The sequence below is a fragment of the Streptomyces sp. BK79 genome (assembly GCF_044142145.1).
In the GTDB taxonomy this organism is placed as follows: Bacteria; Actinomycetota; Actinomycetes; order Streptomycetales; family Streptomycetaceae; genus Streptomyces.
In genome coordinates, this window is record NZ_JBHVOC010000026.1 from 1 (window position 1) to 112005 (window position 112005).

Annotated in this window: 106 protein-coding genes and 1 tRNA gene (1 of these 107 only partly in view); 52 read left to right on the forward strand and 55 right to left on the reverse strand. The window is 72.9% G+C overall.

All coding sequences use genetic code 11. The features are described 5' to 3' along the window. The 3 genes from ACFIF2_RS28860 to metH all read right to left on the reverse strand — a co-directional run. Positions 1-1595 (reverse strand): ABC transporter substrate-binding protein (locus ACFIF2_RS28860; protein ID WP_395576169.1); only part of this gene is annotated, 1595 nt, incomplete at its 3' end. A 444-nt stretch (positions 1596-2039) separates the two neighbouring features. After that, entirely contained in the window at positions 2040-2741 is a 702-nt protein-coding gene (locus tag ACFIF2_RS28865; protein WP_395576170.1) for an HAD family hydrolase, read from the reverse strand. A 150-nt stretch (positions 2742-2891) separates the two neighbouring features. Continuing rightward, positions 2892-6404 carry a methionine synthase gene (gene metH, locus ACFIF2_RS28870; protein ID WP_395576171.1) on the reverse strand — a complete coding sequence of 1171 codons (3513 nt, stop codon included), beginning with the start codon at positions 6402-6404 and terminating at the stop codon, positions 2892-2894. A gap of 408 nt (positions 6405-6812) precedes the next feature. On the opposite strand from metH, the gene ACFIF2_RS28875 reads away from it, so the two are divergent. The 6 genes from ACFIF2_RS28875 to parJ all read left to right on the forward strand — a co-directional run bounded on the left by ACFIF2_RS28875 (position 6813) and on the right by parJ (position 13966). Then, positions 6813-7577 carry an IclR family transcriptional regulator gene (locus tag ACFIF2_RS28875; RefSeq protein WP_395576172.1) on the forward strand — a complete coding sequence of 255 codons (765 nt, stop codon included), beginning with the start codon at positions 6813-6815 and terminating at the stop codon, positions 7575-7577. A 364-nt stretch (positions 7578-7941) separates the two neighbouring features. Further along, on the forward strand, positions 7942-8736 hold the full coding sequence (locus ACFIF2_RS28880) for an MIP/aquaporin family protein (RefSeq protein WP_395576173.1): 795 nt from the start codon (positions 7942-7944) through the stop codon (positions 8734-8736). A gap of 84 nt (positions 8737-8820) precedes the next feature. Next, positions 8821-10359 (forward strand): glycerol kinase GlpK, encoded by a 1539-nt coding sequence (gene glpK, locus ACFIF2_RS28885; protein ID WP_395576174.1) that lies wholly within the window; start codon positions 8821-8823, stop codon positions 10357-10359. Positions 10360-10367: 8 nt separating this feature from the next. Further along, positions 10368-11984 carry an FAD-dependent oxidoreductase gene (locus ACFIF2_RS28890; RefSeq protein ID WP_395576175.1) on the forward strand — a complete coding sequence of 539 codons (1617 nt, stop codon included), beginning with the start codon at positions 10368-10370 and terminating at the stop codon, positions 11982-11984. A 157-nt stretch (positions 11985-12141) separates the two neighbouring features. Continuing rightward, positions 12142-12813, forward strand: coding sequence for a FadR/GntR family transcriptional regulator (locus ACFIF2_RS28895; protein WP_395576176.1), 672 nt, complete (start codon positions 12142-12144; stop codon positions 12811-12813). Between the two features lie 151 nt (positions 12814-12964). Continuing rightward, positions 12965-13966: a filament polymerization regulator ParJ gene (gene parJ, locus ACFIF2_RS28900; protein WP_395576177.1), complete on the forward strand. Its 1002-nt coding sequence runs from the start codon at positions 12965-12967 to the stop codon at positions 13964-13966. A 66-nt stretch (positions 13967-14032) separates the two neighbouring features. Here the strand turns inward: parJ and mshC are convergent, their stop codons facing one another. The 4 genes from mshC to ACFIF2_RS28920 form a co-directional block, all read right to left on the reverse strand. Then, positions 14033-15262, reverse strand: coding sequence for a cysteine--1-D-myo-inosityl 2-amino-2-deoxy-alpha-D-glucopyranoside ligase (gene mshC, locus ACFIF2_RS28905; protein WP_395576178.1), 1230 nt, complete (start codon positions 15260-15262; stop codon positions 14033-14035). Between the two features lie 121 nt (positions 15263-15383). Then, positions 15384-16214: an SCO1664 family protein gene (locus ACFIF2_RS28910; RefSeq protein WP_395576179.1), complete on the reverse strand. Its 831-nt coding sequence runs from the start codon at positions 16212-16214 to the stop codon at positions 15384-15386. Then, the gene (locus ACFIF2_RS28915) at positions 16178-16768 is read right to left on the reverse strand and encodes a DUF3090 domain-containing protein (RefSeq protein WP_395576180.1); all 591 of its coding nucleotides are present in this window, start codon (positions 16766-16768) and stop codon (positions 16178-16180) included. The genes ACFIF2_RS28910 and ACFIF2_RS28915 overlap by 37 nt, the downstream gene beginning before the upstream one ends. A 111-nt stretch (positions 16769-16879) precedes the next feature. Next, the gene (locus ACFIF2_RS28920) at positions 16880-17566 is read right to left on the reverse strand and encodes a histidine phosphatase family protein (protein WP_395576181.1); all 687 of its coding nucleotides are present in this window, start codon (positions 17564-17566) and stop codon (positions 16880-16882) included. A gap of 80 nt (positions 17567-17646) precedes the next feature. Here ACFIF2_RS28920 and corA point away from each other — a divergent pair, with 80 nt between their 5' ends. Beyond that, positions 17647-18642 carry a magnesium/cobalt transporter CorA gene (gene corA, locus ACFIF2_RS28925; protein WP_395576182.1) on the forward strand — a complete coding sequence of 332 codons (996 nt, stop codon included), beginning with the start codon at positions 17647-17649 and terminating at the stop codon, positions 18640-18642. Positions 18643-18667: 25 nt separating this feature from the next. Here corA and ACFIF2_RS28930 read toward each other — a convergent pair whose 3' ends face one another. Together ACFIF2_RS28930 and ACFIF2_RS28935 are read right to left on the reverse strand one after the other, a co-directional pair. Then, positions 18668-19456: a ferritin-like domain-containing protein gene (locus ACFIF2_RS28930; RefSeq protein WP_395576183.1), complete on the reverse strand. Its 789-nt coding sequence runs from the start codon at positions 19454-19456 to the stop codon at positions 18668-18670. Positions 19457-19701: 245 nt separating this feature from the next. Next, positions 19702-20757, reverse strand: a complete 1056-nt coding sequence (locus ACFIF2_RS28935) for an LLM class F420-dependent oxidoreductase (protein ID WP_395576184.1) — start codon at positions 20755-20757, stop codon at positions 19702-19704. A 112-nt stretch (positions 20758-20869) separates the two neighbouring features. On the opposite strand from ACFIF2_RS28935, the gene ACFIF2_RS28940 reads away from it, so the two are divergent. Together ACFIF2_RS28940 and ACFIF2_RS28945 are read left to right on the forward strand one after the other, a co-directional pair. Then, entirely contained in the window at positions 20870-21856 is a 987-nt protein-coding gene (locus ACFIF2_RS28940; RefSeq protein ID WP_395576185.1) for an aldo/keto reductase, read from the forward strand. Continuing rightward, a complete protein-coding gene (locus ACFIF2_RS28945; RefSeq protein ID WP_395576186.1) occupies positions 21853-24111 on the forward strand; it encodes a helix-hairpin-helix domain-containing protein in 2259 nt (752 codons plus the stop codon). The genes ACFIF2_RS28940 and ACFIF2_RS28945 overlap by 4 nt, the downstream gene beginning before the upstream one ends. Positions 24112-24232: 121 nt before the next feature. On the opposite strand, the gene ACFIF2_RS28950 is transcribed toward ACFIF2_RS28945, so the two are convergent. Further along, complete coding sequence (locus ACFIF2_RS28950) at positions 24233-25063, reverse strand: hypothetical protein (RefSeq protein ID WP_395576187.1); 831 nt, start codon at positions 25061-25063, stop codon at positions 24233-24235. 47 nt (positions 25064-25110) lie between these two features. On the opposite strand from ACFIF2_RS28950, the gene ACFIF2_RS28955 reads away from it, so the two are divergent. Further along, positions 25111-25299, forward strand: coding sequence for a DUF5703 family protein (locus ACFIF2_RS28955; RefSeq protein ID WP_395576188.1), 189 nt, complete (start codon positions 25111-25113; stop codon positions 25297-25299). Between the two features lie 60 nt (positions 25300-25359). Here the strand turns inward: ACFIF2_RS28955 and ACFIF2_RS28960 are convergent, their stop codons facing one another. The 3 genes from ACFIF2_RS28960 to ACFIF2_RS28970 form a co-directional block, all read right to left on the reverse strand. Further along, positions 25360-26148 (reverse strand): chaplin family protein, encoded by a 789-nt coding sequence (locus tag ACFIF2_RS28960; protein ID WP_395576189.1) that lies wholly within the window; start codon positions 26146-26148, stop codon positions 25360-25362. Between the two features lie 169 nt (positions 26149-26317). After that, complete coding sequence (gene chpH / locus ACFIF2_RS28965) at positions 26318-26551, reverse strand: chaplin ChpH (RefSeq protein WP_395576190.1); 234 nt, start codon at positions 26549-26551, stop codon at positions 26318-26320. 167 nt (positions 26552-26718) lie between these two features. After that, a complete protein-coding gene (locus ACFIF2_RS28970) occupies positions 26719-28044 on the reverse strand; it encodes a M20/M25/M40 family metallo-hydrolase (protein ID WP_395576288.1) in 1326 nt (441 codons plus the stop codon). Between the two features lie 199 nt (positions 28045-28243). Here ACFIF2_RS28970 and ACFIF2_RS28975 point away from each other — a divergent pair. Next, positions 28244-28331, forward strand: a tRNA-Leu gene (locus ACFIF2_RS28975). A 61-nt stretch (positions 28332-28392) separates the two neighbouring features. Next, on the forward strand, positions 28393-28779 hold the full coding sequence (locus ACFIF2_RS28980) for a YchJ family protein (protein ID WP_395576191.1): 387 nt from the start codon (positions 28393-28395) through the stop codon (positions 28777-28779). A 41-nt stretch (positions 28780-28820) separates the two neighbouring features. Here ACFIF2_RS28980 and ACFIF2_RS28985 read toward each other — a convergent pair whose 3' ends face one another. Then, entirely contained in the window at positions 28821-29522 is a 702-nt protein-coding gene (locus ACFIF2_RS28985) for a FadR/GntR family transcriptional regulator (RefSeq protein WP_395576192.1), read from the reverse strand. Between the two features lie 137 nt (positions 29523-29659). Here ACFIF2_RS28985 and ACFIF2_RS28990 point away from each other — a divergent pair, with 137 nt between their 5' ends. Both ACFIF2_RS28990 and ACFIF2_RS28995 read left to right on the forward strand, forming a co-directional pair. Further along, complete coding sequence (locus ACFIF2_RS28990; RefSeq protein WP_395576193.1) at positions 29660-30187, forward strand: gluconokinase; 528 nt, start codon at positions 29660-29662, stop codon at positions 30185-30187. A 90-nt stretch (positions 30188-30277) separates the two neighbouring features. Then, positions 30278-31675, forward strand: coding sequence for a GntP family permease (locus ACFIF2_RS28995; protein WP_395576194.1), 1398 nt, complete (start codon positions 30278-30280; stop codon positions 31673-31675). Between the two features lie 100 nt (positions 31676-31775). Here ACFIF2_RS28995 and ACFIF2_RS29000 read toward each other — a convergent pair whose 3' ends face one another. Continuing rightward, the gene (locus tag ACFIF2_RS29000; protein ID WP_395576195.1) at positions 31776-33314 is read right to left on the reverse strand and encodes an APC family permease; all 1539 of its coding nucleotides are present in this window, start codon (positions 33312-33314) and stop codon (positions 31776-31778) included. A 43-nt stretch (positions 33315-33357) separates the two neighbouring features. Next, on the reverse strand, positions 33358-34308 hold the full coding sequence (locus ACFIF2_RS29005) for a hypothetical protein (RefSeq protein WP_395576196.1): 951 nt from the start codon (positions 34306-34308) through the stop codon (positions 33358-33360). 193 nt (positions 34309-34501) lie between these two features. On the opposite strand from ACFIF2_RS29005, the gene ACFIF2_RS29010 reads away from it, so the two are divergent. The 6 genes from ACFIF2_RS29010 to ACFIF2_RS29035 all read left to right on the forward strand — a co-directional run bounded on the left by ACFIF2_RS29010 (position 34502) and on the right by ACFIF2_RS29035 (position 38684). Next, positions 34502-35011 carry an NUDIX hydrolase gene (locus ACFIF2_RS29010; RefSeq protein ID WP_395576197.1) on the forward strand — a complete coding sequence of 170 codons (510 nt, stop codon included), beginning with the start codon at positions 34502-34504 and terminating at the stop codon, positions 35009-35011. A 237-nt stretch (positions 35012-35248) separates the two neighbouring features. Beyond that, the gene (locus ACFIF2_RS29015) at positions 35249-35641 is read left to right on the forward strand and encodes a YidH family protein (RefSeq protein WP_395576198.1); all 393 of its coding nucleotides are present in this window, start codon (positions 35249-35251) and stop codon (positions 35639-35641) included. Beyond that, positions 35638-35961 carry a DUF202 domain-containing protein gene (locus ACFIF2_RS29020; RefSeq protein ID WP_395576289.1) on the forward strand — a complete coding sequence of 108 codons (324 nt, stop codon included), beginning with the start codon at positions 35638-35640 and terminating at the stop codon, positions 35959-35961. Before ACFIF2_RS29015 ends, ACFIF2_RS29020 begins: the two co-directional genes overlap by 4 nt. Before the next feature lie 39 nt (positions 35962-36000). Continuing rightward, positions 36001-36318: a hypothetical protein gene (locus ACFIF2_RS29025; protein ID WP_395576199.1), complete on the forward strand. Its 318-nt coding sequence runs from the start codon at positions 36001-36003 to the stop codon at positions 36316-36318. Positions 36319-36437: 119 nt separating this feature from the next. Beyond that, a complete protein-coding gene (locus tag ACFIF2_RS29030; RefSeq protein WP_395576200.1) occupies positions 36438-37463 on the forward strand; it encodes a phosphotransferase family protein in 1026 nt (341 codons plus the stop codon). A gap of 6 nt (positions 37464-37469) precedes the next feature. After that, positions 37470-38684 (forward strand): acyl-CoA dehydrogenase, encoded by a 1215-nt coding sequence (locus tag ACFIF2_RS29035; protein WP_395576201.1) that lies wholly within the window; start codon positions 37470-37472, stop codon positions 38682-38684. A gap of 82 nt (positions 38685-38766) precedes the next feature. Here ACFIF2_RS29035 and ACFIF2_RS29040 read toward each other — a convergent pair whose 3' ends face one another. The 3 genes from ACFIF2_RS29040 to ACFIF2_RS29050 are packed head-to-tail and all read right to left on the reverse strand — an operon-like array spanning position 38767 to position 41831. Next, complete coding sequence (locus ACFIF2_RS29040; RefSeq protein ID WP_395576202.1) at positions 38767-39360, reverse strand: TetR/AcrR family transcriptional regulator; 594 nt, start codon at positions 39358-39360, stop codon at positions 38767-38769. A gap of 33 nt (positions 39361-39393) precedes the next feature. Then, on the reverse strand, positions 39394-41064 hold the full coding sequence (locus tag ACFIF2_RS29045; RefSeq protein WP_395576203.1) for a class I adenylate-forming enzyme family protein: 1671 nt from the start codon (positions 41062-41064) through the stop codon (positions 39394-39396). Further along, positions 41061-41831, reverse strand: coding sequence for an SDR family oxidoreductase (locus tag ACFIF2_RS29050; protein ID WP_395576204.1), 771 nt, complete (start codon positions 41829-41831; stop codon positions 41061-41063). The genes ACFIF2_RS29045 and ACFIF2_RS29050 overlap by 4 nt, the downstream gene beginning before the upstream one ends. Positions 41832-42005: 174 nt before the next feature. Here ACFIF2_RS29050 and ACFIF2_RS29055 point away from each other — a divergent pair, with 174 nt between their 5' ends. After that, the gene (locus ACFIF2_RS29055) at positions 42006-43271 is read left to right on the forward strand and encodes an exo-beta-N-acetylmuramidase NamZ domain-containing protein (RefSeq protein WP_395576205.1); all 1266 of its coding nucleotides are present in this window, start codon (positions 42006-42008) and stop codon (positions 43269-43271) included. Positions 43272-43287: 16 nt separating this feature from the next. Here ACFIF2_RS29055 and ACFIF2_RS29060 read toward each other — a convergent pair whose 3' ends face one another. Next, the gene (locus ACFIF2_RS29060; RefSeq protein WP_395576206.1) at positions 43288-46119 is read right to left on the reverse strand and encodes a penicillin acylase family protein; all 2832 of its coding nucleotides are present in this window, start codon (positions 46117-46119) and stop codon (positions 43288-43290) included. On the opposite strand from ACFIF2_RS29060, the gene ACFIF2_RS29065 reads away from it, so the two are divergent. The 3 genes from ACFIF2_RS29065 to ACFIF2_RS29075 all read left to right on the forward strand — a co-directional run bounded on the left by ACFIF2_RS29065 (position 46113) and on the right by ACFIF2_RS29075 (position 47794). Continuing rightward, the gene (locus ACFIF2_RS29065; RefSeq protein WP_395576207.1) at positions 46113-46328 is read left to right on the forward strand and encodes a hypothetical protein; all 216 of its coding nucleotides are present in this window, start codon (positions 46113-46115) and stop codon (positions 46326-46328) included. The two genes, ACFIF2_RS29060 and ACFIF2_RS29065, sit on opposite strands and share 7 nt — an antisense overlap. A 15-nt stretch (positions 46329-46343) precedes the next feature. Further along, positions 46344-46946: a hypothetical protein gene (locus tag ACFIF2_RS29070; RefSeq protein WP_395576208.1), complete on the forward strand. Its 603-nt coding sequence runs from the start codon at positions 46344-46346 to the stop codon at positions 46944-46946. A gap of 98 nt (positions 46947-47044) precedes the next feature. Further along, positions 47045-47794 carry a 3-keto-5-aminohexanoate cleavage protein gene (locus tag ACFIF2_RS29075; RefSeq protein ID WP_395576209.1) on the forward strand — a complete coding sequence of 250 codons (750 nt, stop codon included), beginning with the start codon at positions 47045-47047 and terminating at the stop codon, positions 47792-47794. 350 nt (positions 47795-48144) lie between these two features. On the opposite strand, the gene soxR is transcribed toward ACFIF2_RS29075, so the two are convergent. Next, positions 48145-48672 (reverse strand): redox-sensitive transcriptional activator SoxR, encoded by a 528-nt coding sequence (gene soxR, locus ACFIF2_RS29080; protein WP_395576210.1) that lies wholly within the window; start codon positions 48670-48672, stop codon positions 48145-48147. A gap of 107 nt (positions 48673-48779) precedes the next feature. On the opposite strand from soxR, the gene ACFIF2_RS29085 reads away from it, so the two are divergent. Continuing rightward, positions 48780-49241, forward strand: a complete 462-nt coding sequence (locus ACFIF2_RS29085) for a MaoC family dehydratase (RefSeq protein WP_395576211.1) — start codon at positions 48780-48782, stop codon at positions 49239-49241. Here the strand turns inward: ACFIF2_RS29085 and ACFIF2_RS29090 are convergent. From ACFIF2_RS29090 to ACFIF2_RS29100, 3 genes are all read right to left on the reverse strand, one after another. Continuing rightward, positions 49232-49876 carry a TetR family transcriptional regulator gene (locus ACFIF2_RS29090; protein WP_395576212.1) on the reverse strand — a complete coding sequence of 215 codons (645 nt, stop codon included), beginning with the start codon at positions 49874-49876 and terminating at the stop codon, positions 49232-49234. The two genes, ACFIF2_RS29085 and ACFIF2_RS29090, sit on opposite strands and share 10 nt — an antisense overlap. Before the next feature lie 85 nt (positions 49877-49961). Then, positions 49962-50252, reverse strand: a complete 291-nt coding sequence (locus ACFIF2_RS29095) for a YiaA/YiaB family inner membrane protein (RefSeq protein ID WP_395576213.1) — start codon at positions 50250-50252, stop codon at positions 49962-49964. A 60-nt stretch (positions 50253-50312) separates the two neighbouring features. Beyond that, entirely contained in the window at positions 50313-51464 is a 1152-nt protein-coding gene (locus tag ACFIF2_RS29100) for an acyl-CoA dehydrogenase family protein (RefSeq protein ID WP_395576214.1), read from the reverse strand. A gap of 113 nt (positions 51465-51577) precedes the next feature. Here ACFIF2_RS29100 and ACFIF2_RS29105 point away from each other — a divergent pair, with 113 nt between their 5' ends. Further along, a complete protein-coding gene (locus ACFIF2_RS29105) occupies positions 51578-52219 on the forward strand; it encodes a TetR/AcrR family transcriptional regulator (protein ID WP_395576215.1) in 642 nt (213 codons plus the stop codon). Here ACFIF2_RS29105 and ACFIF2_RS29110 read toward each other — a convergent pair. Both ACFIF2_RS29110 and ACFIF2_RS29115 read right to left on the reverse strand, forming a co-directional pair. After that, positions 52203-53552 carry a PP2C family protein-serine/threonine phosphatase gene (locus ACFIF2_RS29110; RefSeq protein ID WP_395576216.1) on the reverse strand — a complete coding sequence of 450 codons (1350 nt, stop codon included), beginning with the start codon at positions 53550-53552 and terminating at the stop codon, positions 52203-52205. The genes ACFIF2_RS29105 and ACFIF2_RS29110 overlap by 17 nt on opposite strands. After that, positions 53530-54360, reverse strand: coding sequence for an alpha/beta fold hydrolase (locus tag ACFIF2_RS29115; protein WP_395576217.1), 831 nt, complete (start codon positions 54358-54360; stop codon positions 53530-53532). Before ACFIF2_RS29115 ends, ACFIF2_RS29110 begins: the two co-directional genes overlap by 23 nt. A gap of 190 nt (positions 54361-54550) precedes the next feature. Here ACFIF2_RS29115 and ACFIF2_RS29120 point away from each other — a divergent pair, with 190 nt between their 5' ends. Then, positions 54551-55264, forward strand: coding sequence for an ArsR/SmtB family transcription factor (locus tag ACFIF2_RS29120; protein ID WP_395576218.1), 714 nt, complete (start codon positions 54551-54553; stop codon positions 55262-55264). A 106-nt stretch (positions 55265-55370) separates the two neighbouring features. Further along, positions 55371-56318, forward strand: coding sequence for a DMT family transporter (locus ACFIF2_RS29125; protein ID WP_395576290.1), 948 nt, complete (start codon positions 55371-55373; stop codon positions 56316-56318). Between the two features lie 99 nt (positions 56319-56417). Here ACFIF2_RS29125 and ACFIF2_RS29130 read toward each other — a convergent pair whose 3' ends face one another. From ACFIF2_RS29130 to ACFIF2_RS29165, 8 genes are all read right to left on the reverse strand, one after another. After that, entirely contained in the window at positions 56418-57515 is a 1098-nt protein-coding gene (locus tag ACFIF2_RS29130; protein WP_395576219.1) for a zinc-binding dehydrogenase, read from the reverse strand. 22 nt (positions 57516-57537) lie between these two features. After that, positions 57538-58926 carry an aldehyde dehydrogenase family protein gene (locus tag ACFIF2_RS29135; protein WP_395576220.1) on the reverse strand — a complete coding sequence of 463 codons (1389 nt, stop codon included), beginning with the start codon at positions 58924-58926 and terminating at the stop codon, positions 57538-57540. Between the two features lie 121 nt (positions 58927-59047). Continuing rightward, on the reverse strand, positions 59048-60385 hold the full coding sequence (locus ACFIF2_RS29140; protein WP_395576221.1) for an ABC transporter ATP-binding protein: 1338 nt from the start codon (positions 60383-60385) through the stop codon (positions 59048-59050). Positions 60386-60629: 244 nt separating this feature from the next. Next, on the reverse strand, positions 60630-61877 hold the full coding sequence (locus ACFIF2_RS29145) for an MFS transporter (RefSeq protein WP_395576222.1): 1248 nt from the start codon (positions 61875-61877) through the stop codon (positions 60630-60632). A gap of 42 nt (positions 61878-61919) precedes the next feature. Further along, positions 61920-63368, reverse strand: coding sequence for a CitMHS family transporter (locus ACFIF2_RS29150; RefSeq protein ID WP_395576223.1), 1449 nt, complete (start codon positions 63366-63368; stop codon positions 61920-61922). 123 nt (positions 63369-63491) lie between these two features. After that, a complete protein-coding gene (locus ACFIF2_RS29155; protein WP_395576224.1) occupies positions 63492-65735 on the reverse strand; it encodes a molybdopterin oxidoreductase family protein in 2244 nt (747 codons plus the stop codon). Positions 65736-65943: 208 nt separating this feature from the next. After that, positions 65944-66561, reverse strand: coding sequence for a TetR family transcriptional regulator (locus ACFIF2_RS29160; RefSeq protein WP_395576225.1), 618 nt, complete (start codon positions 66559-66561; stop codon positions 65944-65946). A gap of 64 nt (positions 66562-66625) precedes the next feature. Continuing rightward, positions 66626-67297, reverse strand: coding sequence for a hypothetical protein (locus ACFIF2_RS29165; RefSeq protein WP_395576226.1), 672 nt, complete (start codon positions 67295-67297; stop codon positions 66626-66628). Between the two features lie 222 nt (positions 67298-67519). On the opposite strand from ACFIF2_RS29165, the gene hmgA reads away from it, so the two are divergent. From hmgA to ACFIF2_RS29180, 3 genes are read left to right on the forward strand one after another with little or no spacing between them, the layout of a single operon-like run. Further along, on the forward strand, positions 67520-68836 hold the full coding sequence (gene hmgA / locus ACFIF2_RS29170; protein ID WP_395576227.1) for a homogentisate 1,2-dioxygenase: 1317 nt from the start codon (positions 67520-67522) through the stop codon (positions 68834-68836). Between the two features lie 26 nt (positions 68837-68862). Further along, a complete protein-coding gene (locus ACFIF2_RS29175; protein WP_395576228.1) occupies positions 68863-69612 on the forward strand; it encodes a GntR family transcriptional regulator in 750 nt (249 codons plus the stop codon). Between the two features lie 22 nt (positions 69613-69634). Further along, positions 69635-70795, forward strand: coding sequence for a type ISP restriction/modification enzyme (locus tag ACFIF2_RS29180; RefSeq protein ID WP_395576229.1), 1161 nt, complete (start codon positions 69635-69637; stop codon positions 70793-70795). A 75-nt stretch (positions 70796-70870) separates the two neighbouring features. Here the strand turns inward: ACFIF2_RS29180 and ACFIF2_RS29185 are convergent, their stop codons facing one another. Continuing rightward, complete coding sequence (locus ACFIF2_RS29185) at positions 70871-71575, reverse strand: TetR/AcrR family transcriptional regulator C-terminal domain-containing protein (protein ID WP_395576230.1); 705 nt, start codon at positions 71573-71575, stop codon at positions 70871-70873. Between the two features lie 63 nt (positions 71576-71638). Here ACFIF2_RS29185 and ACFIF2_RS29190 point away from each other — a divergent pair, with 63 nt between their 5' ends. Continuing rightward, positions 71639-72586 carry an ATP-binding cassette domain-containing protein gene (locus ACFIF2_RS29190; protein ID WP_395576231.1) on the forward strand — a complete coding sequence of 316 codons (948 nt, stop codon included), beginning with the start codon at positions 71639-71641 and terminating at the stop codon, positions 72584-72586. Continuing rightward, the gene (locus ACFIF2_RS29195) at positions 72583-73377 is read left to right on the forward strand and encodes an ABC transporter permease (RefSeq protein ID WP_395576232.1); all 795 of its coding nucleotides are present in this window, start codon (positions 72583-72585) and stop codon (positions 73375-73377) included. Before ACFIF2_RS29190 ends, ACFIF2_RS29195 begins: the two co-directional genes overlap by 4 nt. A 259-nt stretch (positions 73378-73636) precedes the next feature. Here ACFIF2_RS29195 and ACFIF2_RS29200 read toward each other — a convergent pair whose 3' ends face one another. From ACFIF2_RS29200 to ACFIF2_RS29210, 3 genes are all read right to left on the reverse strand, one after another. Beyond that, positions 73637-73906, reverse strand: a complete 270-nt coding sequence (locus tag ACFIF2_RS29200) for a hypothetical protein (RefSeq protein ID WP_395576233.1) — start codon at positions 73904-73906, stop codon at positions 73637-73639. Between the two features lie 115 nt (positions 73907-74021). Continuing rightward, a complete protein-coding gene (locus ACFIF2_RS29205; RefSeq protein WP_395576234.1) occupies positions 74022-74864 on the reverse strand; it encodes an anti-sigma factor domain-containing protein in 843 nt (280 codons plus the stop codon). Continuing rightward, complete coding sequence (locus tag ACFIF2_RS29210) at positions 74861-75403, reverse strand: sigma-70 family RNA polymerase sigma factor (RefSeq protein ID WP_395576235.1); 543 nt, start codon at positions 75401-75403, stop codon at positions 74861-74863. Before ACFIF2_RS29210 ends, ACFIF2_RS29205 begins: the two co-directional genes overlap by 4 nt. Positions 75404-75687: 284 nt before the next feature. Here ACFIF2_RS29210 and ACFIF2_RS29215 point away from each other — a divergent pair, with 284 nt between their 5' ends. After that, positions 75688-77358, forward strand: a complete 1671-nt coding sequence (locus ACFIF2_RS29215) for a serine/threonine-protein kinase (RefSeq protein ID WP_395576236.1) — start codon at positions 75688-75690, stop codon at positions 77356-77358. Here ACFIF2_RS29215 and ACFIF2_RS29220 read toward each other — a convergent pair. After that, positions 77328-78134: an SGNH/GDSL hydrolase family protein gene (locus tag ACFIF2_RS29220; RefSeq protein ID WP_395576237.1), complete on the reverse strand. Its 807-nt coding sequence runs from the start codon at positions 78132-78134 to the stop codon at positions 77328-77330. The two genes, ACFIF2_RS29215 and ACFIF2_RS29220, sit on opposite strands and share 31 nt — an antisense overlap. 627 nt (positions 78135-78761) lie before the next feature. Here ACFIF2_RS29220 and ACFIF2_RS29225 point away from each other — a divergent pair. The 5 genes from ACFIF2_RS29225 to ACFIF2_RS29245 all read left to right on the forward strand — a co-directional run bounded on the left by ACFIF2_RS29225 (position 78762) and on the right by ACFIF2_RS29245 (position 83483). Beyond that, positions 78762-79646, forward strand: a complete 885-nt coding sequence (locus tag ACFIF2_RS29225; protein WP_395576238.1) for a glycosyltransferase family 2 protein — start codon at positions 78762-78764, stop codon at positions 79644-79646. Beyond that, positions 79643-80644, forward strand: a complete 1002-nt coding sequence (locus ACFIF2_RS29230) for a glycosyltransferase family 2 protein (RefSeq protein WP_395576239.1) — start codon at positions 79643-79645, stop codon at positions 80642-80644. The genes ACFIF2_RS29225 and ACFIF2_RS29230 overlap by 4 nt, the downstream gene beginning before the upstream one ends. Next, the gene (locus tag ACFIF2_RS29235; RefSeq protein WP_395576240.1) at positions 80637-81461 is read left to right on the forward strand and encodes a polysaccharide deacetylase family protein; all 825 of its coding nucleotides are present in this window, start codon (positions 80637-80639) and stop codon (positions 81459-81461) included. The genes ACFIF2_RS29230 and ACFIF2_RS29235 overlap by 8 nt, the downstream gene beginning before the upstream one ends. Positions 81462-81615: 154 nt before the next feature. After that, positions 81616-82710, forward strand: coding sequence for a DUF5925 domain-containing protein (locus ACFIF2_RS29240; protein ID WP_395576241.1), 1095 nt, complete (start codon positions 81616-81618; stop codon positions 82708-82710). 20 nt (positions 82711-82730) lie between these two features. Further along, positions 82731-83483 carry a DUF72 domain-containing protein gene (locus ACFIF2_RS29245; protein WP_395576242.1) on the forward strand — a complete coding sequence of 251 codons (753 nt, stop codon included), beginning with the start codon at positions 82731-82733 and terminating at the stop codon, positions 83481-83483. An 86-nt stretch (positions 83484-83569) separates the two neighbouring features. Here the strand turns inward: ACFIF2_RS29245 and ACFIF2_RS29250 are convergent, their stop codons facing one another. Further along, positions 83570-83935: a GntR family transcriptional regulator gene (locus tag ACFIF2_RS29250; RefSeq protein ID WP_395576243.1), complete on the reverse strand. Its 366-nt coding sequence runs from the start codon at positions 83933-83935 to the stop codon at positions 83570-83572. Positions 83936-84006: 71 nt separating this feature from the next. Here ACFIF2_RS29250 and ACFIF2_RS29255 point away from each other — a divergent pair, with 71 nt between their 5' ends. From ACFIF2_RS29255 to ACFIF2_RS29265, 3 genes are all read left to right on the forward strand, one after another. Next, positions 84007-84936, forward strand: coding sequence for a GNAT family N-acetyltransferase (locus ACFIF2_RS29255; protein ID WP_395576244.1), 930 nt, complete (start codon positions 84007-84009; stop codon positions 84934-84936). After that, positions 84917-85417 carry a DUF402 domain-containing protein gene (locus ACFIF2_RS29260; RefSeq protein ID WP_395576245.1) on the forward strand — a complete coding sequence of 167 codons (501 nt, stop codon included), beginning with the start codon at positions 84917-84919 and terminating at the stop codon, positions 85415-85417. Before ACFIF2_RS29255 ends, ACFIF2_RS29260 begins: the two co-directional genes overlap by 20 nt. A 206-nt stretch (positions 85418-85623) precedes the next feature. Then, positions 85624-85758 carry a hypothetical protein gene (locus ACFIF2_RS29265; protein WP_261698719.1) on the forward strand — a complete coding sequence of 45 codons (135 nt, stop codon included), beginning with the start codon at positions 85624-85626 and terminating at the stop codon, positions 85756-85758. Between the two features lie 25 nt (positions 85759-85783). Here ACFIF2_RS29265 and ACFIF2_RS29270 read toward each other — a convergent pair whose 3' ends face one another. After that, a complete protein-coding gene (locus ACFIF2_RS29270; RefSeq protein WP_395576246.1) occupies positions 85784-86332 on the reverse strand; it encodes a GNAT family N-acetyltransferase in 549 nt (182 codons plus the stop codon). A 177-nt stretch (positions 86333-86509) separates the two neighbouring features. On the opposite strand from ACFIF2_RS29270, the gene ACFIF2_RS29275 reads away from it, so the two are divergent. Next, positions 86510-87586, forward strand: coding sequence for a lytic polysaccharide monooxygenase (locus tag ACFIF2_RS29275; RefSeq protein WP_395576247.1), 1077 nt, complete (start codon positions 86510-86512; stop codon positions 87584-87586). 71 nt (positions 87587-87657) lie between these two features. On the opposite strand, the gene ACFIF2_RS29280 is transcribed toward ACFIF2_RS29275, so the two are convergent. Beyond that, positions 87658-88104, reverse strand: a complete 447-nt coding sequence (locus ACFIF2_RS29280; protein ID WP_395576248.1) for a MarR family winged helix-turn-helix transcriptional regulator — start codon at positions 88102-88104, stop codon at positions 87658-87660. A 99-nt stretch (positions 88105-88203) separates the two neighbouring features. Between ACFIF2_RS29280 and ACFIF2_RS29285 the strand changes: the two genes are divergently transcribed. Further along, positions 88204-88578: a cupin domain-containing protein gene (locus tag ACFIF2_RS29285; RefSeq protein ID WP_395576249.1), complete on the forward strand. Its 375-nt coding sequence runs from the start codon at positions 88204-88206 to the stop codon at positions 88576-88578. A gap of 12 nt (positions 88579-88590) precedes the next feature. Here the strand turns inward: ACFIF2_RS29285 and ACFIF2_RS29290 are convergent, their stop codons facing one another. Further along, a complete protein-coding gene (locus tag ACFIF2_RS29290; protein ID WP_395576250.1) occupies positions 88591-89559 on the reverse strand; it encodes a DNA polymerase thumb domain-containing protein in 969 nt (322 codons plus the stop codon). Then, entirely contained in the window at positions 89556-93104 is a 3549-nt protein-coding gene (locus ACFIF2_RS29295; RefSeq protein WP_395576251.1) for a DNA polymerase III subunit alpha, read from the reverse strand. The genes ACFIF2_RS29290 and ACFIF2_RS29295 overlap by 4 nt, the downstream gene beginning before the upstream one ends. A gap of 153 nt (positions 93105-93257) precedes the next feature. On the opposite strand from ACFIF2_RS29295, the gene ACFIF2_RS29300 reads away from it, so the two are divergent. Then, positions 93258-94316 carry a DUF3533 domain-containing protein gene (locus tag ACFIF2_RS29300; RefSeq protein ID WP_395576252.1) on the forward strand — a complete coding sequence of 353 codons (1059 nt, stop codon included), beginning with the start codon at positions 93258-93260 and terminating at the stop codon, positions 94314-94316. A gap of 115 nt (positions 94317-94431) precedes the next feature. Here ACFIF2_RS29300 and ACFIF2_RS29305 read toward each other — a convergent pair whose 3' ends face one another. From ACFIF2_RS29305 to ACFIF2_RS29315, 3 genes are all read right to left on the reverse strand, one after another. After that, a complete protein-coding gene (locus ACFIF2_RS29305) occupies positions 94432-95514 on the reverse strand; it encodes a S1 family peptidase (protein ID WP_395576253.1) in 1083 nt (360 codons plus the stop codon). A gap of 439 nt (positions 95515-95953) precedes the next feature. Then, entirely contained in the window at positions 95954-96859 is a 906-nt protein-coding gene (locus ACFIF2_RS29310) for a S1 family peptidase (RefSeq protein WP_395576254.1), read from the reverse strand. A 264-nt stretch (positions 96860-97123) separates the two neighbouring features. Further along, positions 97124-98317 carry a DUF5685 family protein gene (locus ACFIF2_RS29315; protein WP_395576255.1) on the reverse strand — a complete coding sequence of 398 codons (1194 nt, stop codon included), beginning with the start codon at positions 98315-98317 and terminating at the stop codon, positions 97124-97126. A 289-nt stretch (positions 98318-98606) separates the two neighbouring features. Between ACFIF2_RS29315 and ACFIF2_RS29320 the strand changes: the two genes are divergently transcribed. Continuing rightward, positions 98607-99044 (forward strand): cell division protein SepF, encoded by a 438-nt coding sequence (locus ACFIF2_RS29320; protein ID WP_395576256.1) that lies wholly within the window; start codon positions 98607-98609, stop codon positions 99042-99044. A gap of 44 nt (positions 99045-99088) precedes the next feature. Here ACFIF2_RS29320 and ACFIF2_RS29325 read toward each other — a convergent pair whose 3' ends face one another. Further along, complete coding sequence (locus tag ACFIF2_RS29325; protein ID WP_395576257.1) at positions 99089-100279, reverse strand: acyl-CoA dehydrogenase family protein; 1191 nt, start codon at positions 100277-100279, stop codon at positions 99089-99091. Between the two features lie 88 nt (positions 100280-100367). Then, positions 100368-101966, reverse strand: coding sequence for an MFS transporter (locus tag ACFIF2_RS29330; protein WP_395576258.1), 1599 nt, complete (start codon positions 101964-101966; stop codon positions 100368-100370). A 255-nt stretch (positions 101967-102221) separates the two neighbouring features. On the opposite strand from ACFIF2_RS29330, the gene ACFIF2_RS29335 reads away from it, so the two are divergent. Beyond that, positions 102222-103409, forward strand: a complete 1188-nt coding sequence (locus ACFIF2_RS29335) for a glycosyltransferase family 39 protein (RefSeq protein ID WP_395576259.1) — start codon at positions 102222-102224, stop codon at positions 103407-103409. Positions 103410-103646: 237 nt separating this feature from the next. Then, positions 103647-104669 (forward strand): phosphatase PAP2 family protein, encoded by a 1023-nt coding sequence (locus ACFIF2_RS29340; protein WP_395576260.1) that lies wholly within the window; start codon positions 103647-103649, stop codon positions 104667-104669. A 9-nt stretch (positions 104670-104678) separates the two neighbouring features. On the opposite strand, the gene ACFIF2_RS29345 is transcribed toward ACFIF2_RS29340, so the two are convergent. After that, positions 104679-104894: an I78 family peptidase inhibitor gene (locus ACFIF2_RS29345; protein ID WP_395576261.1), complete on the reverse strand. Its 216-nt coding sequence runs from the start codon at positions 104892-104894 to the stop codon at positions 104679-104681. Positions 104895-105604: 710 nt separating this feature from the next. Between ACFIF2_RS29345 and ACFIF2_RS29350 the strand changes: the two genes are divergently transcribed. Together ACFIF2_RS29350 and ACFIF2_RS29355 are read left to right on the forward strand one after the other, a co-directional pair. Then, positions 105605-106417: a hypothetical protein gene (locus ACFIF2_RS29350; RefSeq protein ID WP_395576262.1), complete on the forward strand. Its 813-nt coding sequence runs from the start codon at positions 105605-105607 to the stop codon at positions 106415-106417. 74 nt (positions 106418-106491) lie between these two features. Further along, positions 106492-106782 carry a hypothetical protein gene (locus tag ACFIF2_RS29355; protein WP_395576263.1) on the forward strand — a complete coding sequence of 97 codons (291 nt, stop codon included), beginning with the start codon at positions 106492-106494 and terminating at the stop codon, positions 106780-106782. Between the two features lie 101 nt (positions 106783-106883). On the opposite strand, the gene der is transcribed toward ACFIF2_RS29355, so the two are convergent. From der to aroH, 5 genes are all read right to left on the reverse strand, one after another. Next, positions 106884-108362: a ribosome biogenesis GTPase Der gene (der, locus tag ACFIF2_RS29360; RefSeq protein WP_395576264.1), complete on the reverse strand. Its 1479-nt coding sequence runs from the start codon at positions 108360-108362 to the stop codon at positions 106884-106886. A 74-nt stretch (positions 108363-108436) separates the two neighbouring features. Next, positions 108437-109024 (reverse strand): lysophospholipid acyltransferase family protein, encoded by a 588-nt coding sequence (locus tag ACFIF2_RS29365; protein ID WP_395576291.1) that lies wholly within the window; start codon positions 109022-109024, stop codon positions 108437-108439. A gap of 62 nt (positions 109025-109086) precedes the next feature. After that, the gene (gene cmk / locus ACFIF2_RS29370) at positions 109087-109782 is read right to left on the reverse strand and encodes a (d)CMP kinase (RefSeq protein WP_395576265.1); all 696 of its coding nucleotides are present in this window, start codon (positions 109780-109782) and stop codon (positions 109087-109089) included. A 140-nt stretch (positions 109783-109922) separates the two neighbouring features. Then, positions 109923-111008 carry a prephenate dehydrogenase gene (locus tag ACFIF2_RS29375; protein WP_395576266.1) on the reverse strand — a complete coding sequence of 362 codons (1086 nt, stop codon included), beginning with the start codon at positions 111006-111008 and terminating at the stop codon, positions 109923-109925. Further along, positions 111005-111367, reverse strand: coding sequence for a chorismate mutase (aroH, locus tag ACFIF2_RS29380; RefSeq protein WP_395576267.1), 363 nt, complete (start codon positions 111365-111367; stop codon positions 111005-111007). The genes ACFIF2_RS29375 and aroH overlap by 4 nt, the downstream gene beginning before the upstream one ends. A gap of 133 nt (positions 111368-111500) precedes the next feature. On the opposite strand from aroH, the gene ACFIF2_RS29385 reads away from it, so the two are divergent. Both ACFIF2_RS29385 and ACFIF2_RS29390 read left to right on the forward strand, forming a co-directional pair. Then, on the forward strand, positions 111501-111899 hold the full coding sequence (locus ACFIF2_RS29385; RefSeq protein ID WP_395576268.1) for a Rieske (2Fe-2S) protein: 399 nt from the start codon (positions 111501-111503) through the stop codon (positions 111897-111899). Positions 111900-111921: 22 nt separating this feature from the next. Next, positions 111922-112005: the 5' portion of a DNA polymerase beta superfamily protein gene (locus ACFIF2_RS29390; protein ID WP_395576269.1), read on the forward strand. 651 nt of this gene lie beyond the right edge of the window; the window shows 84 of its 735 coding nt (coding positions 1-84); the start codon lies at positions 111922-111924; the stop codon falls past the right edge of the window.

The following is a 112005-nucleotide window of genomic DNA, read 5'->3' on the forward strand; positions in this document are numbered from 1 at the left end:
ACGCCCCGGCCCAGCTCCCACACCTGGAGCGTGGAGGAGGAGTTGAGGACGTAGGCCGTGCCCGTGATGTCGTCCCGGGCGGCGACGTACTGCTTGCCCTGCCACAGCGGGATCACGGGGACGTCACGGGCGGTGATGTCCTGGATCTCGGTGAGGCTGTCCGCGGCGGAGAGCCGGTCGGCCTCGCGCCGGGACTCGGGGATCAGGTCGTTGATGATCTGCTTGTTCAGGTACGGCGAGTTGAGCGTGTTGCCCTCGTCCAGGAACGGCGCGATGAAGCTGTCGGCGTCCGGGAAGTCCGGGAACCAGCCCATGCCGAAGACGTCGTACTCGCCCTTCAGCTCCGCCGGGCGGAACTTGTCCCAGGGCGCGCCCTCGATCTCGACGTCGAAGAGACCGCTGCCGTTGAGCTGCTTCTGGAGCTGCTCGAACTCCTGCTTGGTCGCGGCACCGTAGTGGTCCGTCGTGTAGTGCAGGGTCAGCTTCACGGGCGTGCTGACGCCGGCGTCCTCCAGCAGCGCCTTCGCCTTGGCGGCACTCGGGTCGCCGTACTTGTTGAAGAACGAGTTGGAGTGACCGGTGATGCTGGCCGGAACCATCGAGTAGAGGGGCTCGGCCTGGGAGCCGTAGACCTCGGAGATGAGTTCACTGCGGTTGATGAGCTGGGCCATCGCCTGGCGGACGGCCTTGTCCTTCACCGTCGGCGCGTCCGTGTTGAAGCCCAGGTAGCGGATCTCGAGGCCGGCCACCTCGATGAGGTCGACCTCGCCGTCCGTGGCGTTGGAGAGCTTGTGGATCTGGTCCGGCGTCATCGCACGGGTCATGACGTCGATGTCGCCCTTGTCGAGCGCGGCGCCCATGGCCTCGGCGTCCTTGAAGGACACGACCTCGACCTTGTCGTTGTTCACCTCCAGGCTCCCCTTGTACTCGGGATTCTTGGTGAACACCGCCTTGGTCATCTCGTCGCCGTCGACCTCGGCCTTCATCGTGTACGGGCCGGAGCCGTCCAGGTCGAAGCCATCGCGCAGCTTGTCCTTCTCGTAGTCGTCCGAGTTGACGATGCCGGCGACCGGGGTCGACAGCTTGTACGGGAAGGTGGCGTCGGCGGTCTTGAGGTGGAAGATGACCTCGCGGTCACCCTGCGTCTCCACGGTGTCGACGGTCGACAGCAGACCGGACACCTGGCTGTCCGCCTTGATGGCCAGGACACGCTCGATGGAGAACTTCACGTCCTCGGCGGTGATGGCGTCGCCGTTGGCGAACTTCAGGCCGTCCCGCAGGGTGCACGCGTACCGCTCGTTGCCGGTGTCGGTGAATCCGCACTGCTCGGCGGCCTCGGGCACGGGTTCGCCGTCACCACGGGGCTGGATCATCAGGGTCTGCGTGGTCTGACGCAGGATGTTCCAGAGGCCGACGTCGTAGGCGAACGCCGGGTCGAGGGGCGCGGGCGCGTCCTCGGAGGCCGTGAACCGGTCCGTGGTGCCGACGACGATCGCGTCCCCGCCGCCGCTGCCGCTGTCGGACCCGCCGCAGGCGGCGAGCACCGGCGCGAGCAGGCCGACGACGGCCGGCAGCACCAAAGTCTTGCGGTTCATGCTCGAGTTTCTCCAGAGCTGTCGGTCCGTGTATCCGGCATGCAGGGGTGTCGCGGCGGATCACGGGGGTAGTGGCCGATGTTCTCGCGACGAGATTAGTCCGCGCCCGCAGCGGGGTTCGCGGCCACCGGAGTTGAGGGCTCATCACGGAGCGAAACCGGGTGCGGACACACCGAAAACCCGACAGTGGAAGGATTAGTGCAGGGTTTCACCAATCGGGACACAAGGGCACCTCGACAACGTTCGCAAGGCGCGGGGCAGCACACCCACGCCACCCTGTCGACCCCTGACAAGGTGGCGAACGTCACATAGACGCTTCCCGCTGCGACTGTCCGCATTCGGCCACGTGACGTCGCGGAAATGCTTCGCTCGCACGGCGCGTTGATCCCTGCGCGGGCGTTCCTGAATTGCCGGGTTATCGCCGTGGCACGCTGGGTGAACGTCCTAGCGCATTTGTGTCATCAGACCGCGCAGAAATGTCAGGTCGACATCTTCCAGCGAACTGACAACCGTACGCCGGGCGGCAGGGGTGATGGGGGCGACCGAGGGCACCGCCACGACGTGGCAGCCGGCGGCCTCGGCCGCGGCGACACCGGTCGCGGTGTCCTCGACCACGGCGCACCGGGCCGGGTCCACGCCCAGACCGGTCGCGGCGGCCAGGTAGGGGTCCGGGTAGGGCTTGGTGCGCGGCACTTCGTCGCCCGCGACGGTGAGAGCGAAATGCTGGGGGCCCAGCGACGCCAGCACACGGTCGATGATGCGCCGGTGCGATGCGGAGACCAGGGCTGTGGGGATCTCGTGCGCGGAGAGCTCTCCGAGCAGCCGGGCGGCCCCCGGCATGAGCGGCAGGGTACGGCCGATCCGCTGCTCGAAGCCGTCGTTGAGCAGCACGCTCAGTTCCGCGAGCGTGATGTCGGCGCCGGTGGCCTCGATCAGGAATCCCGCACTGCGGCTCATGGGGCCGCCGACGACGACGTGACGCCAGGAGTCGTCGAGGGTGTGGCCGAGGGAGGCGAAGACCTCCACCTCGACGTCCCACCAGAAGCCCTCGGTGTCCACGAGAGTGCCGTCCATGTCGAGGAGCACGGCCTGCAGGGCGGAGCCTTCGGCCGTACGGGTTCCGAGCGCGGGGACCGTACTGGTCATCCACGTACCTCCTTGAGGGACGATCAGGCCGGTTCCCAGGAGGGGAACCGGCCTGCGGTGGACCGACCAGTGTACGTCGTGCGGCTCCAGAACGCCTGCTGTGACCCTTGAGGCGCTCTTGAAACGCCTTCGAGGGGCTCCGTACGGGCCTCAGCGGGCGTTGAAGTACTTGGCCTCCGGGTGGTGGATCACGATGGCGTCGGTGGACTGCTCGGGGTGGAGCTGGAACTCCTCGGACAGGTGGACGCCGATGCGCTCCGGCTGGAGCAGGTCGGCGATCTTCGCGCGGTCCTCCAGGTCGGGGCAGGCGCCGTAGCCGAGGGAGAAACGGGCGCCCCGGTACTTCAGCGCGAACATGTCCTCCATCGCCTCCGGGTCCTCCCCGGCGAAGCCCAGTTCGGAGCGGACGCGGGCGTGCCAGTACTCGGCGAGGGCTTCGGCGAGCTGGACGGACAGGCCGTGCAGTTCGAGGTACTCGCGGTAGGCGTTGGCCTCGAAGAGGCGGGCGGTCTCCTCGCCGATGCGGGAGCCGACGGTGACGACCTGGAAGCCGACGACGTCCGTCTCGCCGGACTCCTCGGGGCGGAAGAAGTCCGCCAGGCACAGCCGCCGCCCGCGGCGCTGGCGCGGGAAGGTGAACCGGGTGCGCTCGTTGCCGGCCTCGTCGAGGACGATCAGGTCGTCGTCCTTCGACACGCACGGGAAGTAACCGTGGACCACGGCCGCCTCCAGCAGGTTGTCCCGCTGCAGCCGGTCCAGCAGACCGCGCAGCCGGGGCCGGCCCTCCGTCTCGACCAGCTCCTCGTACGACGGCCCCTCACCGGTACGGGCCTGCTTCAGCCCCCACTGCCCCTTGAACAACGCACCCTCGTCCAGCCAGGACGCGTACTCCTTGAGCTGGATGCCCTTCACGACTCGCGTGCCCCAGAACGGCGGCTCCGGCACGGGGTTGTCGGTGGCGACGTCCGAGCGGACGTGCCCCTCCTCCGGACGCTCCTCGACCTCCACCGTGGCGGCACGGACCCGGCGCTGCTTGAGTTCGGGGAGTTTGGCGCCGGGGACGCCGCGTTTGATGCCGATCAGGGCGTCCATCAGGCGCAGGCCCTCGAAGGCGTCGCGGGCGTAGCGGACTTCGCCGTCGTAGATCTCGTGGAGGTCTTGTTCGACGTAGGCACGGGTGAGGGCGGCGCCGCCGAGGATGACGGGGTAGTCGGCGGCCAGCTTGCGCTGGTTGAGCTCCTCCAGGTTCTCCTTCATGATCACGGTGGACTTCACCAGGAGGCCGGACATGCCGATCACGTCGGCGCGGTGTTCCTCGGCGGCTTCCAGGATCGCGGAGACGGGCTGTTTGATGCCGAGGTTGACGACGGTGTAGCCGTTGTTGGACAGGATGATGTCGACGAGGTTCTTGCCGATGTCGTGGACGTCGCCACGGACGGTGGCCAGGACGATGGTGCCCTTGCCGTCGTCGTCGGTCTTCTCCATGTGCGGCTCCAGATGCGCCACCGCGGTCTTCATGACCTCGGCGGACTGGAGCACGAACGGCAGCTGCATCTGCCCGGAGCCGAACAGCTCCCCGACCACCTTCATCCCGTCCAGCAGCGTCTCGTTGACGATGTCCAGCGCCGGGCGCTGGGTCAGCGCCTCGTCCAGGTCCGCCTCCAGGCCGTTCTTCTCGCCGTCGATGATGCGGCGCTTGAGCCGCTCGTCCAGCGGCAGCGCGGCCAGCTCCTCCGCCTTCGACGCCCGCAGCGACTTCGCCGTCGCGCCCTCGAACAGCTGCATCAGCCTCTGCAGCGGGTCGTAGCCCTCACGGCGCCGGTCGTAGATCAGGTCGAGGGCGGTCCGCACCTGCTCGTCGTCGAAGCGGGCGATCGGCAGGATCTTGCTGGCGTGGACGATCGCCGAGTCCAGGCCCGCCTTCACGCACTCGTCCAGGAAGACGGAGTTGAGGAGGATGCGGGCGGCCGGGTTCAGGCCGAAGGAGATGTTCGACAGGCCCAGCGTGGTCTGCACGTCCGGGTGGCGGCGCTTCAGCTCCCGGATGCCCTCGATGGTGGCGATCCCGTCGCCCCGGGACTCCTCCTGGCCGGTGCAGATGGTGAAGGTCAGGCAGTCGACCAGGATGTCCGACTCGTGGATGCCCCAGTTCCCCGTCAGGTCGGCGATCAGCCGCTCGGCGATCTCGACCTTCTTCTCGGCGGTGCGGGCCTGGCCCTCCTCGTCGATGGTCAGCGCGATCAGCGCCGCACCATGCTCCCGGGCGAGCTTGGTGACCTTCGCGAAGCGGGACTCCGGTCCGTCGCCGTCCTCGTAGTTCACCGAGTTGATCACCGCCCGGCCGCCGAGCTTCTCCAGCCCCGCCCGGATGACCTCGACCTCGGTGGAGTCCAGCACCACCGGAAGCGTCGACGCGGTCGCGAAACGCCCCGCCAGCTCCTCCATGTCCGCGACCCCGTCACGGCCCACGTAGTCCACGCACAGGTCCAGCATGTGCGCGCCCTCACGGATCTGGTCCCGGGCCATCTCCACACAGTCGTCCCAGCGGCCCTCCAGCATCGCCTCACGGAACTTCTTCGACCCGTTCGCGTTCGTCCGCTCACCGATCGCCAGATACGACGTGTCCTGCCGGAACGCCACCGTCTGGTACAACGACGCCGCACCCGGCTCCGGACGCGGGTCACGCTCCGTCGGAACCGTGCCGCGCACCCGCTCCACGACCTGACGCAGGTGCTCGGGCGTGGTGCCGCAGCAGCCACCGATCAGGGACAGCCCGTACTCGCGGACGAAGGTCTCCTGCGCGTCGGCCAGCTCGGGCGCGGTCAGCGGGTAGTGGGCGCCGTCCTTGCCCAGGACCGGGAGGCCCGCGTTCGGCATGCAGGACAGAGGGATGCGGGAGTGGCGGGCGAGGTAGCGCAGATGCTCGCTCATCTCGGCGGGGCCGGTCGCGCAGTTCAGGCCGATCATGTCGATGCCGAGCGGCTCAAGCGCGGTGAGCGCGGCACCGATCTCGGAGCCCAGCAGCATCGTGCCGGTCGTCTCGACCGTCACGGACACGATCACCGGCACGTCCAGGCCCAGGGCGTCCAGCGCGCGCCGGGCGCCCAGGACCGAGGCCTTGGTCTGGAGCAGGTCCTGCGTGGTCTCCACCAGCAGCGCGTCCGCGCCACCGGCGACCAGGCCCTCCGCGTTGCGCTGATAGGCGTCGCGCAGAACCGTGAACGGGGCGTGTCCGAGGGTGGGGAGCTTCGTGCCGGGGCCCATCGAGCCCAGCACCCAGCGCTGCCGGCCGTCCCGGGCGGTGAACGCGTCGGCGGCCTCGCGGGCCACCCGCGCACCGGCCTCCGACAGCTCGTGCACGCGCTCGGGGATGTCGTACTCGCCGAGCGCGGAGTGGTTCGCGCCGAAGGTGTTGGTCTCCACGCAGTCCACGCCGGCGGCGAAGTACTCCTCGTGCACCGAGCGGACGATGTCCGGCCGGGTCAGGTTGAGGACCTCGTTGCAGCCCTCCAGCTGCTGGAAGTCCTCCATGGAGGGGTTCTGCGCCTGGAGCATGGTGCCCATCGCGCCGTCGGCCACCACCACACGGGTGGCGAGCGCCTCGCGGAGGGCGGACACACGGGTGCGGGTGTCGGCGGACGGGGTGGACGGCGTCGAGGCCATGAAGGGGCTCCCTAGGATGCGACGGCTGTCGGCTTTGCGCTGCCCGGTGCCGCCCGTCGAGGACGTCCCCGGGGAGAACGCACGCCGCCAGGGTAGCCGGGACCGGGAGCAGGCGGACGGGGGCGTCCACGAGGCGGACGGGTACGGCCGCGTGCGGACGCCCGCCGAAGGGGTGACGTTCCGGTGCGGTGAGCCGGTGCGGGAGGCCGGTGGGAGAGCGGAGTGGCGGTTCGGCGCGGAGCGGAGGGGACGGCAGGACGGGCCGGGATCATCGTGGCGTGGCCGGAGTGCAACAGTTGCCCGCCGACCATTAGCGAGAGGTCGGCATCGACCGGTAGTGTTCGGCATTGCCGAACGACGTCAGCGACGCCGAGGTCGGCAGTCGAAGGGGACGGAGGCAGTACGTCGATGGCACGGAACATCCAGTCGCTCGAACGGGCGGCCGCGATGCTGCGCCTGCTCGCGGGCGGCGAGCGGCGGCTCGGCCTGTCGGACATCGCCTCGTCGCTCGGCCTGGCCAAGGGCACCGCCCACGGCATCCTGCGCACGCTGCAGCACGAGGGCTTCGTGGAGCAGGACGAGGCGTCCGGGCGCTACCAGCTGGGCGCCGAACTGCTGCGCCTGGGCACGACGTACCTGGACGTGCACGAACTGCGGGCCAGGGCCCTGGTGTGGACGGACGACCTGGCGCGGTCCAGTGGCGAGAGCGTCCACCTCGGCGTCCTGCACCAGCAGGGCGTCCTGATCGTGCACCACGTCTTCCGGCCCGACGACAGCCGGCAGGTGCTGGAGATCGGCGCCATGCAGCCGCTGCACTCCACGGCGCTGGGCAAGGTCCTCTCGGCGTACGACCCGGTCGCGCACAGCGAGGCGCTGGAGGCCGACCGCAAGGCGTTCACGGACCGGACCGTCTGTGAACCGGACCGGTTCGAGCACATCCTCGACCTCACGCGCGCGCGTGGCTACGCGGCCGACGTCGAGGAGACGTGGGAGGGCATCGCCTCCATCGCCGCCCCCATCCACGACCGTCGGCGCATGCCCGTCGGCGCGGTCGGCATCACCGGGGCCGTGGAGCGGCTGTGCCGGGACGGCGAGCTGCGGCCGGAGCTGGTCGCGGCGGTACGGGACTGCGCCCGCGCGGTGTCGCGGGACCTGGGCGCCGGGCGCTTCTAGGACGCCGCGGAGCACGCCGGAGGCCGGAGGCCGGGACACCCGACGGGGTCCCGGCCTCCGGCGTTCCCCAGGGGCGCCTCCCGCGCGGGGGACGGGACGCCCGCGCGGAGACCGGCAGCCCACGACGACCAATAGCCCACGACGATCAATAACGATCGTGCTTTCGATTACAGAGCTCTTGACGCACGTGTGACGCCGGAGCAAGACTCCCGTCCATCGGTCGGCATTGTCGAACACCTACCGGCAATACGCGTTAGAGTGTGACAACGCCAAGGGCCGCCATCGCTCTCACACCGAGGGCGCCAGAACACCCGGTGGGACCCGGGGTTCGGCTTCCCCTGGACGAAGGACAAAGGAGTCGCGGGTGTCCAGCTCCGACATCTTCATCGGCGAGACCATCGGTACCGCCATACTCATCCTGCTCGGCGGCGGTGTCTGTGCCGCCGTGACGCTCAAGGCCTCCAAGGCCCGCAACGCCGGCTGGCTCGCCATCACCTTCGGGTGGGGCTTCGCCGTCATGACGGCGGCGTACATATCGGGTCCGCTCTCCGGGGCCCACCTCAACCCGGCCGTGACGGTCGGCATCGCGATCAAGGACGGCGACTGGGGCAACACGCCGACCTACTTCGCGGGCCAGCTCCTCGGCGCCATGATCGGCGCGGTCCTGGTCTGGATCGCCTACTACGGCCAGTTCCAGGCCCACCTCACCGACCGCGAGATCGTCGGCGGTCCGGGCGCGCAGGACACGGCCGCCAAGTCCGTCGAGGCGCAGGAGAAGGGCGCCGGCCCCGTCCTGGGCGTCTTCTCCACCGGCCCCGAGATCCGGCACACGGTCCAGAACCTCGCCACCGAGATCATCGGCACCTTCGTCCTGCTGCTCGCCATCCTGACCCAGGGTCTGAACGACGAGGGCAACGGCCTGGGCGTCCTCGGCGCGCTGATCACCGCGTTCGTCGTGGTCTCGATCGGTCTGTCTCTCGGCGGTCCGACGGGTTACGCGATCAACCCGGTCCGCGACCTCGGCCCGCGCATCGTGCACGCCCTGCTGCCCCTGCCCAACAAGGGCGGCTCCGACTGGGGCTACGCCTGGATCCCGGTCGTCGGTCCGCTGATCGGCGGTGCGATCGCCGGAGGTGTCTACAACGTCGCGTTCGCCTGAGCGGGCCTCCGCTCGGCCATCATCGAGCCGCAGAACACGCGCCGTACGCACCGGCCGCCACACCACGGAACCCAGGAGCACACTGTGACCGACGCCCACACCGCCGGACCCTTCATCGCCGCCATCGACCAGGGCACCACGTCCTCCCGCTGCATCGTCTTCGACCGCGACGGACGCATCGTCTCCGTCGACCAGAAGGAGCACGAGCAGATCTTCCCCAAGCCGGGCTGGGTCGAGCACGACGCCACCGAGATCTGGACCAACGTCCAGGAGGTCGTCGCCTCGGCCGTCGAGAAGGCCGGCATCACCCGCGACGACATCAAGGCCATCGGCATCACCAACCAGCGCGAGACCACCCTCGTCTGGGACAAGAACACCGGTGAGCCCGTCCACAACGCCATCGTCTGGCAGGACACCCGCACCGACGCGCTCTGCCGCGAGCTGGGCCGCAACGTCGGCCAGGACCGCTTCCGCCGCGAGACCGGCCTCCCCCTCGCCTCCTACTTCGCCGGTCCCAAGGCCCGCTGGCTGCTCGACAACGTCGACGGCCTGCGCGAGCGCGCCGAGGCGGGCGACCTGCTCTTCGGCACCATGGACACCTGGGTCATCTGGAACCTGACCGGCGGTGTGAACGGCGGCAAGCACGTCACCGACGTCACCAACGCCTCCCGCACCCTGCTGATGAACCTGCACACCATGCAGTGGGACGAGCGGATCGCCGAGTCCATCGGCGTGCCGACGCAGATGCTCCCCGAGATCCGCTCCTCCGCCGAGGTGTACGGCGAGATCACGGGCGGCCGGCTGGGCGAGCTGCTCGGCGGCATCCCGGTCGCCTCCGCGCTCGGCGACCAGCAGGCGGCCCTGTTCGGCCAGACCTGCTTCTCCGAGGGCGAGACCAAGTCGACGTACGGCACCGGCACCTTCATGGTGATGAACACCGGTGACAAGATCATCAACTCCTACTCGGGCCTGCTCACCACCGTCGGCTACAAGATCGGCGACCAGGACACGGTCTACGCCCTGGAGGGCTCGATCGCCGTCACCGGTTCGCTGGTGCAGTGGATGCGCGACCAGATGGGCCTGATCTCCACCGCCGCCGAGATCGAGACCCTGGCGATGCAGGTCGAGGACAACGGCGGCGCCTACTTCGTGCCGGCCTTCTCCGGCCTGTTCGCCCCGTACTGGCGCTCCGACGCCCGCGGTGTGATCGCCGGCCTGACCCGGTACGTCACCAAGGCGCACCTCGCGCGCGCCGTCCTGGAGGCCACCGCCTGGCAGACCCGCGAGATCGCGGACGCCATGACGAAGGACTCCGGCGTGGAGCTGACCGCCCTCAAGGTCGACGGCGGCATGACCTCCAACAACCTGCTGATGCAGACCCTCGCCGACTTCGTGGACGCCCCCGTGGTGCGCCCGATGGTCGCCGAGACCACCTGCCTCGGCGCCGCCTACGCCGCCGGCCTCGCCGTCGGCTTCTGGAACAGCACCGACGACCTGCGCGCCAACTGGCGGCGGGCCGCCGAGTGGACCCCCCGCATGGACGCGGAGATCCGCGACCGTGAGTACAAGAGCTGGCTCAAGGCCGTCGAGCGGACCATGGGCTGGCTCGAGGACGAGGAGTAAGAACCGCAATGACCACTCAGTCCACCCTGCAGTCCGTGCCTGCCCTGGGGACGCACCCGGCCTCCGGCTCGAACCCGAGCCGGGCCGAGACCCGGGAGCAGCTCTCCAAGGCGTCGTACGACCTTCTCGTGATCGGCGGCGGCATCCTCGGCATCTCCACCGCCTGGCACGCCGCGCAGTCCGGCCTCAGGGTGGCCGTGGTCGACGCCGGCGACTTCGCCGGCGCCACCTCCTCCGCCTCCTCCAAGCTGCTCCACGGCGGTCTGCGCTACCTGCAGACCGGCGCGGTGAAGCTGGTGGCGGAGAACCACTTCGAGCGCCGCGCGGTCTCCCGCCAGGTGGCCCCCCACCTGGCGAACCCGCTCACCTTCTACCTCCCCGTGTACAAGGGCGGGCCGCACGGCGCGGCGAAGCTCGGCGCGGGCGTCTTCGCGTACTCGGCGCTGTCCGCCTTCGGTGACGGCGTCGGCCACCTGCTCTCCCCGGCCAAGGCCGCGCAGGACGTGCCGGAGCTGCGCACCGACAACCTCAAGGCCGTCGCCGTGTACGGCGACGACCAGATGAACGACGCCCGCATGGCGCTGATGACCGTCCGCGCGGCGGTCGACTCCGGCGCGGTGGTCCTCAACCACGCCGAGGTCACCGGCCTGCGCTTCACCAGGGGCCGGGTGACCGGCGCCGAGCTGAAGGACCGGCTGACCGGCGACGAGTTCGGCGTGAACGCGCGCCTGGTGCTCAACGCCACCGGCCCCTGGGTCGACCACCTGCGCCGGATGGAGAACCCGGACGCGGCCCCGTCCATCCGCCTGTCCAAGGGCGCGCACCTGGTGCTCAAGCGCACCGCGCCCTGGAAGGCCGCGCTGGCGACCCCGATCGACAAGTACCGGATCACCTTCGCCCTCCCCTGGGAGGACATGCTGCTGCTCGGCACGACCGACGAGGAGTTCGAGGGCGACCCGGCGGACGTCGCCGTCAACGACAAGGACATAGCCCAGATCCTCGACGAGGCCGCGTTCTCCATCCGCGACCAGCAGCTCGACCGGGACCTGATCACGTACTCCTTCGCGGGTCTGCGCGTGCTGCCGGGCGGCCCCGGTGACACCGCGAAGGCCAAGCGCGAGACGGTCGTCACCGAGGGCCGGGGCGGCATGCTGTCCGTCGCGGGCGGCAAGTGGACCACCTTCCGCCACATCGGCCGTACGGTGATGAAGAAGCTGGAGGCGCTGCCGGGCCACCCCCTCGGCGACGACTTCGAGCCGATCGCCTCGCTGCCGAAGAAGCTGCCGCTGCCCGGCGTCGCCAACCCGCGCGCGGTGGCCCACCGGCTGCTGGTGGACGGCCCGGCGCCCGGCCCGCGCATGGCGGCCGACACCGCCAGGCACCTGGCGACCCACTACGGTTCGCTGGCCTTCGACATCGCCCGGCTGGCGAACGAGAACCCCGAACTGGCCGAGCGCGTCCACCCCGACGCGCCGGAGATCTGGGCGCAGGTCGTGTGGGCGCGGGACCACGAGTGGGCCGAGACGCAGGACGACGTGCTGCGCCGCCGGACCACGCTGACGATCCGCGGCCTGGCCACGGACGACGTCCGCGCGAAGGTCCAGGACCTGCTCGACGAGAAGTAGGACCGCCCGCCGGCCGACGCGGGAGGCGGTGGCCCCATGCCGACGGGGCCGCCGCCTCCCGCGCGTACGGGCGCCCGGCGGTGTCACCCTCCACGCCCCTCCATAATGGGGAAGACATCGGATGTCTGACGCGTTTCGAAGCACAGGGAGGTCGGCCGTGGCGGTCACCGACGAGGCGATCGGGAAGATCAAGGGCATGATCGTCTCCGGCGCGCTGCGCCCCGGCGACCGGCTGCCCAAGGAGAGCGAGCTCGCCGCCGGTCTCGGGCTGTCCCGCAACTCCCTGCGCGAGGCCGTACGCGCCCTGTCCCTGATCCGGATCCTGGACGTGCGGCAGGGCGACGGCACCTACGTCAGCAGCCTGGATCCGCAACTCCTGCTGGAGGCCATCGGTTTCGTCGTCGACTTCCACCGCGACGACACGGTGCTGGAGTTCCTCGCCGTGCGCCGCATCCTGGAGCCCGCCGCGACCGCGATGGCGGCGTCCCGGATCACCGAGGGGGAACTGGACGCGCTGGAGGCCCTGTTGACGGACCTCGGTGATGAACCGTCGGTGGAGGAGCTGGTCGCCTGCGACCTGGAGTTCCACCGGGGCATCGTGGGGGCCTCGGGCAACTCGGTGCTGTGTTCCCTCCTGGACGGCCTGTCCGGCCCCACCGCCCGGGCCCGGGTCTGGCGCGGACTCACCCAGGAGGACGCGGTCGGCCGCACCGTGCGCGAGCACCGCGCGATCCTCGCGGCGCTGCGCGACCGGGACGCCGAGGCGGCGCGTTCCTGGGCGACGGTGCACATCGCGTCCGTGGAGCAGTGGCTGCGCTCCACCCTCTGACCGGCCCCCTTCCGATGGCGCCGGCGGGTGTCCGGGCACCGGGAACGGGGCAGTGATGCGTTCACTCCCCCACGCAAGGGGGCTGCGGGCGGCCCCTCGGCACGCCGTAAGGTTGGGGGGTACGCGAGGGCACGTCGGAAGGAGGCGCTGGGTGATCGAGCTCGAGGGGGTTCCCGAGCTGGTCGACCCGGTCATGGTGGCCGCGTTCGAGGGCTGGAACGACGCCGGCGACGCCGCCTCCACCGCGGTCGCGCATCTCGACCGGGAGTGGAAGGGCGAGGTGTTCGCGGCGCTGGACGCCGAGGACTACTACGACTTCCAGGTCAACCGTCCCACGGTGTTCATGGAAGCCGGCGTCCGCAAGATCACGTGGCCGACGACGAGACTGTCGGTGGTCCGGATCGGCGGCGACAAACCGCGCGACCTGGTCCTGGTCCGCGGGATCGAACCGTCCATGCGCTGGCGCTCGTTCTGCAACGAACTGCTCGGCTTCGCCCATGAACTGGGCGTCGAGCTGGTGGTCGTCCTGGGCGCCCTGCTGGGCGACACCCCGCACACCCGTCCGGTGCCGATCAGCGGGACGACGTCCGACGCCGACCTGGCCCGGCGCATGGACCTGGAGGAGACCAAGTACGAGGGGCCCACGGGCATCGTCGGCATCCTCCAGGAGGCGTGCGCCCACGCGGGCGTGCCGGCGGTGTCGCTGTGGGCCGCGGTGCCGCACTACGTGTCGCAGCCGCCCAACCCCAAGGCCACGCTCGCCCTGCTGAACCGGCTGGAGGACCTGATCGACGTGCGCATCCCGCTGGGCGAGCTGCCCGAGGACGCGCGTGCCTGGCAGGTGGGCGTGGACCAGCTGGCCGCCGAGGACACCGAGGTCGCCGAGTACGTCCAGTCGCTGGAGGAGGCCCGGGACACCGCGGAGCTGCCGGAGGCGTCGGGCGAGGCGATCGCCCGCGAGTTCGAGCGGTATCTGCGGCGCCGGGACGGCTCCGGCACGGGCGGCCCCGGCGGTCCCGGTGGACACGCCACGGCGGACGGCGGCGACGGCACGCCCGGGACGCCGTACCGGCGGGACAATCCGAGTGGCCGCACGCGCCCGCCGAGACCGCCGAAGGCGAGCGGCGACGACGAGGAGTCGTCGGAGGACTGAGGCTGAGGGCATACGTGAGGGGGCGCTTCCCGGCGGGAAGCGCCCCCTCACCGCATGCGCGCCTGCCTAGAGCGCCACGCCCAGCAGGGCGTCGACCGCGCGGGAGACGACACCGGGCGCGCCGGTGTCCGTGCCGCCGCTCTCCTGCTGGAGGGCGGCCCAGCGGTCGACGGCGTCGAGCGCGGCCGGGGAGTCGAGGTCGTTCGCGAGGGCCTCGCGGATCTCCTCGACGAGTGCCTCGGCCGGCGGGCCGTCGGGCCGGGAGACGGCCGCGCGCCACCGGTCGAGCCGGGCGAGCGCGTCCTGGAGCACCTGGTCGGTCCACTCCCAGTCGGAGCGGTAGTGGTGGGCGAGCAGGGTGAGCCGGATGGCGGCCGGGTCGACGCCCTCGCGGCGCAGCTGCGACACGAAGACCAGGTTGCCCTTGGACTTGGACATCTTCTCGCCGCCGAGGCCGACCATGCCGGCGTGCACGTACGCCTTGGCCATCGGGAACTCGCCGGTGAGCGCCTGGGCGTGCGAGGCGCCCATCTCGTGGTGCGGGAAGGCGAGGTCGGAGCCGCCGCCCTGGACGTCGAAGCCCATGCCGAGGTGGTCGAGGGCGATGGCCACGCACTCGATGTGCCAGCCGGGGCGCCCACGGCCGAGGGAGCCGCCGTCCCAGCTGGGCTCGCCCTCCCGGGCCGCCATCCACAGCATCGGGTCGAGCGGGTTCTTCTTGCCCGGCCGGTCCGGGTCGCCGCCCCGCTCGGCGGAGAGCAGCCGCATGGCGGCGGCGTCCAGGTGGGAGACGCTCCCGAAGTGCGGGTCGGACTCCACGGAGAAGTAGACGTCGCCCTCGAGCTCGTAGGCGGCACCGGCGTCGCGCAGCCGCTCGACGAGCGGGACGATCCCGGGTATGGCCTCGACGGCGCCTATGTAGTGCCGCGGGGGCAGCATCCTGAGCGCCGTCATGTCCTCGCGGAAGAGGGCGGTCTCCTTCTCGGCGAGGGCGGTCCAGTCGACCCCGTCGCGCACGGCCCGCTCCAGCAGCGGGTCGTCGACGTCGGTGACGTTCTGGACGTAGTGGACCTGCCGCTTGTTGTCGAGCCACACGCGCTGCACGAGGTCGAACGCGTTGTAGGTCGCCGCGTGCCCCATGTGGGTGGCGTCGTACGGCGTGATGCCGCAGACGTAGAGGCGGGCGACGGGACCGGGGTCGAGGGTGACCGGGCCGCCGGTCGCGGTGTCGTGGATCCTCAGGTCGCGACCCTGACCAGGCAGGGCGGGGACCTCGGAAGCGGGCCAGGCATGCATGTCATGAGCGTAACCGGACGGGTGTTCCGTACACGAACCGGACCGGGCCGGATGGCCGGGAAGGCGCTCTTGCGCGACGCCGGCCGTTGTGCCGGCCGGCGTCGGTGCCGGCATCCGGTGGCTACACCGGCGGCCAGGGGATGGCCGGCCACTCCCCGCTCGGCTCCGGGTGCTTCCCGGACGTCAGCAGGGCGTCGACCCGCGCGCGTGTGGCGTCGAGTTCGGCGGGGGTGATGAGCGTGCCGAGCCGCGTCGCCAGGGCCGCGCCGTCCTTCAGGGCCCCTCTGAGCGCGTCGAGCACCGCCAGGGCCTCCTCGGTCAGGGGATCGCCCGCCCAGCCCCACAGCAGGGTGCGCAGCTTGTTCTCGGCGTTGAAGGTGACCCCGTGGTCGATGCCGTACAGCCGCTCGCCGTCGGCGGGCAGCAGGTGGCCGCCCTTGCGGTCGGCGTTGTTGATCACGGCGTCCAGTACCGCGAGCCGGCGCAGCCGCGCGTCGTCGGCGTGCACGAGCAGCGCGGTGCGGCCCTCGCCGACCTCGGCGAAGGCGACCGCCTTCCAGCCGGGGCCGGGCTCCTCCGCGTCCACCAGGGCGAGCAGTTCCGTCTCCGGCGCCGCCTCGATCCACAGCTGGCACATGCCCTCGCCGTACGGCCCCTCGCGCAGCACGGTGGGCGGGACCAGGCCCCAGCCGGTCGCCTCGGAGACCTCGTAGGCGGCGACCTCGCGCTGGGCGAGGGTGCCGTCGGGGAAGTCCCACAGGGGCCGCTCCCCGGCGACGGGTTTGTAGATGCAGGCCGCCTCGCGTCCCTCGTGCGTCACCGTGCAGTACAGCGCCGCGTTGGAGGCGTCACGGATGCGTCCGCGCACGGTCAGCTCGCCCCGGGCGAGCAGCTCGGCGGCCGCCGCGTCGGTGGTCACGCTCCGCGGCGGTATCCGTTCTGGCGCGGACATACGTGTCCTTCCGGGTCGAGCGGGAGGCTGCACAGCGGGCACGGCGGCCGCCCGGCGTTGACGACGTCGAGGGCGCGCTTGGCGAAGGCCCTGGCCTGCGCGCCGGTGAGGCGGACCCGGAGCATCGGGGGGCCGTTCTCCTCGTCCTGGAGGAGCCGCTCCTCGGCCTCCGCCAGGTCCTCCTCGGACTCGGCGTCCAGCTCCACGAGGGCCTGCGCCTCGACGATCATGCGCTGGTCCTCGCCGTCCCAGGCCAGCGCCATGGTGCCGACCCGGAACTCCTCCTCGACGGGGGTTTCCAGCGGCGCCGTGTCGGCGGGCGCGGTGGGGGCCACGGCGGGAACGGCGGTACTGCCGCCGCTGCGCCGCACGACCTCGTCGAGGAGCTCGTCCATGCGCTCGGCGAGGGCGGCGACCTGGGTCTTCTCCAGGGCCACGCTGGTCACCCGGGAGCCGGCGGAGGCCTGGAGGAAGAACGTACGGCGCCCGGGCAGTCCGACCGTACCGGCCACGAAACGTTCCGGTTGGTCGTAGAGGAACACCTGACGGGACACGTCCTGTCTCCATGGAAGTCGGGGGGAGCGGGAGGGCGGGGATGCGAGGAATCGGGAAAGCGGGACTTCAGAGCCGCGGTCGCGGCCGCTTCACCCTACTGCGGCCGACGATCACGGTGCGCCCGCACCGCCACCGACCGGTGCTTCGTCGCCGGAGGACTCCTCTCGCGGGGCCAGGGAGGCGAAGTCCCCGGTGTCGCCGAGACGGACGAGGAAGGGGCGCAGCCGGGTGTAGCGGATCGCCGTGACCGAGCAGGGCTCGACGGAGATCCGCTGGAAGAGGTCGAGGTGCAGGCCGAGTGCCTCCGCGACGAGGGACTTGATGATGTCGCCGTGGGAGCACATGAGGTACACGGCGTCGGCTCCGTGGTCGCGCTCCACGCGCGCGTTCCACTCGCGTACCGCCTCGGCGGCGCGGGTCTGCATGGCGCGCATGGACTCGCCGCCGGGGAAGGCCGCGGCGGAAGGGTGCGCCTGGACCACCTCCATCAGGGGTTCGTCCTTGAGTTCGGCGAGTTTGCGGCCGGACCAGTCGCCGTAGTGGCACTCCCCGATCCGTTCGTCGGTGTGCGCCCGCAGTCCGGGCCGGGCGTCGAGAAGTGGCTGGATCGTCTCCTGGCAGCGCTGGAGCGGGCTGGCGACGATCTCGGCGAGCGGCAGGCCGGCGAGCCGCCCGGGCAGCGCGGCGGCCTGAGCCGCCCCGCGTTCGTCGAGGGCGACGCCGGGCGTCCAGCCGGCGAGCACCCCCTCGGTGTTGGCGGTGGAACGTCCGTGCCTGACCAGGATCAGCGTGGGCATGCGGACAGGGTAGGCATACGGCACGGTGCTCGGGCGCCGGGGCGGAGGGAGAAGACGTTGGTCGAGGGAGAGCGCGTTCGGTGATCGTGGACTGTGCCATCTACCGGGACGGGCACCGCACGGACGGGCCCGACGACTTCTCCGACGCGCTCGGCGAGGCGCGGTCCGCGGGCGGTTTCGTCTGGATCGGGCTGCACGAGCCGACGGAGGAGGAGTTCGACCTGGTCACCCAGGAGTTCGGACTGCACCCGCTGGCCGTGGAGGACGCGCTGAAGGCGCACCAGCGGCCCAAGCTGGAGGTGTACGAGGACTCGCTCTTCGTCGTGCTGAAACCGGTGGTGTACGAGCCGGAGAGCGACACCGTCTCCTCCGGCGAGCTGATGCTCTTTCTGGGCGACGGGTTCGTGGTCGTCGTCCGGCACGGCGAGGGTTCCCCGCTCAAGGCCGTACGGCAGCGTCTGGAGCACGAGCCGGAGCTGCTCGGCAAGGGGCCCACCTCGGTGCTGTACGCGATAGCGGACGCCACCGTCGACCACTACCTGGACGTGGCGGTCGAGCTGCAGAACGACCTGGAGGAACTGGAGGCGGAGGTCTTCTCGCCGGACGGCGGCGGCTCGCGGCACACCGCGTCGCGGATCTACAACTTCAAGCGGCAGATCCTGGAGTTCCGCCGGGCGACCGGCCCGCTGGCGCCGCCGGTGGCCCGGCTGGCGGGGACGGGCGCCTTCGGCGCCGCGGTGCCGTTCGTGAACGAGAAGGCGCGGCCGTTCTTCCGGGACGTGAGCGACCACCTGACGCGGGTGAACGAGTCGGTGGAGAACCTGGACCGGCTGGTCTCGGACATCCTGTCGGCGCACCTGGCGCAGACCGGCGTCCGGCAGAACGACGACATGCGGAAGATCTCGGCGTGGGCGGCGATGGCCGCCGTCCCCACGATGGTCGCCGGGGTCTACGGCATGAACTTCGAGCACATGCCGGAACTGCGCTGGGAGTGGGGCTACCCGGCGGTGATCGTGGTGATGGTCGCGCTGGAGGTGCTGCTGTTCCGGACCTTCAAGCGCCGGGGCTGGCTGTAGGGGGCCGGCCCGGCCTCCGAGTACGTCAGGCGACCTCGGGGGCCGCGGTGGCGGGGCCGCCGAGGGCGTCGCGCCGTTCGGGCGCCCGCAGCGTCACCATGCGGCGCCAGCCGGCCAGCCGCTCGTAGGCGTACACCGCGCGGATGCCCGCCGCGAGCAGCGCGGACCTGGTGCGCGACCAGCCGAGGAGCCGGCCCATGCGGGCCATCACGGCGAGGCTGACGTCCCGGTGGACGCGGATCTCGGCGAGCGCGCACGCGCGCAGCGTCCGCTGGATGTACCGGCCGTGTCCGGCGGCGGCGAAGCGCAGCAGTTCCTCGTGGGAGTAGGCGAGGTGGTCGTCCTCGTCGGCGGAGATCATCCGGACGGCGCGGCCCAGGTCCGGGTGGTCGGCGAAGTGCTTCAGGAGCATCGCCATCTGCTCGGCCGCGCGCTGCTCGGTGACCCGGCTGTGGGCGAGGTAGGTGATGATGTCGCGTTCGGTGAGGGGCTGGTCGGCCTTGAGCTTGTCGTGGGCGAGGCCGATGCCGTGCCGCTCCAGGAGCATGGTGTAGTCGGTCTCGGGGGGCACCTCGACGGGTTCGAGGCCGCGCTTCTTCAGCAGGGCGTTGAAGATCCGCCCGTGCTTGTCCTCGTCCGCGCCGTGGCGGGTGATCTTCGGGGCGAGGCCGCGCTCGCTCTTTGGCACCAGCGCCGCGATGCGCGCGTTCTCCCAGCCGCCCTGCGACTCCCCGCTGGCCGCGATGGAGCAGAAGAGACGGAACGACTCGTCGTGGTCGAGGATCTCCTGGAACAGGCTCTTGGCCGAAAGCATCAGTGGCACCTCTCTGCCTCCGCAAGGTTCCGCAGGCTTCGCGGACTCCGCGAAGAACGAGTCAAGTGCGGCGGGCGGGGCGCGGCAACAGGTGCGACGGGCGACTCCGCCAAAAGGACGACGGCCGGGAACGCGAGGAGGCGTAACCCCACGCGCGTGGGCGCGTTGTTCCTCGTGACGGCCGTGGCGGGGAAGACCCCCGAGCCCCCACCACGGCCGCAGAACTTCCGGCAGTCCCCAGGCGCTCAGGCCAGTCCGGCGCGCTCCAGGGCCTCGGTGCCCGCGCGAAGGGCCGCGAGCCGCTCGTCCAGGGTGAAGCCCGCGGGGGCCAGGGTGAGCGTGGTGACGCCCGCGGCGGCGTAGGCCTTCATCCGGTCCGCGATGCGGTCGACGGAGCCGAGCAGGGTGGTCTGGTCGATCAGCTCGTGCGGTACGGCCGCGGCGGCGCCCTCCTTGTCGCCGGACAGGTACTTGTCCTGGATCTCGGCCGCCTCGGTCTCGTAGCCCATGCGCTGGGCGAGCTGGTTGTAGAAGTTCTGCTTGCGGCTGCCCATGCCGCCCACGTACAGCGCCGTGTAGGGGCGGAAGGTGTCGGCGAGCGCGCTGACGTCCTTGTCGTCGCCGAGGGCGAGCGGGAGGGTCGGGCAGACGTCGAAGCCGTCGAGGGTCTTGCCCGCCTTCTCGCGGCCGGCGCGCAGGTGCCGGATCGCGGTCTCCTCCAGGTGGTCGGCGGACGGGAAGATCAGCAGGGCGCCGTCGGCGATCTCGCCGGTCTGCTCCAGGTTCTTCGGGCCGATCGCGGCGATGTACAGCGGGATGTGCTCGCGCTGCGGGTGCACGGTGAGCTTGATCGGCTTGCCGGGCCCGCCGGGCAGCGGCAGCGTCCAGTGCTGTCCCTCGTACGACAGCCGCTCCCGCGTCATCGCCTTGCGCACGATCTCGACGTACTCGCGGGTGCGGGCCAGCGGCTTGTCGAACTTGACGCCGTACCAGCCTTCGGAGACCTGCGGGCCGGAGACGCCGAGACCGAGGCGGAAACGGCCCTTCGAGAGGGAGTCGAGGGTCGCCGCCGTCATCGCGGTCATCGCGGGCTGGCGGGCCGGGATCTGGAAGATGGCCGAGCCCACGTCGATGCGCTCGGTCTGGGCGGCGACCCAGGTGAGCACGGTGGCCGCGTCGGAGCCGTAGGCCTCGGCGGCCCAGCAGACGGCGTAGCCGAGCCGGTCGGCCTCCTGGGCGACGGCCAGGTTGTCCGCGTCCATTCCGGCACCCCAGTAGCCGAGGTTGATCCCGAGCTGCATGGCCGATTCCCCTTACCGATCAGTAACGTGTTCTGTGCCCCGACCATAGCGTGGGAATTCGGTTGTCCACAGGCCCCCACAGCGCAAGCCGTGGCCAGTAATGTCGGCGTTCATGGAGCAGAGGCATCTCGGCCGCACCGGCCTGCGCGTGTCCCGCATCGGTCTCGGCACCCTGACCTGGGGCCGGGACACCGACGAGCACGACGCCGCGGACCTCTTGAAGACCTTCTGGGAAGCGGGCGGGACCCTCGTCGACACCGCGGACGTGTACGGCGACGGGGAGGCCGAGTACCTGCTCGGGCGGCTCATGGAGGGGCTGGTGCCGCGCCGGGACCTGGTGATCTCGACCAAGGCGGGCAGCGTGCCCGATCCCGACCGCCGCTTCGACGGTTCGCGTGCCCACCTGCTCTCCGCGCTGGACGCCTCGCTGGCCCGCCTAGGCACGGACCACGTCGACGTGTGGCACCTGCACGCCTTCGACCCGCACACCCCGCTGGAGGAGACGCTGCACGCCCTCGACGTGGCGGTGAGCAGCGGCCGGGCCAGATACGCCGGCGTGTCCAACTTCTGCGGCTGGCAGTTGGCCAAGGCGGCGACCTGGCAGCTGGCGGCGCCGGGCGTGCGGAACCGCCTGGCGAGCACGCAGATGGAGTACTCGCTGCTTCAGCGGGGCATCGAGCGCGAGGTGCTGCCGGCCGCCCTGGACCTGGGCATCGGGCTGCTGCCCTCCTCGCCGCTGGGCCGCGGGGTCCTCACGGGCAAGTACCGCAAGGACGCGACGCCGGCGGACTCGCGGGGCGCGTCGGAGCATCTGGCGCCCTTCGTCGCGCCCTACCTCGACGACACGGCCGGGCACATCGTGGACGCGGTGGCGACGGCGGCGGACGGGCTGGCGGTGACGCCGCTCCAGGTGGCGCTGGCGTGGGTCCGCGACCGGCCCGGCGTGGTCGCCCCGATCGTCGGCGCGCGCAACGCGCAGCAGCTGACGGCGGCGTTGTCAGTGGAGACCCTTAGTCTTCCTGACGAGATCTGCCGGGCGCTCGACGACGTGTCGGCGCCGGTGCACCGCTATCCCGATCACGACTGGAGCACGCTGTGAGCACGGAGCCCGAGCCCGCCTCTGAGGACACCACGGACGCCGTGGCCGCCGGGCCCGAGGCACCGGCCGAGGCCCCGTCCGCCGACGTGGCTCAGCGGACGTCCGAGAGCGCCGAAAGCAAGGCGGCCACCGGGGAGGCCGACGGCGTCGGGCAGCCGTCCGCGGCCGGTGCGGACGGTGAGGCGGCGGCTCAGGTCTCCGAGACCGAGGCCGAGCTGGCCGCGCAGCGTCTCGTGCGGGAGCGGATCGAGCGGCGGAAGGCCGAGAAGCAGGCGCCGATCGACGCCGGGGCCAAGCTCAGCGGCACGGCGGCCGACCTGCTCGCCGCCGTGCGGGCCGTGGAGAGCGGGGAGAAGCCGGCCGCCACGGTCTTCGGCGATCCCGCGCCCGCCCCGCGCCGCCCCGCCCCGGAGCCGGCGCGACGTACCCAGCCGGTACCGGCCGAGCGAGTCACCGGACCCGTCGGCCCCCCTGCCGAGGCCGTTGAGGCCGTGCGGCGCGTCCTGGCCGAGGGCGGCGCCCCCGAGCCGCTCGCGCCGCAGACCGCCGCGCTCCTCGGCGAGGACGCGGAGGAGGCGCTGCGCGCGGACCCCTGGCAGCTCCTCCGGGTGGGCGGGGTACGGCCGGAGCAGGCCGACGGGTTCGCCCGGGCGCTGCTCGGCGCCGCCTGCGGCCCGGACGACGAGCGACGCGGCCGTGCGATCACGGTGTGGCTGCTGGAGCAGGCGGCCCTGGCCGGTCACACGGCCCTGGAGCTGCCCCTGCTCACCGCCGCGCTGGCCCAGCGGGGCGTGCCGGACCCCGACGCCGCCGTGCAGAGCACCCTCGCCGAGGGCGAGGCGCTGGCCTTCCAGGACGCGCTGGAGGACACCGGCGCCCGCCCGGCGCCCACGACCGGCGGGACGGAGCCGACGGACGAGGGCGAGGGCGACGACGAGGACCGCCCGGTCCGCGTCCTGATCGGTCTGGAGCGGTACGCGCTCGCCGAGGAGAGCCTCGCCGACGGTCTGGCCCGGATCGTCAACGCGACACCCAAGCAGGACGGTTCCGCGGCGGACTGGGAGCAGGCCGCCGCCTCCGCCCGGGGTTCCGCCGCCGACCTGATCCGCGCGGTCGCGGACCACGGACTGGTCCTGCACACCGGAGGGGAGGCGGCCCTGGCGGAACCGGCGGCCCTCCTGCACGCCGCGCACGCCCTGGGTCTGCGCGCCTGGGCGGCGGCGCACGGCCCGCTCGGCCGCGACCGCTTCGCCGCCCTGCTGAGCGACGCCGCGACCGGGCCCCATGAAGCGGCCGGTCCCGCCCCCGTCACCGTGGCGGGGCTGCTGTCCGGGGCCGAGGGGCCGGGGCGGGACACCGACGGCGCGCTGGACCTCGACCTCCTCGTCGTGCTCGACGCCCCGCAGCTGGACGTCGAGGCGGGTGCCCTGCTGGTCGAGTCGCTGCCGGACGGGGCCCGACTGGTGCTGGCCGGCGATCCGTCGGTGCTGTGGTCCGTGGGCCCGGGGCGGGTCTTCGGGGATCTGCTGGCGGCACGGATCTGCCCGCAGGTCGCCTCACGGCGCCCCGACCCGGGCCCGCTCGGCGAGCTGGTCTCCGGCATCGGCATCGGCGAGCTGGCCCAGGTGGAGGCGCCCGGCAAGGAGGTCGTGATCGTGCCGGTGCGGGACGCGGGCGAGGCCGTGCACCGCACCGTCCAGCTCGTCGCGGACTCGGTGCCGCGGGCGATCGGCGTCCCCGCCGAGGAGACCCAGGTGATCACGCCGGGCCACGGCGGCGCGGCGGGTACGCGGGCGCTCAACGCGGCTCTGAAGCAGCGGCTGAACCCGGGCCCCGGCCGCTTCGGCGGCTTCGACCCCGGTGACCGCGTCGCCTACTCCCCGGTGCCGGGCCGTACGCTGCCCGGCCGGGTGGTGAAGGCCGACACCGACGGGCTGCACCTGTCGTGCGCGGGCGAGGGCGTCGTCGTACCGAAGGAGCGGGTGGAGCAGACCGTGCGGCACGGCTGGGCGCTGACCGCGCACCAGGCGGTGGGCGGCCGGTGGCCCGCGGTGGTCGTGGTCCTGCCCGGCGACGCCGCGCAGGCCCTCACCCGCCCGTGGGTCTACACGGCGTTCGGCCGGGCCGCCCGCCATCTGTCCGTGGTGCACGGCGTGGACCAGGCGCTGCCCCGCGCCGTCGCCGAGGTGCCCGCCAAGCCGCGCACGACGCGGCTGCCGGTGCTGCTCGCGCCGCAGGTGCCGGTGGCGGACTGAGTCCGGGCGCCGTCGCCCGCCCGGCGAGGCCCCAGGGGCAACACGTCGGCGGCGGTCACCGGGACTCCCCCGTGACCGCCGCCGTCGTTCCGGGCGGGCCGCCCGTCGTCGTTCCCCGCGCTCAGCGACCGGCCTCCAGCCGCGCGGCCTCGCCGCGCTCGTCCCCGTCCCGGCCCTCGGCACCGTCCTCGGCGTCGTCCCCGAGGTCGCCCTGGTCGTCGTCCTCGTGCGGGTCGTCGCCCTCGTCCAGGTCGGGCTCGGTGTCCAGGTCCTCGTCCAGGTCCTCGTCCAGCTCCCCCATGCCGACGGCGTCGACGGGCTCGTCCTCGTCCTCGATGCCGTCGTCGAACTCGTCGTCGAAGACCGCGCTGACGTCGAAACGGCAGACCACCCGTTGCGGATCGGCCTGTTCGAACGGGGCCTCGAGCCACTCCCCGGGGTCGGGGGCCTCGTCCGCGGCCGTCACCCAGAGCGTCGAGTCGCCCTCCTCCAGACCGAACTCCTTGTGCCGGGAGGCGATCTCGTCCGGCTCGAACTCGCCGAACAGGAGGCCGAGCGCGCCGTGGACCGTGCCGGAGGACTCCGCCCCCGCTCCTTCCTCGTCCGCCGCCTCGACCCGCCGGGCCTGGGCCATCAGCCGCTGCGGCTCGGCCACGGCGTAGTCGCGGCGGATCAGGACGCTCAGCGCGTTCGGCTCCTCGGGGCCCGTGTACGGCGGCAGCGAGTCCTCCGCGCCGGGGATCTCGAAGGGGGTGACCTCGTCGTAGCGGTCGTAGAGCAGTTCGTCGTACGCCTCCGCGGCCGCGGCCAGCTGGTTGAACGCGTCGTAGACGGCCGGGTCGTCCTCCCCCGACCGGCGTTCGACCGCCGCCAGGTGGCGGTCGAGCGCGGTCTTGACCGCCTCGGCGGCGGCGCGTACCTCGGCAGCGGTGGGCTGCGCAGCATCAGACATAGTGCAGACGCTATCCGTACCGGGCCCCAGCCCGCACAATAGATTCGATGCCGGAATACGAATTTGTCGACGTGTACGTGCCGCGCGGGGTTTCCCGCAAGGAGACGACACGCCTGCTCACGGACCACGCCGAGTACGGACACTGGGAGTTGTACCGCCTGACCCTGCTGCGCGACGGCAGTCGCAAGGTGCGGCTGCGGCGACGGATCATCCGCCAGGTACGCGCCACCTGGTGATCGGGTCGGTCCGGGCCCGAGCGGGTCCGGACCGACCGGAGCACGTGCCGGTGACCTGCGTCACACCGAGGCGCGCGCCTTGCGGTAGAGCACCGTGCCCGCGAGCAGGGCACCCGCACCCACCGGCAGGGCGAGGCCGAGCGGCAGGTCGCTGCCGGTCTCGGCGAGCTGCGCGTCGGCCGGCGGCTGGGCGACGGTCTGGGTGTCCGGCTGGTTGCCGTCCGTCGAGCCGCCCGGCGTCTCGTCGTCCGGACCGTCCGGGCTGCCGGGGTCACCGGGGTCACCCGGATCACCGGGGTCGCCAGGGTCACCCGGGTCACCGGGAGGCGTCTCGTGGTCACCGCCGGGCGGGGTGGAGTGGTCCCCGCCGCCCCCGTTGCCGCAGTCGTTGCCGGTGGTCGGGTTGAGGGCACCGACGATGTCGACGCTGTTGCCGCACACGTTCACCGGTACGTGGATCGGCGCCTGGATGTGGTTGCCGGAGCCGACGCCGGGCGAGTCGGTGGCGTGCCCGCCCGCGTGCGAGCCCCCCTTCGAGCCCTCCTGCGAGCCCCCCTTCGAGCCTCCCTCGCCACCGGAGTCGCCGTACCCGTCGGAGGCGCCGCCGCCCTTGTTGGCGCACGAGTTGCCCATCGCCGGGTTGAGGACGCCGATGACGTCGACCGTGTTGCCGCAGACGTTCACCGGCACGTGCACCGGCGCCTGCACCGTGTTCCCGGACAGCACGCCGGGCGAGCCCGAACTCGAGCCGTGCGCACCCGAGTCCGCGTGGGCGGTGCCGCCCGCGGCGGCGATCACGCCGGTGGCCGCCGCCATCGTCATCAGGCCCTTGCGGGTCACCTGTCGCATTTCCTGAATCCCTGCCTTGCCCTAGTCCCGTGGTACCGAGAATGCCGAGAATTCCGACGATTCCGCCGTTTCCCCGCCCGGGAAGTCTTCCAAAGGCCGTCGGCCCCGGAGCGCGTGGCGCGCGCTCCGGGGCCGACGACTCGGAACCTCACGAGGCGAAGACGCGACGTCAGTTGTTGACGCAGACGTTGCCGAAGGCGGGGTTCAGCAGACCGATCACGGAGATGGTGTTGCCGCAGACGTTCACCGGGACGTGCACGGGCACCTGGACGACGTTGCCGGAAAGGACGCCGGGCGAGTGCACGGCGGCACCCTGGGCACCGGAGTCGGCGACGGCCATGCCCGCGCCCGCGAGAACCAGACCACCGGTGGCAGCCGCGGCGGCGACGACCTTCTTGAGCATTATTCCTCCTAGTTGGCAAACGCGATCCCAGCTTGCTGATCGCATCACCTGTAACGAGGAGGAACTAATGAGGCTACGAGCTTATGAGCACATTCACCCGTCCCGGGTGACTCCCGCACACGCGGCCGAATACCGCGCCGTGCGGAAGTCGCGTTTCACCGGGATATTCAGGACGCGTCGATGAAACGGTCGAGCACCCGCACGCCGAACTGGAGCCCCTCCACCGGCACCCGCTCGTCCACGCCGTGGAACATGCCCGCGAAGTCCAGCTCCGGCGGCAGCTTGAGCGGCGCGAAGCCGAAGCCCCGGATGCCCAGGTCGTCGAACGACTTGGCGTCCGTTCCGCCCGAGAGCATGTAGGGGATCGCCTTCGCCGCCGGGTCCTCGGCCACCAGCGCCGACTGCATCGCGTCGACCAGCGCCCCGTCGAAGGTGGTCTCGACGGCCTTGTCGGCGTGCACGTCCTCGCGCCGCACCTTCGGGCCGAGGATCCGGTCGAGGTCGGCGAGGAACTCCTCCTCGTGCCCGGGCAGGAACCGCCCGTCGACGTGCGCGGTGGCCTCGCCGGGGATGACGTTGACCTTGTAACCCGCGCCCAGCTGCGTCGGGTTGGCGGTGTTGCTCAGCGTCGCGCCGATGAGCTTGGCGATGCCGCCGAGCCGGGCGAGCGTGCCTTCCATGTCCTCCGGGTCCAGCTCGGTGCCGAGGGCGTCGCCCAGTTCGTCGAGGAAGGCGCGGGTCGTCTTGGTCACGCGGACCGGGAACTTGTGCCGGCCCAGGCGCGCGACGGCCTCCGACAGCTCGGTGATGGCGTTGTCGCGGTGGATCATCGAACCGTGGCCCGCCGTGCCGGCCACGGTCAGCTTCATCCAGTGCATGCCCTTCTCGGCCGTCTGGATCAGGTACAGGCGGCGCTGCTCGCTCACGGTGAAGGAGAAGCCGCCCACCTCGCTGATCGCCTCGGTGACGCCCTCGAAGAGGTCGGGGTGGTGGTCGACGAGGTGCCGGGCGCCGTACGTGCCGCCGGCCTCCTCGTCCGCGAGGAACGCGAGCACGATGTCGCGGGGGGGCTTGCGCCCGGAGCGCAGCCGGTCGCGCACGACCGCCAGCGTCATCGCGTCCATGTCCTTCATGTCGACCGCGCCGCGCCCCCACACGCATCCGTCCGCGATCTCGCCGGAGAAGGGGTGGTGGGTCCAGTCGTCCGCGTTGGCCGGGACGACGTCGGTGTGGCCGTGGATGAGCAGCGCGGGCCGGGACGGGTCGGCGCCCTCGATCCGGGCCACCGTGGAGGCGCGTCCGGGGTGGGACTCGAAGATCTTCGGTTCGAGCCCGACCTCCGCGAGCTTCTCGGCGACGTACTCCGCCGCCTTGCGCTCACCCGGGCCCGAGTGGTCGCCGTAGTTGCTGGTGTCGATCCGGATCAGCTCGCGGCAGAGGTCGACGACCTCGTCCTCGCCGGTGACGCTCCTGGCCGTGCCCGAGTCGCTCACGTGGTTCCTCCCGCTGTCACTGCTGGGGTCCTGGCTGGTGTCACTGCTGGGTGTCACCGCTGGGTGTCCCCGCTGGTGGGTCCCCCTCATCCTCCCCCTCCGGCCGCCGGGGCCCAAGGAGGGGGTGATCGGCCACCCCGGAAAGCCTGGTAATGTTTACGTCGTCGCCGCGGGCAGCAGCCCGCACGACAGACACCTTGTCCGGGTGGCGGAATGGCAGACGCGCTAGCTTGAGGTGCTAGTGCCCTTTATCGGGCGTGGGGGTTCAAGTCCCCCCTCGGACACCAGATGAGACCCCTGCTGAGCAGGGGTCTTCTGCTTTTCCCCGCGGCGTCCGCGCCAGGCACAATGGCCGCCATGACCACGCCTTCCTGCCCGTGCGGGCTGCCCGAGCCGTACGAGAAGTGCTGCGGCCGGTTCCACGCGGGGGCCGCCGCCGCGCCCACCGCCGAGGCCCTGATGCGCTCGCGCTACAGCGCCTTCGTGCGCCTGGACGCGGGCTACCTGCTGCGGACGTGGCACCCGGGGACGCGACCGCGACGGCTCGACCTCGACCCGGGGACGCGCTGGACCGGACTGGAGATCCTGGACACCACCGCCGGGTCCGCCTTCCACTCCACCGGCACGGTGACCTTCCGCGCGTCCTACCGCGGCGGCTCGCTGCACGAGCGGAGCAGGTTCGAGCGGGTCGACGGGGCGTGGGTGTACGTGGACGGGGAGTTCCCCGCCCCGTAGGCCGGCAGGCGTCCGTCCGGCAGGCGCCGACCCGGCAGGCGTCAGGGCGCCAGGATGTCCAGCTCCTGCAGCGCCCCCACCGTGATCTCCCGGGTCAGCCGCTCGGCGCGCTCCGCGTCCCGGGCGCGCACCGCCTCGGCGACCTGGACGTGCAGGGTGACGGCGGCCGGGTCGGGGTCCTCGAACATCACGTCGTGGTGGGTGCGGCCGGCGAGGACCTCGGCGACGACACCGCCGAGCCGGGCGAACATCTCGTTGCCGGAGGCGGTCAGGATGACGCGGTGGAAGGCCACGTCGTGGAAGAGGTACTCCTCCAGCCGGTGGCCGCTCGAGTTGGCGACCATGCCGAGCGCGCACTCGGTCAGCTCGGCGCACTGTTCCGGCGTGGCGTGCCGGGCCGCCAGGCCCGCCGCCACCGGTTCGACGGCCGACCGCAGCACGGTCAGGGAGCGCAGCTGCCGCGGGCGCTCGGAGCCGGCCAGGCGCCAGCGGATGACCTGCGGGTCGTAGACGTTCCACTCGCACTCGGGCAGGACTGTCACGCCCACGCGGCGGCGTGACGCGACCAGGTGCATGGACTCCAGCACCCGGACCGCCTCCCGCATCACGGAGCGCGACACCTCGAAGCGCTGGGCCAGCTCGTCGGTGCGCAGAACGCTGCCCGCAGGGTATTCGCCCGCTGTGATCGCGGGGCCGAGGGTGTCCAGTACGCGGCCGTGCAGCCCCCGGCCCGGTGTGCTCATGCACTCAGCGTACGGGGCAGGTCACGGGAACAAAAAGTCAGACTTATATGTCACAGACTCTTGAATTCGTCGTACCTAATGGGTTTCAGTTGCGTCGACATCACGTGTCGACGAAGACAGCAGACAGCGAGAGTGCGATGCAGCGACTGCACACCCCCCATGTCGTCGTGGTCATGGGCGTAGCGGGCACCGGGAAGACCACCATCGGCCCCCTGCTCGCGGCCCGGCTCGGCGTTCCCTACGCCGAGGGCGACGACTTCCACCCGCCGGCCAACATCGCCAAGATGACGGCCGGCACCCCGCTCACCGACGAGGACCGCTGGCCGTGGCTGGACGCCATCGGCGGCTGGGCGCACGGGCGGGCGGGGCTCGGCGGGGTGGTGAGCAGTTCGGCGCTGAAGCGGTCGTACCGTGACCGGCTGCGGGCCGCCGCTCCCGGCGTCGTCTTCGTGCACCTCACGGGCAGCCGCGAGCTGATCGAGGACCGTATGTCGCACCGGCAGGGGCACTTCATGCCGACGGCCCTGCTGGACTCCCAGTTCGCCACGCTCCAGCCGCTGGAGCCGGACGAGGCGGGCGTCGCCGTGGATGTCGCCGGCACCCCGGAGGAGATCACCGAACGGGCGGTCGCCGCCCTGACGGACCTTCCCGGACCGGCCCAGTAGCCCCCACACCCTCCCCCGGGGTCGTGCTCCCGTCCGTGCGGGCACGGCCCCGACCTACCCCCTGATCCCCATCACCGCAAGGGAACCACCGTGACCAGACTCAGCGTCGAGATGCTGGCAGCGGACACCGTCGAGCCGATCACCTCGGCCGGTCACGCCCAGCTGGGCATCGCCGTGCTCCTGGGCATCGCCGTCATCGTCCTGCTGATCACCAAGTTCAAGCTGCATGCCTTCCTGTCGCTGACCATCGGGTCACTGGCGCTCGGCGCGTTCGCCGGGGCGCCGCTGGACAAGGTCATCACCAGCTTCACCGCCGGGCTCGGCTCCACCGTCGCGGGCGTCGGCGTGCTGATCGCCCTCGGCGCGATCCTCGGCAAGATGCTCGCCGACTCCGGCGGCGCCGACCAGATCGTGGACACCATCCTGGCCAGGGCGACCCCCCGGTCGATGCCGTGGACGATGGTGCTGATCGCCTCGGTCATCGGGCTGCCGCTCTTCTTCGAGGTCGGCATCGTCCTGCTGATCCCGGTCGTCCTGATGGTCGCCAAGCGCGGCAACTACTCCCTGATGCGCATCGGCATCCCGGCGCTGGCCGGTCTGTCCGTCATGCACGGTCTGGTCCCGCCGCACCCCGGCCCGCTGGTCGCCATCGACGCGCTCGGCGCCAACCTCGGTGTGACGCTCGCGCTGGGTGTCCTGATCGCCATCCCGACGGTGATCATCGCCGGTCCGGTGTTCTCCAAGTACGCCGCCCGCTGGGTGGACGTCCCGGCCCCCGACCGCATGATCCCGCAGCGTGCCTCGGAGGACCTGGAGAAGCGCCCCGGCTTCGGCGCCACCCTGGCCACGATCCTGCTGCCGGTCGTGCTGATGCTGGCCAAGGCGCTCGTCGACATCATCGTCGACGACCCCGAGAACGTGGTGCAGCGCACCTTCGACGTGATCGGCAACCCGCTGATCGCCCTGCTCGCGTCCGTGATCGTCGGCATCTTCACGCTGCTGCGTCCGGCCGGGTTCGGCAAGGAGCGCCTGTCCGGCCTGGTCGAGAAGGGGCTCGCGCCGATCGCGGGCATCCTGCTGATCGTCGGCGCGGGCGGCGGCTTCAAGCAGACGCTGATCGACTCCGGCGTGGGCCAGATGATCCTGGAGATCTCCGAGGACTGGTCGATCCCGGCGCTGCTGCTGGCCTGGCTGATCGCGGTGGCGATCCGGCTGGCGACCGGTTCGGCGACGGTGGCGACCGTCTCGGCGGCCGGTCTGGTCGCGCCGCTGGCGGCCGACATGTCGACGACGCACGCGGCCCTGCTGGTTCTGGCCATCGGTGCCGGTTCGCTCTTCTTCAGCCATGTCAACGACGCCGGTTTCTGGCTGGTGAAGGAGTACTTCGGGCTGAACGTCGGCCAGACCATCAAGACCTGGTCCGTCATGGAGACGATCATCTCGGTCGTCGCGGGTGCGCTGGTCCTGCTGTTGTCCCTGGTCATCTAGCGTCCGGCGCGGGTCCGGTGAGACGTACGGAGGTGGCCGTCACGGCACCTCCGTACGCGTCTTTCCGGGCCCGCCCACGCCCTCGGCGTCCCCGTGGGGCTCAGGAGGACGCCGCCTTGTCCAGCTGGAACGCCTCGTTGCCCTGGCCGATGCGGGCGTGCCGCTCGGGGGCGCGTGAGCGCAGTACCAGCCCCTGCGCCAGTCCGCCGAGCGCGGCGAGCCCGATGACGCCGGGCAGGATCCAGCTCAGGGCGGAGTCGGGGCCGGCGCCGACGAGGACGTCGAAGTCCTTGACGGTGTAGCCGGCGATCACCAGCAGGGCGAGACCCGCGATGGTGGAGGTGACCAGCCGCACGCGCTGGGCACGGGCGGCGCCGCGCCGTACGAAGAAGGCGACGACGGAGAACGAGGCGGCGGCCATCAGCAGGATCACGCCGAGGGCACCGATGTTGCCGCCCCAGGTGAACAGGTGGAGGACGGGCCCGGTCGGGTCGCCGTTCGGCTTGTCGTCGGCGATCGCGAAGCCGGCGACCACGACGGCGGACACGGTGGTCTGGAGCAGCGAGCCGGTGCCCGGGGCCCCGCTGGAACCGCTGGTGCGCCCGAAGGCGGCGGGCAGCAGCCCTTCCCGCCCCATGGCGAAGGCGTACCGGGCGACGACGTTGTGGAAGCTGAGCAGGGCGGCGAACATGCCGGTCACGAACAGGACGTGCAGGACGTCGGTGAAGGTGCCGCCGAGCCGTTCCTCGGTCAGGAAGAACAGCAGCCCGGCGCTCTGCTCCCGCGCGGTCCCGACGATCGCGTCGGGGCCGGTGGCGACGGTCAGGGCCCAGCTGCTGAGCGCGAAGAAGACGGCGACGCCGCCCACCGCGAGGAACATGACGCGCGGGACGAGCACGTGCGGCCGACTGGTCTCCTCGGCGTACACGGGCGCCTGCTCGAAGCCGAGGAACGCGGCGATGCAGAAGCACAGCGCGGTCCCCACGCCCGCTCCCGTCAGGGTGTCGGGGTCGAAGGCGTGCAGCGACAGCCCCTGGGCGCCCGGGTCGGCGACGGCGGCGATGTCGAAGACGACCACGAGCACGACCTCGATGAGCAGGAGCACACCCAGTACGCGCGCGTTGACGTCGATCTTCAGCCAGCCCAGCGTGCCGACCGCGAGCACGGCCAGCAGCGCCGGTATCCACCAGGCGATCTCCAGGTCCGCGTAGGTGGCCAGGAGCCCGGAGACCTCGAAGCCGAAGATGCCGTAGATGCCGACCTGGAGGGCGTTGTAGGCGACCAGGGCGACCAGTGCGGCGCCGGCGCCGGCGGTGCCGCCGAGGCCGCGGGAGATGTAGGCGTAGAAGGCGCCCGCGTTGTGGACGTGCCGGCTCATCTCGGCGTACCCGACGCTGAACAGGATCAGCACCACGCCCAACAGCACGAAGAGCAGCGGCTGTCCCACGATGCCCATCACCGCGAAGGTCGTGGGCATGACACCCGCGACCACCATCAGCGGGGCGGTCGCGGCCAGCACGGAGAGCAGCAGACCGCCCGTGCCCAGCCGGTCGGCGCGCAGCGCCCGCTCCTGGCCCTTGAAGGTGCTGATGGTGCCGCCGCTCGCGGATCTGCTCGTGCTCGAACTGCCCGTGGTCATCGGAGGACGTCCCTCATTCCTGTGCGTCGGGGTCTTCGGGGGGTCACGCCGTGCCGAGCGCGTTCGCGCGGGCGGCGCGGAAGGCGGAGTACGGGTCGCGGTCCGGGTACGACCACGGGGCGGGCGTGGCGTGCTCGCCGATGCGGTGGAAGAGGGCGGCGGCCTCGGCGCCGCGCCCCTCGCAGGACTTGGCGTGGGCGAGGAAGTTGAGGTCGATCAGCCGGCGCGGGTGGCCGTCCTGCTCCCACTCCAGCCACCAGTCGAAGGCCGCCTTCATCACCAGCCGGGCGCGGCGGCCGGTCCAGTGCCCGGAGGCGGTCGGATCGGCCGGCGCGTGCCCGGCGGCGGCCAGCACGCGGTACCGCTCGGCGTGCGCGACGACCGGGAGGATGGCCAGCGGGGAGTCGGCGGGGGCCTGCTCGGCCGCCCAGTTGGCGAAGTCGTACACCTCGTGCAGCGGGTCGGGGCCGCCGTCCGCGCCGCGCTCGGCGAGCCGGGCGACCATGAGGTGATGGGCGTGGTGGTGATCGGCGTACCGCCCGCGCACCGCCTCGAAGGCCCGGACGACCTCGTCCACCGCGCCCGCCGAACGCTCCAGCACGAGGAGCCCGAGCCAGGGCGTGGGATCGCCCGGGACGAGTCCGGCGGAGTCCCGGCACGCCTCCCGGGCCCGGGCGGGCTTCTCCTTGCCGCGCAGGGCGCGATGCACCAGGGCGAGGGCGAGCAGGACGGACGCGTCGGCGGAATCCGGTTCGGCCAGCAGCCACTCGCGGGTCCAGGCGGCGCAGGAGGGCTCCTGGGCGAGGACCGTGACCCGGTGTCCCCGGCGGTCCCAGTCGTCGCCCGTGTGGACCAGCAGCGAACGGGCGGACTGCCACCGCCCCTGGGCCAACGCGGCCCGGGCGGCGACGAGTTCGGCGTCGTCGAGGGCCTCGTCGAAAGCCTGGGCCGCGCGTTTGCGGCCGCGGCCGAGGGGAGGCGGAGGTGGGGACACCGCGGGAACTTCCTCACGCGACGCGCTGGGTCGTCGTAGCCGGTCTGCCATGAACTGATCACACACAGCAAACCGGCAGCCAAGGGTTGACGTCAAGGGCCGTCGACGCGTTACACGCGTCAACTCCTGTTACTGCGGGGGCACTTGCGGCGCGGGCCGGAGCCGTCTGGGCGGGCGCTGCTTGGATGGGCGTATGAGCGCTGCTGACGAGATCCTCGACATCGTCGACGAGAACGACCGCGTCGTCGGACAGGCCCGCAGGGGCGACGCGTACGCGCGGGGGCTGCGGCACCGGTGCGTGTTCGTGTGGGCGCGGGACCCCGAGGGGCGGGTCTTCGTCCACCGGCGCACGCCGGGCAAGCTGGTGTTCCCCTCCCTGTACGACATGTTCGTCGGCGGGGTGGTCGGGGCGGGCGAGTCCTACGACGACGCGGCGCTGCGGGAGGCCGAGGAGGAACTGGGGGTGAGCGGGCTGCCGCGCCCGGAGTACCTCTTCAAGTTCCTCTACGACGACGGTGGCGGGCGTACCTGGTGGTCGGCGGTGTACGAGGTCCGGTGCGCGGGGCCGGTCGCTCCGCAGGTGGAGGAGGTGGCCTGGCACGGGTTCCTGCCGGAGGCGGAGCTGGAGCGGCGGCTCGGGGAGTGGGAGTGGGTGCCGGACGGGTTGGCGGCGTATGCGCGGCTGCGGGCTTGGCGGGGGTGACGTGCGTTTGCCGGCGGGGGGGGTGCGGGTGTGTTCGGGGGGGGCGGGTGTGGTCGGCGGGCGGTGTCTGGTGGGCGCCCGGTGTGAGTGCGGGCCGGGGGTGGGTGCGCAGCCCGGCGATGCGGGGTGCCGCTGCGCCCACCCGTGCCGCCCCAGCGGCACGACTGCCCGCAGCTACGGGGGCGGGGGGAGGGCGGCTGACCGCAGCTGGGGGGGCGGGGCCGGTAGGGTCCCCGGGTGATCGAATTTGTGCGGAACGTGCGGCTCTGGTTCGCTCCTGAGGAGGTCCGGCGGGAAGGGAGTACTCCCGACTACCGGTTCTCGCTGGCGAACGAGCGCACGTTCCTCGCCTGGCTGCGCACCGCCCTCGCGCTGGTGGGCGGCGGGTTCGCGGTGGACCAGTTCCTGCCCGACCTGCGCTGGGGCTGGCGGGTGGGGCTCGCGCTCGCGCTGCTCGCGGCCGGCGTGCTGTGCTCGCTGCGCGCCGTCAACCACTGGGTGCGCTGCGAGCGGGCGATGCGCCGCGGCGAGGACCTCCCCGTCTCCCGCTTCCCGGCCCTGCTCAGCATGGTCGTCGCCGTGGTCGCCATGGTCATGGTGATCGTGGTCCTCACCGGCTGGGAGGGCTGAGCGTGGACACGGGAGCGGACCGCGACCCCGGGCTCCAGCCCGAGCGCACCCGCCTCGCCTGGCGCCGCACCACCCTGTCGGGCACCGTCGTCGCCGTGCTCGCCGGGAAGACCGCGCTGCAGGAGGACGCGACCCCCGTCACCGTCGTCGCCGCCGCCCTGTGCTGCGTCCTGTGGCTGGCCTTCCTCCGCATCGCCCACGTCCGCATCCGCACCCTCGCGTCGGCACACCGGCCCCGCCCCCTGGCCCCGCCCTACGCCACGGCGGCGGCCCTGTGCACGGTGGCGCTCGCGGCGTGCGGCGCGTTCCTCGTCCTGTGAGGGCCGCCAGGCCGCCGCTCCCCTTCGCCGCCCCCCTTCATGGCTCCGGCCCCGCTGGGTACCCGAAGGCCGCGCAAGGAACACACCGCCCACCAGCACACCCACGGTCCCGACTGCGGACACACCCGGGTCCCGCACGGCGACCACGTCGACTACGCGCACGAGGGGCATCTGCACCGCGAGCATGCCGGCCACTGGGACGAGTGCGAGCCCGCCGGGCACACCGCGCACGCGGACCACGACCACCGGCACGGCGAGGACTGCGGGCACGCGCGCGTGCCCCACGGCGACCACGTCGACTACCTCCACGACGGCCACCGGCACGCCGCGCACGACGGGCACTGGGACGACCACTGACGCTCACGGGGCACGGGGAGCGCCGCGTGGCCCCGATCACGTTGCGCTCCCCCTCTGGACGGCATACCGACTGGTCGGCATCATAACTCGGGTACTGTTCACCTGCCCGAGGAGCGCCGATGAGCCCCGACCACCCGCCCGGACTCGATCTCGACCGGTTGCGCGGCCTGCTCGACCGCGAGCGGCCCGGACTGGTGACCGGCCCGCTGACCGGCCGTCTGATCGAGGGCGGACGGTCGAACCTCACCTACGCGGTCTCGGACGGCGCCACCCGCTGGGTCGTACGACGCCCCCCGCTCGGCCACGTCCTGGCCACCGCGCACGACATGAAGCGCGAGCACCGCGTCATCAGCGCCCTCCACCCGACGGACGTACCGGTGCCGCGCCCCGTCCTGCTGTGCGAGGACGACGGGGTGCTCGGGGCGTCCTTCTACGTCATGGAGTTCGTCGAGGGCACCCCGTACCGCACCGCCGACCAGCTCGCCCCGCTCGGCCCCGAGCGCACCCGGGCCGCCGTGCTGAACCTGGTCGACACGCTCGTCGAGCTGCACGCGGTGAACCCGGAGCAGGTGGGACTCGGCGACTTCGGCCGCCCCGACGGCTTCCTGGACCGCCAGCTGCGGCGCTGGGCCAAGCAGCTGGACGCCTCCCGCAACCGGGACCTGGCCGGCATCGACGAACTGCACGCCACGCTCGGCCGGGAACTGCCCCGCTCCCCCGCCCCGGCCGTCGTGCACGGTGACTACCGCCTGGACAACGTCCTGATCGGCGGTGACGACGACGAGATCCGGGCGATCCTCGACTGGGAGATGTCCACCCTCGGCGACCCGCTCACCGACCTCGGCCTGCTGGTGATGTACAGCATGCCGCTCGGCATGCCCGACTCCCCCGTGTCCACCACGGCCCAGGCCCCCGGCCACCCCGCCCCCGCCGAGCTGATCGAGCGGTACGCCGCGCGCTCGGGGCGCGACGTGTCCGCCGTCGCCTGGTACACGGCGTTCGCCTGGTTCAAGCTCGCCGTGATCCTGGAGGGCATCCACTACCGCTACACGCTGGGCCAGACGGTCGGCCGCGGCTTCGACCGCATCGGCGATCTCGTCCCCGTCTTCATCGAGCACGGCCTGACCACCCTTCAGAAGGGCTGACCCGCCATGGACTTCGCGTTCGACGCACGCACCGAGGAACTCCGCGCCAAGCTGCTCGCCTTCATGGACGAGTACGTCTACCCGGCCGAGCAGACCGCCCACGAGCAGCGCGCCCGGCTCGCCTCGCCGTGGGACACCCCGCAGGTCGTCGAGGACCTCAAGGCCGAGGCCCGTCGCCAGGGCCTGTGGAACCTCTTCCTCCCTGACGCCGAGCACGGCGCCGGCCTCACCAACCTCCAGTACGCCCCGCTCGCCGAGATCACCGGCCGCAGCCCGCAGCTGGCGCCGACGGCGACGAACTGCGCGGCCCCCGACACCGGGAACATGGAGGTGCTGGCCCAGTTCGCCGACGAGGCGCAGAAGAAGCAGTGGCTCCAGCCGCTGCTCGCCGGTGAGATCCGCTCGGCGTTCGCGATGACCGAGCCGGACGTGGCCTCCTCGGACGCCACGAACATCACCACGCACATCGAGCGCGACGGCGACGAGTACGTCATCACCGGCCGCAAGTGGTACATCTCCGGGGCGATGAACCCGGACTGCCAGATCTTCATCGTGATGGGCAAGACCGACCCGGACGGCGAGGACATCCGCCGCCAGCAGTCGATGGTGCTGGTCCCGCGCGACACGCCCGGCGTCACCGTCGACCGGGCCATGCAGGTCTTCGGCTACGAGGACCACTACCACGGCGGCCACGCCGAGGTGACGTTCGACCACGCGCGCGTGCCGGTCGCGAACCTGATCGGCGAGGAGGGTGGCGGCTTCGCCATCGCCCAGGCCCGCCTGGGCCCGGGCCGCATCCACCACTGCATGCGGCTGATCGGCATGGCGGAGCGGGCGATCGAGCTGATGTGCCGCCGCGCGGTGTCCCGCGAGGCGTTCGGCAAGGCGCTGGCCCAGCAGGGCGTCGTGCACAACTGGATCGCGGACGCGCGGGTGACCGTCGAGCAGCTGCGGCTGCTGGTGCTGAAGACCGCCTGGCTGATGGACACCGTCGGCAACCGGGGCGCCCACACCGAGATCCAGGCCATCAAGATCGCCACGCCCCGCGCGGTGGTCGACATCATCGACCGGGCGATCCAGCTGCACGGCGCGGGCGGTGTGAGCCAGGACTTCCCGCTGGCCGAGCTGTACGCCGGCGCCCGGACGCTGATGATCGCCGACGGCCCGGACGAGGTCCACCAGCGCTCGCTGGCCCGGCGGGAGATCAAGAAGTACCTCTGAGCGGGGCCGCGGCCCCCCGGTCGTCCGGGGGGCCGGCACCTCACGGCCGACGCCTCACACCCGACGCCTCACACCCGTCACCTCACGGCCGCAGGGAACGCAGCAGCAGGTCGGCCAGGTGGTCGGCGACCTCCTGGGGGCTGAGCGGGCCGTCGGGCCGGTACCAGGTCGACAGGTGGTGCACGGAGCCGAAGTGGTAGTCGACCACGAGGTCGGCCGGGGTCTCCTTGGTGAAGACGCCGGCCCGCTGGCCCTCCTCGATCAGGGCGCGGAACCGCTCGTGGTAGCGCCGGCGCTCGGCGCGCACCTGCTTGTTCTTCTCCGGGCTCAGCTGGTGCATGGAGCGGAAGAAGATCGACGCGTCGTCGAGGTTGTCGATGGTGGTGACGACGACGTCGGCCGCCGCCTCGCGCACCCGCTGCTCGACCGGTTCGCCGGAGTCCGCGAAGGCGTCCAGGCGTTCCTGCTGGAGGCGCAGCAGCCGCGCGTACACCTCGTGCAGGAGGTCGTCCTTGGAGCCGAAGTAGTGGTAGAGCGCTCCCTTGGTGACGCCGGCCGCCTCCACGATCTCCTGGACCGAGGTGCGGTCGTAGCCCTGCTCGGCGAAGAGCCGGGTGGCGGCGGCCAGGAGCCGCTGCGGCACCGGAGTGCCGTCCCCGTCCGTGGTCCTGGGCACTGCCGTCACCTGCCTTTCCGTTTCACTGTTCGTTCACTGTCCGTCCTGGTGCGTACGGGAACGCAGTTCCCGACGGAGGATCTTCCCACTCGCCGTCTTGGGCAGCTCTGGCAGGATCTCCACCTGGCGCGGGTACTTGTACGCGGCCAGTCTCTCCTCGCAGTACGCGGCGAGGGCGTCCGGGTCCGCGCCGGCGCCCGGACGCAGGCTGATGTACGCCTTGACGGTCTCGCCCCGGTAGCCGTCGGGCACGCCGACGACGGCGGCCTCGCGCACCGCCGGGTGGGTGTAGAGCACGTCCTCCACCTCGCGCGGCCAGACCTTGAAGCCGGAGGCGTTGATCATGTCCTTCTTGCGGTCGACGACGTAGAGCCACCCCTGGTCGTCCATGAAGCCGATGTCGCCGGTGCGCAGCTCGCCGCCGGGGAAGGTCTCGGCGGTGGCGTCGGGGCGCCGCCAGTAGCCGGGGACGACCTGCGGGCCGCTGACGACGATCTCGCCCTGCTCCCCGAAGGGCACCTCGGCGCCCTCCTCGTCGACGATCCGGACGACGGTCTCGGGGCCGGGCACGCCGACGGCGAGGGTCCCGGAGACCGGGTCGACGGGCGCCTCCAGGTGCGGCGGGACCGAGGCGCACGGCGCGGTGCACTCGGTGAGCCCGTAGCCGTTGCGGATGTACGGGCCGAAGCCCGCGCGGAACTTCTCCACCAGGGCGGGCGGCAGCGGGGCCCCGCCCGAGGAGATGTTCGCGAACGACGCGAAGTGCTCCCGGGTGACCGAGGGGTGGGCGGCGAGCGCCATGAAGGCGGTGGACGGGCCGACCGTGTAGTGCGGCCGGTGCTCGGCGAAGGCGTCCAGCACGACGCCGGCCTCGAAGCGGTACGCCAGGACGAGCGTGCCCACGCTGTTCAGGCAGGCGCCGAACTCGCAGACCATGCCGGTGATGTGGAACAGCGGCGCCAGCGCGAAGTAGACCGGCGCCTCGGGCAGGCCGAGTCCGGTGCGCTGCCGTTCGGCGTTGTACATGATGTTGCGGTGGGTGTTGGTGGCGCCCTTGGGCGTGCCGCTGGTGCCCGAGGTGTAGCTGATGAGCGCGGTGTCGCCGGGCTCCGGGTCGCGTCCGGGCGGGGCACGGTGCCCGGCGCGGGCCGCTTCCGCGAGGTCGTCGGCGTCCCAGGCGGCCGGCAGCCGCTCGAAGGTCAGCACGCGCGCGTCCTGGCGGGTCTGGAAGTCCAGCTCGCACCCGGTGAGCACGATCCGCACCGGCGAGTCGGCCGCCGTCTCGCGCAGGTACGACTCCCAGGCCCGGTCGGAGCAGATCAGCGCGGCCACCTCGCCGTCCCGCAGGACGTGGCCGACCTCCCCCGCCTTGTACATGGGGTTGACGGGTACGACGACCGCGCCCGCCTTCCAGGCGCCGAGGACCGCGAGCACGAAGTGCGGGGAGTTCTGGAGCAGGACCGCGACCCGCTCGCCGCGCGCCAGGCCGCGGGCGGCGAGGTGTCCGGCGACGGAGTCGCTCAGCTCGTCCACCTCGCGGTAGGTGAGGCGGCCGTCGAAGTAGGCGAGGAAGGCGCGGTCGGGTGCCTCGGCGGCGGCCCGGCGCAGGGCGTGCACCAGCGAGGCGTCCGGGTCGAGCGGGGCCTTCTGGACGTCGGTCAGCAGGTCCAGCCAGGGCCTGGCCGCGTAGCGGGAGCCGGTCATCGGGCCGTCGCCTCCTCCCACTGCCTCTGGAGGCGGTTCATGCCGCGCAGCCAGCGGTCGGGCTCGGCGGCGCGGGCCTGGTAGTACGCGGCGACCTCGGGGTGGGGCAGGATCAGGAAGCGGTCCTCCTCGATGCCCTTGAAGAGGGCGTCGGCGACGTCCTGCGGCTCGATCGCGGTGGGCCGCAGGACCAGTTCCCCCGCGCTGCCGCTGGCGGTGAGCATGTCGGTGCGCACGCCCTGGGGGCAGATGGCGTGCACCTTGACGCCGCGGTGGCGGTAGGTGAGGGAGAGCCACTCGGCGAAGGCGTACGCGCCGTGCTTGGTGACGCTGTAGGGCGCGGCGCCGATCATGGTGAGCAGTCCGGCGGCGGAGACGGTGGACACGAAGCGGCCGCTGCCGCGCTCCAGCCAGTCGGGGAGGAGTTCGTGGGCCGCGCGGACGTGGGCCATGACGTTGACGTCCCAGGCGAGCGCCCAGACGGCCTCGTCGGCCGCCTCCGTCCCGCCGGAGCCGACGCCCGCGTTGGCGCAGTAGACGTCGACCGTGCCGCCGAGGGCGTCGCGCGCCTCGGTGATGATCGCGGAGGCGTCGCCCGGGATCGCGATGCCGCCTATCTCGTCGGCGACCGCCTCGGCCCGGTCGGCGTCCAGGTCGTTGACGACGACCCGGGCCCCCTCGGCGGCGAAGCGGCGGGCCAGCGCGGCGCCGATACCGCCTCCCGCCCCGGTGACGACGACTCCGGCGTTCTGCGCGGCTTCCACCATCGGTCTCCTTCGACACGGCTGCGACACCACGTGCGTGGCCCTGCTGCAGCGCCAGACTAACCAGTCGGTATGTACGACGGAAGAGGCGAAACGCGGTCTACTCCATTCCGTGCGGCCCGAACCCGGGTTAGCGTGCGTGCGCATGACACCCGCCGCGATCACGGAGGTCACCGCATGACGCTGTCCAGACGGTCCCTGCTCGCCACGACGGCCGCGGTGGCGGCCACCACCACGGCGGCCGGGGCCGCCACGGCGGGAACGGCGCAGGCGGCACCAGCCGGCCACGGCGGCCGCCGGCTGCGCACCGGCTTCGAGCGGCTCGCCGACGACGGCTACGCGCTGCTCGACGGACAGAAGGTCGGCGTCGTCACCAACCCGACCGGCATCACCCGGGACGTCCGCCACATCGTGGACGTGATGCACGCCGACGACCGCGTGGACCTCACCTCCGTCTTCGGGCCCGAGCACGGCTTCCGGGGCACCGCACAGGCGGGCGGCTCCGAGGGCCGCTACGACGACCCCGCGACCGGGCTGCCGGTCTACGACACGTACCTGAAGAGCGGGCAGCCGCTGGCGGACATCTTCACGGCGTCCGGCGTGGACACCGTCGTCTTCGACATCCAGGACGTCGGCGCGCGCTTCTACACGTACATCTGGACGCTGTTCGACTGCATGGAGGCCGCCCGGCTGGCGGGGAAGCGGTTCGTGGTCCTGGACCGGCCGAACCCGGTGACCGGGCGGGCGGCGCTCGGGCCGGTCCTGCACGAGGAGTTCGCGACCTTCGTCGGCCGCAAGCCCATCGCGCAGGCGCACGGCATGACGGTCGCCGAGCTGGCGCGGCTGTTCAACGGGGAGTTCCTGACGGCGCCGGTGCCGCTGGAGACCGTGACGATGTCGGGCTGGAAGCGCTCGGAGTTCTACGACGCCTCCGGGCTGCCCTGGGTGCCGCCGAGCCCGAACATGCCGACGCCGGAGTGCGCGCTGGTGTACTCCGGGACGTGCCTGTTCGAGGGCACGAACCTCTCGGAGGGGCGCGGCACCACCCGCCCGTTCGAGCTGATCGGCGCGGAGGGCGTCGACGGGAGCTGGGCCGCCGCAGCCAACGCGGTCGGGCTGCCGGGCGTGCGCTTCAGGGAGGCGTATTTCGCGCCGACCTTCTCCAAGTTCCAGGGGAAGACCGTCGGGGGCGTGCAGCTCCACGTGCACGACCGGGCCGCCTTCGACCCGGTGCGCACGGGGATCGCGCTCCTGGTGACCGCGAAGCGGACCTGGAGCGGTTTCGCCTGGCGGCCGGACAACTGGATCGACAAGCTCACCGGCTCCACGCAGGTCCGCACCATGATCGACGCGGGCGCGGACACCGACGAGGTGGTGGGCGGCTGGGAGGCGGAACTGGCGGCGTTCCGCGGGACGCGCCGCCAGTACCTCCTCTACAGGTGAGCCCGCGACCGGCCGGTCACCGGTGGGACGTGAACTCCACGACCTGCTGGTAGGTCGGCCGGTTCTGCCAGCCGATGCCGCCGTGCTTGATGCCGCCGAGGGTGCGGTGGATCACCGAGTCGGCGCACCACTGGTCGCCGGCCGCGCAGCTGTCGTCGCCGGGGTATACCTGGGCGGGCGTCCGGCCCGCCGCCTCCTTCAGGGTCGCGACCAGGGTGTCCCGGCAGGCGGCGAGGTCGCCGCCGCCGCAGTACGCGCGCGCGAGCGGCCCCTTGACGGGTTCGCCGAGCACCGACCGGACGTCCTTGTCGACATAGCTCCACCAGCCGTACTGGAAGGCGCTGCCGGCGTGGGCGCCGGTCGGGCCGTGCGCGGCGGACGGGGACTCGTCGACGGGCAGGTTCCGGGTGAAGGCCGTGTACAGGTCGCTGCCGAGCCCCGGTTCGAACACGGCCTTCACCAGCAGCGGCCACCAGGCGTCCAGGGTGCGGATCGCGTCGGCGTGGGCGTACTTCTTCGACCCGGCCGCCGTCTGGGTGCGCAGCCCGCCCGCCGCGTGCCACGCCTTGAGCCGGTCCACGGCGGTCTGCGCCGCGGGGTCGGTCACCGGCGCGGACTCGACCACCTTCAGCAGGTCGGGCAGGACGTCCTCGGCCCGCAGGTCGGCGAGGCCCGCCTCGGCCATCGCCCGCACCAGCGCGGCCCGGGTGACGCCGCCTTCGGCGACCAGCTTCCCGACACGGTCGTCGAGGAGGTTGCCGCGGTGGACGGAGCCGTTGCCCCAGGGGGCGGTGGTGTAGTCCCGGGCCTGTTTGTTGTTCCAGGAGACGTAGTAGTCCTGGTCGAGTGACTGGGGATGGGCCGGGGCGGGCGTGTAGCGGGCCGTGTCGGCGGCCGGGTCCCAGTCCCGCCACTCGTACGCGGGCCGCGCCCAGACCGGGAAGTCGGCGTCGACGCCGTCCGCGCGCACCGGGTTGTCACCGCTGTTGTAGTACGCGGTGCGCTCGGAGTCGGCGTAGAACCAGTTGAAGGTGTAGTTGATGTGCTGGACGGCGCTCTGGAAGCGTTCGGGGCCGGTCAGGTAGTCCGGGTCGTTCAGCATCTGGAAGCCGATGATCGAGTCGGCCTCGTGCATGAACGACGAGCGCAGGGAGGTGTAGGCGACCCTCTTGCCGCCGACCGTGGCGCGGTACTCGACCGGGCCGTACTCCGTGCGCCAGACCCGCATCGTGTAGGACCCGGCCTTCGTGCCGTCGGCGACGGTCGGCTTCCAGGCGTTCTTGCGCTCGATCTTCTCCATCGGCGTGCAGGTGCCGCGGTGGAGGTAGTGGTAGTCGTCCTGGCACAGTTCGACGGCGTACGTGTCGATGATGTCCTGGCCCGAGGTGGTCGCGCTCCACGCGTAGTCCTGGCCGCGGCCGAGTTCGACGTACATGCTCAGGCCCGCGAAGGAGGCGCCGCGGGCGCTGATGCCGGGGCCCTGGATCTCCTGGAGCATGAGGAGCTGCGGCGCGAAGTAGCCGGTCTGCGGGCCGAAGACGGCGACCGGGTGGCCGCTCGCGGTGTGCTCGCCGCTGACGACGAGGGCGTTGGACATGCCGCGCCGGGCCGAGGTGAGGGCCGCGTCCGCCGCCGTGGCGGAGGCGTCGGTCGCGCCGGAGGCGGCGGCGCTGCCCGTACGGTCGTACACGAGGGGTTCCGCCTCGACCGAGCCGGCGTCCGGCAGGGCGCGGCCCCGCGGGTCGTCGGGCCGGGTCAGGTACGGGAAGCTGCCGGCGTGCTGGGTGAGGACCGCCTCGGGGTCGTTGCGCTGGCGGAAGGACTCCCAGACCTTCGTGCCCTCGGCGACGCCGTACTTCTCCTGGGCGGCGAGCAGGGAGAGCGCGTTGGTGACCTCGCCGCCGCCTCCGGAGCCGAAGAGGGAGCCGATGACGGAGGCCAGCGCGATCAGGTCGGCGCGCTTGAAGCGCTCGATGGTGCCGGCGTTGGTGAGGGCGTTCTTGTGGCCGGTCAGGACGTACTCGCCGGGGAAGTAGCGGCCCTTGTCGGAGGCCTCGATGTAGGCGTTGATCCCGGCGACGTAGGCGTCCACGTCGGCCAGCGCCAGCTTCCCGCGCTCGCCGGCCTTGGCGGCGGCGCTCTCGATCTGCGCCTCCAGGTCGGCCTCGGTGTACGGGGCGCTGCGCCAGAACTGCTGCTCCAGGCCCTGGTTGGCGGGGGCGCCGCCGGCGAAGGGGGTCAACTGGCCGCGTCCGACGTGCCGGAAGAGGTCCATCAGCCACAGCCGGTCCTGGGCCGCCGCGTAGCCGGCGCCGAACTCGGTGCCGTAGCGGGTGGTGCCGGTGATGTGCGGTACGCCGGTCCTCTTGTCGCGGACGATGGTCACGTCGTCGCGGCCCGCCGGGCGGACGGTGGAGGCGACCTGGCCGTCGGGGACGCCGAAGGAGGCGTCGTTGAAGAACGTGTTGATCTTGTCGTTGGTGAGGCCGGAGTACCCGGTGGCGAGGTTCGCGTAGGGCCCGAGCTGGTCCTCGGCGTGGGCGGGCTGGGTGCCGAAGGCCTGGTTGAGGAGGATCTGGGCGAGGGTGGCGTTGCCGTTCTGGCCGGGCGGCAGGATGTCGGAACACTGGCCGCCGCAGTGGTCGTTCGCGCTCGCCGCACTGATCTTCTCGGCGGCGGCCGGAGCGGTTGCGTCCGAGGTCGGGGCCGGTTCCGCGGCCGTCGCGGGGGACAGCGGCGACAAGAGGCCGACCACGAGGGCGCATAGGGACGCGCCCTTCAGGAACCCGTGGAAGCCGCGGGGAGTTCTCAGTCTGTCGAGGACGTTGCGTGGGGTGCGCCGTGGCATGGCAGCTCCTCCCGACGGGGGTGGAGCCGGACGTTACCGCCGGTATGCCCGAGTTGGAAGATGAACACGCGTCACTTTTTTCGGAGCGGGTGGATCGGCTGATGAGGGGCATCGGAAATCGGATGGAGCCGAATCGCGTGTCGATACGTCTATTCGGCGACGTCCGCAGGGACGACGCCGAAGTGACCGAAGTGCAGGTGCAGGTGTGACGGAGGTGCAGGGCTATGGCCGGTTTCCGAAGTCTGGCGAGACAGGTCCGCGATCCACGGTGCGACCTGGCGCTACGGCGCTATTCGCTGCGCAAGTGCCTTGAGCGGTTCGCCCCTTACGGGCACAGGGCGACCTGGGACCATCTGTGTTCCCGGGCCGGGTTCGGTCCCGAGGACCGCTCCCCCGACCCAGCGCGGCTCGTGGCCGCACTGGTGGAGCTGGAGGAGGCGCGTTCGGTGTGGCTGGCCTACGAGGCCGGGTTCGCCGAGCGGCGCAGGAAGGAGAAGCACGACGGGCTGCGCAGGCCGGGCAGCGTGGACGACTGGCACCGGATGACCTGGGGCGGTTTCGGCGTCGCGTGGTGCGACGATCCCCGCGTCCACCCCGACGGACCGCTGGCGGAGGTGCTGCGGCGGCTGATCTCGGCGCTGGAGCGTGAACCGGGGTCCGTGTGCCCGGTCTGCCACGGGGAGCGCCTGGTGTGGACGTACGACCTCGACCACGAGCCCTCGACGGGCCCCGTGTGCGCGGACTGCGGGATCCTCGTCCCGCGGCCCGTCCTGACCCCCGACGCGCTGGCCGACGCGCGCAGGGGGCGACTGCTGATGTCGGCCTAGCCGGCCGCTGGGGCGTGCCGGGGACGCCGCGTGCCCCTGGCCGCCCGTACGGGGTGCGGACGGGGGGAATTGTCAGTGGTGACCCGCACCATGAGGGAATGGTGCGGGCATGGGTGCAGGTGTGCGTGAACGGGACACGGGGCGGCGCGGACGGCGCGGCGGTGCCGCTGTCGCCGGAGGCCATCGCCGGCTCCGCGGCCGAAGCGGTGGCCGCCGGGGCGGCGGACGTCCACGTCCATCCCAAGACCCCGTGCGGGCGGGACACGTTGTCGCCCCGCGTGCTCGCGGTCACGCTGGAGGCGATACGGGCGCGGGTGCCGGGGTCGGTGCCGGTCGGTGTCACGACGGGTGCGTGGGCCGAGCCCGACCCGGCCGCCCGCGTGGCCCGGGTGCGGAGTTGGTCGGCGCTGCCCGACCACGCCTCGGTCAACTGGCACGAGCCGGGCGCCGAGCGGGTGGCCGCCGCGCTGATGGAGCGCGGGGTGGGCGTGGAGGCCGGTGTCTGGTCCGGCACGGACGGGGCCGCCCGGTTCCTGCGCTCACCGCTCGGGCCGAAGGTGCTGCGGGTGCTGGCGGAGGTCACCGACACCGGCCCGGCGTCCGCCGAGCACTCCGCGCGCGCCCTGCTGTCCGACCTCGGCGAGGCCCACGGCCGCCCCGTCCTGCTGCACGGCGAGGACGGCGGCGTCTGGCCGGTGCTGCGGCTGGCCGGCCGGCTGGGCCTGGCGACCCGCGTCGGCCTGGAGGACACCCTGCTCCTGCCGGACGGCCGCCGGGCCGCCTCCAACGCCGAGCTGGTCGCGGCGGCCCTGTCCTGGGGGACGTCGGCACGGCGGGGCGGGCCGTGAGACGCGGCGACCTGCCGGGACAGGCCCCGCCCCCGGAGGGCGAGGCGCGACGCCCGGCCCGCCCCGGACCGGCGGGCCCGGGTCTCACGCGGGCGACCGCGGCTGCGGGGCGGGCCTGCGCGGGCGGCTGCGGGGCGGGCCCGCGCGGGCGGCTGCCGCTGCCGCTGCCTCTGCGGGAGGGTGAGGGTACCCGCGCGACCGTGGGGCGGGCCCGCGCGTGCCACCGCGAGGCGTACGCACCCGTGCGGCTGCGGGGCGTACGTCGCGCGGGCGACCGCGAGACGGACCCGCGTATGCGGTCGCGGGCCGCGCACGCGCGGGGCGACGCCCGTCGCCGGAAGACCGGGCGGTCAGTCGCAGCACTCCTTCTGCCGCGCGCCGACGCCACCCGTGCGCCTGCCGCCGGGGGCGGTGGCTGGGGCGCGACGTTCCACCAGGAGGCGGGAGCCGGTGAGGCGTTCGCCGAAGACGTCGTCGGGGTTGGACAGGACACAGGTGTCCAGGGACAGGCAGCCGCAGCCGATGCAGTCGGTGAGGTGGTCGCGCAGCCGGTTCAACTGCTTGATCCGCTCGTCGAGTTCGGAGCGCCAGGACGCGGAGAGCCGCGCCCAGTCGTCCTCGGTGGGCGTACGCCCCTCCGGCAGCTCGGCGAGCGCCTCGCGGATCGTGGCGAGGGGGATGCCGACCCGCTGCGCCGCGCGCACGAAGGCGACCCGGCGCAGCGCGTCCCGGCTGAAGCGGCGCTGGTTGCCCGACGTGCGGCGGCTGCTGATCAGGCCCTTGGACTCGTAGAAGTGCAGGGCGGAGACGGCGGCGCCGCTGCGCGCGGCGAGCTGGCCGACCGTGAGCTCGTGGATCTTCTCGGGAATCTGAGGCACTCCCCGAACCCTACCGACCCGCTCACCCCTCCGGTCCGTTGACAGGGGCCCCGCCGCCGACCATGCTAAGCAGTCGCTTAGAGTCGTGCGAGCAGAGAGGCCGGGACATGGCAGAGCCGAGGATCTTCACATCCGCCGACGACGTGAAGGCGGCGGTCGGCGAGCAGCTGGGGTACACCGACTGGCTGGACGTCGACCAGAAGCGGATCGACCTGTTCGCGGAGGCGACCGGCGACCACCAGTGGATCCACGTGGACCCGGAGAAGGCCGCCGCGGGCCCGTTCGGCACCACCATCGCGCACGGCTACCTGACCCTGTCGCTGCTCCCGCTGTTCGGGCCGCAGCTGATCCGGGTCGAGGGCGTCAAGATGGGCGTCAACTACGGCACCAACAAGGTCCGTTTCCCCTCCCCCGTGCCGGTCGGCTCGCGCCTGCGCGCCACGGCGACGATCACCGGCGTCGAGGACGTCAAGGGAGGGATCCAGGTGGCCGTCGCCTTCACCGTGGAGCGCGAGGGCGGCGACAAGCCGGTGTGCGTCGCCGAGTCGGTCTCCCGCTACTACCTCTGAGCGGCGCCGGACGGCGCGGCTCCCACCATCCGCAGCACGAGGTCGGCGTAGAGCGCGCCGACCTCGTCGGGCGTGCGCGGGCCGTTCACGTTGAACCAGCGGGCCACGTCGATGCAGAGCGACAGCACGGCGAGCGTCGTGCCCTTCACGTCCGGCACGTCGAACTCGCCCGACGCCACGCCGTCGTCGATGATGCCGCGCACCTCGGCGTCGCACTGCCGGCGCAGCGCGAGGATCTCGTCGCGGGCCTCGGGACCGAGCGCGTCCAGTTCGTACTGCACCACCCGCGCGGTCGTGCGCCGGCCGGCGTGCCAGCGCACGAAGGAGCTGACGGCGTCGGCGAGCCGCTCGGTGGCGCTGCCCTCGCCCTGGGCCGCCGCCCGCAGGATGGCGACCGCCCGGTCGTGGCCGATCCGGCTGATGCGGTGGAGCAGTTCTTCCTTGGTCTTGTAGTGGATGTAGAGCGCGGCCGGGCTCATGCCGGCCCGCCCGGCGATGTCGCGGGTCGTGGTCGCGTGGTACCCGCGCTCGGCGAACGCCTCCACCGCGGCCACCAGGAGCCGCCGGGCCGCGTCCGGGGTGACCTCTTCCCACGGCTCGGTGTCGCCGCCCGCCGTCTCGGCCGCCGTACTCATCGCTTGTTCGCCCCTCTCGGTGACAGGAGCACCACCATACCGCCGAAGCTGAGCGGGCGCTTAGGGCAGCCGCCGCGCGGACGCGTCAGCCCAGCTTCTCGAAGGGGTCGTGCTCGGCGAGGAGCTTCTCCAGCCGGGCCTGGTCGACACGGCTGACGATCTGCCCGGCCTCCTGGCGGTCGCGGATGATCTTGGCCAGCGTGAAGGCCGACGTGACGAGGTACAGGACGGCTATGGCGAGGAAGGCGCGCACCCAGGCGTCGGCCTGGAGGTTGTAGATGCCGACGGCGGTGGCGATCATCGCGACCGCGAACGAGGCGACGGCCTGCCCGTAGAAGGCCGCCGTGCTCTGCTGCTTGACCGGTGTGTCACTCATGGGAAAAGGATCGGCGGACGTGGCCGGGGCCACATCCGCCGAGGTACTCAGACCCGGTACTCAGAAGGCCGAGACACCGGTCAGCGCCCGCCCGATGACCAGCTTCTGGATCTGGCTGGTGCCCTCGTAGAGGGTCATCACGCGGGCGTCGCGCAGCAGCTTGCCGGCCGGATACTCGTCGATGTAGCCGTAGCCGCCGAAGACCTGGAGGGCGTTGTTCGCGGCGCGCACGGCGGCCTCCGAGGCGAACAGCTTGGCCTTGGAGGACTCGACGGTGAAGGGCTGCCCGCGGTCGATCAGGTCGGCGACCCGCCAGGTCAGCAGCCGGGCGGCGTCCACGTCGAGGGCGATGTCGCTGATCAGCTCCTGGACGAGCTGGTGGTGGGCGATGGTCTTCCCGAACTGCTCGCGCTCACCGGCGTACCGCACGGCCGCGTCCAGCGCGGCCTGGGCTATGCCGACGCAGCCCGCAGCGACCGACATCCGCCCCTTGGCGAGGGCCGACATGGCGACCGAGAAGCCCTTGCCCTCGGGGGCGAGCATCGCGGAGGCGGGGACGCGGACGTCCTCCAGGACCAGCTCGGCGGTGGCCTGGCCGCGCAGCCCGAGCTTGCCGTGGATGGTGCGGCGGGTCAGGCCGGGTGTGTCGGTGGGGACCAGGAAGGCGGAGACGCCCTTGTGGCCGGGCGCGTCCGTGGAGCGGGCGAAGAGCAGCACGACGTCGGCCCAGGTGCCGTTGGTGATGAACATCTTGGTGCCGTTGATCACGTAGTCGTCGCCGTCGCGCACCGCGCGGGTGGACAGGTTCCCGGCGTCCGACCCCGTGCCGGGCTCGGTCAGGCCGAAGCAGCCGACGTACGCGCCGGAGGTGAGGCCCGGCAGCCAGCGCCGCTTCTGCTCCTCGTCGCCCCAGGCGGCGATCGTCTTGGCGACCAGGCCGAGGGAGACGGACACGATGCCGCGCACGGAGCTGTCGCCGCGCCCCAGCTCCTCGGTGACCAGACAGTAGGCGAGGTGATCGCCGCCGGAGCCGCCGTACTCCTCGTCGATCGTCAGCCCGAGGAAGCCGACCTCGCCGAGCTTCTTCACGATCCCCCGGTCGACCTCCTCGGCCCGGTCCCAGGCGACGACGTTGGGGGCGATCTCGCGCTCCACGAAGTCCCGGGCGAGCCGCCGCACCGCGGTCTGCTCCTCGCTGAGCTCCAGGTTCATGCCGAGTCACCCCACAGGAAAGATCCGAGAAAGGATCCGGACAGCCGGATCTTGAAAGCCGTACATTTAAATTAGCACTGCTAGTTTCTGTGCGCAGCCCTACTATGTGCGCCATGGCCCGACCGCGCAAGCCCCTGCTCAGCACCGACCGCATCGTCGAGACGGCGCGCGCGCTGGTGGACGCGGAGGGCCTCGCGGCCGTCTCCACCCGGCGGCTCGCGGCGGAGCTGGGGGTCAGCGGACCCTCGCTCTACAACCACTTCCGGACCAAGGACGAGATCCTGGAGGCGGTCGCCGACTCGGTGAGCGCCCAGGTCGACCTGTCGATGTTCGAGGACGGCCGCCAGTGGCGGACCGCGCTGCACGACTGGGCCGTCTCCTACCGGGCGGCCCTGCGCGACCACCCCAACATCGTCCCGGTCCTCGCCCACGGACCCGGCCGCCGCCCGTCCGCGCTGCGCCTCGCGGACGCCGTCTACGGCGCGATGGTCGACGCGGGCTGGCCCCCGGCCCAGGCCACCTCGATCGGCGCGCTGATGCGGTACTTCGTGATGGGCTCCGCGCTCGGCTCCTTCGCCGGCGGCTTCCCGGACGACGCCGGCGCCTACGACCCCGCCGACTACCCGCACCTCGGCAAGGCGCACCTGCTGGCCGAGCAGCAGGAGAAGATCGACGAGCGGGCCTTCGAGACCGGGCTGACCGCGCTGCTGGACGGACTGGCGCAGCAGTACGAGCGGCTCACCCGGGGCGGCTAGGAACGCCCAGGGCGAGCAGGGCGGTGTCGTCGTCGACGCCGTCGCCGAGCTTCTCCAGCAGCGCGGCCACGGCGGCGATCACGTCCGGGGGCGCTGTCGACGCCTGCCGGGCGGCGAAGTCCCGCAGCCGTTGTTCGCCGTAGAGGGTGGTGCGGCCGGGGTCCGTGCGGGCCTCGGTCAGACCGTCGGTGTAGAGCAGCAGGGTGTCGCCGGGTGCCAGGACGGCGGTGGCGGGAGTGAAGGAGGCGTCGGGCAGCGCGCCGACCAGCATGCCCCCGGGGGTGGTGAGGTACTCGGCCCGCCCCGGGCCGTCGACCGGGGCGCCGGCCCGCAGCAGGAGGGCCGGCGGGTGACCGCCGGAGGCGAGGCGGACCGTGGTGCGGCCGTGCTCCGGGTCCGGTTCGACGACGCCCACGACGGCGGTGCAGTGGCGCGGATCGGCCTCGACGCCGTAGCGGTCGTACAGGGCGGCGTTGAGGGTGGTCAGGGCGCTGACCGGGTCCGAGTCGTGGAAGACGGCCGCCCGCAGGGTGTAGCGGGTGAGGGAGGTGACGGCGGCGGCCCCGGGCCCCTTGCCGCTCACGTCGCCGAGGAAGAACGCCCAGCGCCGGCGGTCCAGGGCGAACAGGTCGTAGAAGTCGCCGCCGAGCCGGTCGGGTGAGGCCGTGTAGTAGTACGAGGCCACGTCCAGACCGGGGACGGTGGGCAGTTCGGCGGGGAGCAGCGCCTGCTGGAGCACGGCGAGGGCGTCGGTCAGCCGGGCCCGGTCGGCCTCGGAGCGGCAGCGGGCCTCCTCCGCCTCCCGCCGGGCCGCCTCGGCCACCTCGCGCGCCTCGTCGGCCGCGGCCCTGCGGCGCAGCAGTTCCTCCTCGTAGGCACGCCGGTCGGAGGCGTCGAACACGGTGGTGCGGATGAGTACGGGTTCGCCGTCCGCGGCGCGTTTGACCACAGCGGAGACCAGTACCGGCAGGCGTCCGCCCGTCGCGGTCGCCAGCTCCAGCGCGATGCCGCTGATCTCGCCGCGCAGGCGCAGAAGCGGGGCGAAGTGGGTCTCGTGGTACAGCCTGCCGCCGACGCCGAGCAGGTCGGCGAAGCGCATCCGGCCCACCACCTCGCGCCGCTCCAGACCGAGCCAGTCCAGCAGCGTCGCGTTGACCTTGGTGACGGTGCCGTCCATCGCCGTGGACAGGAAACCGCACGGGGCCGAGTCGTAGAGCTCCTCGGCGCTGTCCTCCGGGCCGGGCGGGCCGCCGCCCGGTGGCGTCGGTGGCGTCGGCCCGCCCCGGTCACCGCCGGCGCCGGGGGCGGGGTCAGGAGCCTTGCCGGGTGCCATGGACGCGGCCCAGGAAGTCGAGTACGGCGTCGGCGGTGGCCTCGGGGGCGCTCAGCTGGGGGCAGTGCCCGGTGGCGTCCAGGGTCACCAGCCGGGCGCCGGGGATCCGCGACCGCACGAACGCGCCGACCCCCCGGGGCGCGATGACGTCCTCGGCGCACTCGACGACCAGCGTGGGCACCTTCACCTCCTCCAGGTCCCCGCGGTTGTCCGAGAGGAACGTGGTGCGGGCGAAGACGCGGGCCATCGCCGGGTCGGTGGCGCAGAAGCTGTCGGTCAGCTCCCGGCCCAGTTCCGGCCGGTCGGGGTTGCCCATGATGACCGGCGCCATCGCGGACGACCAGCCGAGGTAGTTCGACTCCAGCGAGGCCAGCAACTCCTCGATGTCGGCCGGTGTGAAGCCGCCGCGGTACCCGTCGTCGTCGATGTAGCGCGGGGAGGGGGTGACCATGACCAGGGAGCCGATGCGGTCGGGTGCCGAGCGGGCGGCCAGCACGCCGGCCATCGCGCTCACCGAGTGCCCGACGAAGGTAGCCCCCGTGACGTCCAGCGCCCGCAGGACGTCGACGGCGTCCTGCGCGTAGCCCTCCAGTGACGCGTACCGCTCGGCGTCCCAGGCCGAGGGGTCGGAGCCGCCCGAGCCCACGTAGTCGAACAGGACCAGCCGGTGGTGCTCCGCCAGGCGGGGCACCACGAGACGCCACATGTTCTGGTCGCAGCCGAAGCCGTGCGCGAGCACCACCACCGGCCCGTCGGGGTCGCCGGTCACCGTGACGTTGTTCCGGTGCCGTACGTCCGAGTCCGCCATGCCGCCTCCAGGTCGTGGCCCTGCACACTCCTCTGGTACCCAATAAGAAGATAAGCGCGTTTATTTCCCGTTGTGTGACTGTTTGTCTTTCCCGTTGTGTGCCTGTTCGTCCGTGGGGAAGGTTCCGGGAAGGTTCCGGGGTCCCGACCGTTCGGCGTCCACCGAACGGTCGGTGTCGCATGCTGGGGTCATGACCTCGAAGGACCCCACAGCCGCCGCACTCGCCCGGCTGGCCGCGCTGATCGCCGACGAGACCAGGGCCGCCTGTCTGCTGGCACTGCTCGACGGGCGGGCGTGGACCGCCGGTGAGCTGGCCCGGCACGCGGGGGTCGCCGCGTCGACGCTCAGCGAGCACCTGGGCAAGCTCGTCGCGGGCGGTCTGCTCGCCGAGGAGCGGCAGGGGCGGCACCGGTACGTGCGGCTGGCCGACGCGCGGGTCGCGCAGCTGGTGGAGGACCTGGCCGCGCAGGTCGCGCCCGAGGCCGAGGCGCGGCGTCCGCGCACGCTGCGGGCGTCGAGCGCCGGGTCGGCGATGGCCCGGGGGCGCACCTGCTACGACCACCTCGCCGGGCGGCTCGGCATCGCGGTCACCGACGCGCTGACCGTACGCGGGCTGCTGCGCCAGGACACCGGCTTCGCCCTCACCGACGCGGGGCTCGGCTGGTTCGAGGCCGCCCGGATCGCCCTGAAGCCCACCGGCCGCCGGCCGCTGGCCCGCGCCTGCCTCGACTGGACCGAGCGCCGCCCCCATCTCGCCGGCGTCGCGGGCGCGGCCCTGTGCCGGCACGCGCTGGACGCGGGCTGGTGCGTGCGCATCGGGTCCGAGCGGGCGGTGAGGCTCACGCCGGCCGGCGAGGACGCCCTGTCCGGCCTGCTGGGCATCGACCCGGCGGCGCTGCGGTGAGCCCGCCGGGGCCCCGTGCCCGCTCGGGCGGCGCGCCGGGCCGCGTGGGTGTCCGTCCGGAATCCGCCAGTAGCCCTGCCCTTTCCTTCCTAGCCTCTGGAGCATGATGAGTACCGCCCCGTCCCGCCGTCCCCACCTCCTCGCGGCCGGCGCGGCCACGGTCACCGTGGTCCTGTGGGCCTCCGCGTTCGTGTCGATCCGCAGCGCCGGCGAGGCGTACTCGCCGGGCGCGCTGGCGCTCGGGCGGCTGCTGTCGGGCGCGCTGGCGCTCGGCGTCATCTGCCTGCTGCGCCGGGAGGGACTGCCGCCGCGCCCCGCCTGGCGGGGGATCGCGATATCGGGGCTGTTGTGGTTCGGCTTCTACATGGTCGTCCTGAACTGGGGCGAGCAGGAGGTCGACGCCGGTACGGCGGCCCTGGTGGTGAACGTCGGGCCGATCCTCATCGCCCTGCTCGGCGCCCGGCTGCTCGGGGACACGCTGCCGCCGCGGCTGCTGGCGGGCATGGCGGTGTCGTTCGCCGGCGCGGTGACCGTGGGGCTGTCGATGTCCGGCGAGGGCGGTTCCTCGCTGTTCGGGGTGGTGCTGTGCCTGCTGGCCGCCGTGGCGTACGCGGGCGGGGTGGTCGCGCAGAAGCCCGCTCTGGGGCATGCGAGCGCCCTTCAGGTGACGACGTTCGGGTGCCTGGTCGGGGCGGTGCTCTGCCTGCCGTTCGCGGGGCAGCTGGTGCGCGACGCGGCCGACGCCCCCGCCTCCGCGACGCTCAACATGGTCTACCTGGGCGTGTTCCCGACCGCGCTGGCGTTCACGACGTGGGCGTACGCCCTGGCCCGTACGACCGCCGGGCGGATGGGCGCGACCACCTACGCCGTGCCCGCCCTCGTCGTCCTGATGTCGTGGCTGGCCCTGGGCGAGGTACCGGGGCTGCTCACCCTGGCGGGCGGCGCGCTGTGCCTGGCGGGCGTGGCGGTGTCCCGGTCCCGGAAGGGCACGGCGGCGGCTCCGCCTCCCGGAAGGGTTACGGAGCCGCGCACGAAGGACACCGGCCGGGTCTAGCGCATCACCGGCCGGGTCTGGCGCACCACCCGGCCGGGTCCGAGCGCCGCCGGCCGGGTCCGAGCGCCGTCGGCCGGGTCCAAGCACCGTCGGCCGGGCCTAGAACACCACCAGCGCCCGTCCGCCCTTGCCCGCGAGCATGTTCTCGAAGGCCGCCGGGATGCCGTCCAGGGCGATCCGCTCCGTGACCAGGGAGCCGAGGTCCAGGCGTCCGGCGCGGACGTGCTCGGCCAGCACCGGCAGGTCGCGGGCCGGGTCGGCGTTGCCGTAGACGCAGCCGGAGAGGGTGCGGCCCCAGTGGAAGATCTCCAGGGCGTGGAAGGTGACCTGCTGGTCCTTGCCGCCGATGCCGACGACCGTGGTGCGGCCGCCGCGCCGGGTGGACTCCCAGGCGGTGCGGATGGTGACCGCGCGGCCGACGCACTCGACGGCGACGTCGACCCCCTGCTTGCCGGTGAGGGCCCGGATCTCGCGGGCGGTGGTGTCGGAGGCGACGACGTAGTCGGTGGCGCCGGCCGCGCGGGCGAGTTCCTCCTTCTCGGGAGAGACGTCCACCGCGACGATCTTGGACGCGCCCGCGATCCGGGCCGCCTGGAGCGCGGCGAGGCCCACTCCCCCGACGCCGAACACGGCGACCGTCTCGCCCTCGCGGACCTTCGCCGAGTGGTGGACGGCGCCGTAGCCGGTGAGGACGGCGCAGCCGAGCAGCGCGGCGTCGGTGAGCGGGATGCCGTCGGGGACGGGCAGGACGCAGTCGGCGTTCACCACCGTCTCCTCGGCGAACGCGGCGACGTTCAGACCGGGGTGCAGGTCGGTACCGTCGTCCGCGCGGCGGGCGTGCAGGTTGGCGGCGCCGGCCAGGGCGTTGGCGCACAGCCAGACCTCGCCCAGCGAGCAGGCGTGGCACGCGCCGCAGGACGGCGCCCAGTTGAGGACGACCTCGTCGCCGGGGGCGATGCCGGTGACGTCCTCGCCGACGGCCAGGACGGTGCCGGCGCCCTCGTGGCCGAGGACGGCGGGGAGCGGCACGCTCATGGTGCCGTTGGACAGGGACAGGTCGGAGTGGCAGACCCCGGCGGCGGCGAGCCTCACCCGGACCTGCCCCGGGCCGGGCTCGGGCAGCTCTATCCCGGTGACCTCCAGCGGGGCGCCTACGGCGGGTACGACGGCGGCACGGACAGCGGTACGGACGGCCATGACGTGGGCAACTCCCCTGGAGCTAGAACTGGAGGGACTTGGTCTGGAGGTACTCGGTGAGGCCGTGCGGGCCCAGTTCGCGGCCCACGCCGGACTGCTTGTAGCCGCCGAAGGGCGCCAGGGGGTTGAACCGGCCGCCGTTGATGTCGACCTGGCCGGTGTCCATACGGCGGGCGAAGGCCACCGCCTCCGCCTCGTCCCCGGCCCAGACCGCGCCGGCGAGGCCGTAGACCGTCCCGTTGGCGATCCGCAGGGCGTCCTCCTCGTCGTCGTAGCGCAGGACGGACAGGACGGGCCCGAAGATCTCCTCCTGGGCGATGGTCATCTCCTCGGTGACGTCGGCGAAGACCGTCGGGCTGACGAAGTACCCCTGCTCGCGCGGGGCTTCGGGGCCGCCCGCGACGAGCCGCGCGCCCTCGGCGACGCCCTTCTCGATGTAGCCGCGCACCCGCTCCTGCTGCCTGGCGTTGACGAGCGGGCCGATCCGGTCGCCGTACTTGGCGGCGGCCTCGGCGGCCAGCTCCACGGCCTCGTCGTACTGGTCGCGGTGGACCAGCATCCGGGTCCAGGCGCTGCACGTCTGGCCGGAGTTGGACATGACGTTGGCGACGCCGACGTTGACGGCCTTGGCGAGGTCGGCGCTCGGGAGGACGACGTTGGCGGACTTGCCGCCGAGTTCGAGGGCGACCTTCTTGACGGCGGCGCCGGCGAGGGCGCCGATCCGGCGGCCCACGGCGGTGGAGCCGGTGAAGGAGACCAGGTCGACACCCGGGTGCTCGGCGAGGGACTGGCCGGCGACCGGGCCGAGGCCGGTGACCAGGTTGAAGACGCCCGCCGGGACGCCGGCCTCGTGCACGGCCTCGGCGAAGAGCTGGGCGGTCAGCGGGGTGTCCTCGGCGGGCTTCAGCACGACCGTGCAGCCGGCCGCGAGCGCCGGGGCGACCTTGGCGACGATCTGGTGGAGCGGGTAGTTCCACGGGGTGATGGCCCCGACCACGCCGATCGGCTCGTGGTGGACCACGGAGTTGCCGATCTTCTCCTCGAAGGCGTACGTCGCCGCCAGCTCGGCGTAGGAGCCCGCGACCGCGATCGGGGCGGCCGCGTGCACGGCCTGGGAGAACTTCAGCGGCGAGCCCAGCTCGGCGGTGACCGTCTCGGCGATCTCGTCCTTGCGGGCCACCAGCACGTCCCGCAGGGCGGCCAGCCGTGCGGCCCGCTCGGCGGGCGGAGTGGCGGCCCAGGCCGGCAGGGCGGCGCGGGCGGCCCGTACGGCGGTGTCGACGTCCAGTGCGGTGCCGGCGGGGACCGTGCCGATCGCCCGCTCGTCGGCCGGGTTCACGACGTCGATCGTGTCCCGTCCGTCGGCGGGCCGCCAGGCTCCGTCGATGTACATGCCGTCGTGTGCCTTCATCGCGTTCCCTCCGGGCGGGCCTCGTCGTCCGGCCCCAAACTAGCGCCGATAGTTTTACGGCACCAGGGGCGGCCACCATGGTGGCGCGGCTCACCCTCCCGGCGGCCGGAAACCGGCGGGATCACTCCTCCAGGTCCGGCAGCCGCGCCGGGGCGGGGCAGATCCGGTCGCCGTGCTGGTCGAAGACGAACAGGTGGGCGAGGTCGACGAGGAGCGGGACCTGCATGCCGTGGCGGAGGTCGATGTCGGGGGTGGTCCGGACGATCAGGTCCCCGGGCAGGCGGCCGTCGGGAGGGGCGAGGGCGGGGCCGTCCTCCTCCTCGTCGTCCATGACCACCACCGGACCGGCCCGCAGGGCGCCCGCGCGTTCCCTCAGCCGGTTCAGGACCGTGCCGTCGCGGCGGCGGCGCCTGGCCGGGCGGGCGGCGGGCCGCGGCGCCTCCAGGTCGGGCACGACGGCCGGCCGCGAACCGGTGTTGAAGTGGACGAGCACCTCGTGCCCCTGGAACTCGACGTGCTCCACCAGGCCGGTGAGCAGTACCTCGCCGGGACGGGCGGAGGAGGGCTTCGCGATCCGCACGGCCTCCGAGCGCAGGCCGACGATGACCTCGCGGCCCTGCTGGACCCGGAGCAACTGGTGGTCCAGGGACAGCGGTTCGGGCAGGCGCAGGAACTGTTTGCCCAGGCTGATGGTCATCGCCCCGTCTAGCGGGGCGCGGACCAGGCCGCGCAGCAGGTTGATGCGCGGGGTGCCGATGAAGGCGGCGACGAAGACGTTGCGCGGCAGGGCGTAGACCGCGCGCGGGCTGTCCACCTGCTGGAGCACTCCGCCACGCAGGACGGCGACGCGGTCGCCGAGGGACATGGCCTCGGACTGGTCGTGGGTGACGTAGACGGTGGTGACGCCCAGTTCCCGCGTGAGCTTGGTGATCTCGGCGCGCAGGTGGTTGCGGAGTTTGGCGTCGAGGTTGGACAGCGGCTCGTCCATGAGGAACGCGCTGGGGTGGCGGGCGATGGCCCGTCCCATGGCGACGCGCTGGCGTTCCCCGCCGGAGAGCTGGGCGGGGAAGCGGTCGAGGAGGTCCTCGATGCCCAGCATGCGGGCGGTGGCGTCCACGCGGGGCCCGTGGTCGGCCTGCGGGGCCTCGACGCGCAGCGGGAAGCCGATGTTCCCGCGGGTCGTCATGTTCGGGTAGAGGGCGAAGTTCTGGAAGACCATGGCCATGCTCCGCTCGGCGGGGAGCAGGTCGTTGGCGTACTCCCCGTCCAGCAGCAGCCGGCCCTCGGTGATCTCCTCCAGGCCGGCGATCATCCGCAGCACGGTGGACTTGCCGCAGCCGGAGGGGCCGAGCAGGACGAGGAACTCGCCGGGCGCGATGTCCAGCGACAGCCGGTCCACCACGCGGACGCCTCGCGGGTAGGTCTTGCTCACGTCGTGCAGGGAGATGGCGCGTGTCATGGGAGGTGCCCCCGGGGGCTCACTGAGCGCTGGTGCTCCGCGGTCGGACGCCCTCGTGCGGGTCGTACGGGGCGTGTGAGTCACGGAAGCTAACGGAATGTGTGCGGCCGGGGAAGACACCGGACCTCAATTCGGCACGGGCGTCCATCTGTTGAGAAAGCGGACGGCCGAATTCAGGTGGCGGCGACGCCCGAGGTCGGACCCGACGGGCCGTCGCCGGACCTCACGGCCCGGTCCGGGCGGGCTAGCGGGCCGTACGGCGCAGGGGGCGGCGGCGGCCGGTGGGGCCGGGGCCGCCCTCGGTGGGCGGGTGTTCCGCCGCCGGGCCGGTGGACGGGGAGCGCATGGCGACGCCCGAGGACAGGAGCAGCAGGGCGCCCAGCATCACGAACGGCGCGGCGACACCCGCGACGCCGGCGATCAGGCCGGCGGCGGCGGGTGCGGCGACCTGGCCGAGGCGGTTGCCGGTCAGGCGCAGCGCGAGGGCGGTGGAGCGGGCGCCGTCGGGGGCCGCCTGGACGACGGTGGTCATGGACAGCGGCTGGCCGACGCCGAGGCAGAAGCCGAGGACGACCAGGATCAGCGCGAGCGCCCACACCGGCACCGGCACCGCGACGCCCGCGCACAGCAGGGCGGCCAGCAGACAGGTGACCGTGAGCAGGGCGGTGCGGCCGAGCAGCCGCAGCAGGGGCGTCAGCACCAGCCGGCAGGCGATCGTGGCCGCCGCGCGCAGGCTGAGCAGGACGCCGATCACGGCCGGGGAGATGCCCCGGTGCTCGCCGACCACCGGCAGGTAGGCGGTCAGGATGTCCGTCGCGGAGAGCACGGAGAGGCTGATCAGGATGCCCGCGGGCACGCCCCGGGCCCGCAGGATGCTCCCCACGGGCACCCGCGCGCCCTGTTCCGTACGGGACTTGACGGCCGTACGGTCCTCGATGCGCCACAGCGAGGTGAAGGCCACCGCCGCCCCCGCGCCGGCCACCACCAGGGCCAGGGCGCTGCTCCCGGCCATGTCGTGGCCGCCGATCAGCGCGCCCGCCGCGATGGGGCCGACCAGCTGGCCGAGCGAGGCGCCGATGGTGAAGTGGCCGAAGTTGCGGTCCTGTTCGTGCGGCGCGGACTGGCGGGCGACCAGCGACTGGGCGCCGATGACGAAGCAGAGGTGGCCGAGGCCCATGACGCCGCTCCACAGGGCCATCGCCCACAGGGACCCGGCGACGCCGCTGAGCGCGCAGCCGCCGGCGATGAGCACCACGCCGACGGGCAGCAGCGGCGCGCAGCGGCCGTGGTCGGTGCGGCGGCCGAGCGGGACGGCGGCGAACAGCGGCAGCAGCGCGTAGACACCGGCGATGACGCCGACGGCCTGCTCGTCCGCTCCCAGCGCGAGGGCCCGGTAGGAGACGGCGGGCCGGGCCATCGACACCGCCCCCTGCGCGAAGCCGAAGGCGATGACGAGGCGGAGCAGCCAGCCGCGGTTCCCACCGGGCGCCATGGTCGTGTCCCTCCCGAGCCGATGATCAGATGATGCGGAACATCAGATGATGCCGAACAGGATGCCCGCCGCGAGGATCACCAGGCTCGTCAGGACCGCCCACTTCACCACGAACCGCGTGTGGTCGCCGAACTCGACCTTGGCCATGCCGACCAGGACGTACACGGCCGGGACGAGCGGGCTGGACATGTGCAGCGGCTGGCCGACGATCGAGGCGCGGGCGATCTCCAGCGTCGACACCCCGTGCGCCTGGCCGGCCTCGGCGAGCACGGGCAGGACGCCGAAGTAGAAGCCGTCGTTCGACATGAAGTAGGTGAGCGGCAGGCTCAGCAGGCCCGTGACCAGGCCCATGTGCGGACCCATGCCGTCGGGGATGGTGTCCACGAGCCAGTTGGCCATGTGGTCGACCATGCCGGTGCCGGTGAGGACGCCGGTGAAGACGGCGGCGGCGAAGACCATGCCGGAGACGTTGAGGACGTTGTCGGCGTGGGCCGCGATGCGGGCCTTCTGGTCGGGGATGTGCGGGAAGTTGACGGTGAGCGCGAGCGCGGCGCCGAGCAGGAAGAGCACCGGGATCGGCAGCAGTTCCATGATCATGGCGGTGAGCAGCGCGACCGTGAGCAGCGCGTTGAACCAGTACAGCTTGGGACGCAGGGTGGCCCGGTTCGGGTCGAGGCCCTGGAAGTCGTCGTCGGAGTCGGCTTCCTGGCCGGCGGAGTCCCCGGCACCACCGGCGGCGGACGCCTTGCCCGCGCCCGCGCCCTCGCCGGCCCCGGCACCCGCACCCGATCCGGTGCTCGCACCCGCACCCGCACCCGCACCGACCAGCACCGTCTCGCTCTCCGGCTCCCGCACCAGCACCTCGTCCAGCGTCAGCGTGCCCACCCGGCGGCGCTCGCGCAGTCCGAGGACGTACGCCAGGACGACGACCGCGAGCAGACCGACGGCCAGGGCCGGGATCATGGGGACGAAGATGTCGGTGGCGTCGACCTTCAGCGCGGTGGCGGCGCGGGCGGTGGGGCCGCCCCAGGGCAGGGTGTTCATGACGCCGTTGGCCATGGCGGCGACGCCGGTCATCACGACCAGGCTCATCTTCAGGCGCTTGTACAGCGGATACATCGCCGAGACGGTGATCATGAAGGTGGTCGAGCCGTCCCCGTCCAGCGAGACGATGGCGGCGAGCAGGGCCGTGCCGACGACGATCCGCATCGGGTCGGCCTTGCAGAACTTCAGGATGGCCCGGACGATCGGGTCGAAGAGCCCGACGTCGATCATCACCCCGAAGTAGACGATCGCGAACATGAGCATCGCCGCGGTGGGGGCGAGGCTGGACACGCCGTCGATGACGTAGTCGCCGAGGTGGGCGCCCTTGCCGACCAGCACGCAGAACAGCGCGGGGATCAGCACGAGCGCCGCGATCGGCGACATCTTCTTCATCATGATCAGGACCAGGAAGGTCGCGATCATGGCGAAGCCGAGGATGGTCAGCATGTATGAGTACCTAACGTTCGCCCTTGAACATCCCACCGGGGCAGGCGGTGCGAGCGACGTTAGGTGCCGTCAAGCCGCGTTAACAAGACGTTGACATGCGAGCAATAAGCGCAGAACTCCAGGTCACAGCTTTGCGTCGGTCAGCGGGGCGAGCGTCACGGGGACGCCGTTGAGGACCGCGTTGCCCGAGAGCGGGTCGAGCAGGCTGCCGTCGAGGAGCTGGTTGACGTTGACGCCGGGTTCGGTGGCGGCGTGGGTCAGGCGGGTGCCGGGGCGGTCGTGGCCCCAACCGTGCGGGAGGCTGACCACGCCCGGCCGGACGGCGTCGGTGACCTCGGCGGGCGCGGTCACCTCTCCCCCGGCGCCCTTGACCCGCACCGGGTCCCCGCCGCGCACGCCGAGCCGTGCGGCGTCGTCCGGGTGCAGGTGCAGGGTGCAGCGGTTGGAGCCGCCGGTGAGGGCCGGGACGTTGTGCATCCAGCTGTTGTTGGAGCGCAGGTGGCGGCGGCCGACCAGGACGAGCCCGTCGGCGCGCGCCGCCCTGGCCTCCCGCAGCCGCGGCAGGTCGCCGGCGATCGGCCCCGGCAGCAGCTCCACCTTGCCGCTGCGGGTCTTCAGCGGCTGCGGCAGGCGCGGGCGCAGCGGTCCGAGGTCGATGCCGTGCGGGTGGGCGAGCAGCCGCTCCAGGGTCAGGCCGTCGGGCCGTACGCCGAAGCCGTCGCCGTAGGGGCCGAGGCGCAGCATCATGTCGAGCCGCCGCTCCGGACCGTTCTCGCCGGTGAGCTGTGCGGCCAGCTCGCCGGGGTCGCGTCCGTGCGCGGGTGAGTGCGGGTCGCGGACGGCCCTGCCGAGGGTCTGCTCGATCACCATGGCGTCGACGGCGGACGGGTCGGCGCCGTGCGTGCCGGTGACGGCCAGGGTCAGGCGGGCCAGGATCTCGGTCTCGGCCATGCGGCCCGGCTCCAGCGGGACGGCGGGACGGGTGTAGCGGACCTGGTTGCGTACGGCGAGGGTGTTGAAGGCGAAGTCGTGGTGCGGGCTCTGGGCGGGCGGGGGCGGCGGCAGGACGACGTGCGCGTGGCGGGAGGTCTCGTTCAGGTACGGGTCGACGCTCACCATGAAGTCGAGCGAGTCCAGCGCCTTGTCGAGCCGGTCGCCGTCGGGCGCGGACAGCACGGGGTTGGCGGCGATGGTGATCAGCGCGCGGACCGGCTCGCCCGCCCCGGTGGCGGTGTCGATCTCCTCGGCGAGGGCGGACAGCGGCAGTTCGCCCTTGGCCTCGGGGTGTCCGCTCACCCGGGAGTGCCAGCGGCCCAGCGCGAAGCCGCGGCCGGGCCCGGCGGGGCGGGGTGTCCGGTCGGTGGCCGCCTGCGGGAAGAGGGCGCCGCCGGGCCGGTCGAGGTTGCCGGTGAGGATGTTGAGGACGTCCACGAGCCAGCTGGCGAGGGTGCCGTGCGGGACGGTGCAGCTGCCGATGCGGCCGTAGACGGCGGCGGTGGGGGCGGCGGCGAGTTCCCGGGCGAGGGCGCGCGTCACCCCGGCGTCCACGTCGCAGGCCGCGGCGACGGACTCGGGCGTGAAGTCCCGTACGGCGTCGGCGAGTTCCTCGACGCCCTCGACGTGCGGGGCGAGCGCGCCGAGGTCCACCAGGCCCTCCTCGAACAGGACGTGGGCCATCGCGGCGAGGAGCAGGGCGTCGGTGCCGGGCCGGATCGCCACGTGCCGGTCGGCGAGCTTCGCGGTGCGGGTGCGGCGCGGGTCGATGACGGTCAGGGTGCCGCCGCGGGCCTTCAGGGCCTTGAGCCGGCCGGGGAAGTCGGGCGCGGTGCACAGGCTGCCGTTGGACTCCAGCGGGTTGGCGCCGATGAGGAGCAGGTGGTCGGTGCGGTCGAGGTCGGGCACCGGGATGGCGTTCGCGTCGCCGAAGAGCAGCCCGCTGGAGACGTGCTTGGGCATCTGGTCGACCGTGGAGGCGGTGAAGAGGCTGCGGGTGCCGAGGGCACCGAGCAGGACGTTCGGGTAGAGGGCACCGGCCATGGTGTGCACGTTGGGGTTGCCGAGGACGAGGGCGACGGCGTGCGGCCCGTGCCGCTCGACCACCGGCCGCACGCCCGCGGCGACCGCGTCGAACGCCTCCTCCCAGGTGGCCTCGCGCAGTTCGCCGTCCCTGCGCACCAGGGGCGCGCGCAGCCGGTCGGGGTCGGAGTCGACGGCCCCGAAGGAGGCGCCCTTGGGGCAGATGAAGCCGCGGCTGAAGACGTCGTCGCGGTCTCCTCGGGCGGCGGTGACCGTGGTGCCGTCGATGGTGAGGGCCAGGCCGCAGGTGGCCTCGCACAGGGGACAGATACGCAGGGCGGTGCGGGACACGGGTCCTCCCGTAGGGCGGCGTCGGCGGCGCTCTCTCGCGGCGAGCATACCGACCGGTAGGCATGTTGGGGAGCCCCGCGCCGAAGGCCGTACGGCCCGGCCCGCCGACCGGGTACGGACGGCCGTCGGCGAGCAGCGCGTACGGACAGCCGTCGGCGAGTAGCGCGCACGGACGGCCCGTCAGCAGGTGGCGCGCACGGACGGCCCGTCAGTCGAGTACGCGTCCCAGGTAGGCCCGCAGCAGCTCCCGGGCCTCCTCGATGATCTTCTCGTCCCCGTCCGGGGCGACCCGGAACGCGAGCTGCACGAGGGTGTCCGCGGTCTCCACGGCGACGAGGAACATGCGACGCAGGTCCTCGTCGGGCCGGCGGCCCAGGTAGCCGGAGAGCAGTTCGGTGAGCCGGTCGGCCACCCGGTGGTTGGGGACGGCGTGGCGGCCGCCGACCGGGATCTGGTTGCCGAAGTCGATCAGGGAGAAGCCGGGCGCGGTCCGCTTCATCGCCAGGTACTCGTCGAGCACCGCGTCCAGCGCCCCGCGCCAGCCGCCGTCGCCGGTCTCCGTCAGCCTTTCGGTCACACGCTCCGCGTAGCGCTCCAGGTTGCGCTGCGCCAGGGCATCGGCCATCTGCCGCTTGTTGCCGAAGAAGCGGTACACCGAGCCGATGGGGACGTCCGCGCGCGCGGCCACGGCCCGGGTGCTCAGGGCGTCGTAGCCGACCTCGTCGAGGAGGTCGGCGCAGGCGTCGAGGATGCGGGTCAGCCGTTCGGCGCTGCGCCGCTGCACGGGGGCGCGGCGGAGCGGGGTCGCGTGGGACACGGTGCTCATGATGCCCTCCTGGCGCGGTCGGGTGAACCGTGCCCTCCCATACGGAATCGGGCGGCGGCGGCGCTCACCGTGAGGCCGGGCCTTCGCCGCCCGCCACGCCTTCGCCGCCCCCCGGGACTTCACCGTCCCCCGGGCCTTCGCCGCCCACCGACCCTTCGCCGCCCCCCGGGCCTTCGCGGCCCCCCGGGACGTCACCGTCCCCCGCCCCGTCCTCGATCGCCTCCGGATCGGTCGCCCGCGCGTTCGACGCCGTGATGTCCGCGGTGCTCTCGACGGGTTCGCCGTCGACGGCCCACACAGTGCCGTCGTCGGCGTACAGACGGACCGTGAGCTGGTGCGTCCCGCGCGGGACGAGGCCGGCGGCGAGGCGGTGCTCCGGGCCGCGCAGCCGGGTGACCAGCTCGTCGTCGAGGAAGAGGTGGGCGACACCGCGGCCGGCGACCGCCTCGGCCTTCGTCCCGGGGGGCGAGAAGGCGAAGTCGCGCACGGTCAGGCGTACGTCCCAGCTGTCGTCGGCCTCGGGCTGCACCTCGATACCGACCTCGGGCGCGTGCTCGGCGTCCACCTCGCGGTAGCGCCGGCCCTCCTCGTCGGTGGCGTCGAGCAGCTCGCCGACCGGTGTGACGGCGTCCCGGGCCTGCGGCCCGCCCGTACCACCGGAGCCGCAGCCCGCGGATCCGGTCAGCAGCAGGACACAGACCGCGAGCACGGCGCGTACTCCCCGCGTCCACGACATGACGGGAGAGTAGAACACCGGTCCGACACCGCGGATCCCCCGGGGGTGCCGTTCCGGTCACCCTCCCCGGGACGGAGGGGGAGGAAGCGGGAAGGGAGTGAAGAACGGGATGCCGAGGGGCGAAGCGGGAAGCTGAAACGGGAAGCCCCGTACGGCCTCTTGCGCCGGGGAAACCGCAATCCTACGGTGTCCCATAGGAATCGGGTGGCGAGGGAGCGATCGATGAGCGGGGACGCGCGGAAGACCGCGGAGGGGCTGGGCTACCTGTCCGGTTTCGGCAACGAGCACAGCTCGCAGGCCGTTCCGGGCGCACTGCCCGAGGGCCGGAACTCGCCGCAGCGGGCCCCACTGGGGCTGTACGCGGAGCAGCTGAGCGGCACGGCGTTCACCGAGCCGCGGGCGCACAACCGCCGCTCGTGGCTGTACCGCATCCGCCCGTCGGCCGCCCACCCGGCCTTCACCCGCACCGGCAACGGCGCGCTCCGCACCGCCCCCTTCACCCAGTCCGTGCCGGACCCGAACCGCCTGCGCTGGAACCCCCTGCCCGCCCCCGGACCGGACACCGACTTCCTGGCGGGCCTGTGGACGCTCGGCGGCAACGGCGACGTCACTCAGCGCACCGGCATGGCCGTGCACCTGTACCACGCCACGGCCTCCATGGAGCGTGTCTTCAGCGACGCGGACGGCGAGCTGCTGATCGTCCCGGAACGCGGCGGCCTGCTGCTGCGCACCGAGTTCGGCCTGCTGCACGCCGAGCCCGGCCACGTGGCGCTGATCCCGCGCGGGGTCCGCTTCCGGGTCGACCTGCTCGACGCCGACGCCCGCGGCTACGTCTGCGAGAACTACGGCACCCCCTTCCAGCTCCCCGACCTCGGCCCGATCGGCGCCAACGGCCTGGCCAACGCCCGGGACTTCCTGGCGCCGGTCGCGGCGTACGAGGACGTCGAGGGCCCGGTGGAGGTGGTCAACAAGTTCTGCGGCAAACTCTGGACCGCCACCTACGACCACTCCCCGCTCGACGTGGTCGCCTGGCACGGCAACCACGTGCCGTACGTCTACGACCTGCGCCGCTTCAACGTCATCGGCACGATCTCGTACGACCACCCCGACCCGTCGATCTTCACGGTGCTCACCTCCCCGTCGGACACCCCCGGGCTCGCGGGCGTCGACTTCGTGGTCTTCGCACCGCGCTGGCTGGTGGGCGAGGACACGTTCCGGCCGCCGTACTTCCACCGGAACGTGATGAGCGAGTACATGGGCCTGATCGAGGGCGCCTACGACGCGAAGGCGGAAGGGTTCGTGCCGGGCGGCGGCTCGCTGCACAACATGATGTCGGCGCACGGCCCGGACCGGGAGACCTTCGACCGGGCGAGCGCCGCCGAGCTGAAGCCGCAACGGATCGACGACGGTCTGGCCTTCATGTTCGAGACGCGCTGGCCGGTGACGCTCACGCCCCACGCGGCCCGTGCCGAACACCTGCAGCAGGGCTACGACGACGTCTGGCGGGGACTGGAGCGGCACTTCCGCCCCTTGCACTGAGGATTCGCTACCGGTACGGATGGCCCGTGACCTCCTTCGCCCCGGACTCCATCGTCCTGAACCGCAAGCTGCCGCTCTGGTACCAGGTGTCGCAGTCGCTGCGCGCCTCGATACTCGGCCGCTCGCCCCGGGACCCGCTCCGCCTGCCCACGGAGGAGCAGTTGGCGGGCCACTACGGGGTGAGCGTGCTCACGATGCGGCAGGCGCTGAAGGAGCTGGAGGACGAAGGGCTGATCTCCCGGCACCGCCGGCGCGGCACCTTCATCGAGCCGGACGCCCGGCGGGGCGCCCCGGTGCGGCTGCTGGGCTCGGTGGACGCGATCGTGGCCCAGCAGTCCGGCATGAAGGCCGAGCTGCTGGGCCACGGCACCGGCCCCGTGCCGCCCGAACTGGCCGAGTTCTTCCCGGACCTGGCCGAGGCGGCGACGTACCACCGGCTGCGCTGCGACGAGCAGACGGGCGAGCCCACCAACCACGCCCGCAACTACGTCCGTCCCGAGGTCGCCGCCCGCATCGACCCGGACGACCTGGCCCGTTGGCCGATGACCAAGGTGCTGCGGGACGTGGTGGGCGTGGACATCAGCCGGATCACGGACACCGTCGAGGCCCGGCTCGCGGACCCGGAGACGGCGCGGCTGCTCGAAGTCCCGCTGCTCAGCCCGATCCTGCACTACACGGGCATCACCTACGACACCGCGGGCCGGGTGCTGGACGTGGCCGTCATCCACTACCGGGGCGACCGCTTCTCGTTCACCGTCACCCTGGATGCCACGTGAGGCCCCGCCGCCCCGTCGTACGATGCCCGGCGTGACGCACGACGACGCTCCGCCGCTGGCGGACCTCATGCCGTGGTCCGTCGCACCGCCGCGGCTCGGCCGGGGGTGGCCGACGGCGCCCGACGCGGCGTCCCTGAAGGCCCGCTGGGACGCCCTGATGAAGGCCCGGGGACCCGACCGCGAGGCGCTGTTCGAGCCGACGCGCGCCCGCACCCCGCACACGGCCGTCGGACGGCTGCCCGGCGGCGCCGGGGGGACCGAGCGGCTGGCGCGCGCCTCGGGGCCGTGTCCGGAGCCGGTCCGCGTGCTGCGCGCGCCCTTCGACGAACAGTGGCTGATTCCCGACCACCGGCTGATCGACGCGGCCCGTCCGGAGCTGTGGCGGGTGGCGGACGAGCGGCAGGTCTTCGTCGTGGAGGCGTCCGCGCCCGCCGGCCCTCCCCTGCTGCTGGCGACCTCGCGGCTGCCGCTGCTCGGCGGCGCCCGCGTCCGTCCGCTCCACCGCCGTCCGGGCGGGGCGGAACCGAACCTCGCCCCCGGCCTCCTGGACCACCTGGCCGCCCGGCTCGGCGCGCGTCCCGAGCCGCTGGACGTGCTGGCCTGGGCGGTGGCGACCGTGCGGGAGGGCTCCCTGGTCCCGCTCACCGCCGACCCCGCGCTGTGGGAGCACGGCGTGCGCCTCGGCCGGCGCGCCCTGTGGCTGATGCGGCGCGACGGCGAGCGCCCCAAGCTGCCCGGCGGCCGCCGCCCGTACGTCCGCGCCCCCCTGCCCGCCCGTCCCGTGAGCCTGCGCTACGGCCGGGACGAGGAGGCCCTGTACCTGGACGAGGGCCGCATCTCCCCCGTGCCGCCCGGCGCCTGGGACTTCGAGGCGGGCGGGGTCCGGGTGCTGGAGCAGTGGTTCGCCGCCCGCACCGCCGAGGGCGAGCCCGGCACGCTGTCGGCCGTCCGCCCGGCCACCTGGCCGCAGGTCTGGACGTCCGAGCTGCTGGAGCTGGTCACGGTCCTCACCCTGCTCGCCGAACTGCTCCCGCGGTGCCGGGAGTCGGAGGTGACCTCGGAGATCACCGCGGCCGAACTGCGCGAGGCGGGCGTCCTGCCGGCGCCCCCGGCGGCCCGCCGGCCGGCCTCCGTCCTGGACGGCCGGGAAGAGGGACCCGAGGGGCAGCTCGCCCTGCTGTAGGTCCTCTTGTGCGGGTCTCCTCGCGAGCTTGCGCGGGTCTCCTCGGGGAGGGGCGGGCGGCGCGGCCCCTCCCGCTCAGGCGAAGCCGTCCAGCACCCGGGTCAGCGCCCGTTCGAAGACCGCCTCCAGGTCGATCGGGCCGGCGTCCTCGGCGAAGGACGCCGCCAGTCGCGGATAGGCGCCGCTCGCCAGCCGCCGGCCCAGGTAGGCGATCCGCGACGCGTCCTCCTGCTCCTGGGACCAGGGCAGCGAGCGGGTGCGCTCGGCGGTGGCGATCTCGTTGGTGACGTAGGTCGTCACCACGCCGTTGACCATCGCGACCAGCTCCATCTTGGTGCCGGGGGGCGCGTCGAACGGGTCGAGGCAGGCCAGGCAGTGCTCCAGGTAGCGCAGGGCGTTGGGGCTGAAGCCGTAGACCGGTGACATCAGGCGCACGATCCAGGTGTGGCGGTGCATGAGCGCCCGGGTCTGGTGCGCCACCCGCAGCATGTCGGCCCGCCAGTCGCCGCTCGGCTCCCACAGCTCGTGCTCGCCGCTGATGGCGTCCATCATCAGCTCGTACAGGTCCTCCTTGCGGGGGACGTAGTTGTAGAGCGACATGGTGCCGCAGCCCAGTTCCCCCGCGACGCGGCGCATCGAGACCGCGTCCAGGCCCTCGGCGTCGGCGATCCGCACCGCGGCGGCGGCGATGTCGGCGCGGGTGTACGCGGGCCTCGGCCCTCGGCCGGTGCGCTCGGGGCGCGACCAGATCACTTCGGGTACGGCAGGTCGGCCCGCCATCGTGCATCACCTCGGCCACCATCCTAGTTACGTACAGCGTACGTAGTGCGCTATGGTCGGGCCATGACTACTACGTACGCTGTACTTAGTGAAGGGCTGGAGAAGCGCTTCGGCGAGGTGCGCGCGCTGCGCGGTCTGGAGCTGGCGGTGGCGGAGGGCACCGTGTGCGGACTGCTCGGGCCGAACGGCGCGGGCAAGACCACGGCGGTGCGCCTGCTGACCACGCTGCTGCGGCCGGACGCGGGGTCCGCGCGGATCGCCGGGCACGACCTGGTCCGCGAGGCCGCCGCCGTCCGGACGAAGATCGGCGTCACCGGGCAGTACGCGTCGGTCGACGGGGACCTCACCGGACGCCAGAACCTGCGGTTGTTCGCCCGGCTGCACCGGCTGCGGGACGCCTCGGCGCGGGCCGACGAACTGCTCGACCGCTTCGGACTGGCCGAGGCCGCGGACCGTCCCGCGTCCACCCTCTCCGGCGGCATGCGGCGCCGTCTCGATCTGGCCGCGAGCCTCGTAAGGCGCCCCGAGGTGCTGTTCCTCGATGAACCGACGACGGGGCTCGACCCGGCCGGCCGCAACCGGATCTGGGACGCCGTGCGCGCCCTGAAGGAGGACGGCACGACCGTGGTGCTCACCACGCAGTACCTGGAGGAGGCCGACCGCCTGGCCGACGACATCGCCGTGGTGGCCCGGGGCCGGGTCGCGCACACGGGATCGCCGGGCGAACTCAAGGCGCTGGTGGGGGCGTACGCGGAGGCCGTCGTCGCGGACGGCGACGCGATGGGGCGGGCGGCTGCGGTGCTCGACCGGCTCACCGGGGCGGAGCCGGCCCTCGACCACGAGCGGCGCGCCGTCGGCGCGGTCGCCACCGATCCGACCCTGACCCTGCCCCGCCTGGTGCGCGAACTCGACGCGGCGGGCGTACCCCTGCTGGACGCGAGCCTGCGCCCGCCCACCCTGGACGACGTCTTCCTCCGCCTGACCGGCGGCGACAAGGAGCCGGTGGCATGAGCACCGTGGCGCACGACCTGGCCCATGACGGCACCGCGATGCTGGGCCGGCAGCTCCGGCGGCTGCGGAACAACCCGGGGCTGCTGATCCTCACCCAGACCATGCCGGTGACGATGCTGCTGTTCTTCGGCTACGTCTTCGGCAGCGCGCTGGCGATGCCGGGCGAGGAGTACCGCGCCTTCCTGGTGCCGGGCCTGCTCGTCGCGACGGCCGCCAACGGCCTGATGACGGGCATGTTCCAGGCCGCCCAGGACACGCACCGGGGCGTGACGGACCGCCTGCGGACCCTGCCGGTGCACCGGGCGGCGGTGCCGCTCGGGCAGGCGGTCGCGGACCTGCTCGTCACGGCCGCGGGGCTGGTGCCCTTCCTGCTGGTCGGGCTGGCGGTGGGCTGGCGGGTGGAGGGCGGCGCGCTCGGCGCGGCGGGGGCCGTGGCGCTGCTGCTGCTGTTCCGGTTCACGACGACGTGGATCGGCGTCCACCTGGGGCTGCTCACCCGCAACGAGGAGATCGCCGGGCAACTGGGCGGCGCGACCTTCGTCCTGCCGCTGCTGTCCAACGCGTACATCCCGACGGAGGGACTGCCGGGCTGGCTGCGCACGGTCGCCGAGTGGAATCCGATCAGCGCGGTGACCACGGCGCTGCGCGACCTCTTCGGCAACGCGCCCGTCCCGGACGGGGCCGCCTGGCCGGTGGCGCATCCCGTCGCCGGGTCGCTGGCCTGGTGCGCGGTGCTGCTGGCGGTGTTCGTCCCGCTCGCCGTACGCCGCTACGCGCGCGGGGAGGGCTGAGCGGGCCGGGGGGCGTCACCGCCGGGCGGGGAGGGGCGACGGCGGGACGAGGCGGTGCGACCGCGCACGGGGGCGTGCGGGACGGACGGGTGCGCGACGGCCGTACTACGGAGACGGACGTCCCGAGACGGGTTACGGAGTCGGAGGTGCGGGGATGACCCGCGCTCGGGGACACACCGGGGCGCCACTGCGTGCCGTGGGGACGACGGACGAGTGCGCGGCGCCGCGCCGGGACGGTGTGGTCGCCGGAGCGCGGGCCTCAGTTGCCGCCGAACAGCGAGCGGCGCAGTCGGCGCAGTGGCGCGAACAGCGACACCCCGCGCATCCTGACGCCCCGGCTGCTGCGCTTGTGCGCGGGCTCACGCGCGGTCAGCTCCCGCATCAGCGACGTCGCCTCCACCGTCTCGCGCTGCGGGAGGGCAGGCCCTCCGAGCACCGCGAGATGCCGGTCGAGACGCGAGCTGGTCGCGCTGCTGCCGCAGGTGATCGCAGGGACCCTTGCCCTGCTGCGCACTGTTATCTGATCCATGTCACTCCCCACCCGTACGAGTCCACCCGGCCCGGGCAGGGTAACCCTATCGCCCCGGTACGGCATGCGTGTATCGCGGTCACAGGATTCACCTTCCCCGTAAGGAGGTTGACGATTACTCTCCGAATCCAACAAGTTTCAGGGTGAGTTGAACGACCGGCCTGCTCGTCGGCCGGAGCGAGCCCCCGCCGGGCTCGACCGTCACCGCCAGTGACGTGGCGGTCCGGTCCAGGCCGGAGGCGATCAGGGGCGTGTCGCCGTCGAGGAGCCCGAGGGAGCGCGGTGCGGCGCCGGGCCGCATGAGCCACAACTGGTGCACGCGGTCGCCGGGCGGCTCGCGGTGGCGGCTCAGGGTGATCACCGCGCGCCCCTCGGACGCGGAGGCGACCACTCCGATACGGCGGCCCCGGTCACCCTCGCCGCTCGCCGCACGGGCGTCCGATGCCGCCAGAACGTGGGCGATCTCACGTGAGCGGTCCCTCGCGGTGTCCAGCTCGCCCCGGGTGCGGTGCGCCTGCGCGGCGAAGAGCGAGGCGACCACGAGCGCCGCCGCGGCCGTCACCGTGGCGAACGGGACGAGCAGGGGGCGCGGCCGGGGTGCGCGCGGGCGCGCGTGCGGCGCCTGGACGCCCCACACGTGCGGCGGCAGCCCGCGCGCGGGCCCGGGCGCACGTCCGGGCGCACGTCCGGGCGCACCTCCGGGCGCGGGTTCCTGCGCGGTGGCGCGTACGGCGGCCAGGACGCGGTCGCGCAGGGCGGCCGGGGCCGGCGCGGCCGTGGACCAGGCCAGTCGGACGGCGTCCTCCGACAGCGCCCGCACCTCGGCGGCGCAGGGGCCGCAGCGCTCCAGGTGCCGTTCGAAGCGGACCCGTTCGGCGCCTTCGAGGGCGTCCAGGGCGTAGGGGGCGGCGAGCGAGTGGCGGTCGCCGTGGCGCCGGAACCGGCCGAGGAGGCTCATGCGAGACCTCCGAGGCAGTCGCGCAGGCGGCTGAGCCCGTCCCGCATCCGGGTCTTCACCGTGCCCAGCGGGAGGGAGAGGCGCTCGGCCACCTCGCGGTAGGTGTAGCCGTCGTAGTAGGCGAGGGTGACCGACTGGCGTTGCAGGGCGGTCAGGCGGTCCAGGCAGCGGCGCACCCACTCGCGTTCGAGTCCCGCCTCGACCTCCTCGGACACCTGGTCGAAGGCGGGATGGTGGCCCCGGCGGGCCTCGCGCCGCTCGCGTTCGCCGGCCGCGCGGGCGCTGCGCACCCGGTCGACGGCGCGGCGGTGGGCGACGGTGAGGATCCAGGACAGGGCGCTTCCCCGGCGCGGGTCGAACCGCGCGGCGCAGCACCACAGTTCGAGCAGCACCTCCTGCGCCACCTCCTCCGACTGGGCGGGGTCGCGCACCACGCGCCGCACGAGTCCGAACACCGGGCCGGAGACCAGTCCGTACAGCTCCTCGAAGGCCGTCTGGTCGCCGTCCGCCACGAGCGCCAGCAGCTCGTCCGCCTCCACCGCTCCCCCTCTCCGCGAGCCGTGCCCGGCCCGTCCGCTCCACCGCCGGGCACGCGCGACGGCACGCCCCCGGAGGGATTACGGATCGGCGGGCGGAAAACGCGGGCCGTCCGGACACGGATCGGCGCGGGATCCTCCGGGGTCGTGGTGGTGGCCCCCTGGGGGCGGATCGGTGTTCAGGGGGGCCGCATCCGCCCTCCGCTGGGCTACTTTTGGGAGGCATGCGGGAGACGTACGGGCCCGTGCCCGAGGACTGTCCGCGCGAGACGCCATAGGGGGCGCCGGTGTCCGAGGAACCCGGCGGTGAGCGCGTGATCGCCGGCCGCTACCGCCTTCTGTCCCCTCTCGGCGAGGGCGGCATGGGCACCGTGTGGCGCGCCCGCGACGAGCTGCTGCACCGCGAGGTCGCCGTCAAGGAGGTGCGCGCGCCCGCCGGGCTGCCGGAGGCCGACGTGCGCCGGTTGTACGCCCGGCTGGAGCGCGAGGCGTGGGCCGCGGCCCGGGTCGCCCACCACAACGTGGTCACGGTGTACGACGTGGCCGCCGACGGCGGCCGGCCCTGGATCGTGATGGAGCTGGTCCGCGGGCTGTCGCTGGCCGACCTGCTGGAGGCCGAGGGCCCGCTGGAACCCCGGCGGGCGGCGCTGATCGGCGCCGAGGTGCTGGCCGCGCTGCGGGCCGCGCACGCGGCGGGGGTGCTGCACCGGGACGTGAAGCCGGCCAACGTGCTGCTGTCGAACGACGGCCGGGTGGTGCTCACCGACTTCGGGATCGCCAGGGTCGAGGGCAGCCCGGCGCTGACCATGACCGGCGAGGTCATCGGCTCGCCGGAGTTCCTCGCCCCGGAGCGGGCGCTGGGCCGCACGCCCGGTCCCGAGTCGGACCTCTGGTCGCTGGGCGTGTTGCTGTACGCGGCGGTCGAGGGCACCTCGCCCTTCCGCCAGGACACTCCGCTGAGCACCCTGCGGGCGATCGTCGACGAGGAGCTGCCGCCGCCGCACCGGGCCGGCGCGCTCGCGCCCGTCGTCGAGGGCCTGCTGCGCAAGGACCCGGCCGAGCGCCTCGTGGCCGAGCGGGCCGAGCGTGAGCTGCGGCTGGTGGGCGCCGGGGGCGTCCCCTCCCGGGACGGCACACCGGGCGCGGGCGCGGTGGCGGCCGGCGGGTACGCCCCGACGCTCGCGGCGCCCGCGGAGCCTGGGGCCTCCCCGACGCCGCCGATGCCCGTACCGCCGGCGACGGGCGCGACGCGGCCCGGGTCCGGGGCGTCCGGGGGCCGGGACGGGCGGGCGCGGGCCGTGCTGGTCGCGGGGCTGGCCGTACTCGCGCTGGCGCTGGCCGGACTGACGTACACGCTGCTGGACCGCTCGGACGGCGGTGACGGTACGGAGGGTTCGGGCGGCGGCCCGGATCCGGGGACGACGTCCGCCGCGCCCGGCCGGACCGGGTCGGGCGAGGAGCCGGACCCGACGGTCTCCTCCGGCGGTCACGGCTCCCGGAGCAGTGCGCCGGCGCAGTCGGTGAGGGTGTCCGTGGCGGGCTCGCACACGCGGTACACGGGCACCTGTCCCCCGCCGCACGACGCGGCGCCCGCCTTCACGGCGACGTTCACGGTGGGGCGGTTTCCGGCGCGGGTCGGCTACCGCTGGGTCACGGAGGACGGCGCGGTCTCCGACCCGGGGTGGCGGACGTTGTCCTTCTCCGAGGACGGCGACCGCACCCGGCGGGACACGGTCGTCGTGACGACGAAGGACGACAGCGGCACGTTCGAGGGTGTCGTCCGGGTGGAGGTGCGGACTCCGGTGGAGGCCACGTCGAACGCGGTGGCGTTCTCCGTGGCCTGTGTGACGGAGACAGCGACGGAGACGGAGACGGAGACCCCGACCGGCGGGGCCTCCTCCTCTGCTCCCTCTCCTTCCGCTTCCGGTCAGGCGGCGCCGTTGAGGACCGGCAGGTAGCCGCCGGACTGACCGGCCGCGGTCGGGTGGTACGAGTCGCCGATGTTGAGCCAGTTCACGCTGTGCAGCCACGAGCTGCCGGAGCAGATCTCGTGACCGGTGAAGGTGGGACGTACGTCGCCGAAGGTGAAGCCGTGGTCGGCGGCGCGCTTGGCGATCGCGGTGTTGAGGTGGTCGGAGGCGTCGTTGATCGCCTTCCGCTTGGTCTCGGAGAGGCCGAGGCACGTGGTGCCGAGCCGGTAGAAGCGCGGGTAGCCGATGACGACGACCCGGGCGCTGGGGGCCTTGCTGCGGATCGCGGAGTAGACGTTGTCGAGGTTGCCGGGCAGCGTCGAGTCGACGTACGCCTTCGCGGTGGCGATCCGCGACAGGCAGGAGCTGTCGGACTGGAGGACGCAGGTCGTCATGACGTCGCCGAAGCCGGCGTCGTTGCCGCCGACGCTGATGGAGACCAGGCCGGTGGCGGAGCTGAGCGGGCCGAGCTGTCCGGCGAGAACATCACCCGTACGCGCGCCGGCACAAGCGGTGAAGTCGAAGGTCGAGGGTGAGTTCGCGGCGGCCCAGAGGTAGGGGTGGGCCTTCGTGCTGCGCTTGCAGTCGCCGCTGGAGCTGATGTAGCTGCCCGCTCCGACGCCGGAGGAGTAGGAGTCGCCGAGCGCCACGTAGCCGCCGGCAGCGGCGGGTTGGGCGGCCTGAGCGGTCGCGGCCCCGGTGAGGGCGGCGCCGGCGGCGAGGAGGAGTGAACTCAGGAAGCCGACAAGTCGGGAACGTCTCATGGAACCTCCTTTAGCAGGATCTCTGCTCGAACCGTGGTAGCAGCTACGCGTGTTGACAGGAAGTGTCCATGCCAAGAATTGGCTGACGGTCGTTCAAAATCGGACGGAAACCGGCGGGAACACCAGTGCCGTCTTGACGGTCTCCGAAGCGCTGCGCCACATTGAGGCCCGGCATACCGGCATCTTGGGCTTCGGGGGGCAAAGCGGAACGGTCCGGGGGGCCTGTTCCGTACGAAACGCCCTTCAAGAAGAACGGATGACGGCAAACCAACAAAAACGTGAGACCTGGATCCAGGTCTTGCCATACGGGTTCAAACGTCAATACCGTCATACATCTCCCGCATCGGTACGTCGGCAAGCGGCTCAGGGGAGGGCTCGAGGCCGCGGCGGACCGGGGCGGGACGCGCGGTAGGGGGGGTGCCGTGCTCGGTGACCACATCGGTGACCGGGCCGCGCCGCGCGGTCGGTCGCCGTTTCTTTCCGGCGCCGACAGGCTTTGCCAGCTCACCTGGCACGCACGGAGTTCCGTCCCGTCGTGCCGTGGGTGAGGAACCCCCCTTTCGAACCGGACACAGAGCCGGACCGCCCCTGGGGCGGGCGGTCCGCCGGACGAGAGGGACCAGACTCATGAGCTCAGTTCTGCAGCCCGCCACCACCGACGACGATGACACGACGCCCGCCGAGAAGTACCGGCCCGTCTCCTCGCACCTGGCGATAGCGCCGCCGGTGAGCGTGGTGATACCCGCCATGAACGAGGCGGAGAACCTTCCCTACGTCTTCAAGACGCTGCCCGACTGGATCCACGAGGTCGTCCTCGTGGACGGCAACTCCACCGACGACACCGTGGAGGTCGCCCGGGCGCTGTGGCCGGACGTCAAGGTCGTCGAGCAGCGCGGCAAGGGCAAGGGGGACGCGCTGATCACCGGCTTCGAGGCGTGCACCGGCGACATCATCGTGATGGTAGACGCCGACGGCTCGGCCGACGGCCAGGAGATCGTGTCGTACGTCTCCGCGCTGGTCTCCGGCGCCGACTTCGCCAAGGGCTCCCGCTTCGCCAACGGCGGCGGGACCGACGACATGACCTTCATCCGCAAGCTCGGCAACCGCGCCCTGTGCGCGGTGGTCAACCGGAAGTTCGGCGCCCGCTACACCGACCTGTGCTACGGCTACAACGCCTTCTGGCGGCACTGCCTGGACAAGATCGACCTCGACTGCACCGGCTTCGAGGTGGAGACGCTGATGAACATCCGGGTCGTCAAGGCCGGTCTGAAGGTCCAGGAGATCCCCAGCCACGAGTACCTGCGCATCCACGGCGTCAGCAACCTGCGCGCCGTACGGGACGGGCTGCGGGTGCTCAGAGTGATCCTCGAGGAGCGCTCCAACCGGCGTGCGCTGCGCAGCCGTACGCACGCGCCGACGCTCGCCTCGGACGGATCGGCCGGATCGGCCGCCTCTGTCGCCCCGGTCGTCCCGGCCGTCCCGGTCGTCCCGGTCCGGAGGAAGGCGTCTTGAGCGGTCCCGACGCCTCCCTCACCGTCTCCGTGGTGATCTGCGTCTACACCGAGGACCGCTGGGAGGACATCCTCGCGGCGGTCTCCTCGGTGCGGGAGCAGTCCCACCCGGCCCGCGAGACGCTGCTGGTCGTCGACCACAACGAGGCGCTGCGGGAACGGCTGCTGAAGGAGTACGAGGAGCGGGCGGACGTGCGGGTGCTCGCCAACGCGGGCCCCCGCGGCCTGTCCGCCGGCCGCAACACCGGCATCGCCGCCTCGCGCGGCGAGGTGATCGCCTTCCTCGACGACGACGCCGTGGCCGAACGCGACTGGCTGCGGCACTTCGCCGAGGGGTACGCCGACCCGGCGGTGATCGCCGTCGGCGGGCGCACGGTGCCCATCTGGGCGTCCGGGCGGCGGCCCGTCTGGTTCCCGGAGGAGTTCGACTGGGTGGTGGGCTGCACGTACCGCGGCCTGCCGCCCGGCCGGGTCCGGGTGCGCAACGTGCTCGGCGGCAACGCCTCCTTCCGGCGCGAGGCGTTCGACGCGGCGGGCGGTTTCGCCACCGGCATCGGACGCGACGGCGACAGGCGTCCGCTGGGCTGCGAGGAGACCGAGCTGTGCATCCGGCTCTCCCGCGCCCGGCCCGACGCCGTGCTGCTCATCGACGACCGCGCGGTGATCCACCACCGGGTGCCCGAGGCGCGCGAGCACTTCGGCTACTTCCGCACCCGCGCCTACGCCGAGGGCCTGTCCAAGGCCCTGGTCGCGCGCAGCGTCGGCGCGGACAAGGGCCTGGAGTCCGAACGCCGGTACGCCACCCGGGTCCTGCCGGCGGGGGTGGCGCGGGGGCTGCGCGACGCCGTGCTGGCCCGGCCGGGGGGCGCGGGCCGGGCGGGCGCGATCGTCGCCGGGGTGCTCACCGCGGCGGGCGGCTACGTGGTGGGGAGCGTACGGGCGCGGCGGGGCGGGGCCACGTTCACCGTGGCGCCCGTCGAGGGGGGCGCGCATGGCTGAGGTCGCCGGGCGCGAGGGGGACGACGCGCGCGTGCCGGTCCTCATGTACCACGCGGTCGCGGCCGAACCGAACGACGCGACCCGTGCCCTGTCGGTGCCCCCGGAGGCGTTCGCCGCGCAGATGGCGGTGATCGCCGACCGGGGCGCCACGCCGATCGGCACGGCCGAACTGGCCGCCGCCTGGCGCTCGGGACGCCCGCTGCCGAGGCGGCCCGTCCTCATCACCTTCGACGACGGCTACGAGGGCGTGCACCGGCACGCCCTGCCCGCCCTGGCCGAGCACGGCTTCCCGGCCACCCTGTTCGTCACGACCGGCTGGCTGCGCGGCCCGTACGACACGGGCGGCGCCCTGGACACCATGCTCGACTGGGACCAGGTCCGCGCACTGGCCGCGGCCGGCGTGGAGATCGGCGGGCACAGCCACACCCATCCGCAGCTCGACCAACTGGACGAGGAGCGGCTGCGGTTCGAGCTGATCCACGGCAAGGAGATCGTCGCCGACCAACTGGGCACCGTACCGGCCTCGTTCGCCTACCCGTACGGGTACTCCGACCGCCGGGTGCGGCGGGCGGTGCGTGAGACGGGGTACGCGCAGGCGCTCGCCGTCGGCAACGGCCTGGCGCGCCGCGCCCAGGGGCCGTACGCGCTGCGGCGGGTCACCGTGCGCCGCGCCACGGGGCTCGAGGAGTTCGCCCGGCTCGTCGAGGGCCGCGCGATCGGCCGCGCCTTCGCGCGGGACCGGCTCCTCACCAAGGGGTACGCCGTGCTCCGCCGGGCACGGCAGGTCCGGGGGCGGCTGCCGGGGGCCGGCGCCTGAACCGCCGACCGCCGACCGCCACGCGCCCGGGGGTCTCCGGGAGCCGCGTGCGCCCGGTACGGCCCGGAGGGCGCGTGCGCCCGGGGCGGCCCGGAAGCCGCGTGTGCCCGGGAAACCGGGTGCACGCGGCAGCCGGGTGGCGGATCATGGCCGCATGTCCGTGAACCCGCACGACGCCCTGCCGATCCGGCTCAACGTCGACGACAACGACTCCCCCGCCGACGTCGTCGACGCGCTGTTCCTCGGTCGTTTCGCGACGGGTGAGCAGCCCTTCGCGCACGCGGCCAACATCGACCGCGTGCGCTCCGCGGCGACGCTGCTGCCGCCCGGCGCGCGCGTGCTGCGGATCGCCCGCGACGACGACCGCAGCGCCACGCTCGCGGAGGGCGACGGCTGGACGCTGCTGATCTCGCGCTGGAACCGGGGCGCCGACGTCACCGTGACCGCGACCAGCGCCGACCTCGCCGAGAAGGTGCTGGCCGACGCGACGGACGGCGCGGCCGACGAGCCGGAGCCGCAGCCGGAGAACGTCACGATGGGCTTCTGGTACGTCTCCCCGCGCCGCGGCCCGCACCGCACCACCCGGCAGATCTCCGCCGGCACCTGGGACGAGGTCCGGGCCAACTACACGGCGCCGGTCGCGGACGCGATGGACGGCCTGATGAAGACGACGCCCGAGGACATCGCGGGCCGCCTGCTGCTCCTGCACGGGCCGCCCGGCACCGGCAAGACGTCGGCGCTGCGCACCCTCGCCCGCTCGTGGCGGGACTGGTGCCAGGTGGACTGCGTCCTGGACCCCGAGCGGCTCTTCTCCGACGTCGGCTACCTGATAGACATCGCCATCGGCGAGGAGGACGCGGCGGGCAAGGGCCGCTGGCGGCTGCTGTTGCTGGAGGACTGCGACGAGCTGATCCGCGGCGAGGCCAAGCACACCGCCGGCCAGGCGCTCTCGCGGCTGCTGAACCTCACCGACGGGCTGCTCGGCCAGGGCCGCAACGTGCTGGTCGGCGTCACGACCAACGAGGACCTGGAACGCCTCCACCCCGCCGTCGTCCGCCCCGGCCGCTGCCTGGCCCGCATCGAGGTGGGCCCGCTGACCCGCCGGGAGGCGGTGAACTGGCTGGGCACCGAGGAGGGCGTGGGCCGCGAGGGCGCCACCCTGGCGGAGCTGTACGCACTGCGCCGCGGCACCTCGCCGACCGCCCTGCCGGAGCCCCGGGACGGCGCGGAGGCCGGGCTGTACCTGTAACCCGGTGCTTTGATGGGGGTATGACCCTGTTCGTCGGCACGTCGGGATGGCAGTACCGGGACTGGCGGGAGGTCCTGTACCCGCCCGGCCTGCCCGTCCGGCTGTGGCTGGAGCGGTACGCGTCCTGCTTCGCGACGGTCGAGATCAACAACGCGTTCTACCGGCTGCCGACGCGGGAGACCTTCGAGACGTGGCGCGAGCGGGTGCCGGCGGACTTCGTGGTCGCGGTCAAGGCGAGCCGCTACCTCACCCACATCAAGCGCCTGCGGGACCCCGGGGAGCCGGTGGACCGCCTCATGACGCACGCCGCGGGCCTGGGCGACCGTCTCGGCCCGGTCCTGCTGCAACTGCCGCCGACGCTGCGGGCGGACGCGGGCCTCCTGGACGCCTGCCTCTCCTGCTTCCCGCCCGGCACGCGGGTCGCGGTCGAACCCCGGCACGCCTCCTGGTGGACGCCCGAGGTGCGGGACGTACTCACGTCGCGGGGTGCGGCGCTGTGCTGGGCGGACGTCCGGGCCCGCCCGGTCACCCCCCTGTGGCGCACCGCCGACTGGGGCTACGTCCGCTTCCACCAGGGCCGGGCCGCGCCGTGGCCGCACTACGGCCGCCGCTCCCTGACCACCTGGATCGACCGCATCACCACGACCTGGCCGGACACGAGCGACGTCTACACCTACTTCAACAACGACCCGAACGCGGCAGCGGTGACGGACGCGGCGTTGTTCGCCGAACTGGCCCGCGCGTCGGGACCGACGGTCACCCGCACGCCCTGAAGGGGCGCGGGAACTGCGCGACAAGCCACAGCGAGCCCACGGCCGGCGAACGACCCCGAGCCGAACGACCCCGAGCCGAACGGCGCTCACCCATAAGCCGCCCGCAGGGCATCCCGCACGGCCCCCAACGCCTCCCCTTCCGTCACCCCCAGCCGCCGAGCCCGCTCGGCATACCCCTGGGCCGCGGCGGCCACCTCCCGCTCCGCCGCGGAGCCCGCGGCGGCGACGAACGTCCCCTTGCGCCCCCGCGTCTCGATCACCCCGTCCGTCTCCAGCGCCCGGTACGCCTTGGCGACCGTGTTCGCGGCGAGCCCCAGGGACTCGGCCAGTCCGCGCACGGTCGGCAGCCGGTACCCGACCGGCAGGACCCCCGACCGCGCCTGTTCGGAGATCTGCGCGCGCACCTGCTCGTAGGGCGGGGCGCCGTCGTCGATGTGGATCTTCAAGGTCACCCGGCGATTGTCCCGTATCCCCGGGAAAATGAGAGGCATCCGACCGGTCACCCGCCGTAGCGTGCGCCCACATGACCGTTCTCGTGCGCGACCTGCGCCCCGACGACGCGGCCGACGTCGCGGCCTTCGCCCATGTCCGCCACCTCGCCCTGCCGTTCATCCTGTGGACGCCCGAGGCCGTCGTCCATCACCTCGCCCACACCCACCCGGACGCCCGGAGCCGGTCCCTCGTCGCCGAGGAGGACGGGGAGACGGTCGGCACGGCCCAGATCGGGCTGGTCCACGACAGCCCGGAGCCCGGCCAGGCCTACCTCAACGTCTACGTCCACCCGGACCGGGTCCGGCGCGGGGCCGGCGGGCTGCTGGTACGCACGGCCGAGGAGTACCTCGCCGGCGAGGGGGCGACCAAGCTGTTCGCCTGGGTGCTGGACGAGCCCGCCAACCTGGCCTTCGCCGAGCGGCACGGCTACGCGCGGCGGCGCTCCGCGCACTTCCTCCGCCTCGACCTGGCGAACAGCGCGCTGCCGTCCCCGCCGCCCCTCCCCGAGGGCGTCGAACTGCGCACCGCCGCCGACTTCGCGGACGATCCCCGCCCGATGTTCGAGCTGGACGCGGAGACGCTGGCGGACGAACCGAGCGACGTCGACATCGAGTTCACCGACTACGAGGCATGGCTCGCCCAGACCTGGCGGCACCCGCTGCTCGACCGCGAACTGACCACGGTCGCGGTCGCCGACGGCCGCCCCGTCGCCTTCAGCGTCGCCTACACCGACGGCGGCACCCGGTACTCCACCGCGATGACCGGCACCGTCCGCTCGCACCGCGGGCGAGGGCTCGCCAAGCTCACCAAGACCGACTCCCTGCGCCGGGCCCGCGCCGCCGGATACACGCGGGCGTACACGGGCAACGACACCGACAACGGCCCCATGCTCGCCGTCAACAAGTGGCTCGGGTACGAGGTCTGCGCAACGGAGGTGCGGTATGTCCGCGAACTCGGCTGAGACGCCGGCCGGGCTGGACGTGGTCCTGGTCAAGGCGGGCCGTACGAAGATCCGGTACGCGGGCGAGCTGCTGCACGACGACGGCACCCGCATCGCCGTCCGCGCCCCCTGGGCCGGTGCCGGCGTCCGTGACTTCGGTTTCGTGCGCTTCGAGGCGGGCGACGTCTTCACCGAGTACTACTGGCGCGACCGGTGGTACGCCGTGAAGGAGGTCAGATCCGGTACAGGCGTGCTCAAGGGCTGGTACTGCGACATCACCCGCCCCGCCGTGCGCACCGGCGCGGAACTGGTGGTGGAGGATCTCGACCTGGACCTGTGGTGCTCCGCGGACGGCACGGACGTACGGCGGCTCGACGAGGACGAGTTCGCCGCGAGCGGCCTGGCGGAACGCGATCCCGAGGCCGCTGCCGCCGCTCTGACCGCGCTGGACGGCCTGGAGCGGCTGGCCCGCGGGGACGGCTTCGCGGACCTGCTGGCATAGGCGCCCTCAGGCTTCTCGCTACGCAACGCGCTCGTCCGGTCACCGCAGTTGTCCATGCACCCAGGGTGACAGCCGCCGCTGACAACGGGATCGGGACCCGGAACGTGACAACCGCCACTGACAGCCATGCATCGATGAGTGAGTCTCGGGGAAAGGGTCTACCTCCGTGAGAACGCGGAACCCGGTGGATCCGTAAGGAGGCAGCCATGCGCCGTCTGACCGTGCAGAAGCCCCTGAAGAAGACCGACGCCCGCCGAGTCCGCGAGGAGGTCGACGAGCGTCCCTCGGGGCGCCCGGAGGTCCGCGAGGACATCGCGCGCACCTGGTGGCCGGACAGCTGACCGGGCGGTCACGGCATGAGACGCCTCAGAGCAGCTGCTTGCGGTAGTGGACGCGGTCGTAGGGCCCGTCCACCCGCCGCTCCACGACCTCGTACCCGTACCTCGGGTAGATCTCCTGGTTCTCCCACATCATGGCGTTCGTGTAGAGCCTGACCTCGGGCAGGCCCAGCGCCCGCGCGCGGGCGTCCGCGAACCGCAGCAGCCGTCCCCCCACGCCCCTGCCGCGCGCGTCGGGGTGGACGGCGACGCTGTCGAGGAAGAGGTGGTCCGCGCGCGCCTCCAGGACCAGGACGCCGACGACGCCCGCGCCGGTCCCGTCCGGGGATTCCGGGGCTCCCGGGGCTCCCGTGCCTCCTGTGACTTCCGTGACCTCCGTGGCTTCCGTGACTCCCGTGACTCCCGTGACGAACACCTTCCCCTCCGCCACGTTCGCCGCGTGGTCCGCCTCCATCGGCTGGGGCACCACCCCGATGCGCTCGATGTAGGGGTGGTAGGCGGCGTCGGTGACGGCCTTCACGGCCGGTACGTCGGCGGCGACCGCCTGCCGGACCGGCTCTTCTCGCTGGTGTGCCATGCCGCGAACGTTAGCTACCTCAGCACAGCCTGAGCACTCCCTTAACGCGACCATAAGGATCTCCATCACCCGCCTCCAGCAGGCGATTTCACGGTTTCTCGGGGCTAGCTTGCTGATCGACCCCACGGGTTCCGGCCCAACCGCCCATGTCCCCAGTGACCGTTTCGAGGAGTTCCCATGCCCGCACCGTCCGTGTCCCGCAGGGCGGCCGCCGTCGCCGTCGCCGGCCTCGCCCCGCTCGCCCTGACCACGCTGGCCGCCGCCCCCGCCTCCGCGCACGGTTCGATGGGCGACCCGGTCAGCCGGGTCTCGCAGTGTCACGCCGAGGGACCCGAGAACCCGAAGTCCGACGCGTGCAAGGCGGCGGTCGCGGCCGGCGGCACGCAGGCCCTCTACGACTGGAACGGCATCCGCATCGGCAACGCCGCCGGGCAGCACCAGGAGCTGATCCCGGACGGCAAGCTGTGCAGCGCCAACGACCCGGCCTTCAAGGGCATGGACCTGGCCCGCGCCGACTGGCCCGCGACCAGCGTGAGCAGCGGCTCGTACACCTTCAAGTACCGCGTGACGGCCCCGCACAAGGGCACCTTCAAGGTGTACATCACCAAGCCCGGCTACGACCCGTCCAAGCCGCTGGGCTGGGGCGACCTGGACCTGTCCGCCCCGGTGGCGACGGTCACCGACCCGGCCGCCTCGGGCGGCTTCTACACCTTCTCCGGCTCCCTGCCCGAGCGCTCCGGCAAGCACCTGCTGTACGCGGTGTGGCAGCGCTCGGACAGTCCGGAGGCGTTCTACTCCTGCTCCGACGTGTCCTTCGGCGGCACCTCGGCCGCGAACCCGAGCGGCGACACGGCGAGCGACGACACTGCGAGCGGCGACACCGCGGCCGACGACACCGCGGGCACCGCGCCGGCCCCCGAGGCCTCCGCCCCGTCCGAGGAGCAGATCGAGGCCGCGGCCGACAAGTCGACGATCGAGCACCACGGCCACGGCGACCAGGACGCCGCGACGACGGCGGACCCGGCGGACCCGGCCACCACCCCGGACGGGGCGCCCGGCACGGCCGCCGAGGCCGCCGGTGAGCCCAACCAGGTCAAGGCCGCCGGCGCGGGCACCGAGAACCTCGCCGAGACCGGCGGGGACAGCACCACGCCGTACATCGCCGTCGGCGGCGCCGCCGCCCTGGCCCTCGGCGCGGCCGTCCTCTTCGCGTCGGTCCGCCGACGGGCCACCGGCGGCCGGCACAGCGGCTGACCGGAGCACGGGGGAACGCGGGGTCTGTCCGGCGGCTCAGGCCGGACAGACCCCGCGCCTGCCGGGGCGCCTCACCAGGCGGGCCTGACCGGCCCACCCGGCGCGATACGCAGCAGACGGTCCCGCAACTCCCCGACCCCACCCTCGCCGAGCACCTCGGCCCACGCGCCCACGGCCTCCGCCGCCGCCTCCTCCGCGGCCCGCGTGCAGGCCCGTCCCGCCTCGGTCAGCACGACCAGCCGGGCACGCGCGTCGGCGGGGTGCGGCCGCCGTTCGGCGTACCCCTTGCGGACCAGTTCGTCGACGAGCTGACTGGCGGCCTGCTTGGTCATCCCGAGGTGCCCGGCGAGGTCGGTGACCGTCGCCCCGTCCGGAGCCAGCCGGGCGAACGCGAAACCGTGCGCGGGCCGCACCCCCTCGAAGCCACGGGCGACGACCCCTTCGTGGATGCGCTGCGTGAGCCCACCGGCCGCGGCCAGCAGGGCGGCGGTCAGGGCCATGGCGTCGGAGTTCTGCACGAGGGCATTGAAACACCCTTGACGAATTGGTCAAGCAGCTTGACCATGAGCTCGGAGAATATAGTCAAGCCACTTGACCATCCCTACCGGGAGGCAGCCATGCCCATCGTCCGCTCGTCCGAAGCCGTGACCCACGAGATCCACGGCGCCCGCTTCGTCTCGTACGCCGGCCCCCGTACCGGCGGCAAGGAGCTGTGCGCCTGGCGGAGCGAGATTCCGGCGGGCACCAGGGCCCCCGCGCACACCGTCGACCGGGAGGAGATCTTCCATCTGCTCACCGGGGAGTTGCTGATCACCCTCGACGGCCGCACCGAGCACGTCACCGCGGGCGACACGGTGATCGTCAACGCGGGCGCGACCCTCGCCGTCGAGAATCCCGCCGACCGGACCGCGACGTCCTGGGTCACCACCTCCGTCGGCCTCACGGCCCGGCTGGCCGACGGCACGCGGATCACTCCCCCGTGGGCCAACTGACCCGCGGGGGGCTCACGCCGCCAGCGACCCCGGCATCACCGCCCTCGGTCCGAACTTCGCCCGCGCGCGGTCCGCGACCTCCTCGATCCGGCGGACCTTCTCGTCCACGGGATCGAAGGTGAGCTGGTGGGAGGCCTGCTCGGCGGGGGCGAGGCCCTCGGCGCGCAGGGCGATCGAGCGGACCCGGGCGCGCTGGAGGCCGAGCGCCTCGTACATGTCGTACGCGGCCCGCGTCAGGGCCGCCGAGTGCGCGGTCGGCTCCTTGAGGGTGCGGCTGCGAGTGGTGGCCGAGCGGTCGGCGTAGCGCACGGTGAGGGTCAGGGTGCGGCAGACCTTGTCCACGGCGCGCAGCCGGGCGCCCAGTTCCTCGGCGGCCGAGAGCAGGGCGCGGCGGTGGCGGTCGGGGTCGAGTTCGTCGCGGTCGAAGGGGCGGTCGGCGGCCAGGGACCGTGAGACGCCGTTGGGGACGACCCGGCCGCGGTCGACGCCGTTCGCCTTCTCGTGCAGCTCGCGGCCGGTCCTCGCGCCGACCAGCCGCTGGAGGGTGGACAGGGGCGCGGCGGCGACCCGGCCGAGGGTGTCGAGGCCGTACTCGCACAGGGTGCGGGCGGTCGCGGTGCCGACGCCGGGCAGCGCGGCGACGGGCTTGCCCGCGAGGAAGTCCCGCTCCTCGCCGCCGGGCACCGCGCGGGTCAGTCCAGGCCGGGCGTCCCGCAGGGCCATGCGGGCCAGCATCGGGCCGGGTCCGGCGCCGATCACGCAGTCCACGCCGTACAGCGCGAGGGCGCGGACCCGGATCACCGAGGCCAGTTCCACGGCGTCGCGCCCGAAGTACCGCTCGGCGCCGCGCAGGTCGGCCAGCGCGCCGTCGGGCGGCAGCGCCTCGACGACCGGCGTGAACTCCTCCAACAGCCCGAGGAGCTGGGGCAGGGCCGCCTCGTACATGGGCGGCAGTTGGAAACGTACGCAGAGGATCGTCATCCCGCACTCCCCGGACTCTGGTGCCACAACTTCCTTCCCACCGCGGGCCCTTCGCCCGCGGGGCGCAGATCGGCCCAGGGGTGCATCTCGTACCCGGTGGACATGCGGATCCTCCGCTGCCGTTCCATCGGGTCCTGGGCCGCGGAACCGGCCGGCGCGGGCCGTCCGTCCGAACCGGCGAGGCGGCGGCGCGCCGATCCGCCCTCGGGGTCGTCGCCCTGGTCTCCGCCCGCCCCGGCCAGCCGGGCCGCGACGCCCTCAAGGCCCTCCTCCCGGCGTACCTCCAGCAGGTCGGCGAGGTTCCAGGCGGCGGAGCCGACCACGCTGAGACTGCGCGGGCCGCGCCGCTGCACCACCCCGCGCACCAGCAGCAGCCAGGAGTGGAAGACGGTGTGGGCGCAGGCGTCGTGGGAGTCGTCGAAGAAGGCGAGGTCGACCAGGCCGGTGCCGTCGTCGAGGGTGGAGAAGATGACCCGGCGGCCGGAGCGGACCGGCGGTGTCTGGGTGGCCGCCTTGGCGCCCGCGACCAGCACCGTCTCCCCGTGCCGGACCTCGCGCAGCCGCTTGGCCGACACCACGCCCAGCTCGTCCAGGAAGGCGCGGTGGTCGTCCATGAGGTTGCGCGAGGCGTCCATGGAGAGCACGCCCAGTTCGGCGCTGAGCTTCTCCGCCGAGGTGAGGTCGGGCAGTCCGGCGGACGCGGTCTTCCGTCCGCCGGACAGCGGGAGCTGGTCGCCGCGTCCGGCCCGGGCGCCGCGGTGCAGTTCGGTCAGGTGCAGTTGCAGGTCGCGGCGGTTGGCGCCGAACGCGTCCAGCGCGCCAACCCGGGCGAGCCGCCCGGCCAGCGGCCTGCTGGGGCGGGCCCGTTCCCAGAAGTCGAGCAGGGAGGCGTACGGCTGCCCCTCGGCGATCCGTTCCGCCTCGGCCTCGCTGATGCCGTGCACGTCGGAGAGGGCGAGGCGCAGGCCCCACGCGTCGGGCTTCCGTGACCGCGCTTTCCGTGATTCAGACACCAGTTCGATCCTGTGTGCGACCCCGGACTTGTTCACGTCCAACGGCAGGATCGGCACCCCGCGCCGCCGCGCGTCCGCCAGCAACAGCCGCTTGGGGTACATGCCGGGGTCGTGGGTGAGCAACCCGGCGTAGAAGGCGGCCGGGTGATGGGCCTTCAGCCACGCCGACTGGTAGGTCGGCACGGCGAAGGCGACGGCGTGCGCCTTGCAGAAGCCGTAGCTGCCGAACGCCTCGACGATCTCCCAGGTCCGCTGGATCGTCTCCGCGTCGTACCCGTTCGCCGTCGCGTGCTGGGCGAACCACACCTTGATCCGCCCCTGCGACTGAGGGTCGGACAGCCCGCGCCGCACCCGGTCCGCCTCGCCGCGCCCGCAGCCGGTCATGATGGCCACGATGTCGATGACCTGCTCGTGGAAGACGACGACCCCGTACGTCCCCTCCAGCGGCTCCGCCAGGTCCTCGTGCGGATAGCGCACCGGCGCCCGCCCGTGCCGGGCCTCGATGAACGGCCGCACCATGTCGGCGGCGACCGGGCCGGGCCGGAAGAGCGAGATGTCGACGACGAGGTCGTGGAAGGTCGACGGCTGGAGCCTGCCGACCAGGTCCCGCTGACCCGGCGACTCGATCTGGAAGCAGCCCAGCGTCTCGGCGGACCGGATCATCCGGTACGTCGCCGGGTCGCCCTCCGGTACGGCGTCCAGGTCGACCCGCTCCCCCGTCGCCCGCTCCACCTCGGCGACCGCGTGCGCCATCGCCGACTGCATCCGCACGCCGAGCACGTCCAGCTTGAGCAGCCCGAGGTCCTCCACGTCGTCCTTGTCGAACTGCGCCATCGGGAAGCCCTCGCCGCTGGTCGGCATGACCGGCGTACGGGAGAGCAGGGAGGCGTCGGAGAGCAGCACGCCGCAGGGGTGCATGGCGACACCGCGCGGGAGGGCGTCCAGGCCCTCGACCAGCTCCCACAGCTTCCCGTACTTCTCCTTCTCCCCCGCCAGTTCCCTCAGCTCGGGCAGCTCCTCCAGCGCCGCGCGGGCGTCGCGGGCGCGGATGTGCGGGAAGGACTTGGCGACGCGGTCGATCTCGGCCGAGTCCATGGACAGGGCGGCGCCCACGTCGCGGATGGCGTGGCGCACCCGGTACGTCTCCGGCATGGCGACCGCGGCCACCCGCTCGGTGCCGAACCGGCCGATGATCGCGCGGTAGACCTCCAGGCGGCGGGCGGACTCCACGTCGATGTCGATGTCGGGCAGCACGACCCGCTCCTTGGACAGGAACCGCTCCATCAGCAGCCCGTGCTCGACCGGGTCGGCGTGCGCGATGCCGAGCAGGTGGTTGACGAGCGAGCCCGCGCCGGAGCCGCGCGCGGCGACCCGGATGCCCATGTCCCGCACGTCGTCCACGACCTGGGCGACGGTGAGGAAGTACGAGGCGAAGCCGTGGTGGGCGATGATGTCCAGCTCGTGGTGCATCCGCTCCCAGTACTCCCGGTGGTCCGGCCGCCGGTCGTAGCCGCGCCGCACCATGCCCGCCGCCGCCCGGGAGGCGAGCGCCCGCTGGGCGGTGCGGCGGCCCGCGCCCACGAGGTGCGGTTCGGGGAAGTGGACGGCGCCCATGCCGAGGTCGTCGTCGGGGTCGACCAGGCACTCGGCGGCCGTCGCCCGGGTCTGCTCCAGCAGGCGGTGGGCGGTGTCCCGGCGGAATCCGGCGGCCTCGACGATCCGCTCGGCGGCGTGCCGCATGGCGTCCGGGTCTTTGAGCCAGGCCTCGCCGGAGTCCAGTTCCTCGGTGGCGCCGATCGGGACCAGGCGCCGGGCGGCGTCCAGGACGTCGGCGACCTGGCCCTGGCCGGGGTCGGCGTAGCGGACGGCGTTGGAGAGCACCGGCCGCACCCCCTGGTCGGCGGCGAAGCCGACGGTGCGGGCGGCCAGGCGCAGGGAGCCGGGGCCGGTCCCCTCGCGGCCGTGCCAGACGGCCTCCAGCCGCAGGGCGTCGCCGTAGACCTCCCGCCAGGGGGCGAGGAGCCGCGCCGCGCGGTCGGGGCGGCCGGCGGCGAGGGCGCGGCCGACGTCGGATTCGGGGCCGAGCAGGACGGTCAGGCCGTCGGCGTGGTTGTCGGGCCAGGACAGCAGGGGCGAGTCCGGCGCGGTGTGGGCGGCGGACACCAGGCGGCACAGGCCGGCCCAGCCGCGGGCGCCGTCCCGGGCGAGGAAGGTCACCCGCGGGGCCGATTCGTCGATGAAGGCACCGCCGCGCACGGGGGTACGGCGCCGGTCCCGGCGTACGGAGGTCTCCGTGCGCCCGGTCTCCGGCTCGGGGGCGGCCACCGCCAGCTCCGCGCCGAACAGCGGGCGGACGCCCGCCGTCGCGCAGGCCTTGGCGAAGCGGACCGTGCCCGCGAGGGTGTCGCGGTCGGTGAGGGCGAGGGCGTCCATGCCCCGTTCGGCGGCACGCTCGGCCAGCCGCTCAGGGTGGGAGGCGCCGTAGCGGGCGGAGAACCCGGAGACGGTGTGCAGATGCGTGAAACCCGGCACGCACACCTCCCGATCCCATGAACCCGACGCCTTATCGAACGTCTGTTCCCAACTACCTCACCCCCACCATAGACCAATTTTCGAAAGTGTGTACGACATCCGTTCGGCCCCGTCCCACCTGCGCAAACACCCTTCGACCCGGACCGTGGGGACATGTCGCACACCCCGGTCACCGACCGTCGCAGCGGCTCCTTCCTCGGCGAGGTGAAGGACGCCGTCACCCCGCGGGCCACCCTGCTCGTGCTCGGCGTGCTCGCGCTCCAGCTGCTGTTCATCGCCTCCTACGTGGGAGCGCTGCACGATCCCAGGCCGAAGGACGTGCCCTTCGGCGTGGTCGCGCCCCCGGCGGCCGCCGAGCGGACGGTGAGCGCTCTGGAGCGGCTGCCCGGGTCACCGCTGGACCCGCGCGCGGTGGCCGACGCGGAGAGCGCCCGCAAACAGATCGAGAACCGGGAGATCGACGGTGCCCTGGTCCTCGCCCCCTCCGGCCGCACCGACACCCTGCTGGTCGCCTCCGGCGGCGGCACCGCGCTCGCCACCACCCTGGAGAGGCTGGTCGCCGAGGTGGAGCGGACCGAGGGCCGCACGGTGCGGACCGTCGACGCGGCCCCGGCCTCGGCCCGGGACTTCGACGGACTGTCGTCCTTCTATGTCGTCGTGGGCTGGTGCGTCGGCGGCTACCTGTGCGCCTCGATCCTGGCGATCAGCACCGGCGCCCGGCCGGCCAATCCGCGCCGCGCGGCGATCCGGCTGATCGTGATGGCGCTGGTGTCGATCGTCGGCGGACTGGGCGGCGCGGTGATCATCGGCCCGGTCCTCGGCGCGCTGCCCGGCAGCGTGGTGGACCTGTGGGGGCTCGGCGCGCTGATCACCTTCGCGGTGGGCGCCGCCACGCTCGCCCTTCAGGGCGTCTTCGGGATCGTCGGCATCGGGCTGGCGATCCTGCTGGTGGTGATCGCGGGCAACCCGAGCGCGGGCGGCGCCTTCCCGCTGCCGATGCTGCCGCCGTTCTGGAGGGAGATCGGCCCGTGGCTCCCGCCGGGCGCGGGCACCTGGGCGGCCCGTTCGATCGCCTACTTCAAGGGCAACGACACGACCGTCTCCCTGCTGGTGCTGTGGGCGTGGGCGGTCGCGGGCACGGTGATCACGCTGGTGGCGGCCGCGCTGCGCCGCGCACGGCAGGAGGCGGAGCTGCCCACACAGGCGGGGTGAACCGCCGCGGGCACGCGGAAGTCCCGCCCCTCACGCGCGGGACGGGACTTCGGCGGTACCTCAGAAGGGGTTCTTCAGCGGTACCTCAGAGCTACTTCACAGGTGCGGGTGCCGCTCAGCCGATCTGCGTGCCGGTGGCCGACAGGGCCTCCGTCACCGGCTGGAAGAAGGTCTCGCCGCCCGAGGTGCAGTCGCCGCTGCCGCCGGAGGTGAGGCCGACGGCCTTGTCGCCCGAGAAGAGCGAGCCGCCGCTGTCGCCGGGCTCGGCGCAGACGTCGGTCTGGATCAGGCCGTTGACGATGTCGCCGTTGCCGTAGTTCACGGTGGCGTCCAGGCCGGTGACCGTGCCGGAGTGCACCTGGGTGGTGGACCCGCTGCGGGTCACCCGCATGCCGACGGTGGCGTCCGCGGCGCCCGAGATGGCCTGCGAGGAGCCGTCGTAGAGGTTGACCTCGCTCGGGTGGTCCACCTCGGCGGTGTACTTGACCAGGCCGTAGTCGTCGTCGGGGAAGCTGGACGCCTCGTTCTCGCCGATCACGGTCCCGGAGGAGTCCGACCAGCTCGTGATGCCCTCGGTGCAGTGGCCGGCGGTGAGGAAGTACGGCGCCCCGCCCTTGGTCACGTTGAAGCCGAGGGAGCAGCGCCCGCCGTTCCCGGTGATGGCGTCGCCGCCCGCGACGAAGGGCTTGTACTCGCCCTGGGTCCGCTTGAGTTCGGCCTTGGCGCCCAGCCCGTCGACCACCTCGGCCAGCTTGGCCCACTCGGCCTTCGAGACCGTGCGGTCGGCGGTGACGACGACCTTGTTGGTGGTCGGGTCGGTCGCCCAGGAGGTGCCCGGGATGGTGGCGTCCTCGGCGAGGGTGGTGCGCGCGCTCCTCAGCTCGGCGAGCGAGTTCTCGACGACTCTCGCCTCGGCGCCGGCCTCCTCGACGGTCCGCGCGGCGGTCTCGTCGAGCACGTTGACCACGAGGCTCTTGGCCTGTGCGTCGTAGTACGTGCCCGCCGCGTCGGTGCCGAGGTCGCCGAGGAGCGCGGAGGCGAGCTTTCCGGCCGCGGTGACCGACAGGGTCCGCGGCTCGGAGGGCTGCGGGGCCTCGCTGGCGTTCGCACTCTGGAAGGTGACTCCCGCGGCGACCAGCGCGGTGATACCCGCGCCGACCACGGCGGCCCGCCGCCTGGGTATGCGTCGGTGCTTCAACTCACGTCCTCCTGTGGGGGGTCGGCCCGGGAGATTGTGGGGACCTCACGGGCCGGAAGGCTGGTTGACGAGCGCCAACTCTTCCGAACGCACAGGGGGCACACAAGGTCGACTTCAGGACGTGCGCACGACAACTCCAGCGCGGTCACACGACCTTCACCTTTCATGTCCCTTCCAGCAGGATTCGCGAAGGGGACGCTCCAGCAAACGCTACGAGCCAGTAACCGGCGACCGGCCGCACGGTCCCGGCCCGGTCCTGAAATCGCCCTTGTCTCCGCCCTCCGCATGTGCGTCTACACGCGGTGGCGGCGTCCCGGCCGGGCAGCGCAGAGCCCCCGCACACCACTCGGTGTACGGGGGCTCGCCTCGCTGCCGGCCGCGCTGTGGGACGGTCTGTCCGTACGGACTAGCGGACTAGCGGACGGACTGACGGCCTGACTCAGTAGACGCTGACGCCGTAGGCGCTCAGAGCCTCCGTGACGGGCTGGAAGAACGTCGTCCCGCCGGAGGAGCAGTTGCCGCTGCCGCCGGAGGTCAGACCGTACGCGGTGCCGTTGCTGCCGTAGAGCGGACCGCCGGAGTCGCCCGGTTCGGCGCAGACCGTGGTCTGGATCAGGCCGGAGACGACGTCGCCGCCGCCGTAGTTGACGGTGGCGTTCAGGGCGGTGACCCGCCCGCTGTGGGTACCGGTCGTGGAGCCGTCGCGGATGACGGTGGTGCCCACGCTCGGGGTGGCCGCGCGGGTGATGTCCACGCCGTTCGCCGTACCGGGACGGCTGACGGAGCCCGAGTACCGGACGATGCCGTAGTCGTTGCCCGGGAAGCTGGAGCCGGCCGTCGAGCCGATGACCGAGGTGCGCCCGGAGTTGGAGTACCAGGTGCCGGCGCCGTCGGTGCAGTGACCGGCGGTCAGGAAGTACTCGGCTCCGCTGCTGTTGCGGACGTTGAAGCCGAGGGAGCAGCGCCAGCTGCTGGCGTAGATGGCGTCGCCGCCCTGGATGAGCTTGTTGAACGTGCCGGGGGTGCGCTCGATCTTGAGGGCGCCGGCCTTGTCGCCGGCCTCCTTCTTGATCTTCGCGATCTCGGCCTGGGAGACCGTGCTGTCGATCGTGACCAGCACCTGCCCGGTCTTGCTGTCGACGGCCCAGGCGGTGCCCGGGACGTCGGCCTCGAGGACCGCGCCGCTGGCGCTGCTGAGTTCGGCGGCGCTGAAGGCGGCGGGGGTCTCGGACGCGTTCGCGCTGGGGATCGCGATCGCTGCCGCGGCCACGAGGCCGGAGGACACGGCGATCAGCCGGGTCCGTCTCGTGATGCCGCTGCGGGGGGTGGTGCGCTTGATCCTCACTTTTCGTTCCTCCACAAAGGAAGTAGGGGGCCCTCTTGTGGGGTTGGGGGCCCGTGAGGCGCAGCCAGGGACGGGACACCCGGGTTCCGGATGCGTCGTGCCCCTGACAAGCGCTGAGGTTGGAGTATTCGGCCGAACGACCGGTCGGCGCAAGAGTGCCTTTCGGCCGTCACCCGTGAACGGCCTCGCCGCGGCCTTCCGGAGCCACCGCCACCGGTGGCTCCCGACCGACGAACTGACGGGCCGACAGCCCGACCCCGGTGTTCAGCAGCTGCACCCGCAGTCGCAGCCGTCGCACCCGCACCCGTCGTCACCGCAGCAGTTGCCGCAGCAGTCGCAGCAACTGCAGCAGTCCCCGCACCCGCTGCAGTCGCAGTTGGCGCACTGCCCCTCCTTGCGCTCCCCGCTCCACGGATCGTGGTACGTGCCGCAGCACAGCTGGCACGTACAGGCCAGCCCCAGCCACACGGCGCACCCCGCGAGCAGCCCGCGCCGGTCCCGGCGGGGTGGCTCCGGGGGCACCGGCGCACCGGGGCCCCCGGGGGCGCCCGGAGTGCCGGGAGGGGCGTACGGGTGACTGCCGTGCGCGCAGGAGACGGTGCCGAAGGCGCGGTCGACGGAGTTGCCCAGCTCGTGCGCGAGCAGCCGGTGCACCAGACGGCCGTCGCCGAACTCCGCCTCGCGCAGCGCCAGCCGCACCCCGCGCACGGCGTCGTCCGCCAGCCGCCGGGCCTCCGTGAGCGGGGTGCCGGTGGCGGTGAGCGGGTTCCAGGCGCCCGACGCGGCGTCGGCCTCCCGGTCCTCCACGGCATCCAGGAGATGGGCGAGCCTGCCGAAGAGGCGCCCGGCCTCCGCCAGCGGCTCCGCGTTGCGCGGCCGGCCGGCGAGGTGGGCGGTGTGCGCGAACGCGGCGGCGGTCGCGGTCTCGGTCGGCTCGGTGACGGTGAGCAGCGGGGTGCCGGGGCCGGCCAGCGCCTCGATGCCGCCCTGCCGGTCCACGGCGTCGACCAGTACGGCGGTGTCGAAGCCGACGGCACTGCCGCCGCGCGCACCGGCCGCGTCCCAGCCCGTGGCGACCCGGCGGGCGGCGAGGGCCACCGGCCGGCGGGCCAGCAGCCCGTCCCCGTCGGCGACGTGGTCGCGGACCTTGGCCGAGGCGAGCACGAGGGAGACGGCCGCCGCGAGCCGGGCCCCCTCACCGTGCGCGACGGACGCGGTGCGCATGCCGCGCAGCGGACACGGCCCCGCCGTGCGCCGTCCGGCACCCGGGCCGGCGGCCCGGTCGGCCTGAGCCTCCGTCAACACCGAGATGAGCAGCCCGTCATAGTTCGTCACGATGCGCGCGAACTGTCCGTGGTCCTTGCGCAACGCGAGGCACAGCCCGCACAAATGCGCCATCCACTGGCTCGTGAGGCTTTCCCCGAGCCGGTGCCTGCATGGCCTGACGATTCCGAACACTACGTTCCCCCCATGACAGCCAGGACGCTGAGCTGCGGCATCGTGCCGAGCGGGCGTTCACCCGTACGCACTGTCCCTCACCCGTCCGCCGGGAAGAATCATATTTCACTCACAGTCAGCATCCGTTTGGGAAACGACCCTTGGGACACAAGGACTCTCGACGGATTCGCTGTGCACCAGTACCGTCACAAACCCCCCGGGCGGCGTCTATCCACTTGGCGCGACGTCCGCATCATGGATGACCATAGGGATGCGGAAGCACGAAAGACCGCTGTGAGAGGAGGCGTCCATGGGATCGGTACGCAAGGCGAGTGCGTGGCTCGGCCTCGTCGACGACAACGATGACGAGCGCTACTACGACGACGACTACACCGAGGGCTCCGACTCCGGGGACGCCTGGGTCACGGACCCGCGGGTCAAGGTGGCCACGGACGTGGCCGAGGAGAAGGGCCGCCGCATCGCGACCGTCACCCCGGACAGCTTCCGGGACGCGCGGTCCATCGGCGAGCTGTTCCGGGACGGGGTCCCGGTCATCATGAACCTGACGGCCATGGAGGCCGGCGACGCCAAGCGCGTCGTCGACTTCGCGGCCGGTCTGATCTTCGGCCTGCGCGGTTCGATCGAGCGGGTGTCCACCCGGGTGTTCCTGCTGAGCCCGGCCGACACCCAGGTCATCAGCGGCGAGCCCGCCGCGCACCGTTCCGACGGTTTCTTCAACCAGAGCTGAGGCGGGGCCGCGCACCACGGCCCCGCCCACCCCGTTGCGCGCTCCTACCGGAAGGCGTCGAGTCCGGTGAGCGCCTTGCCCAGCACCAGCTGGTGCATCTCGACGGTGCCCTCGTAGGTGAGCACCGATTCCAGGTTCGTCGCGTGCCGCATCACCGGATACTCCAGCGAGATCCCGTTGGCGCCGAGGATCGTCCGGGCCGTCCGGCAGATGTCGATGGCCTCGCGCACGTTGTTGAGCTTGCCGAAGCTGACCTGCTCGGGACGCAGGCGGCCGGCGTCCATGCGCCGCCCGAGGTGGTGGGCGAGCAGGATCCCCTTGTGCAGTTCGACCGCCATGTCGGCGAGCTTGGCCTGGGTGAGCTGGAAGCCCCCGATGGGCCGCCCGAACTGCTCCCGCGTCTTCGCGTACCGCACGGCCGCCTCGAAGGAGCTGCGGGCCGCGCCCATCGCACCCCAGACGATCCCGTAGCGGGCGTGGGTGAGACAGCTCAGCGGCCCGCGCAGGCCGGTGACCTCCGGCAGGACGGCGTCGGCGGGCAGCCGTACGCCGTCGAGGACCAGCTCGCTGGTGACGCTGGCGCGCAGCGACCACTTGTGCTTGATCTCGGGCGCGGAGAACCCCGGGCTGTCGGCCGGGACGACGAATCCGCGCACACCCTCCTCGGTCTGCGCCCAGACGACGGCGACGCCGGCCACCGAGCCGTTGGTGATCCACATCTTGCGCCCGTCGAGCACCCAGTCGCCGCCGTCGCGCTTGGCGCGGGTGCGCATGTTCGCGGGGTCGGAGCCGTGGTCGGGCTCGGTCAGCCCGAAGCAGCCGATGACCTCGCCCGCGGCCATGCGCGGCAGCCAGGTCCGCTTCTGCTCCTCGCTGCCGAAGCGGTGGATGGCGTACATCGCGAGGGAGCCCTGCACGGAGACCAGGGAGCGGATGCCGGAGTCGGCCGCCTCCAGCTCCAGGCAGGCGAGCCCGTACTGCACGGCGCTCGCCCCGGCGCATCCGTATCCGTCGAGCGACATGCCGAGCGCGCCGAGGGAGCCGAGTTCGCGGGCCAGCTCCCTGATGCCGGGCAGCTCGCCGTTCTCGTACCACTGCGCGATGTGCGGCAGCACACGGTCCGCGGCCCAGTTCCGCACGGTGTCCCGGACCGCCAGGTCCTCCGGCTCCAGGAGGTCGTCGATACCGAGGGGATCGACGGGGTCGAACGCGGGCAGTTTGGGGGACGCGGCCATGGGACACCCTCCGGAACGATAAAACTAGCAGTGCTAGTTACGGCACGACGCCGACGTTACGCGGCAGTGTGGCGCACGTCCACCCTGCTCACACCGACACCCGCGACTCCACCGCGTCCCGGGGCGCGGGCACGGAGACCTCCTCGCACCGCATCCCCCGCGGCAGCCGCAACGCCATCACCGCCCCCAGCAGCAGCAACCCGGCACTGACCACCAACGTCACGTGCAGCCCGTGCACGAACGCGTCCGCCGCGGCCCGCCGCAACGCACTCCCCACCGGCCCCCCGAGCTGCGCGGCGACCTCGTACGCCTCCCCCAGCGAATGCCCCGCCGCCGCCGAGGCCGACGCCGGCACCCCGGGCACACCGCCCGTCAGCCCGGGCGCGTACGCGGCGTTCATCACGCTGCCCAGCAGCGCGATCCCGATCCCGGCGCCCAGCTGGTACGACGTCTCGCCGATCGCCGCCGCCCCGCCGGCCTGCTCGGGCGGCGCCTCGCTCAGCATCGACTCGTACGCCCCGAACAGCGTCGTCTCCAGACCGAAGCCGAGCAGCACGAACCCGGACAGCATCAGGGCGCAGTCGTCGGTCCGTCCCAGCGCCGTCAGCAGCACCACCGCGAAGGCCGTCAGACAGAACCCGGCGCACACCATCCGGCGGGGCCCGAACCGCCGCAGCATCCGCGCGCCCGCCAGTCCCGCGGCCATCGCCGCGAAGGTCAGCGGCAGCAGCCGCAGCCCGGTCTGGAGCGGCGACAGCCCGAGCACCAGTTGCAGGTACTGCGCCGCGATCAGCTCCAGACCCACCAGCGCCAGCATCGCCAGCACGATGCACCCCACCGACGTACTGAACGCCGGCCGCCGGAACATCGCGAGGTCCACCAGCGGATGCGTACGCCGCCGCTGCCGCCGCACGAACCCGGCCAGCAGCACCGCGCCCACCACCAGCGGCAGCACGGTGAACACGCTCACCACCGGCTCGCCGCCGCCCAGCCGCTTCACGCCGAGGACCACCCCGAACAGACCGACCGCCGCCATCAGCGCGCCGGTCACGTCCCAGGGCCCGCGGCCGTCGCCCTTCGACTCGGGCAGCAGCAGCCGCCCCACCGGCAGGCTGACCAGCATCAGCGGGATGTTGACGAGGAAGACCGAGCCCCACCAGAAGTGCTCCAGCAGGAAGCCGCCGAGCAGCGGCCCGACCGCCGCGCCGACCGCGGCCACGGCGCTCCAGACGCCGATGGCCAGCGCCCGCTCCCGCCGGTCGGGGAAGACCTGGCGCAGGATCGACAGCGTCGCCGGCATGATCATGGCGCCGCCGACGCCGAGCAGCGCGCGGGCCGCGATCAGGACCTGGGCGGTGTCGGCGAGGGCCGCGAGCGCGGAGGCGACGCCGAACAGCGCGTAACCGAGCAGCAGGATCCGTCTGCGGCCGACCCGGTCGCCCAGCGTGCCGAACAGGATCAGCAGCGAGGCGCAGACGAGCGGATAGACGTCGACGATCCAGAGCAGTTCGATCCCGCCGGGCCTGAGGTCCTCGGTGACGGCGGGGACCGCCACGTGCAGCACGGTGGCGTCGACGGCGACGAGCAGCAGGCTGACGCAGAGGACGACCAGGACCACCCAGCGGTTGGCACCGGCCCCGGCCGCCCTACGGCGCAGCTCGGCGGCGGCCGTGGTCGTCCCGGACATGTACGTACCTCCATGTTCCCTCGCGTCCGGCGGGCTGCGCGGGGTGGGGACTCCCCTGCGGACCGGCCGGAGAGGAGCGGGGTCTCCGGGCCGTGCGGCGGAACGCGAGTGACTCGTCAGGGTACGCGAGAGCGAGCACCGCACACGTGGTGGGCCTCACACATTCCGCGTCATCCGTGTGGCATGCGCCACTGGCCCCCGGCCCCGCCGCCCCGCCCGGCCTGCCGTCCGCGCCACCCACGGATAATCGAGCCCGTGACCGATCTTGAAACGCGCACGGCGGGCCGCCCGGGTGCCCTGCGCCGGGCCGCCCCGGCGCTGCTCGGCTACGCGGCCGTCCGCGCCCTGGGCCTGCTCGTCCTGGCCCTGTGGAGCGCCGCGCGCGACAAGAGCGCGTACACGCTGCTGACCGCCCGCTGGGACTCGCTCTGGTACAGCGGGGTCGCCGAGCGGGGGTACGGCCACGAGGTCCGCCTGCCGGGCGGCGACGTCCACTCCGACCTGGCCTTCTTCCCGCTGCTGCCCTGGCTGGAGCGGCTCGGCGCGGCTGTGTCGCCCCTGTCGTACGCGGACGTGGGCTTCGTGGTGAGCCTGCTCGCCTCGCTCGCGGCGGCCTGGGGGATCTTCGCGGTGGCGGAGCACGTGTACGGCCGCCGCGCGGGGGTGTGCGCGGTGCTGCTGTGGGCCGTGCTGCCGGTCGGGATCGTCCAGTCGATGGCGTACAGCGAGTCCCTGTTCACGGCGCTGGCCGCCTGGTCGCTGTACGCGGTGCTCACCGGGCGCTGGGTGACGGCGGGCGCCCTGGCCGCGCTGGCCGGGCTGACCCGGCCGGTGGGGCTCGCGGTGACGGCGGCGCTGTGGACGGCCGCCGTCGTGGCGTTCGTCCGCGACCGGCGCGGCGCCACCCCGGACGACGCCCGCCCGCCGGAGCGCGCCCCCGGTGACGGCGTGCGACGCGTGCTCGGGATGCTGCTCGCGCCCCTGGGTGCCGCCGGTTACGTGCTGTGGGTCGGCCACCGCACCGGCAAGGGCCCCCTCGGCTATCTCGACGTCCAGGCCGGCTGGCGCAACGGCTTCGACGGGGGCGTGGCCTTCGCCCGGTTCGTCGCCGCGAAGTTCACGTCGTTCCCGTCGGCCCTGGCGGGCGTCGGGCTGATCGCCGGGGTCGTCCTGCTGGTCTGGCTGTACGTGGTCTGCGTGCGGCAGCGCCAGCCGCTCCCGCTGCTGGTGTACGCGGGGGTCGTCACCGTCCTCGCCCTGTGCGCGTCGAGCTACTTCGGCTCCAAGCCCCGGCTGCTGATGCCCGCCTTCCCGCTGCTGCTGCCCCTCGCCGTGGCCCTGGCCCGGGCGCGGACCTCCAGGTCGGCGCTGGTGGTGGGCGGTGTGGCGGCGGCCTCGGCGGTGTACGGGGCGTTCTGGCTGAACGGCTCCGGCCCGCCCTGACGGCCCGGGGCGCCCGATGTCCGGCGGGAGAATTCCGTACCAGCGCGCGGTGAACGAATTCATAAGCACGATAAAACCGCCGACCGGGCCGATCAAAGGAATTGAAGTCCGCAGCCGGACCGCTTTACGGATTCCATGGAAATAAACCACCGCCTGAGAGGAATCCCACATCACATCGTCATCACAAAGCCGTTGATTCGGCCGGGTCCACTCCTCACTCGCTGTAACGTCGATTGGGTGCGTACCGAACGGAAGCTCACCCGTCTGGACCGGGTGTTCGCGAGACTGGACCGGGAGCCGGAACGGCCGGAGCTCCTGGACGTGCCGGTGATGAGCCGGCACAGGATCGCGCTGTTCGCCGGAACCCTCGCGTTCTACGTCGCGATCGTGTGGGCCGTGGTGATCACCTCGTGGCTGGTCCGGCTCGACTGGCAGGTCATGTTCTTCCGGCCGTACCAGCAGTGGCCGGAGATCCACGCCTTCGTCGACTACTACGTGGTGCTCGGCCAGCGCGGCCCCACCGCGGTGATGGTCGCCGCCTGGCTCGGCTGGCGCTCCTGGCGGCAGCACACCCTGCGCCCCCTGCTCGCGCTCGGCGCCTCCCTGCTCCTGCTGAACATCACGGTCGGCGCCGCCAAGTACGGCATGGGCCGGCTGGGGCCGCACTACGCGACCACGATCGGCTCGAACGAGATGTGGCTCGGCGGGGATATATTTCCGAGCGGTCACACCGCGAACGCCGTCGTGACCTGGGGCATCCTGGCCTACATGGCCTCGACGCCGAGGGCGCGGCGCTGGCTGTCGGCCCTGTCGGCGGTCACCTCGCTCGGGGTGGGCATGTCCACCGTCTACCTCGGTACGCACTGGCTCAGCGACGTGCTCCTCGGCTGGGCCGCCGGGCTGCTGATCCTGCTGGCGCTGCCGTGGTTCGAGCCGCTGATCACCCGCGCCGAGACCTGGATCCTGGGCGTGCGCGACCGCTGGTTCGCCCGCCTCGGCCGTACGGACGGGGCGAAGCGGCCGGTCGGCCCGCCCGTGGTGGCCACCCCGCCCGCCCCCGGCCACGCGGAATCCCCGGTGCGCGAGCCGGTCGCCGCGCCCCGCACCCGGGCCCCGGCGTATCTGGCCCCGGGCCCGCACACGACCCGCGCCGACCGTACGCCGGTCACGCCGGCCGGCAGCCGCAGGCCGCCGCACGCCGACCGTCACCCGCGCGGCGCGGCCCCGGCGGCCCGCCCGCTGTCGGGATCGGGCGGCTGACCCGGCGGGTCAGCCCTTCCAGGCGCGGGCCACGCGGCCGTCCTTCACCTCGAAGTTGAGGCGGCCCACGCGGTACTCCATGGTGATCATCGTCCCGGGCTCCAGCGCCCGCACCGTCGTCCATCCCCGTTCCCGCGCGAGCCGTTCGGCCGGGGCGGATTCGAGGCCGACGTAGGCGTCCGGGCTGTCCTGGGGTTCGGCCGGTGGTGTCGGAATCGGTGCCATGCCGCCACGCTATGCCCTGCTCCACGAGCGGGGAAGCCCGGACCGGTAACCGCGGGACCGGTAACAGCGGGCACAGATCCATCTCCGGTCACATTTCTGTCACAGGATCACAGGCTGTGTTTTGATCGAACTCCGTCACACGGACGGACGGATTCGCACGCCTTCCGTGGGCGGGGCAGGTGAATTACCGCGTGTCGCGCCGCCCGGTCGAATAGGGGCGCGAAAAAGGGCCGCACGGCGCCCCGAGGACGCGTCGCATTCCGTATGGGAAGGACTCCGAACGGACTTGCCGAGTTCGGACACCCACACAGGAAATACCTCTCCCGCTCACAGGTTCTCCGCACTCGCGGACCGGCTCACGGCGCTCCGTGTCCGATGTCGATGTGGTCACGAACCGCGCACCGGTTCGAGCGGCGGCCCCGCCCGGCCGCCCAGTTCATTCACTGATTTCGTGATTTGTCGACTCCCGACGAGGGGCACCACCAGTCGCCGCGTGCCGTCAACACCCATTTCCTGCGGGTGACTTGGGGTGGCGCGGGCGACCCGGGCGGACCGGTGCCCGTGCGCCTCGCGCGGTCGGATTCCGTTGGCCATGGGGCGTGACTCCCGCTACGGATCGTCCGTTGTCTGTGCATGAGCCGGGACCCGCCCGGACCACGGCCCGGGAGCCACCCGGTCCGGCCACGCACCGCATCCCGAGGGAGCCACCCGTGCCGCGCATGCTCGACGTCAGCGACGACGTACGCGCCGAGATCGGCGACGAAGAAGCCGACCGCCTGCTCGCCGGGGAGTCCGCCCCGGGCAGCTACGACTGCACGTCCTGCCGCACCCCGGGCGACTGCGAACAGGAGCGCACCAGCACCGTTCTCTTCATCGGGGACGAGACCGCCGTCCTCGCCTTCGCCCACGCCGGCTGTCTGCCCTCGCAGGTCGTCAAGGTCACCGAGGAGCAGCTCCAGGGGGCCGTGAGGTCCATCAACGCCGACCACGCCCGTTCCCGGACCGAGCAGGCCGCCCCCGCCGAGCAGGCGTCCGAGAGGCCCGCGGCCGAGCAGGCCGTGCTCGGCGTCACCAGCGGACTGATCCTGATCGCCGGGGAGCTGCACCCGGCCCTCGTGGTGGAGCCGACCGGCCCCATCGCGCGGCCCGGGTCGTCGGGCGCCGGAGACGACTTCCTGCCGCTGCTCATCGAGCAGGGCTTCATGCCGGTCACCGAGCTGACCGGCGTGCCGCACGTGCTGCACGGCTGGTCGGTGCTGCTCGCGATGGGCCAGCTGCACGCGGTGCTCCAGCCGGGCACGAACGGCGGCCGGCCGGTGGCCTGGTGGCAGGCGCACCAGCCGCTCCAGGTCACCGAGGGCTGGCGCACGGCGGCCAACAAGCACCAGCAGGTGCTGATGTTCGCGGCGCCCGTCGGGTCGATCGGCCGCCAGCCCCGCGAGGACCTGCTGCGCGACGCGCTGGACAAGGCGGCGGCGAACGGGCAGCTCGTCGCGGCGGCCCTGCCGCTGGCGGGAACCTGACCGCCGTCCGTGCGGGCGCCAGGCGGCCCCCGCCCGGGCCGCATCTCTTCCCGCGCGGTGTCGTTTGGACATACGTGTACGCATACGACGCCTTCCACCGCCAGGGCGGCCCTTCGGCCACGCCGATCTACGACGCGCTCTACGCCGAGTACGTCCGGTCCTTCCGATCGCTGCCGGGCGATCGCAGCGGCGAGGAGGAGCTGGGGTTCACGGCCTTCCGGAGCATTCCGCGCGGCCGGGGCGCCTACAGCGCCTACAGCGCCGGAGCCCACAGCGCCCGCGTCGGCCAGCAGTCGGTGTGGCAGCGCGTCGGCACGCACCACGTCCCGGCCGCGCTGCCACCGGCGCCCCGCTCGGGCACCTGACGACCACCTGAGAGACGAGCGTGGGCGACCCCGGCGGGGGTCGCCCTCTCTCGTTCCTGCCGCTGTTTTTGCTGCTTCTTCTCGTACTACTTCTTCTCGTACTACTTCTTCTTCGCGCCGCGCTTCTCGCGCACCCGCACCGAGATGTGGATCGGCGTCCCCTCGAAGCCGAACTCCTCGCGCAGCCGGCGCTCGATGAAGCGCCGGTAGCCCGCCTCGATGAAGCCGGAGGCGAAGAGCACGAACCGGGGCGGCTTGGTGCCCGCCTGGGTGCCGAACAGGATGCGCGGCTGCTTGCCGCCGCGGACCGGGTGCGGATGGGCGGCGACCAGCTCGCCGAGGAAGGCGTTCAGCCGGCCCGTCGGGACGCGGGTCTCCCAGCCGGCCAGGGCCGTCTCGATCGCCGGGACCAGCTTCTCCATGTGCCGGCCGGTCTGCGCCGAGACGTTGACCCGAGGTGCCCACGCCACCTGGCCCAGCTCGGTCTCGATCTCCCGCTCCAGGTAGTAGCGGCGCTCCTCGTCGAGGGTGTCCCACTTGTTGTAGGCGACGACGATCGCGCGTCCCGCCTCGACGGCCATGGTGACGATCCGCTGGTCCTGGACCGAGATCGACTCGGAGGCGTCGATGAGGATGACGGCGACCTCCGCCTTCTCGACGGCGGCGGCGGTGCGCAGCGAGGCGTAGTAGTCGGCGCCCTGCTGGAGGTGGACCCGCTTGCGGATGCCCGCCGTGTCGACGAACTTCCAGGTCACGCCGCCCAGCTCGATCAGCTCGTCGACCGGGTCGCGGGTGGTGCCGGCCAGCTCGTTGACGACGACCCGCTCCTCGCCCGCCACCTTGTTCAGCAGCGAGGACTTGCCGACGTTGGGACGGCCGATCAGGGCGATGCGGCGCGGGCCGCCGACGGCGGTGCCGAAGGTCTGGGCCGGGGCCTCGGGCAGGGCCTCCAGGACCCGGTCCAGCATGTCGCCGGTGCCGCGGCCGTGCAGCGCGGAGACCGGGTGCGGCTCGCCGAGCCCCAGGGACCAGAGGTAGGAGGCGTCGGCCTCGCCGCTCTGGCCGTCCACCTTGTTGGCGCACAGGATGACGGGCTTGCCGGCCTTGCGCAGCAGCCGTACGACGGCCTCGTCGGTGTCGGTGGCGCCGACCTTGGCGTCCACGACGAAGACGACCGCGTCGGCGGCCTCGATCGCATACTCGGCCTGCGCGGCCACGGAGGCGTCGATGCCGAGGACGTCCTGCTCCCAGCCGCCGGTGTCGACGACCTTGAAGCGGCGGCCGGCCCATTCGGCCTCGTAGGTGACGCGGTCGCGGGTGACGCCCGGCTTGTCCTCGACGACGGCCTCGCGGCGGCCGATGATCCGGTTCACCAGGGTCGACTTGCCGACATTGGGGCGGCCGACGACGGCGAGGACGGGCAGCGGGCCGTGCCCGGCCTCCTCGATCGCGCCCTCGACGTCCTCGATGTCGAAGCCCTCTTCGGCGGCGAGCTCCATGAACTGCGCGTACTCGGTGTCACCGAGCGCCCCGTGGTCGTGCTCCTCGCCCGAGCCCTCGGAGTGGATGTGGTCGTTCATGAAGTCCGTACCTCGTTCATCGTGGTGATCGGTGGAACACCCCTTTGGCAAGTGATCCACTACTCAAGTGTCGCCTAGCGGCCGGTGAGCCGCCTGGCGTTCTCCAGGTGCGCGGTGAGCTGCTTCTGGATGCGTTCGGTGGCCTCGTCCAGGGCCTTGCGGGTGCGCCGTCCGCTGCCGTCGCCCGCCTCGAAGGGGTCGCCGAAGACGACGTCGACGCGGGAGCGCAGCGGGGGCAGCGCCTTTATCAACCGCCCGGGCCGGTCCGTACTTCCCAGGACGGCGACGGGGACGATCGGGGCGCCGCTGCGCACCGCGAAGTAGGCGAGCCCGGCGCGCAGCGAGGCGAAGTCGCCCTCGCCCCGGGTGCCCTCCGGGAAGATGCCCAGCACGCCGCCGTTGTCCAGCACGCCCAGCGCGCGGGCGATGGCCGTGCGGTCGGTGGAGTGGCGGTCGACCTCGACCTGCCCGATGCCGGTCAGGAACCTCCCGAGCGGGCCGACGAACGCCTCCTTCTTGATCAGGAAGTGCGTCGGCCGGGGCGCCACGCCCATGACCATCGGGCCGTCGATGTTGTGCGCGTGGTTGACGGCGTAGATCACCGGGCCGGTGGCGGGCACCCGCCAGGCGCCCAGCACGCGCGGCTTCCACAGCCCGTACATCAGGCCGACGCCGATGCGCCGCCCGGCCTCGGCGCCTGAGAGGGAGGGGACGGAGGGTGCGGTCACTTGCCCGCCCGCTTCTCCTCGACGAGGGTGACGACGCACTCGATGACCTGCGGGAGGGTGAGTTCGGTGGTGTCCACCTCGACCGCGTCGTCGGCCTTGGCCAGCGGCGAGGTCTTGCGGCTGGAGTCGGCCGCGTCCCGCTTGATCAGGGCCTCGCGGGTGACGTTGACGTCGGCGCCCTTCAGCTCGCCGCTGCGGCGGGCGGCGCGGGCCTCTGCGGAGGCGGTGAGGAAGATCTTCAGGTCGGCGTCCGGCAGCACGGTCGTGCCGATGTCCCGGCCCTCGACGACGATGCCGAGCGGGGCGGCGGCGGCGATGGTGCGCTGCAGCTCGGTGATCCGGGTCCGCACCTCGGGGACGGCGCTGACCGCGCTGACCTTGGAGGTGACCTCCTGGGTGCGGATCGGGCCGGCCACGTCCACGCCGTCGACCGTGATGGTCGGGGCGGCCGGGTCGGTGCCGGAGAGGATCTCGGGCTTGCCGGCCGCGGCGGCGATCGCGTGCGGGTCGTCGGTGTCGATGCCGTTGGTCACCATCCACCAGGTGATCGCCCGGTACTGGGCGCCGGTGTCCAGGTAGCTCAGGCCGAGCTGGGCGGCGACGGCCTTCGACGTGCTCGACTTGCCCGTGCCGGAGGGGCCGTCGATGGCGACAATCACGGCCGGGACGGTCTCGGCGGCGCCGTTTTCCACGAGGGGACACCTTCCTGGTGCGGTGCGGTGAGAGGTGTGCGGGACGCGAACGCGCCCCGCACCAGGTTACTGGCTCCGCGGGACCCCTCCGACAGTCACCCAGGGGCCCCGCCTTTCGACAGTCACCCGTGGGCCCCGCCTCACTGCCGGATCGCCCAGCCCCGCTCCTTGAGGGCCGCCGTCAGCACGGGAGCGGCCTTCGGCTCGACCATGAGCTGCACCAGACCGGCCTGCTGCCCGGTCGCGTGCTCGATCCGCACGTCCTCGACGTTGACCCCGGCCCGTCCCGCGTCCGCGAAGATGCGGGCCAGCTGGCCGGGCTGGTCGTCGATGAGGACGGCCACGGTCTCGTAGGCCCGGGGGGCGCTGCCGTGCTTGCCCGGGACCCGCACCTGCCCGGCGTTGCCGCGCCGCAGCACCTCGGCGATGCCCGTGCCGCCCTCGCGGCGCTTGTCGTCGTCGGAGGACTCCAGGGCGCGCAGGGCCCGCACCGTCTCCTCCAGGTCGGCGGCGACGTCGGTGAGCAGGTCGGCGACCGGCCCCGGGTTGGCGGAGAGGATGTCGATCCACATCCGGGGGTCGGAGGCCGCGATCCGGGTCACGTCGCGGATGCCCTGCCCGCACAGCCGTACGGCGGCCTCCTCGGCGTGCTCCAGGCGGGCGGCGACCATGCTGGAGACCAGGTGGGGCATGTGGGAGACGAGGGCCACGGCACGGTCGTGGGCGTCCGCGTCCATCACCACCGGCACCGCGCGGCAGTGCGAGACCAGTTCCAGGGCGAGGTTGAGCACCTCGGTGTCGGTGTCCCGCGTCGGGGTCAGCACCCACGGACGGCCCTCGAAGAGGTCGCCGGTGGCGGCCAGCGGGCCGGACTTCTCCCGCCCGGACATGGGGTGCGTGCCGATGTAGGCGGCCAGATCGAGTCCCCGTGCCTCCAGGTCGCGCCGGGGGCCGCCCTTGACGCTGGCCACGTCGATGTACCCGCGGGCGGCGCCGCGCGCCATGGCGTCGGCGAGCACGCCGGCCACCAGGGCGGGCGGGGCGGCGACGATCGCGAGGTCGACCGGGCCGTCCGGGGCCTGGTCGGTGCCGGCGCCCAGCGCGGCGGCCGTACGGGCCTGCTCGGGATCGTGGTCGGTGAGGTGCACGGTCACGCCCCGCCCGGTCAGCGCGAGGGCGGCCGAGGTGCCGATGAGGCCGGTGCCGATGACGAGTGCGGTTCTCACTGGGCGATGTCCTTGCGCAGGGCGGCCGCGGCGCCGAGGTAGACGTGGGAGATGTCGGCGCGGGGCCGGTCGGTCTCGATGTGGGCCAGGATCCGGACGACGCGGGGCATCGCGCCCTCGACGTCCAGTTCCTGGGCGCAGATCAGCGGGACGTCGGTGATGCCGAGCCCGCGGGCGGCGGCGGCCGGGAAGTCGCTGTGCAGGTCGGGCGTGGCCGTGAACCAGATGCTGATCAGGTCGTCGCCGGTCAGGTCGTTGCGCTCCAGGACGGCGGTCAGCAGGGCCGCGACCTGCTCGTCCATGTGCCCGGCTTCGTCCCGTTCCAGTTGGACGGCGCCCCGGACCGCTCGTACCGCCACGGCGATGCTCCTTGCTGACGTGCGTATGGGTTCTTGGTCCGTCCAGCGTAGTCAGCCCGCCGCGTACCGGCCCGGGCCGCCCGTCACCTGAGACGCTGGCCCCGGCCGCCCCCCCTGCCCCCGGAGTGACGACATGACTCAGATCCCGACCCGCCGTACGGTCCTCCTGTGCACCGGCGCGGCGGCGCTCGCCGCGGGCTGCGGCGACTCGGGCGGCGACGGCGACACGTCGGCCGCCTCGCCCGGCCGGGAACTGGCGCCGACGAGCGGCATCCCGGTCGGCGGCGGCACGATCTTCCCGGCCGAGAAGATCGTCGTGACCCAGCCGCGGCAAGGTGAGTTCAAGGCCTTCTCGGCGGTCTGCACCCACCAGAACTGCCTGGTGTCGGACGTGCGGGACGGCACCATCGACTGCGCCTGCCACGGCAGCAGGTTCAGCATCGCCGACGGCGCGGTGGAGCAGGGGCCCGCCACCAGGCCGCTGCCCGAGGAGCGGATCGCGGTGGACGGAAATTCGGTCCGGCTGGCGTGAGCCGCCCGCGTACGCTCCGGGCATGGAGCCCGAGACCCTGGTACGCGACCACACCGTCTACGCCTGTGTCATGGGTTCACGCGCCTTCGGTCTGGCGACGGAGGGC

What these genes read in the sequence shown, in the direction of transcription:
- ACFIF2_RS29200 (WP_395576233.1), bottom strand. Translation starts at nt 73,906, where the DNA reads ATGGATCAGATAACAGTGCGCAGCAGGGCAAGGGTCCCTGCGATCACC.
- ACFIF2_RS28940 (WP_395576185.1), top strand. Translation starts at nt 20,870, where the DNA reads ATGGAGCAGAGGCATCTCGGCCGCACCGGCCTGCGCGTGTCCCGCATC.
- ACFIF2_RS29385 (WP_395576268.1), top strand. Translation starts at nt 111,501, where the DNA reads ATGACTCAGATCCCGACCCGCCGTACGGTCCTCCTGTGCACCGGCGCG.
- ACFIF2_RS29265 (WP_261698719.1), top strand. Translation starts at nt 85,624, where the DNA reads ATGCGCCGTCTGACCGTGCAGAAGCCCCTGAAGAAGACCGACGCCCGC.
- ACFIF2_RS29060 (WP_395576206.1), bottom strand. Translation starts at nt 46,119, where the DNA reads ATGCCACGGCGCACCCCACGCAACGTCCTCGACAGACTGAGAACTCCC.
- ACFIF2_RS28910 (WP_395576179.1), bottom strand. Translation starts at nt 16,214, where the DNA reads ATGTCCGCGCCAGAACGGATACCGCCGCGGAGCGTGACCACCGACGCG.
- ACFIF2_RS28950 (WP_395576187.1), bottom strand. Translation starts at nt 25,063, where the DNA reads ATGTCTGATGCTGCGCAGCCCACCGCTGCCGAGGTACGCGCCGCCGCC.
- ACFIF2_RS29365 (WP_395576291.1), bottom strand. Translation starts at nt 109,024, where the DNA reads ATGTACGGGCTGTGGAAGCCGCGCGTGCTGGGCGCCTGGCGGGTGCCC.
- ACFIF2_RS29000 (WP_395576195.1), bottom strand. Translation starts at nt 33,314, where the DNA reads ATGACCACGGGCAGTTCGAGCACGAGCAGATCCGCGAGCGGCGGCACC.
- ACFIF2_RS29115 (WP_395576217.1), bottom strand. Translation starts at nt 54,360, where the DNA reads ATGGCGGACTCGGACGTACGGCACCGGAACAACGTCACGGTGACCGGC.
- ACFIF2_RS29285 (WP_395576249.1), top strand. Translation starts at nt 88,204, where the DNA reads ATGCCCATCGTCCGCTCGTCCGAAGCCGTGACCCACGAGATCCACGGC.
- ACFIF2_RS28890 (WP_395576175.1), top strand. Translation starts at nt 10,368, where the DNA reads ATGACCACTCAGTCCACCCTGCAGTCCGTGCCTGCCCTGGGGACGCAC.
- ACFIF2_RS29225 (WP_395576238.1), top strand. Translation starts at nt 78,762, where the DNA reads ATGAGCTCAGTTCTGCAGCCCGCCACCACCGACGACGATGACACGACG.
- ACFIF2_RS29045 (WP_395576203.1), bottom strand. Translation starts at nt 41,064, where the DNA reads ATGACCGGCTCCCGCTACGCGGCCAGGCCCTGGCTGGACCTGCTGACC.
- ACFIF2_RS28935 (WP_395576184.1), bottom strand. Translation starts at nt 20,757, where the DNA reads ATGCAGCTCGGGATCAACCTCGGCTACTGGGGTGCCGGAATGGACGCG.
- ACFIF2_RS28865 (WP_395576170.1), bottom strand. Translation starts at nt 2,741, where the DNA reads ATGACCAGTACGGTCCCCGCGCTCGGAACCCGTACGGCCGAAGGCTCC.
- metH (WP_395576171.1), bottom strand. Translation starts at nt 6,404, where the DNA reads ATGGCCTCGACGCCGTCCACCCCGTCCGCCGACACCCGCACCCGTGTG.
- ACFIF2_RS29050 (WP_395576204.1), bottom strand. Translation starts at nt 41,831, where the DNA reads ATGGTGGAAGCCGCGCAGAACGCCGGAGTCGTCGTCACCGGGGCGGGA.
- ACFIF2_RS29110 (WP_395576216.1), bottom strand. Translation starts at nt 53,552, where the DNA reads ATGGCACCCGGCAAGGCTCCTGACCCCGCCCCCGGCGCCGGCGGTGAC.
- ACFIF2_RS29255 (WP_395576244.1), top strand. Translation starts at nt 84,007, where the DNA reads ATGACCGTTCTCGTGCGCGACCTGCGCCCCGACGACGCGGCCGACGTC.
- ACFIF2_RS29320 (WP_395576256.1), top strand. Translation starts at nt 98,607, where the DNA reads ATGGGATCGGTACGCAAGGCGAGTGCGTGGCTCGGCCTCGTCGACGAC.
- ACFIF2_RS29290 (WP_395576250.1), bottom strand. Translation starts at nt 89,559, where the DNA reads ATGACGATCCTCTGCGTACGTTTCCAACTGCCGCCCATGTACGAGGCG.
- ACFIF2_RS29120 (WP_395576218.1), top strand. Translation starts at nt 54,551, where the DNA reads ATGACCTCGAAGGACCCCACAGCCGCCGCACTCGCCCGGCTGGCCGCG.
- ACFIF2_RS29165 (WP_395576226.1), bottom strand. Translation starts at nt 67,297, where the DNA reads ATGTCGTGGACGCGGGGAGTACGCGCCGTGCTCGCGGTCTGTGTCCTG.
- ACFIF2_RS29140 (WP_395576221.1), bottom strand. Translation starts at nt 60,385, where the DNA reads ATGACACGCGCCATCTCCCTGCACGACGTGAGCAAGACCTACCCGCGA.
- ACFIF2_RS29220 (WP_395576237.1), bottom strand. Translation starts at nt 78,134, where the DNA reads ATGAGACGTTCCCGACTTGTCGGCTTCCTGAGTTCACTCCTCCTCGCC.
- ACFIF2_RS29270 (WP_395576246.1), bottom strand. Translation starts at nt 86,332, where the DNA reads ATGGCACACCAGCGAGAAGAGCCGGTCCGGCAGGCGGTCGCCGCCGAC.
- ACFIF2_RS29145 (WP_395576222.1), bottom strand. Translation starts at nt 61,877, where the DNA reads ATGGCGCCCGGTGGGAACCGCGGCTGGCTGCTCCGCCTCGTCATCGCC.
- ACFIF2_RS29100 (WP_395576214.1), bottom strand. Translation starts at nt 51,464, where the DNA reads ATGAACCTGGAGCTCAGCGAGGAGCAGACCGCGGTGCGGCGGCTCGCC.
- ACFIF2_RS29075 (WP_395576209.1), top strand. Translation starts at nt 47,045, where the DNA reads ATGGTGCGGGCATGGGTGCAGGTGTGCGTGAACGGGACACGGGGCGGC.
- ACFIF2_RS29150 (WP_395576223.1), bottom strand. Translation starts at nt 63,368, where the DNA reads ATGCTGACCATCCTCGGCTTCGCCATGATCGCGACCTTCCTGGTCCTG.
- ACFIF2_RS29245 (WP_395576242.1), top strand. Translation starts at nt 82,731, where the DNA reads ATGACCCTGTTCGTCGGCACGTCGGGATGGCAGTACCGGGACTGGCGG.
- ACFIF2_RS29300 (WP_395576252.1), top strand. Translation starts at nt 93,258, where the DNA reads ATGTCGCACACCCCGGTCACCGACCGTCGCAGCGGCTCCTTCCTCGGC.
- chpH (WP_395576190.1), bottom strand. Translation starts at nt 26,551, where the DNA reads ATGCTCAAGAAGGTCGTCGCCGCCGCGGCTGCCACCGGTGGTCTGGTT.
- ACFIF2_RS28930 (WP_395576183.1), bottom strand. Translation starts at nt 19,456, where the DNA reads ATGCTTTCGGCCAAGAGCCTGTTCCAGGAGATCCTCGACCACGACGAG.
- ACFIF2_RS29095 (WP_395576213.1), bottom strand. Translation starts at nt 50,252, where the DNA reads ATGAGTGACACACCGGTCAAGCAGCAGAGCACGGCGGCCTTCTACGGG.
- ACFIF2_RS29180 (WP_395576229.1), top strand. Translation starts at nt 69,635, where the DNA reads ATGCCCGGCGTGACGCACGACGACGCTCCGCCGCTGGCGGACCTCATG.
- ACFIF2_RS28980 (WP_395576191.1), top strand. Translation starts at nt 28,393, where the DNA reads ATGGCCGCCATGACCACGCCTTCCTGCCCGTGCGGGCTGCCCGAGCCG.
- ACFIF2_RS29135 (WP_395576220.1), bottom strand. Translation starts at nt 58,926, where the DNA reads ATGAAGGCACACGACGGCATGTACATCGACGGAGCCTGGCGGCCCGCC.
- ACFIF2_RS29085 (WP_395576211.1), top strand. Translation starts at nt 48,780, where the DNA reads ATGGCAGAGCCGAGGATCTTCACATCCGCCGACGACGTGAAGGCGGCG.
- ACFIF2_RS29035 (WP_395576201.1), top strand. Translation starts at nt 37,470, where the DNA reads ATGGACTTCGCGTTCGACGCACGCACCGAGGAACTCCGCGCCAAGCTG.
- ACFIF2_RS28955 (WP_395576188.1), top strand. Translation starts at nt 25,111, where the DNA reads ATGCCGGAATACGAATTTGTCGACGTGTACGTGCCGCGCGGGGTTTCC.
- ACFIF2_RS29125 (WP_395576290.1), top strand. Translation starts at nt 55,371, where the DNA reads ATGAGTACCGCCCCGTCCCGCCGTCCCCACCTCCTCGCGGCCGGCGCG.
- ACFIF2_RS29055 (WP_395576205.1), top strand. Translation starts at nt 42,006, where the DNA reads ATGACGCTGTCCAGACGGTCCCTGCTCGCCACGACGGCCGCGGTGGCG.
- der (WP_395576264.1), bottom strand. Translation starts at nt 108,362, where the DNA reads ATGAACGACCACATCCACTCCGAGGGCTCGGGCGAGGAGCACGACCAC.
- ACFIF2_RS28990 (WP_395576193.1), top strand. Translation starts at nt 29,660, where the DNA reads ATGCAGCGACTGCACACCCCCCATGTCGTCGTGGTCATGGGCGTAGCG.
- ACFIF2_RS28875 (WP_395576172.1), top strand. Translation starts at nt 6,813, where the DNA reads ATGGCACGGAACATCCAGTCGCTCGAACGGGCGGCCGCGATGCTGCGC.
- ACFIF2_RS29205 (WP_395576234.1), bottom strand. Translation starts at nt 74,864, where the DNA reads ATGAGCCTCCTCGGCCGGTTCCGGCGCCACGGCGACCGCCACTCGCTC.
- hmgA (WP_395576227.1), top strand. Translation starts at nt 67,520, where the DNA reads ATGAGCGGGGACGCGCGGAAGACCGCGGAGGGGCTGGGCTACCTGTCC.
- ACFIF2_RS29190 (WP_395576231.1), top strand. Translation starts at nt 71,639, where the DNA reads ATGACTACTACGTACGCTGTACTTAGTGAAGGGCTGGAGAAGCGCTTC.
- ACFIF2_RS29325 (WP_395576257.1), bottom strand. Translation starts at nt 100,279, where the DNA reads ATGGCCGCGTCCCCCAAACTGCCCGCGTTCGACCCCGTCGATCCCCTC.
- ACFIF2_RS29030 (WP_395576200.1), top strand. Translation starts at nt 36,438, where the DNA reads ATGAGCCCCGACCACCCGCCCGGACTCGATCTCGACCGGTTGCGCGGC.
- ACFIF2_RS29185 (WP_395576230.1), bottom strand. Translation starts at nt 71,575, where the DNA reads ATGGCGGGCCGACCTGCCGTACCCGAAGTGATCTGGTCGCGCCCCGAG.
- ACFIF2_RS29345 (WP_395576261.1), bottom strand. Translation starts at nt 104,894, where the DNA reads ATGGCACCGATTCCGACACCACCGGCCGAACCCCAGGACAGCCCGGAC.
- ACFIF2_RS28985 (WP_395576192.1), bottom strand. Translation starts at nt 29,522, where the DNA reads ATGAGCACACCGGGCCGGGGGCTGCACGGCCGCGTACTGGACACCCTC.
- ACFIF2_RS29025 (WP_395576199.1), top strand. Translation starts at nt 36,001, where the DNA reads ATGGCTCCGGCCCCGCTGGGTACCCGAAGGCCGCGCAAGGAACACACC.
- ACFIF2_RS29160 (WP_395576225.1), bottom strand. Translation starts at nt 66,561, where the DNA reads ATGAGCACCGTGTCCCACGCGACCCCGCTCCGCCGCGCCCCCGTGCAG.
- ACFIF2_RS29070 (WP_395576208.1), top strand. Translation starts at nt 46,344, where the DNA reads ATGGCCGGTTTCCGAAGTCTGGCGAGACAGGTCCGCGATCCACGGTGC.
- ACFIF2_RS29275 (WP_395576247.1), top strand. Translation starts at nt 86,510, where the DNA reads ATGCCCGCACCGTCCGTGTCCCGCAGGGCGGCCGCCGTCGCCGTCGCC.
- ACFIF2_RS29240 (WP_395576241.1), top strand. Translation starts at nt 81,616, where the DNA reads ATGTCCGTGAACCCGCACGACGCCCTGCCGATCCGGCTCAACGTCGAC.
- ACFIF2_RS28960 (WP_395576189.1), bottom strand. Translation starts at nt 26,148, where the DNA reads ATGCGACAGGTGACCCGCAAGGGCCTGATGACGATGGCGGCGGCCACC.
- mshC (WP_395576178.1), bottom strand. Translation starts at nt 15,262, where the DNA reads ATGCATGCCTGGCCCGCTTCCGAGGTCCCCGCCCTGCCTGGTCAGGGT.
- ACFIF2_RS29330 (WP_395576258.1), bottom strand. Translation starts at nt 101,966, where the DNA reads ATGTCCGGGACGACCACGGCCGCCGCCGAGCTGCGCCGTAGGGCGGCC.
- ACFIF2_RS29235 (WP_395576240.1), top strand. Translation starts at nt 80,637, where the DNA reads ATGGCTGAGGTCGCCGGGCGCGAGGGGGACGACGCGCGCGTGCCGGTC.
- ACFIF2_RS29195 (WP_395576232.1), top strand. Translation starts at nt 72,583, where the DNA reads ATGAGCACCGTGGCGCACGACCTGGCCCATGACGGCACCGCGATGCTG.
- ACFIF2_RS29090 (WP_395576212.1), bottom strand. Translation starts at nt 49,876, where the DNA reads ATGAGTACGGCGGCCGAGACGGCGGGCGGCGACACCGAGCCGTGGGAA.
- ACFIF2_RS29260 (WP_395576245.1), top strand. Translation starts at nt 84,917, where the DNA reads ATGTCCGCGAACTCGGCTGAGACGCCGGCCGGGCTGGACGTGGTCCTG.
- ACFIF2_RS29105 (WP_395576215.1), top strand. Translation starts at nt 51,578, where the DNA reads ATGGCCCGACCGCGCAAGCCCCTGCTCAGCACCGACCGCATCGTCGAG.
- ACFIF2_RS28920 (WP_395576181.1), bottom strand. Translation starts at nt 17,566, where the DNA reads ATGCCCACGCTGATCCTGGTCAGGCACGGACGTTCCACCGCCAACACC.
- ACFIF2_RS29130 (WP_395576219.1), bottom strand. Translation starts at nt 57,515, where the DNA reads ATGGCCGTCCGTACCGCTGTCCGTGCCGCCGTCGTACCCGCCGTAGGC.
- ACFIF2_RS29010 (WP_395576197.1), top strand. Translation starts at nt 34,502, where the DNA reads ATGAGCGCTGCTGACGAGATCCTCGACATCGTCGACGAGAACGACCGC.